We start from the raw sequence: 85853 nt of genomic DNA, 5'->3' as shown, positions 1-85853 counted from the left end.
TCAAAGCTGAATCCTTTAAGGAATGGTTGTCACGTAAGTCTCCGGAGGCTGGCGACCCAGCTCCCTATATTGCTCCCCGACCGGCAACCGACTGCATCCGCTCGCTGGTTCAGGATCAGTGCTCCCGCCGAATATGTTTGGTCCCGGCGTTTAATGGAGCGCGTCAACAACACCGTCCGGCTGAAGGTTTGGAAGGGATTCATCGTGGTCGGCCGCAAGGGCCCGAACAGGCTTCCGCCTCCACACCTTCAGGCGCGTTCATATTCGTCATCGGACAATTGCAGAAATCGATTGCTTGGATAGGCACACATTTACGAAATGGATTCACTCTCGTTCGCTTCGCCCTTCTGCTGAGCAGTTGCGGGGTCGCAGGCGGCGGGGGATCGCCATCCATGCCTCCTCTCATAGTCGAGGGGGGGGCAGTTTCTCAATTTGGGGACAACTGAGACGTCCGGTGCTCTTAGGCAGAGGAATCATACGAGATCCCTCCTGCAACATCATTTCCCGCATCCACAGGCTTGCCGGATCACTATTGTGGAGCGCAGGCCATTGAACGGCCTCCGTGAATGCGGGAGGAAGTGGCGGCGGAAGTTTGACAATCCGCAGGGGTGTTGTTTTTGCGAAATGCTGCGCCAGCCGTAAGGGCATGGTCCCGATCCGGCTGGTGCCTGATACAACGGGCGGGATCAGGCTAAAGCCGTGTACGACAACTTCGATGCGTCTCTCGAAACCGTGCTCGAGCAAATACCATTCCTCCATGGAGAGCTGCCGGGTGTCCCCGAATTTGAACACAACCTGCCCCATCGATAAGTATCGCTCCAATGTAAGTGGCTCTGATAGCTGCTTGTTCGTGCCGCAGCCTACGCACACGAGCATATCTTCGAACAGGGCTGCGCGAGGATGTTTCGACATGAATACTTCCGGCATGATCAGAAAATCAACGTCGCCGCGCCGGAGAAGCTCCTCGGGATCGTCGGAAATAGGGAGACATTCAAAGCGGACGGCGGGAGCTTCCCGCGCAGCACGTTCTACGATCTTCTTAAAAAATACGAGCGTGATGTAATCGGAAAGGATAATCCGGAAGCGACGATCCGATTGGGCTGGGTTGAAGGCGTCCCAGGAAATAATCGATAGCTGGATGTGCAGCAATGCCTCCCTGACTGCTGGGGCGAGCCCCTCAGCGCGAGGTGTCAAAATGAGCTCGCGGCCGCTCATCGTAAATAGCTCATCGCTGAAATAGGCGCGTAACCGAGCAACGGCGGCGCTCATTGCCGGCTGGCTCAGGTTAATACTGCGGGCCGCCGCGGTGACTTTACGTTCCCTGACCAGAGCGTCCAACACAACGAGGAGATTCAGATCGAGTCCCTTAAAACGCATGTCTTGATCTAGGCGGCGTGTGAATGGGTTGCGACCAAACATTCAATTCGAATGGTGAGTAGCGTCAACGCATCAGCCTTCGACGAAAAAGAGCAATCGAAAAGAAGAAGGGCAAAACTGTGTATATGCAAAGCGCGCCGATATGCAGGCCCATTTTGTCAATCGGACGGCCAAGCATCGCTGGACGAATGAGGTCGATTGCATGTGCGAGCGGTAATAAGGAGGCAGCATACTGAAAAGCGCCGGGCAATTGGTTGATCGGAAACATCGCGCCGCAAAGGAACAGCATGGGTGTAATAACAAGCGTATTATAAAATATGAAATATTCATAACTGGGCGCAAGCGCCGTGACGACCATCGCTAGACTCGCGAAGGCGAGGCCATTGAGAGCGATGACTGGCAGCAAGCAGAGGATGGATGGCCACGATGCGTAGCCGAGCGTGGTGGCAACAATAGTGATTGCTGTGCCCGCCATGAGGGCCTTCGTGGCTGCCCACGCCAATTCGCCGAGTAAGATATCGCCGAGCGTCAGCTGAGTGCATAGCATTCCTTCCCAGGTGCGCTGGTCGCCCATGCGGCCGAAACTCCCGTAGACCGTTTCAGCGGTCGCCGATGCCATCACGCTTGTGGCAACCATGCCAGCCGCGAGAAACGCAATGTACGAAGTGCCCTCAACAGGACCTATCATTGTTCCGATGCCAAAGCCGAGACCGAACAGATAGATCATCGGATCGGCGAGGTTGCCGAGAACCGATGCAAGCCCGATTTTCTTCCATCCAAGATAGTTGCGGCGCCAAACCGCGACCCAATTCCACGCATTGGCGGGCATGCCCGCCGCATAACGTTCGCCCATTGTTCAGTCCTCCATCTCGCGCCCGGTTAACCGCAAAAACACATCCTCGAGATTGGGGGGACGCTGCAGAAGGCGTAGACCCGTGCGCCCGCGTAGCTGCGCCAGCACCTGCTCCGGATCGGGTGCATAGCAAAAAAGCGTCTCACCGCTCACCTCGATGCGCTGTGCGTACGGCCGGATCAGCGCACCCAGTTCATGCGGATTGCCGCCGTAGACCTCGACCACGTCACAGCCGATCTGCTCGTCAATGAGTTCGGACGGGCGACCTTCGGCGATCTTGCGCCCCTCCTCCATAACGCACAGCCGATCGCACAGCCGCTCGGCCTCTTCCATGAAATGGGTAGTCAAAAGAATAGTCTTGCCCCGCGCCAGCAGCGATCGCAGCCGATCCCAGATCAGGTGGCGGGCCTGCGGATCGAGGCCGGTGGTCGGCTCGTCCATCACCAGCAAGTGCGGGTCATTGATGAGCGCACGCGCGAGCGTCAGGCGCCGCTTCATGCCGCCGGACAGTTCGGCGACGCGCGCATCCGCTTTGTTCTCGAGGCGGGCGAACTCAAGCAGCGATGGTATGACCGCATCGATCTGGCGTCTGCTCATCCGGAAGTAGCGCCCGAACACCAACAGGTTCTCGCGTACAGTGAACGCGGCATCAAGATTGTCGAACTGCGGGACCACGCCGATGCGCATACGTGCCAAACGCGCGCGCGCCGGCACTGGAGCGCCGAGCACAGTAATCTTCCCCGCATCAGGCGATGTCATGCCGAGGACCATACGCGCAATCGTGCTTTTGCCCGCGCCGTTCGGTCCCAAGAGCCCGAAGCATTCCCCCGCCGCAACGCGGAACGACAGCCTGTCGACAACGAGCTTGTCATAAGTTTTGCTTACGTCAGTAAGGTCGATCGCTATCATGGACATGGGTTCATTTTACCGAGAGGGACGACAAAACTGGCGGTTGCTTGGTTCCCTGCCGATCTGAAACTGTAACTCGTCTTCGCCATCCCCGCCGTCGATAACGAACTGATCGACATCACAAGGATCTAGCCGCTGCTCCGCTAAAGCGGCGACAATTGCGTCGAGATTATCGATGGATTGGTAACGCGGATCGTTGTGCCGCTTTTCCTGGTCATCGCAGAAGACGAGCCGTCCATCCTCGACCAGGGCGATCGCCCCATCATGGGTCAGCTTGGTACCACAGATGCGCATAGTGTCTCCACGTTAACGGCGATAGATTCGAGATTCATCAGGAAGCGGAAATCGGGTTCCGGAAACGGACGAGCAAGCAGTCTTCGTTGACCGACTCGCCCCGACACTCAAGCCGCTCTACCTCGATCAACGTTTCGTTCAGCATGGCGATGACCGGCTCAGCACCAGCGGCGTGACCCCAGCGACGGCAATTAGCATCCCTTGCCGATCCGAAGATCAGATGCCCGCCTGGCGCAAGCACCCGCACCAGGTTTTTGATGGCCGCGCGCATCTCGGCTATGTCTCCGAGGTAGTAGAGGACCTCCGCCACAACGATCACGTCAAACAACTCGTCGGTCGAAAACTGTTGAACATCGCAGACTATCCAGTTGATGCGCGACGGCTCCTTTATCCGTTGACGTGCTCGAGCAATCGCTTGCGCCACGACATCGATGACGGTGAGCCCTTGGCAGTAGGGGACTAGTTTTTCCGTGAATGCGCCGGCAGCGCACCCGACTTCGAGGGCATTTGTAATGGAGCCTTGGGCAAGCGCCAGCTGGAGCATTTGCGTGTGGCGCTTCCGCTCGAATGGATTGCCGTCGAGGCGCCACGGATCGTCAGCGGCCAATTCCCGATCAAGCAACTGATGATTCACGTTCTGGGTCAAACTCGTGCACCTCTCGTCCATTAGGTATTTGCGGTCAGTCGTCGCCGCAAATGTTGTCCGACAGGACTAATTCCGAAGAATCCCGCGCAAGATTGAGCCTGCGAAGCGGAGCCGAATGGGGCGAGAGTTCTGCCCTGCTGGAACCAGTGATCGGAGCTTGGGTGGGGGCCTGTTTTCCCCCAGTGTTCGATGTAGCGACAGCAGAGCTTCGCGACAGCCAATCGCTATTGCTCAAGGTACACAGCGCGTAGGCCTTCAACGGAAGCAAGAGAAAGACGTTGATGAACGTGTGCAGCGAAAAGCCAAGAAATCGAAATTGTCGAGCACGAAATGCTACCACGCTGCATCGGAGCATGGTCATGGACACAATCATCAGTCCTGTCCACCAAGGCACAGTGCCTGTCAGTGCGAAATGTGCGAGGCCCGTTAATACCGATAGGGCGAGGAGTAGCGCGCCGAGATTCTGTCCGACCACGTCCAACGTGAGATAGCTATTTAGGCTAGGCAGCAAGCGCAGCCCAAGCAGCGTGTCCCGGAATGTGCTTCGTGCCCAACGGAGTTGTTGGCGCAGATACGGTGCGAGTCTGTTCGGAACGACTGTGGCCGCGATGGCGCTCGGAACGTATTCGGTTCGAAAGCCTGCTTTCAGCATCAGGATAGTGAGATGGCGATCCTCACCGAAGTCGCTTGGCTTGCCCCGAAAAAATTGCGACTCGTACTGGTCCAGTAACAAAAGGAGCGCAGACCGGCGGTACATGGCACATGGGCCGCAACAGCACATAACGGCACCGAAGCGAGCCTGTGCCGCGCGCTCCTCGTTGCAAGCCAGCCAGTACTCCATGTCTATCAGCCTGGTCAGCCAGCTCTCGGTTCGGTTACTGGCCGTCAATTGACCCATGACTGCGCCGACCGCTGAATCTCGCATCTTCGGTACAAGCTTGGAAATGACGTCGGGCGCGAGTACCGTGTCTGAATCAACGTTAAGCACCAGATCCCCTGATGAGCGTCGTATCGCGGCGATCTGCGCCTTGCGCTTTCCAACATTCTCGGGAAGCAAAATGATGTCGAACCTGGGGTCGCGCGCGTAGTCTTCGTGGACAGTTCCTAAGGCTTCGCGATTTCCAGAACCGTCATCAACCAAATAGACCCGAAGTCTTCCGGCGTATTCTTGGTCTGCAATGGAAGCCAGGCACTCTGAAAGCGTGCGCGGATCCTCGTTGAAGCAGGGGACGATGACATCCACGCTGGGCAGTTTGTCGGAGCCGACGAGAACCTCCAACCCCGACGAATCCTTTGTCGGCATAGCATAAAGCCCTTGCATGCTCTTATAGGCAGTCGAGAGCAGTGCATAAAGCGAAATGGCCACAGTGCTGGTTGTACCAAGAAGAGTCATGGGATCTCGTTGTTCAGTGATGTTGAGGAAGTGAGCGGATTACAAATCCGCGCTCACGCAGTGCTGGAATCAGCCGGGACAGCGCCGTGACCGTCTGGTCGCGCATGCCGGCGTGAGCGCCCTGGCTCAACTCGCCGGGAGGGCATCCGTCGTGCAAGAGTACAATTGCGCCCGGCCGGACGGAGGCGAGCACTTTATCGATAATCGCCTCGACCCCAGGGCGAGACCAATCTCGAGGGTCGACGGACCAATGAAGGGCCGCCAGCCCGGCGATCTGTGATGCTGTGCAGACTTCTTCGCTCCAGGCGCCGTAGGGCGCGCGAACAAAGCGGACCGAGGCCTGCGGGCACGCTCTCATTATGGCGTCGTTCGCTTCAAAGACCTCACGTTGCACTTCGCCGAAACCGCATTGGTACAGATCCGGATGAGACATCGTGTGGTTGCCTACCTCGTGCCCTTCTGCGATCATCCGTTGGATTAGATATGGGTGCTCTAAGGCGTAGGCGCCGATGACGAAGAAAGTCGCCGGCACCCGCTGCTCTGCCAGCACGTCGAGAATCTCCGGTGTGAAAAGTGGATTGGGACCGTCGTCAAACGTCAGATAAACGCTTCGACGGCCGGTGCCGTCAGAGCACTCACGGCGCACTTCGTACAAGCAATCGGACCGGCTCATAGCTCTGGTCCGTTCCGATCTATCATCGTGCCCGTGGGCCATTCGCTGATCGGCCGTCCAACTGGCAGAACAATTGTGAGTGCGTCATCGATGCGTGTGGGCGGCAGGTCGAGGCGGGCCTCTGGTCGGGTGGAGCGCACGCGAATTCCCGACAAAACGGCCATAGGGCTGTATCGCCGTCCGAACCTCTCAACATGATTCCGCAGCGCGTCCCTGACCGTTCCGAAAGCGAATGGAACGCCAAGCTCCTGCAGTATCGGAAGCATGACATGGATTGAATGGGCGATTCCCAGACCCTCAAGGTCCGGACGTACCCCGTACAGGCCCAGTTCAGCCACCAACAGGTCGACCGCGTCGACCTTGATGAAACGGCGCAGTATGCCCATGTGAGCCGCTACACCGCTTGAATCATAGGCGATTACGCGGAGTTCAGGCCTGGCTCCGGCCCAGCTTCGACTACCTTCGAACGGTTCTGCGTTGGACGCCCCAGTCGGCCCGTACGTATCACGAAAGAACTCGGCGAGCTTAACGTGATCGGAGAGCTGCAACTCGTTTTCCCAGCACAACTTCCACTGCACCTGATGGCGCATTCAGGACCTCTCTTCATATTGGTTTTTGCGGCCGCATTACTCGACCAAAGCGGCGTTGTTGGCTGCACTCAGCCGTTGTCGTTGGCGAAGGTGAGCCAGACGCTCTCTCGAGTTCCGGCCCGTGTCGTCGATTTGAGCTTGACGTCGCTCACTTTCCGTTCCTCTAATGCATGGCTCGTAAATTCGTAAAATTGATTGTTTGAATGATACGCATCCACACGTTGGATAGAACATGACATGCGTTTTAAAGGGCTGGATCTAAATCTCCTCGTTGTGCTGGACGCTCTGATGAGGGAGCGTAAAGTCACTGCCGCGGCTCGCAGTATCAACCTGAGCCAGCCGGCCATGAGCGCCGCCGTTGCTCGGCTACGCGCCTATTTCAACGATGAGCTATTTACGATGAACGGCCGCGAGCTCATTTTGACGCCGCGCGCCGACGGGCTCGCCCCAGCAGTCCGGGACGCATTGCTGCACATCCAGCTATCGATTATTTCGCCCGACGCCTTCAACCCGGCCCAATCGGATCGTCTCTTCCGAATCATGCTTTCCGATTACATCACGCTCGTATTTTTTAGGAAGATAGTAGAGCGCGCTGCGCGGGAAGCTCCCGCCGTTCGCTTTGAATGTCTGCCTATTTGCGACGACCCCGAGGAGCTTCTCCGGCGCGGCGACGTTGATTTTCTGATTATGCCGGAAGTGTTCATGTCGAAACATCCTCGCGCAGCCCTGTTCGAAGATAAGCTCGTAGGCGTAGGCTGCGGCACGAACAAGCAGCTGTCGGAGCCACTTACATTCGAGCGATACTTGTGCATGGGGCATGTTGTGCTCAAATTCAGGCACACCCGGCAGCCCACCATGGAGGAATGGTATTTGCTCGAGCACGGTTTCGAGAGACGTATCGAAGTTGTCGTACAGGGCTTTAGCCTGATCCCGCCCGTCCTGTCAGGCACCAGCCGCATCGGGACTATGCCCTTACGGCTGGCGCAGCATTTCGCAAAAACAACACCCCTGCGGATTGTCCAACTTCCGCCGCCACTTCCTCCTCCTGCATTCACGGAAGCCGTCCAATGGCCTGAGCTTCACAATAGTGATCCGGCAAGCATGTGGATGCGGGAAATGATGTTGCAGGAGGCATCTCGCCTGGCGCCTTTGCCTGAAATCATTGAGCGTCTCGGGCACGCCGATCCGACCTTTCGTTTCTTGGTACCGACTGCCACCTCGAAATCGCGTGCGAAGTCCCGGAAGATGTTGAGCCCCACCTAATCACCGCCTGTAAGACAGGCTGATCAGCATGTTCGACAAGCGCCGGCGCGGCGCGTGTTACCTACGTTCTGGGGCTGATCTCAGGCGAGTTGCTCGTCAAGGATGTGTGGCAGAGTGATGCCAGCTGCCTTGATTGCCCGCTTTGGCCGTAGGTGGTGACGACGCGAGCATTCTTTTCGATGGCGGCTTCTGGAGGCGGACGCGATCGCGTAGGAGCGGTTGCCCTTCGGGCGTCGGGCCTTTGGCCCGGCAGAGCGGCGCAGTTCCTTGCTAAGTGCGAGGGGCCGGAATGAGCAGAACACACGCCCGGGCTGCTACTGAATTGACTGCCGCCTCGATTTGCGTGCGAAGTCCCAGAAGATGGTTAGCCCGGTTAAATTCCTACCTTGCCGGCTGTGCCGCGGCTTTTCACGTGCAGCCAGGCGAGGAGATGGCGGTCGACGAGGTCGATCCCAAATGGACTGTGCTGGCCTCGCTCTGCTATTGCTGTGCGAGATCATTGACCACACCCCCTGCACGAGAACGTCGGGCCTGTTGGCAGTAAAGCCGGTGGAGGTTGATGCTGCGGATCCAGGCAATCTACCTCGCGCTTCCGCCTTAAGGCGCGGCCGTACCCAATTTGGCTCTTCGTCCTGGGCCGCGGCTAAAGCGCCCGCTTAGGATAGAGTCCTTCATATATTTTCCGGCAGATGGATGTCGAACGGCAGAAATGTCTGTCCGGGTGTTTCAGCGGTGCCGGTCTCGATAGCCCGTGTCATCAGCGTTATCAGCTCCTGGCAAAGCCGGCGCATTGGCGTGGCGACCGCCATCGTGACGATGTTATCTGCGAGCGCTGCCCGAGACTCAGGTGTGATTTCATTCACTATCGCGACGAGATCCCGACTTTTGCCCTCTTCTCGGAGCGCGGAGATGGCGCCCTCCATGCCGCCGCCGGCGACATAGAAGCCGACGAGCTCGGGCTCCCGCTGCATGAGATCAAGCGTTGCCTCGTAGGTGATCTGCCGTTTCTCGAGGTTCATGACCGGATCCAGCACCTCGAACGTGGGCGCGTTCTCACGGCAATAGGAGCGAAAGCCGACGTCACGGAGCTCGTGACCCTGGAAACGATGGCTGCCGACAAACACCGCCACTTTGCCGGGCCGTTTTGCGACCTTGGACACCATCCAAGCGGCCGTGCGCCCCACCTTGCGGTTGTTGAGGCCGATATACCCCTGTCGCACGCCGGCGGCGAAGTCGGAAAGCAGCGAGAAAACCGGAATGCCCTTGGCCTTGAGGTCCTCAACCGCTGCTGTGATTTTCGGGTGGTCCGGTGCCACCATCGCGATTGCATGGCAGCGTGCGCCCAACTCCTTGAGCGGCGCGATCAGGTCGCTCGGCATATGTGACGGGGCGAATTCGACGAGCGGAATGCCGTGGAAGGACTGGGCCAAATTGACCGATGCTTCGACCTCGCGCGCAAAATCTTGGTAGAAATGCTGGGCCGGTTTTCTCAAGATGAAGCCCAGACGGTAGTGCGGTAGGTCTCGCCGCAACCGCTGCTTGATTAGCCCGGCAGCATGATAGCCGATCGCCTGGGCGGCGTCGTGGACCCGCCGCGCGGTCTCCTCGCGCACCGGATGGCGGGCGTTCAGAACCCGATCGATCGTTGCTACGCTGACTCGGGCTTCGCGGGCGAGATCGGCAATTGTGGGGCGCTTGGTCATAGGTCCTATTCTGATTGGTTTTTGACGCCGGCCGGCTCTCTGTCCGCCTAACGCGTTTCGGTTTCGGGTGGCAAAGTGAAGACGTCCCCATACGAATGGGCACAACGTGTTGGACGAACATCATTGCAGACGTAAACCGGCCGGGTATACTGAAAGGCTCATTCGCTTAAAGGGCGGTGACGATTTGCACTCACACATTTAGCGCTTCTGATACATGGTCCGTGAGGAGCCGTTTAGAGGCTGCGGGTCGGTCGTTCAGTTATGTGACCAGCTAAGCGACTTGACAGGTCGTGGGCCGCCCACCTTACTTGCAGGAGGGTAGCCGGTTTGATGCCTCGGTAAGCTGATGACCGCTGAAGGCAGCTTTCATCTGTGCTCGGTCCAACTCTCCTTCCCAGCGTGCGACGACGAGGGATGCCACTGCGTTGCCGACGCAATTCGTCAGCGCCCGGCATTCGGACATGAATCGGTCGATGCCGAGTATCAGTGCCATCCCAGCAACGGGAACACTCGGAACTACCGCGAGCGTAGCCGCCAGGGTGATGAAGCCCGCACCTGTCACACCTGCAGCGCCCTTGGAGGAAAGCATTGCTACGAGCAGCAGCAGCACCTGATCGCCGATGGACAGATCCGTGTTCGTCGCCTGTGCGATGAAGAGAGCCGCTAGCGTCATGTAGATATTCGTGCCGTCCAGATTGAACGAATATCCGGCCGGGATGACGAGACCCACAACCGAACGCCTGGCGCCCGCCTTCTCCATTTTCTCCATCAGCGACGGGAGCGCCGCCTCCGAGGAGGACGTTGCGAGGACAAGCAGCAGCTCTTCCTTAATGTAACGAATGAGAGAACAAATCGAAAAGCCGTTGTACCGGCAGACTGCGCCGAGAACCCCGAACACGAAGAGGAAGGCGGTGAAATAGAACGTCGCGACCAGCATCGCGAGGTTGACTACCGAACCGATGCCATATCTGCCGATGGTGAAGGCCATCGCGCCAAAAGCGCCGATCGGCGCGGCCTTCATCAGAATTCCGACGAGCTTGAAGACAGGCACAATGAGCGCCTGGAGGAAGGAAACGACAGGCTTGCCCGTCTCTCCGGCCATCGCAAGCGCCATGCCGAACAGAACCGAGAAGAACAGCACCTGCAGGATGTCGCCTTCCGCGAAGGCACCGACGATCGTTGGCGGGATAATGTTCATCAGGAAGCCGGTGACCGACTGCGCTTTGGCTTTTGCGGCATAGGTATTCACGGCCTGGACATCGAGCGAGGCCGGATCGATGTTCAGGCCGTCGCCAGGCTGGACGACATTGGCGACGATGAGGCCGACGATCAGCGCGAGCGTTGAGAAGGTGAGGAAATAAACCATTGCCTTGCCGGCGACCCGGCCGACCTTATGAAGATCGTTCATGCCGGCAATGCCGGTCGCAATTGTCAGGAAGATGACAGGCGCGATGATCATCTTGACCAGCTTGATGAAGGCATCACCCAGCGGCTTCAGGCTCTCGCCGGTCTCCGGATAAAAATAGCCAATTGCGACGCCGAGCGCGATGGCGGCAAGCACCTGGGCGTAGAGCTTGGTGTAGAAGGGTTTGCGGGGCGCGGGACTCGCGCCGCGGACTTGTGCACCTGACACTGTTTCTCTCTCCCTGACCGGATCGAGGTGGCGTGACTTCTCCCGGGCTTCTCCCTATCGCGGCGCTCCGGTCGAACGCTGCACCAACGCCGCCGCAATACCCATGCCAGATGAATCCGCATCACCTGAACTGACGTGGGCTCGCCAATGATGGAGGAATGCGGTGTCAGACCAGCGGGCAAGGTCGCGGTCCGAACGCCCTTGATGGTCTCTGGCAGAGTGCTGCCGGTCGATCCCTCTGGCTAGCGGTTTGCTGCACAGAGCGTGGTGGGTTCCTCGTTAGCCGGCTTTGGACCGGGCCCCATCGTGTCGCCTGTTCAAGGCCGTCCAGATGACAGGCTAACTTACCCCTGTTCGGAAGCGCTCGTTTCTGGACAGCCTACCACCGTGCAGCCACTGCAATGCACAGAATAAATTCGGACGGTCCTTTGGACGACCCATTTTGCAAATCAACGCCCGCAGCAGGGGCAGCCGTTTTCAAGCGGTCGCATCGTAATCTGTTCAGACTTTTCGATACGCTCATTGAGTGTGCCGATTTCGGCCCCAGGCTGGTGATGGTGCTGACCACGACGATGCGATTCAGAAGTCGCGAGCACCGCCTACGAAGTCGTACTCGACGCCAGCTTCGCGCCTTCACACCCGACATCGCCGCCGCCTGATCAACTCGAGAAAGATGGCGGTTGCCGCAACGGACCAGTGCCGTTGGCTGTTATTATCGCTCCCGCCCCTCCTTCGCGGGCGCTGGTGAATGTCACGGCCCCGCATTTACACTCCGCGCGGTCAGCCGCTCGGGCAAGGCATGGCCGGCCCAGGTATTTCTGCTTCAACGCAAAGATAGAACTGATGAATCCTATCATAGGCCGCGAGGTTTCCTTTCACAGATGAAAGAAAGCTCGATTGACTATGCTGCCTCGCTCCAGTCTTTTGAAAACAACGTGTGTTTGCCCGGGGCAAGCCAATAACATGGCCAAGCTTCGTGGAGGGAGTAGCCAAGCGATGCGTCAGGGCTAGACCCGCTTTGCACTCGACCACACGGCGGCGGCACGAGTTCACGTCGGAGCATATTCGCGCGTGCCCGCGACGTCGCGGGCGCACATGCCGCCAGCCTAGATTTGATGGCGCGAGATCGAGGATCACATGCACCACAACATTAGCAAGTCAGAACAGAATGCCCGCGACTGCGGCATATCGCTGCCGAATGCGATAAAGGGTTGTCCAAAGCCCGACACGAATCCTGCGAATGTGGCATTGCACGAGCGCGCGCTAACCGGCATCTTCGAAATATCGAAAGTACTCGCCGATGCCGCCCGGCTCGAACTCAAGTTGGCCAAGGTAGTCGACCTCCTGCACTCGTTTGTCCAGATGCGGCACGGCATCATCGCTCTCTGCGATGCCGAGGGCGGACTGGACATCACAGTGGCCAGCGGCTGCGGCACGAACGGCAATGAGCCCTCCCGGTCGCGCCTGCCGCGCAACGCCATCGATCAGATTGTGACGACCGACACGCCGCTCGTCGCCGACGACATAGCGATGCATCCGACCTTCACTGCCACTGATATCGAGGTGCTTGGGGCCTCCGACACCGTGTCGTTCATCGGCGTTCCCATTCGTGTTGATGGGAACGCCATAGGCGCGCTGACTTTGGACCGGGTTTTGGAAAGCAGGTCAAGCTATGGGCTCGACGATGATGTCCGGCTGCTCACCATGATTGCCAACATGGTGGGACAGACAGTCAAGTTGCTTCGCTTCTCCGCGGCCGACAGCGAGCGAGCGCCGGAGCTGGAACATCGGCTGCAAACGAAATTTTCTGATGTTAAAGACCCTGCACCCCGGCGAAAAAAGGTTCACGTCGAGGGTATGATTGGTGACAGTCCGGCGATAAGCGCCCTGCTGGAGAAGATCGCGGTCGTAGCGAAGGCAAAAACCACAGTTCTGTTGCGAGGTGAGTCCGGTACCGGGAAGGAGCTGGCTGCCAAGGCAATTCACGAGTTGTCGCCGCGCGCCAAGCGGCCCTTCGTTAAACTCAATTGTGCAGCGCTCCCAGAGACAGTCCTGGAATCCGAATTGTTCGGTCATGAGAAGGGTGCCTTCACAAGCGCATTCAATTCCCGCAAGGGGCGCTTTGAGCTCGCTGACAAGGGGACGTTGTTTCTGGATGAGATTGGCGAGATCTCGGCCTCGTTCCAGGCAAAGCTACTGCGCGTGCTGCAGGAGCAGGAGTTTGAGCGCGTCGGCAGCAATCAGACCATCAAGGTCGATGTTCGCGTGATTGCCGCCACGAACAGGAACCTGGAAGAGGCGGTTGCAAGGAATGAGTTCCGCGCCGACCTGTACTACCGCATCAACGTGGTTCCCTTGCTGGTACCAGCATTGCGCCAAAGGCGCAGCGATATTCCGCTCCTCGCAGCTGAGTTTCTCAAGAAGTTCAACGACGAGAACGGCTGTACGCTCACCTTCGATCCGCGTGCGATTGAAGTGCTGATGAAATGTGAGTTTCCCGGCAACATTCGCGAGCTTGAAAATTGCGTGCACCGGACAGCGATCCTGGCCGAGGGACTGTCAATCGGGAGAAACGACTTTGCCTGCTCCCAAGGCCAATGCTTTGCCGAGGCGCTGTGGAAGTGCAGATCGGGCAAGGCCGCGCTGCAACCACCGCCGATCCTGCCGGAGTCAGCGAATTTGGCCACGCCCCCGGACGAGGCCGCCAGTTCGGCCGCGACTAACCCGCTTGCCGGCGCAACCCACCCAATTGGCGCGAGGACGCCCGATATAGAGCGCGTCATTGCTGCCATGGAAAGATGTGGCTGGGTGCAGGCAAAGGCAGCGCGCTTGCTTGGGCTGACCCCGCGACAGATTGGCTACGTGCTGAGGAAATATGGCGTCGAGATCAAGCGTCTTTGAAAGCATGACCCTGGGCATGAGCTGAGCCGCTTAGCGCCTTGGCGCCGCGCAGCGATGCAGATCCGCGTCCGCGTCAACTCGATTCGACCGAGGACAGCCTGGCCGAATTCCCATGTCAGCGGGCGCTGCGACCATTGTGTGAAAGGCAACCCTGCCATCGTCAATCTCGTCCGCCATGTTGCTCTCGTTGCGAGCTCATACGGATGCCCCTGTGTGACTGAAACGGAGTAAAATATGTCCGATGCAAAACTGCAAACTGTGCTTTCGGCTCTTTCGCAAGTGACACGACAGTTAGATGCTCTGCCGTCCAACGGACCAGCGCCGGACGGAAATTTTATCAAGCTGAATACGAATGAGAACCCGTTTCCGTTGCCGCCAATCATAATGCAAAGTGCAGTGGCGGCCCTCAAGCGCCAGTATCTATATCCGGATGACGACAACTCCAGACTGAGGGAAGCAGCGTCCAGCGCCTATGGCGTTTCCAGGGATCAGGTCATCGCTGGCAACGGGTCGTCTGAACTGCTCGGACTGATCTACAGAGCTTTCCTCGCACCCGGCGACAAGGTTGCGATGATGTCGCCAGGGTTTTCGTTCAACCGCAAACTTGCCATGCTTCAGGGCGCTGAGTTCCTCGAAATCGGATGTCAAGCTCATTCCCTGCCAATGGAGCAATTGCTTTCCGGTCCGGCAAAAGACGCCAAGTTTATTATGTTGGCCAATCCAAACAATCCGACCGGAACATTCCTCCCGATCAGCGATATCGAACGCCTCGTAGCACAATCGGACCGCTTGATTGTCCTTGATGAGGCATACGTCGACTTTGCACCCGATCACGGACTGCGCCTCATCAACCGGTATTCGAACCTTCTGATCTTGAGGTCATTCTCGAAAAGCTATGCCGCCGCCGGCATTCGCGTCGGTTTCGGTTTCGGTCACCCTGAAATTATTGGAAGGCTGCGAAACATCCAGAACGTCTTCAACATGAACGTGATCGGGCATGCCGTAGGTATCAGCGTGCTTGCGCATCGCGGCGCCTACGCAGACAACCACAAGCACATCAAGGATGAACGAGAGCGAGTGACAGTTGCACTATCGCAACTCGGATTTTCCGTAACACCCTCCCGCGCAAATTTCTTGCTGGCCCGTGTGCCCGCGGGACAGGACGGCTCATGGTGGCAAGCAGCATTGGAGAGGCAAAAGATACTTGTCGCGTTTTTTCCGGACAAAGGCTTGGAACACTGTATCCGCGTCAGCATCGGCACAAAAGAGCAGATGGATGAATTTCTTGCTGCCGCTGGCGACATCGCTGGAAGCTTAACGGTGCCAAGCTTCAGGGGCAGGGAAGCGTCAGGCTCTGCTTCTTCGTTACACTGACGCTAATCGGCGATCACACACATCTCTTCCGACTTGCTTGGTGACCCCAGCAAGAAAACAGCCTGCTTTTAAAATCGGGGACTTAAAGAGTGACAAACGTCTTTCCTTCAAACCTAGCTTTCGGCATCTTCGATCATTTGGATGAGGATGGCCGCGATATAGGCCGGCAGTACGAAGATCGCCTGATATTAGCAGAGGCGTGCGATCAGCTAGGGTTCTATGCCTATCATCTCGCAGAACACCACTGCACTCCCCATGGGAGAGGTCCATCGCCGAATCTGTTCTTATCGAGCGTCGCCCAGCGCACCCGGCGCTTGCGTCTCGGACCCTTGGTGATGCTGCTTGCGCTTTATCATCCGCTGCGTGCGTTCGAAGAGATCTGTATGCTGGACCAGTTGAGCGGTGGCAGGCTCGAACTGGGCATAGGGCGCGGTGCTCTCCCGACCGAATTGGGCTACTTCGGGATTGGTGCGGACGCGGTGCCGGGCCGTTATGCCGAAGCCAGCGAAATTCTTATGCAAATACTTGTTAATTCGAGGGAGGTCGGCACGCTCTGCTATCAAGGTCGCCATTTTGATCTCAATGACGTTCCTTTGACGCTAAGACCTCATCAGCGTCCACATCCGCCCACATGGGTCGCTGCCAATCGACCCGAGTCCACAGCTTGGGCCGCTGCGAATGGAACAAATATCGCGTGTGTAGGACCTTCCTCTTCTGTTCGCAAAACTACTGATGCGTTCCGCGCCTATCGAGAGGACAACGCAGGCGGGGGGGATCAAGGGAGATTTGTCGGATTGCTCCGCATGGTCGTGATTGGGCGTTGTGACACACATGCCTATTCGCTCGCGGCACCTGCTTACGCACGCTGGCTCAAGAGCTTCCAATTCCTTTACGAGCTTAACGCTATCCCCACTCCACCAAACTTGCCGCTGACCTTCGATGCGGCAGTCGAGAGTGAATTGTGCGTGGTAGGATCAGCAGAGTCTGTGCGAAAAGCTCTGCTAGATCAGTTGGAAGAGGCAGGTGCCAACTACCTGCTTTGTCAAATGGCATTTGGAAATCTGCCGCTAGATGCTTCCCTTTACACCGCGAGGACCATTCAATCCGAAATCATGGCTCGACTTGGCTGACCATGTGCTCGAGCTTGCACGTGGTGGGGCGGGCAATCGGGAGGAGGCCAAACTGACGACGAGCAGGCGGCACAGGATACCAGCTTTGTGCGTTGGCTGGCGTCTGGGCCATCGTGTGAACATGCACGATCCTAAGGAGAGGGTAGCCGAGCGCGTCACGATGCCGGCACGCGTCTGCTCGTCGCGCTGGCGCTAGTCGTTGCCCATAGCCAGCCGCAGGAGGTTCTTCTCGCCCGGGGCGGCGTCGGTGCGGCGCCCACTAATCCAGCTTCATCAGCGGCCCGTCGGTGGCAAAGCCGTCACTCGCTACGGCGCTATTGAGGGCGCGCTCGCGAGCGGCTTTGCGACGCCCAGCCAACACCTCCAGCGAGCTCGCCCGATGATGGTGGTGCACCGCGGTCGGATACGATGCTGGAGGAAATCGTTCGCAGCCGGTCTTCACGAATTGCGAGGAGTGCTCGTTCTTGAATGCTGGCTGCTGGCCGGATGCGGTGGCCTGAGTGGTCTGCCGACACGCCCGAAAGTCAACGCCACTACCACAAGGCCGCCAAGATGTCAGGTCTGAGAGCCAGCTTGGACGGTGGTATCGTGTTCGGGAAGGTCGTCGAAGGAGGCGTAGTTGAGATAGTAGAGTTTGGAATACAGGCCGCGCATGGCTATTAACTCATCGTGGTTGCCAGTCGCAATAACTTGGCCATTCTGAAGCACGATGATGCGGTCGGCCCCCCGGACCGTGGCGAGACGGTGGGCGATGACGAGGCCAGTCCGCCCTTCAAGCAGCTTGATCAGAGCCTTCTGAATCTGCAATTCCGTGTAGCTGTCGATATTGGCGGTAGCTTCGTCGAGCACGAGGATCTTGGCGTCAGCGACGAGGGCGCGGGCGAAACTGATAAGCTGGCGCTGGCCGAGAGATAAGTTGTCGCCGCGTTCGCCAAGTTGGGTCTCATACCCGTCGGCGAGGCTCATGACGAAGTCATGCGCGCCGACAGCCTTGGCCGCCTCGATCACCTTGTCGCGCGTGGCTTCCGTCTTCTGGTATCGAATGTTCTCGAAGACCGTCCCGGTGAACAGGAATGGCTCCTGCAGCACCATGGCGACCTGGCGGCCGAGCGAATCCTGGGTGAGGTCGCGTACATCATGTCCGCCGACCAGCACCTGACCCTGCTGAACATCATAGAAGCGGTGGACCAGGGCCATCGCACTCGATTTGCCAGAACCGCTCGGTCCGACTAGTGCGCCCGTCTCGCCCGGATTGACCTTGAACGAGACATTTTTCAGAACCGAACGGTTCGGATCGTAGCCGAAGGTGACGTCCCTAAACTCGACCGAGCCGTCCATTTCGGGCGAAAGCACCTCGGCATTGGGTTTGTCCTTAACATCGATCTTGACGTTGAGCACATCGGTCAGGCGCTTGCCTGAGGCCATGGCGCGCTGCATGACCGAATATTGCAGGGTGAGTGAGCGGATCGGGTCAAAGAAGCGCTGGATGTAAAATAGGTAGGCTACCAACACGCCCACATCTATACGGCTATTCATGACCATCGAGCCGCCGACCACAATAACGGCGGCCAAGGCGAGGCCGGTGATGCCATCGACGATGGGCACCATGACCAGTGCATATCTGGCAGCGATCAGGTGGGTCCTGAGGTTGGCATGGGCCCGATCGTCAAAAAGACTGAAATTCACCTGCTGGCGGTCCATTGACTGTATGGTCCGCACGCCGTGAATGGCTTCGGCCAGCGCGCCATTGACGACGGAATTGGTTTCGTGTGCAGCCATGAAGGCGTCGCGGGCACGCGGCAACCAGACAATGCGGACGATCACCAGGATCGGCAGAACCGATAGCGTCAGGAGGCCGAGGCGAAAGTCGAGCCACAGCATTACGAAAACGATGCCGAAGAGAAGCGCAACATCGCCTAGGGAATATACCGAGGTTTCCAGGAACTCCTGTATGGAGTTAACGTCGCCTTGCAGGCGCGACATCAGGCGTCCGACCTCGGTCTTGTCCATGAAAGAGAGCGAAACCTTTTGCAGATGGCCAAACATGGCGCGGCGGATGTCGAACAGGACAGTTTCGGCCATTTTCCCATCCAAGGCTTCCTGCATGTAGCCGGCGGCGAAATTGACCAAAATCGCCGAAAGGAACGCGCCGACGGCCGCAAGCTGGGCTGAGCGATCGGGCCTTGCCGGGTTCATGCCGAGGTCGATCGCGTAGCGGATGATCAAGGGGATGAGAAGCTGCGTCCCGGTGAAGATCAGCATCGCGACAATCGTGACAACTACCTTTGCCCGGTAGGGATGGACGAAGCCCCAGATGCGACGGAGGATGCTCTTGTCGAAAGCCCGGCCGAACATCTCCTCCTCGATCCGGTGCGAGCCGACGACCGCGCGCGGAGGGCGTCTCCCATCGTCACGTTCGGCTTCGAGTTCGCCGCGGCCCTGGTCCATCAGCGGGCGCCCCCATCCTGGCTAATAATGCTATCACCCGGGCGCGTCTGGAGATCGTAAAGGGCCCTGTAGCGTCCCCGCTTCGCCAGAAGCTCTTCATGCGTGCCGCGTTCTACGATTTCGCCTTTATCGACAAAAAGGATTTGATCGGCATGCTTAAGCGCACTCAGCCGGTGCGCGATGATGATCGTCACCCGATCCTTTGCGAAGCGCCGCATCGCCGCGCGAATGCGCAGCTCGGTGCCGGCATCGATCGCGGCCATCGAGTCGTCGAAAATGATGACGGAGGGGCGCAGCATCATGGTGCGAGCAATCGTGAGACGCTGGCGCTGGCCGCCAGAGAGAGAAACGCCGCGTTCGCCCACGACCGTCTCATACCCTGCCGGGAGCCCGAGGATGTAGTCGTGGAGCTGGGCGAATTCTCCAGCGCGTTCAATTCGCTGTCTCTTCGCCCAGGGATCGCCATAAGCGATGTTGTTCTCGATCGTTGTTGTGAATAGGAACGCATCCTGCTGTACAACCGCGACCGCCTTGCGAAGGCTCTCGAGGGTGACATTGCGTATGTCCTGGCCGTCCAACGTGATGGCGCCACCGGTCACGTCGTAAAAGCGGGGGACCAGATGAGCCATCGTCGATTTGCCGGAACCCGGCGGACCGACGATAGCGATCGTCTCGCCTCTCCGGGCCTCAAAGCTGAGGTTCTTCAGAATGGCGCGGTTTTCGGCGTTGGGGTAGGCAAATGAGACATTGTGGAAGCGCAGAGTGCCGTCACTTATCTCAAGCGGTCTGGCCTCGAGAGCATCCCTGATGGTGATCTCCTGATCGAGGAGACCGAAAAGCCGCGAACCGCAGCTAGAAGCGCGGGCAAACGCATTGACCATGAGACCGATCTGGCGGACTGGCATTTGCAGCATGGTCATGAAGGTCAGGAAGGTCGCCATGGTTCCGACGCTGATCTCGCCAGCGACGAGCTTGTTGCCACCGATCCCAAGCACCAATCCCATTGCGAAAAAGTAGGACAAGGTCATCGCCGACGTGTTGGGTACGTAGATGTCAACGAGATCGTTGGCGAGGTCGAGCGCGTTCTTGGAAGCGCCGTCGAACTTCAGCATCTCATAGGATTGAGCCGCAAAAGCGCGGACCACACGGATACCTGCGAGATTTTCCTTCATCACGCGGCTTAGTACCGAAAGGCGCTCATAGAGGTCGAGCCAGGTGGCGCGCAGCCTAAGCTGTGTGGTCGATGAGCGCCAAGCGACAAAAGGCACGAAGCTGAGCGCGGCCAAGCCGAGCATCGGATCGGTCGAGATCATCATGTAAGCGCCAATCCCGATCAGCATCGTCAGCAGGAGCACCCGCATGAGCCCGGTGGAAAAATACATCCGCACGCCTTCGAGATCGAGCATTCCGGCAGTTATCAGATCGCCTGAATGGACCCGGTCGTGAAAGGAAAAGCTGAGACGTTGGATCTTGTCGTAGTAGGCGAGCCGCAATTCGTACGCGACATGATGCCCGACGGCTTCGGCAAAATAGTTCTGCGCCATCGTGAAAACGCCGCGTAGCGCGCTGACGGCGAGCAGCAGGAGAGCCGGGGCCCAGAGCGCTTGTCCTGCCGCAGCCCCCGCGACACCGCCCCCGATAGCTGTCTGGGTCTGGTCGACAGCCCGGCCGAGAAGATGGGGAATGAGCAACTGGAGGATTGCCGCCATGATCGTCGAGCCCATAGCGAGGGCGACCTGCCACGGATGGCGCAGATTCATACGCGTGATGCGCAACAGCGTACTCAAATCCCGGCCCCAGCGCGCCGCTTCAACATGGGCCAACGAATTCAGTGCGTTCGTTGCGCCGCTGACAGCTTCACTGTTCACGGGTGTATTCCCGACTGCATTTTGCGCCTTCGAGGAAAGCCGAAGCAGACATCATCAAAGGCATCCGCCATTGTTAATCCCGTCCTCAACCTGCAGCCGTGCCCGTTCCCACAAGCCGAGCCGCCGCTTGACTTAGTGGCATGTCGATCACCGTGATTCCGCTTGCCGCAAGAAAACGCGCTTCGTTTCTGGTCAGGGTTTCCGCGTCCATTACGGTGCAATAGGGACCGCGGGAGCGCTTCATGATCTGTCTGGCGTAGGTGCGCAGCATCTGATCGTTGAAGCGGCAGCCAACGAAGAAAAATCCACGGGTGATGCGCCGTTCCTTCACAGCGTCTGGGATCGGTGTCTGGATATCAATTTCGGACAGGACTTCGACGTAGTCGGAATCTGCGACGAGAAAGTTTTGCGCGGGCGTAATACTCCCGTGAGGTGAATAGAGAACCGTCTTGGCCCCCAATCGGGGGTCGAGCTCCCTCCCGGACAAATCGTAGGTTTTCGTCCAAATGTTGCCGATTTCATTCGCGCGCGTGACGCCTTGTATCTCAAGGACGTCCGTTCGGCCGGTCTCTACCAGAGCCGTGCGCATCGCGCTGTCATACCAGCTGTCGATGATGAGGGAGAGTGGCAGCCTTGCGAGCCAGGCGTGGAAGGGGGTCGGCCCCACCGGCGCTGCGAATATGTCGGTCATCCAAGCTTGAAGCGTCCGGCGATGCCGGCGCTGTTCGATGAACTGTGCAACCGACCACATATTGGTGCGGATCCTGGAAGGGGCTGGAGCCCGTGCATTGAGTGCCGCGGCAACAACCTCCGGGGTATGCGGCACAGGCGGTTCCACACAGTTCAACTCAAGAAGACCCGGACCGAGATAGGGGATCACCTCATCGGCGGCGAGCGCTTCCTTCGCCAGGTCAAGCAGCTTTTCAGCAAAACTGTCCCGCACAATGACGAGGTGGCCCGATGTCAGGATCGTGTTCATCTCGTTTCCTCGCGACGCACCTAGGGGCAGCATCAGCCCTCTTCGGAAATCTTCCTTGCCTCGACGGTGATCGGCAGACGCGTATCATGTGGGAGATCGGGTAGGAGGAGCCGCCACCCGTTCCTGAGCGTGACCGTTCCGCCCCACAACTCTTCCTTCTCGAGTTTGATGATCGGCTCTTCGAGGTCCTTTTTGGGGACATACGCTGACAAACCAGCATCGGTCCTGCGGATCATGACTTTCATCTGGCCGTCCCTTCATTGGTATTGCTTTCAGCACTGCAGGGCGCCTCGGCCTCGTCGAGGCTCATCAGTTCACGCGCTCGCATACCGACTACGGTGCCACGGTCGATCCACTCGACCGCATAGATGAAGAACTGCTGGAGAAAGGTGCCAATGTCGCGCACATATCCCTCGTCCCCCTTCCGCACGAGATTTTCGCCGATCTCCCTGCCAGGATAGGTGCCGTCATTCTTTATGTGGCGAGTGGCACGTACCCGCTCTCCCGGCATGAATCGTGGAGGCCTGCGGATTTCGATCTCCTCTTCGCGTCCGAGCGACATGTCCGTTCCCTGATTTCTCTTGCGGCTGAGATTGCGAACAAGGCGTTCCAGGCGTCCTGCGTAGGCAGCCCCCAACCATGTCGGCAGTCCAATGTCCGTTACGCAGGAACGCAGGTCTTCGGCACCGGACATACCGAGGCACATTGCTGCGCATCGAAGACCCCCTCGCATTCGGTGCACTTCTGTGACTCGATCACGTAGCTCTCGCCTTTGAACTTGATCGCGCCGGAAGGACATTCGAATTCGCAGGCGCCGCATTGGGTGCATTGGGATGCGATGATCTTGAAAGCCATTTTAACTCCTGGTCCGAATGAATGAGACAGCTCAGGCCGTCGCCGCGAGTGTGGGGGTCCCAGATGCGGCGATGTAAATCGCGCTGATTGCTGTCTCGATATAGTCATGGGCACAGGCGTCGGTGGCTCTGATTCCAGCCTCCGCGAGCTGATCCTGCGGGAAATTTCCAATCTTGGCGCACAGCACGATATCTATGCCTTGAAGCGCTGCGATGACGCCATCGAGGGCGGCTTCTGCGCCCCAGCCGCCAAGGCAATACTTGTCCACCTTCCGATGCCCGACGAAGCTGATCCCTTTCAGCGAGGCTTGATAAACCTGGAATTCCTTCGCATGGCCGAAATGCTCATTGACGCGGCCGCCGCCCTTGGTCGCCACCGCGAAGAGAAGGGACTTGCCGGGGCTCGCTGCCTTGACCAATCCGATCGCTTCTCTCCTAGCCTCGACGTGATCACGGCGCTCCTCCGCGACCAGCTCCCGATAGGCCTTGCGTTTGCTGGCATCGTAGGTGACCTCGCCGGGAATCCGGTCGACTGTGAATTCCTGGCCACGATCTTCTCCGAGCAGGCCCACGGCATCTGCCCGGCACTGCCGGCAGTGGCGCATCAACTGGGCGCCGTTTTCGACACGATCCTGAAGAGCCTTCATCTCCATTGCGTTTGGGCCGCGCTGCCCGCTCAGACCGTAGTGCGTGCCGTGGGCCGGGTCCGAAATCAGCGGCATAAGGTTGTGCAGGAACGCGCCTCGCTCCTTAATCCATCTATTCACCTCGATCAGATGCTCATCATTCACGCCCGGGATCACCACCGAGTTGATTTTGGTGAGGATGCCCCGCGCGGTCAGCATCTCCAGGCCCAACATCTGCCGCTGGTGCAGGATCCGGGTGGCTTCAATGCCGACGTAGCGGCGATGATCGTGAAAGATCCAAGGATAGATCTTTGCACCGACCTCAGGGTCGACCATGTTGATCGTGATCGTCACGTGATCGACATTCATGTCAGCAAGCTCATCGACATGGTCGGGCAGCGCCAGCCCATTCGTGGATATGCAAAACTTGATGTCTGGGATTTCCCTGGCGACCCTGGCGAAGGTCGCCTTCGTCTTCTTCCAGTCGTAGCAGGCGTCGCCCGGTCCGGCGATGCCGAGCACGGAAAGCTGCGGCACCTCATTGGCGACCGCGATCACCTTGCGTAGCGCCTGATCGGGCGTCAGCTTTTCAGAGGCCACCCCAGGCCGGCTTTCGTTGGCGCAGTCATATTTGCGATTGCAGTAGTTGCACTGGATGTTGCAGCCCGGCGCGACCGCGACGTGCATACGCGCGAAATAGTGATGCGCCTCTTCTGAAAAGCAGGGGTGATCCTTGATCTTCTCCCAGACAGCCGGATCCGTGTCGTCGGGCTTTGTCGACGAGCCGCAGGACGAAGACGCGCAGCCCCCGAGTTTCATGGTGCCAAGCAACTGGTCACCGAATGTCGTGCTGAGGCTCTCAAGCGAAATTGCCGGTGCAGACATGAACGGCTCCGTTGCTGCGTGATGTCGCAGTTCAAAGCGCAAGAGCTATGCCAGCCCAAAGAGCTGTTTCGGTTCATGAATAGGCTTCCCGTGTCACATTCCTTCGGATTGCTCCGACACACCTGTCGGGCTTACGACAGTGGACAGGCAAATAGGGTCGCGAGGCTAGCAGCCTCGGGCGCGCAGAGTGTGAGCGAGACCACTCCGGGCTGCTTACGCTTGACGTCATCACGACGTCCCGAATTTCTTAACCTTGATACCATGCCGGCGCAGGGCGTAGCCGATTATCCAGGGCGTGAGGCCAGGGATACGAGCCGCCCTGGCAAAACCCAACCGGCCTTGTCAATCGCGTCGATCAGCCACTAGCGTTCCGTCAGATGCGGGCGACAAGCGGCATGGTTCGGACGCCGGCCGTAAGGGGAGATACCTTGCTGCGGAGGCGCCGATGCGACTGGCCGGCAGCCGCAATCCGCTCGATCTGGTACAGCCTGTGGTATGAGGCGGCGAGTGCCTGATTGAGGTGCGTGGGTGTTGCCGGCAGTGGCGGCAATCTCCGGCTCTCCTTCAGCGTCCAGACGACGACTTCTCCATCACCCGTCTGCAGAAACGTGGGCAGGACGTTCACGACAATTGCCCAGCGTATGGCGAGCGTAATCTCCAGCTCGCTTGGCGCGGTCAGCACCTTCACATATCGTAGAGTCCCTGAGCGCGGTATCTGCTTAGGGCATGCGTGCGCCGGTCATCCGAATTTAAAGAGGATTCCGAAACCGCCGCGTGGATAGTTCCACTCGATCTCACCAGTCGTCCCGCACAAAATCCGGCAGGTGCCGCACTCCATGCAGCCGTCGGCAGTGATCTCCACTTGACCCTTGTCGTTCAACTCATAACATTTCGCCGGGCAGACGTGGGTCAGCGCGAGCAAATTCGCGCTCGGCTTCTGGTGCGGTCGCACTTTGATGTGCGGGCGGCCGGAATCCACCAAGTAGCGGTTCTGGTAAAGCTTGTCCTCGACACGTGACTTCGTCGCTGCGCTGGTCATTTCGTCTCCCCTCAGCGCCACGCCAATGCAAGGCGGACCGCGTCGCTGACCAGCCCCCAGCGCGAGCGCGCCTTGATGAAGGCCGCCGTGGTCGCCTTTTCCTTCTCGATCTTCGGCGTGCCGTCGACACGCATGAAGTTCTGCGCAGCTTGCGACATCAACCGCGGATAAGTCGTGAAATAATTGCATGAATTGGTGTGGAGCAAGGCCGGCATGTCTTTGTATTTCCTCAGGTCCTTGACCACGAAGGACTTGTCCAGCATGGCTTTGTAAAGGGCGAGATTCCGTTTGTTCATCGGACCGTTGCGGCTCTTGACCTCGACGATTGCCTCAGCCGCAATGCGGCCGGAGGTCATGGCGAGGTTCGAACCCTCGCGGTGAATGGCGTTGTTCAGTTGCGCGGCATCGCCGACCACGACCCAACCATCGCCAAAGAGCTGCGGAATAGCCTTGTAGCCGCCTTCGGGAATGAGGTGTGCGGAATATTCTTTCACTTCCGAGCCGGCGATCAGCGGCCGGATCGAAGGATGGCTCTTCAAGGCATCAAGGAGAACGTAGGGGCTCTCGACCATCGCGGCAAAATCGGAGACGAGGCAGCCAATGCCCAGTGAGATGGACTCCTTGTTGGTATAGAGGAAGCCGAGCCCGGCCATGCTGCGGGAGGTCGTGCCCACCGCCTCGATCACGCAGCCCTCATCGCCCTTTACGCCGAACCGCTGCTCAATGACCTCTTCGGGCAAGAAATGCATTTCCTTGACGGCGAGGGCCACGGTTTGCGGCTTTGGCATCTCACGCAGGCCGGCTCGAGTGCCAAGCAGTCCGCAGACACCTTCTGCGAGAACGACCACGTCCGCGTAGATGGCTCCGCCCGCCCGGTCTGTGCGGACGCCGATCACCCTGTCATTGGCATCACGGATGAGTTCCGTCACGGTCGTCTCGCACAGAACGGTCGCGCCGGCCGCGCGCACCTTACGCGAAAACCATTTATCGAACTGGGCACGGATGATCGTGTACCGGTTGGGCTTCGCCTCATTGAAGTCGTCCGACCTATAGTGAATCCCTGTATGGGATGTGTCGTCCATCACCCAAAGCCGCTGTTCAACCAAATGCCGCTCGAGAGGCGCATCATCCCGGAAATCCGGGATGATCTTCTCCAGCATGTTCGCGTACATGATGGCACCCTGGACATTCTTGGAGCCCGGATATTCACCCCGCTCCAACTGCAGCACCTTCAGGCCATGGCTGGCCATGGTGTAAGCAGCTGCGTTTCCGGACATGCCTGCCCCAACAACAATGGCGTCGAAGTTTTCCTCGATCATGTCCATCCCCTTAGCTCGAAAGCTTATCGCGACTGTGGGGCGACAGCCGCCGGGTGAAGGCTTCCGTCAGTGCGGGCAGGAAGCGGATCGCGTCGGTGACGATTCCGAGGTGAGCGAAATCGAAAATCGGCGCGTTCGGGTCGGTGTTGATGGCCACGATGAGATCCGCCCCCTCCACGCCAACCCGATGCTGGACGGCGCCGGAAATCCCGGCCGCTATGTAAAGCTTCGGCCGGATCGTCTTGCCAGTTTGGCCGATCTGCCGATCAGCTGGCATCCAGCTCTTCTGGACCAACGGACGCGAACAGCCGTGCTCGGCGCCGATTGCTCGTGCGAGGTTCTTCACAAGCTGCAGGTTCTCCGCCGCGCCAAGACCAAGGCCTCCCGCAACCACGACGTCGGCATAGGCAAGGTTTGCCTTCGCCGACTGATTGTCCGGCAGGAAGCCGAGGACTTTGGTAGCGATCTCGTCCTCGGCAAGCGAAAGCTTGTGCCGGATGACACGCCCGACCGGTTTATCCGTCCGCTGCGGCATGGGCATGACCCTCGGCCGCACGGTCGCCATCTGCGGGCGGAAATTGAGCGTATAGATCGTGCACAACAAGGAACCGCCGAAAGTCGGACGCGTGGCGGCGAGCGAACTGTCGGTATCCACATCGAGTTCGGTGCAGTCGGCCGTGAGCCCCGTCTGCAAGTTCGTCGCCACGGAGCCGGCAAGATCCCTGCCCAGTGTGGTGGCACCGAGAAGAAGGATTTCGGGTTTGTGGGTATCGACCAGATCCGTCAGCGCCTTGGTGAAAGGTTCATTCCGATAGTCGGCGAGCAGGGGCGCCTCGGCGATGTAGACAAGGTCAGCGCCATACGCGAATGCTTCGGCAACGGCGTTCCCGACGGCCTCTCCCGGCGGCCCAAGCACGACGCCTGCAAGCTGGACCTGAAGCTTGTCTGCTAAGTTGCGGCCTTCGCCGAGCAGTTCGAATGATACCGGATGGACCTCGCCACGTTCGAGCTCGATGAAAACCCAAACGTGCCGATAGTCCTTGAAATGGGCGGGCAATTCCTTCTTTATGCCGGCGCGGCCGGCGGCAGGGCGAGGGGTTTCTCCGTTCGCGGTCGACATCGTTTTGCTCCTTGCCGTCACGCGCCGCCGTTAAAGGCGAGCTCATGTTCCAGCGCCGGCTGGCGGGTGAAGATTGCGGTGATGAGTTCGTCAGCGACATCGCGCAAGGCCTTCTCGGCGGTGTCGATTTGTGCCGCCTTTTCAGCTCGAGCAGGAGGGGCGAAAACACGTTTGACGACCGTCGGTGAACCGCGCAGGCCGCATTTGGTGAGATCCTCAATGCCGGCGTCGGCCGCGCTCCATTTCAAGACCTGGCTCCGCGCGGCGCACAAGGCGTCCTGGATCGAGCCCCGGCGGATCTCGTTTGTGCCTTCCAGCATGGTGATGAGGCAAGGGAGCCTGCTCTTCAGCATCTGTGTGCCGCCTTCGGAGCGGCGCTCGACCTTGATCTCGCGTGCAGCAAGGTCGACAGAAGGGATCTTCGCGACATAGGTCAATTGCAGGAGTCCGAGGCGCTTGGCGATGCCGGGCCCGACCTGGGCGGTGTCGCCATCGATCGTCTGCTTGCCGGTGAAGACGAGGTCTGGCGTGCCGAACGTCTCGCCAATCTTCGCGATTGCCTGGGAAAGGGCGAACGAGGTTGCCAGCGTGTCGGAGCCGGCAAAATAGCGGTCGGTCAAGAGCACCGCTCGGTCGGCGCCGTAACCGAGCGCCTTGCGCAGCGCGTCCTCTGCCATGGGCGGACCCATAGTGAGCACAGTGACTTCGCCGCCATGTGCGTCGCGCAGTCTGAGCGCTTCTTCGAGGGCGAACAGGTCGTAAGGGTTGATGATGGTCGGAACACCCTGGCGCATGATCGTGTTCGTGACCGGGTGGACCCTTATCTGTGCCGAGTCCGGCACCTGCTTGATGCAGATTACGATGTGCATTGGCGGTTTCTCTAGGCTCCTGTCCGGGTGCGGCATTGCGGTTATCTCCTTGATCCGCATTATTCGTGCCAAGTCTCTTGCGCTGCCCCCTTTCCTACAACTTCGGCTGGTTGCTTCTGACGGCGCTGTGGTGATGACCGGATTTGGCGGCTGCTCGACATTGTCGCGTCGCACCCTTGTCGCCGATCATTCCCGTCCGAACCGCTTCAGTACCGAGTCGAACGGAACAAAGGTGTGACCCGGCGCGGCAGGTTTGTTCGGATCGTGGTCCTTGAGCACCTTGAAAATCCGATGCGTGAGCGGCGAGGAAATCGCAAAGTCCTCGTAAGCGCGTTCGAGCGTCGCGCGCACCCTCGCGGCAATCACCTGGTCGGGCAGACCGGAGAAATCTTCTTCGGCGAGGTATTGGCCCACACGCTTCATGATATGGAGCCGCGAGACATTCAGTACCTTCGGGTCATAGGCGACGCCTAGGACTGAGAAGAATTCCTCTGCAGCCGACAAGCGCTTCAGTCGTGCGAGGATGTCAGTGACATCCATGGGGCGGCTGTCAGCGGAACAATTCATTGCATTCTTCCTGGTCGCAAAACTGTGGCCTCTGTGCGCTCGCGCACGGCTGACTTGGACCCGCACAGCTCGATGAGGGATCCCTCGCTGCACATTCCATCGTAGAGCTCGACCAGTCGAGTTGCAGTGACGGTCGATTTGGTCTCGGCCGCCTCGCGTCGGACGCGGGCCACCATCGCGGCTGCCAGATCCGGGTCGAGATCGCGACCGCTTTCGCTCAGCACATGGGCAATCGCAGTCGCGCCGGAATGCTTGCCGATGACGATCCGCCGGCAGCGGCCCACGAGAGTCGGATCGAGCCCCTGATAAGTACGCGAGTCCTTCAGCAGCCCTGCGACGTGAATGCCGGATTCGTGGGTGAAAACATCGGCGCCGACGACCGGCTTAGTGGCTGCGGTCTGCCGGCGGGCGGCCCAAGCCACCTGGGCGGCGAGGCCGGGCAATGCGGTCAGCTCAATGCCGGTGTCTGCGCCGTCGAAGACTGCCATTGCGGCGGCCACCTCCTCTAGCGCGGCATTGCCCGCACGCTCGCCGAGCCCCAGGACGGTGACGGAGGCATGGCGCGCGCCTGCGCGGATCGCCGCCAGCGTGTTGGCGCCAGCAAGTCCGAGATCGTTGTGCGCATGAAATTCAAGGTCGATTGGAGACTGCACCACGAGCTGGGCGACAAGTTCGAAGGTCGAAAACGGGTCCAGAACACCGACTGTGTCAGCCAGCCTCACGCGGCTTGCGCCAGCGCGTGCGGCCGTCTCGATGACGCGGGCGAGATGATCCCGATTGGCCCGCGAGGCATCCTCGCAGCCCACCGCGACGAAGAAGCCGGCGGCGGCGGCGCGCCTCACCATATGATCGATGACCTGGAGCGCTCCCGCCTTGTCGAGGCCGAGCTTGGCGGCAAGTTGGATGTCCGACGCAGGCAGCGACAAATTGACCGCTTGGACGCCGCTCTCGATCGCTGCATCGAGATCCAATGACGTCATCCGGCACCAGGCCATGAGCCGAACCGGAAGACGCCGCGCTACCACGGCGCGAATTGTTTCCATCTCGTCGACGCCCATGACCGGCGTGCCGATCTCGATCTCTGTCACGCCGGCCGCCGCAAGAGACTCAGCGATCTCCAGCTTTTCCGTCGTGGTGAAGGCGACGCCCGGCGCCTGCTCGCCATCGCGCAAGGTCGTATCGTTGAGGGAGACATGACGGTTCATGACCGGTAGCCTGTTCTTCTGCGGCTCACGCATAGACCGGATTACCCGGCCCAGAACCGGAAAAGCTGCGCAGCTTCCCCACGATTCCCGGCATGACCTCGAGCACCCGGTCGACGTCCTCTTCGCTGTTGTCCCGCGCCAAGGAGAAGCGGACTGCCGCGTGTGGCGTTTTCATCGCGCTTAGGACATGGCTTGGTTCCAGAGAGCCGGAGGTGCAGGCCGAGCCAGAGGAACACGCGATGCCAATGCGGCTGAGGAGAAGTGGAATTCCATCACTTTCGACATGTTCGAAGGAGATGTTTGCGGTGTTGGGCAACCGTTGCAAGGGATCACCAGTGACACAGGTGCTTGGGATGCGCTGGAGGATCCCGCCCTCCAGGCGATCGCGGAGCGACTTTACCCGCGTGTTCTCGTCGTCCATGAATTTCAAGGCGAGTTCGGCCGCCGTGCCGAGCCCGGCTATGCCGGGCGTATTCTCGGTGCCAGCACGCCGGTTGTGTTCTTGGTGACCCCCCTTGATCAGCGAATGGAAATTGACGCCACGTTTTACGAAAAGCGCACCGATTCCTTTCGGCCCGTGCAGCTTGTGGCCGGAGAGCGACAGCATGTCGATTGCGGTCGACTTCAGGTCCATCGGAAGCTTACCGACTGCCTGCACAGCATCGGTATGGAATAGGGCACCCACTTCCTTGGCCAACTCGGAAAGCCTTGCCACGGGGAAGATCACACCAGTCTCGTTGTTCGCCCACATTATTGATACGATTGCCACCTGTGGGGTGAGGGCGGCCATATAGGCGTCGAGATCGAGCCGACCACGGCAATCCACCGGGATCCTGTGCACCTTGAGGCGGCGGGTCTTCTCAAGATGCGCGCAGAGCGTCAGCACGGCGGGATGCTCGACCGCGGACGTCACGATTTCGGCTCGGTCGGGCGCCGCCTCGAGCGCTGAAAGAAGCGCTGCATTGTCGCTTTCTGTCCCACCCGAGGTGAAAGTGATCTCATCCTCGAACTCCGCGCCGATCAGCGCTTGCAACTGCCTCCGCGCCTTTCTCACCGCTGCACTGACTGAGGCGCCAAGAGCGTGTGCCGACGAAGGGTTGCCGAATTGATCCCTAAAGAACGGCAACATCGCTTGCACCACCTCAGGATCGACCCGTGTGGTTGCGTTGTTGTCGAGGTAGACAGGCTTCATGGGTGCGATCCTCAGTTAACAGAATAACGCGAGCGCTAGACCGACTCGTTGAGCCTCTGGCGCATGCCGTTGATGATCATTTGAACTGGCAGCGCGCGCAGACGCCCGGAGTGTTTGACGTAAACCGGATCTCCGTCGATATGGACATGTTCGCAGTGGCCGCAGGTCAGGACGCCCGAACGCGAAAACGCTACCGATGAGCCGAATTTAGCGCAGCGGCGCGATATGTCCGCAAGCAGCTCGGGTGCAACCAGGAACCGAGCTGCTTCGGGAGGCGACGTTCTTTGAATCCTACTGGGAGCGAATGGCGGTCCCGAGATCGGCTTTGACCTTGTCTTGTTTTTTAGGACGGGGACATCTGTTGTGCCGGCCATATAAGTCTCCTCTGCCGCAAAATCAGTGTGTCGGCCGCACAGGCGCTTCGGGCGTTTAACTGAAGGACTTGCCGCAGCCGCACTTTTCGCGCGCATTGGGGTTATCGAAGACAAAACCGGAAGATTGGAGCCCGGTGAGGAAGTCGACGGTCATGCCGGCTACATGGGGTTGGGAGCCCGCGTCCACGAACAGCTTGACCCCATCTGTGTCAGTGATCGCGTCGCCCTCGCGCGACACGCTCTCCAGGCCCATTAAGTATTTGAAGCCTGCGCAGCCGCCGGCCTCGACCATAATGCGAAAGCCTTCCGCCGGCTCGCTGGCACGGCAAAGAGCAGTCTTGAAGGCGGCAACAGCGTTGTCGGTGAGCGTAATCATGGCTCCATTCTCCTCAGTCCGGGACCTGCTTGCCCATCACGTCGCATGCACCGTGCCAAAGCGAAAAAACGTTTCAACACAGCGCGGCATCTCTCACACTGGTGCCTCTTGATTGCTGATAAGGTGTCGGCCAATCGACACGTGCTGTCGGGTTTGTCGGGTCCGGCACGAGGGATGTTGGCCTGAGTTCTTGGGTGAACTCACATACCAAGGACAGAACTTCTTCTGAGCTTGCCTCGGCGCAATTGGCACGGTTTTTGAAGCTCCGTTTGGCGAGACGGCAAGGCATGCCGATCCACAACCATGCCGTGGGTGCCATCGCGATGGATGGGGCGAAGCAAGGGAGTAACATGTCAGGACCGTGGTCAGATACGCGTTGTTGGCAAAACAGCGCCGCTCGTGGCATCCGAATGCCCGCTTGGCCGATTGCGACAACATCCATACTGGCTCACCACCGCCCAGTAGCCGCCGACCGGCTCGATGGGATGCCATCGGCATGTGGCTGCTCGCCGGTTTTCGCACCGGTGCGACGCCGTGCGCACGCTGTCCAGCGACACCTTGTTCATGGGCCAGCAGCAGATCAGGATCGAGCATTTCGGCGCGCCTTATCGGCTGAAGATTCCCGGGCAGGGCAGATGATCCTCACACGTCGTAGAAACAGGGGTAAGCATGGACCAACGCGAGAAACCGTCGCCCGACGAAATCCGGCGGGCGTGCAAAGACAATCCGAAGATCCGGGAGCATGATCTCGCCGCTCGATTGGGCATTTCGGAAGCCGAGTTGGTCGCGGCGCATTGTGGTCACGGCGCGGTGCGCATCGAGCCGCGCGTCGATGATCTGCTGACCGGCCTCGAAGCGGTCGGCGAGGTGATGGCGGTCACCAGCAACGAAAGTGCCGTGCACCAAAAGACTGGCGTCTACGGCAAAGTGGTCACCGGCAACCAGCATGCCATACTGCTCGGCGACGAGATCGACCTGCGCATCTTCCCGAAAGCGTGGGCGTATGGCTTCGCCGTCGAGAAGCGCGAGGGGGCCGAGATCCGCCGCAACCTGCAATTCTTTGATGCCACCGGCGAGGCGATGCACAAAGCTCATCTCACGCCCGCCTCGAACCTGCAGGCCTATCAGGATCTGACGGCAGAGCTTGTATCCCCCGACCAGGAGCCGATCATATCGCTCGAGGCGAGCGGGGCGCGCGATAACGCAGTGAGTCCAGACCACGCCACCACGGTCGACGACCTACGCGAGCACTGGGGCCGGCTAAGCGACGTGCATCAGTTCTACCATATGTTGAAGACACTGAAGCTCAGCCGCTGCCAGGCGATGCGTATGGCCGACGAGGATGACGCCTGGCTACTCGACAATGATGCCATTGGCGCCCTGTTCCAACAGGCGGCCGAAGACGAGATGCCGATCATGTGCTTTGTCGGCAATCGTGGTTGCATTCAGATCCATTCCGGCCCGATCAGGTCGGTCAAGCAGATCGGGCCGCGGATCAATGTGCTCGAAGAGACCTTCCATCTGCATCTTAGGACCCATCGCATCCGCGAGGTCTGGGCCGTGCGCAAGCCGACGAGGGATGGTCACGTTACGTCCATTGAAGCCTATGGCGCGGACGGCAAGATGATCATCCAGTTCTTCGGCACGCGCAAGGAAGGCGAACGCGAGGGCAGCGACTGGCGGTTTCTGGCCGAGAGTCTGCCACGCGTTCCCGGTCCGACCTCCAGGGGTGTGTTGACTGCCGACAGGTCCTCGGATTGAATTGGCCGCGATAGGACTCAGCACCACGTTCCGACAGCGGCTCGCGAGCAAATCTAGGTCCATGAGCGGAAAGGATGCCGTCGTAGCGCATGCGCATGGTCAGGTGATGCACGCCGGAATGGACCGCATCTATACAGTCAAGCTGGTCGCCGGTCGGCACCGGTGCGCACGAGTGCATCGCCGTCTGCCGGAAAAGCCTTGCAGCGCCTGCGAGCGATAAAACGCATACGCCATCAGCGCCGAACCGAAGCGCGGCTTGACCTTTTTGATATTTCCGATCGTCTCGCGCAAGCGCCGTCGGGTCTTCTCGGACCGCACCCGATCCTTGCGCTGGATCGCGTCATTGCTCAATCCGGGCCGTGCGAGCGATCTACTCGCTCGTCGACCGGCAGGCTGTGCAGCAACAGCCAAGCCGAACAGCCCGATGTCGCGGGCTCGACAAAACCGACCACGGATGTCGGTTGTCGGACGTTGTCATAAGAATGATGGACAGGTGATCATCAGCGGCAGACCCAGCGCAGGCTGGCATTGCTTGGTGCACCGCCATGGCCACCCTATCCGGCACGCGACTTGCTTCGACAATTTGATCAGCAGGGCAGAGGTGATTGACCAGTCTCTCAACCCTAACGGGGAAGCGGCCGCTTTGCTTCATGACCGGAGCGCGGCGGAGATGCCCCTCTGATCGACTTCGCAACCCATCTCATCCGCGCTGGTGCAGGTGGGCTGTATCAGGCGACAGAATCTAGAAGGCGCCCGACAAGAGACGTGCCCATGCTGGAAATCGACTTTATGAACAGCGGTGCAATCTCAATTGAGCCATGAACGCCAATGTAGAGAAAACAAAATGGCGACCAACCCCGTTCCAGATCATGTCCCGCCCGAAATGGTGAGGGACTTCAGCCTGTTTACATCGCCAGGGATGCCACCAACACCCAACGGGGATCCACACGCAGCTGTCGCTTGCGTACATGACGGGCCTCCGATCTTTTACTCCCGCTACAACACGCAAGATGGCCGGGGTACCTGGGTCATCACCCGTGCCGCGGACCAGCGGAAGGTGCTGCAGGACGCAGAGACTTTTTCCAGCCATCGCAGCATCTTCTCCTCCATACTGGGTGAGAACTGGCCGACGATCCCGCTTGAGCTCGATCCACCGGCCCATGGCGTCTTTCGCTCACTGCTTAATCCGCTGCTTTCGCCAAAGCGGGTGTTGGCTTTGGAACCGGCTGTCCGCGAACGGGCGGTCGAGCTGATCGAAAGGATCGCCGCGTCGCGCACAAGCTGCGAAGTGATGAAGGATTTTGCCTTTCCTTTCGCGGTGAGCACCTTTCTTCGCTTTCTGGGGTTGCCTGATGACCGACTCGATACATTCGTCGGCTGGGGGAAAGATCTGCTCCACGGCGACGATAAGGAACGACCTGTGGCTGCCCGGACGATCGTGGCATTCATCGACGAACTTGCAGCCATGCGCCGCGATGAGGCGGTTGACGATTTCATGACCTTTATAGTGCAGGCACAGGTCGAGGGCCGCCGGCTGACTGACACCCAAGTCCGCGGCATCGGCGTGCTTGTCTTCGTCGCTGGGCTCGACACGGTCGCAGCAGCTATAGGCTTTGACTTGGCGTACCTCGCACGCAACCTCAAAGATCAGCAATTGCTGCGGAGCGAACCGGACCGCATCCCGCTCGCAACCGAAGAATTGCTGCGGGCCTATCCGCCCATTCAGTTGATCCGCGTGGCCACGAAAGATATCGACTTCGAAGGCGCGCCGATCCGGAAGGGGGACTATGTTTCCTGCGCCACGATGATTGCCAATCGTGACCCGGCGGAATTCGAATGCCCCAACACGATTGATTTGGAGCGGGAGGACAACCGCCACGCAGCGTTTGGCTATGGTCCCCACCGTTGCCTTGGCTCACACCTTGCCCGGCGCGAGATTGTCATTGGCCTGGAGGAGTGGCTGGCGCGCATCCCGGCTTTCAGGATCAAGCAGGGTACGGCGCCGATAACTTCTGGCGGCCATGTGTTCGGGATCGAAAATTTGATCCTGGACTGGTCTTAGGCCCGCCCCGAGCCCGGGCACAGACAATGGAGGCAGCGCCATGCGCATCATCGTCCAAAAGGCCAAATGCCAGGGCCACGCGCGATGCGCGGCGCAAGCGCCGGACATCTTTAAACTCGATAATGACGGTTACATCCTGCCTGGTGACATTGAAGTTGCGGAAGGGGAGGAACTGCCTGCATCACGAGGCGCGCGATCCTGTCCTGAACGTGCGCTGGAACTCACTCGCTGACGCTCTGGATGAGACGGCATTCAACCGTGAGTCTGGCGGCTTGAACCATGTGGCCGCACTCAGCACGCGACCTCTGTCCCGCACCGTTCACGTCCAACTCTGCGGGGCAAATTCCGGCGCCAGTGTTCCCCGTGAGGCGCAAACGGCAGGGCCGGGGTTCGCGAACCTCTTCGAATCACAGAATTTGCGCCAGAGCCGATGGACCAGACGAGAATTGCCGAACTACTCGACGCGAGGCGACCCGGAGTGCCGTACCGAAGAACTGCCCGACCCATGCTGCGGCAGGCCGGGTCTCTGCATGATTTGATAGGGCGAAACCAGGAGAACGCGCCATATTTGCCCAACATTATGCCCGGCTCAGCACCGGCCAATGGCCGCAGCTGGAGAGAAGGTTCGACCAGCATGTGCTTGCCTGTGTGCTTTCACGTGCGCTCGAGGAGATCGAGGCCGGCGAGGCGACGGCGACGGAGGCAACCGGACTTTCGCGCGCCGAGTTGCGCGATGTCCTGTCCCGCTGTTTCCCTGCTTTTCCTATCAACGCGTTTGCCTTGGAAGAGGGGAGCGAGCCTGAGCCGGATCTGGAAGAAGAACTTCTGCGCGGACTGCTGCTGGCGCATGCCCGGCCCGACGACAAGGCAAGCGCCCGCTTCGCCAAGATCATCGCCCGGCGTGCCATGCGCAATGACCACCTCTGGCAAGACCTTGGCCTTTTTAGTCGAAGCGACCTCGGCCGCCTGCTCGCCTCGCATTTTCCGACGCTGGCGGCCGGCAACACCCAAAACATGAAATGGAAAAAATACTTTTACCGAAAGCTCTGCGAGGCCGAAGGCTTTTCGCTGTGCAGCTCCCCCAGTTGCCGGGACTGCAATGATTTCGAAAGCTGCTTCGGCCCGGAGGAAGGCGAAAGCCGCCTCACACGGACCAAGGACAACGCCCAGGATTGAGAGCCGCTTGCGTCAGTCGTACAGCGTCAGAGCTCGCGCCGCGCCATCTGTCTGTTGTCAAATCTCGACGGACGCCTTGGGGGATTTGAATACTGTGCGCTCGCGATGCTCGCTTCGGCGGGTCGTCGTCATGGCAGGCGCGAGTCGAATGTTTGTTAGATGCCGCCACAACCTAGCCGGCATCATCAATCGCTACAAGCGCAAGGAGTTGAAGGACACGTTGCGCGATCTTGAGCAGGCCGGACTTGGTGACCAGCTCGTTAGGTTTTCCAATTCATGAGTGGCTAGAGCGATGGCTGTACTGGCGTTCGATCTCGTTTATTTTTCCGGCCTGACGGCAGACCAACTGCTAGGCAGCGTCATCTCACTTCTGGCGTGTTTGCTCCTTTATAACGCTCTGGCTCCGGACCGAGTTAATCGATAGGTCGGCGGCCGCTCGGCGTAACTGCTAATGCCCTGATACGATTTTAGGAAACGGGGTCTGCAGTGTTTTCTTCCGCTTCGGCGCCACATAGCTTTCAACCAGGCGAAATGCTCGACGTCGACAGTTACCAGCGGCCGTAGGTTGATGGTCACCGTGTTTGGCGCTCAGAACTTCCTCCGTGCTAGTCAATGGCGAGCATCGGAAGCGATTTTGCAGGTTTTGCGCTGACGGGATTCTGGCTCGGCCCGCCGGTCGGGTTCGTCAAAAGGTGCTAATATAGCGTTGTATGTCCGATCGGCGGTAGTAGCCGCTTACTGATCGCCGGACGGTCATCCCTGAACCTTGTTGCACCGCACCTGGAGTGCTTGGGGAATGATATTATCTGACAAATGGAAAAATCACGTAGGAGCCAAAGTAAAATTTTATTATATGTGACTCCTGAGAATTACCAAGTAATGATCCAAGAACGAATCTTTCGCGGGCCGTTAAGTTGTTTTTCAACTCTAGTGCGTCACTATGGGGTCCGTAGGTCCCAAAAAATGTCCCATCCTTTGCAGGGCAACAAGGAGGCGTACTATGGCAAGAATTTTTGAAATTCTTACGGGCAGTCTGACTGCCGGATGTGTTCTCGTAATTCTTTGCATGCCGGCGACTGCAGCTGGAATTAATGTCGGAGGCGTCGGCGGGGTATCCGTCGGCAGCGGAGGCGCCAGCGCTAATGTGGGCGGCAACAGCGGCGCTACGGCTAGCGTATCCCTAGGCGGTTCTGGGGCAAATGCCGCAGCCTCCGTCGGCGGCACTGGCAGAGCGACTGCTTCCATTGGCACCGGCCGCGCCAATGTCGGTGTCGTCACCGGGGTCGGTACCGACGTAAATGTCGGCGTTGGAACCAATCCAGCCGCCAACCCCAGCAACCCGACCGCTTCGAGCAACCCGAATCTGGCTAGCGTTGTCGGCGATATGTCGAACGCCCAGGTCACTCGGATGAAGAAGCGCTGCGTCGAAGTGCTTAGCAACGAAGATACCTATGATCGTGAGCTGCGCCGGCTCTGCTTGCTGATCTCGCGCCGCTAACCAGCGACCCCTTTCCGACCTGTCGGGGCTGTCGACATGACACTCTCCAGTTCCGGCAGTGGAAGCCCGCCCGCCGAAAGGTTGGCGGGCTTTTACAGTCAGCGGTTTTTCATCCGCAGCAGGCAGGATGTTTAGGCACTTTCGCGTATGTAAACGTTGACACTTAAGGCGCTTTCGCCTCGTAGGCAAGTTGTGTAACGCCTTGTTCTTGAACAAAAAATGTGAGAACGCCTAGTTGCTTAAGCGAAAAGCGCCTTACCGAGCGGATATCAAAAATAAACATTGTCGCGATCTTGCAACCGCCCGAGGCCGCTTTTACGCGTTCGGAGCAAGTCTAAGGCCGATAAGTCATCGTTTTGCTTATGTTTCTTCACGTCACGGTGGCGGTAGGTGTAGCCGGGAATGTCCTGCAAATGGAACGTATTGCCGGGAGGCGAGTAGCGGTAGATAAATCCGAATTGGTCGGTGATCCCGTTGACGCTCGTATAAGTGATCTCGCCATACAGATACATATGGAAGGGAACCCGCCCCTATGTGAGTATCGGACAGGAAAAGCTCATTCAGCACATTGTTTGTGATAGGGCCGCCGCGATCAAAAGCTGCAGGGCTAAGAGCATCGTCTGCCCCGAGCACCCGTTCAACGTCATTGATTTCTCCGGGATGCTAATGCGGAGTTGGCGGCAAGTTGCAAAGCCGGAGGCTCGCCCGAATCTCGTTTATGATGGCAGGAGTGCGTCCGAAATTCTTGATCGAGTATGCCGCTTCCGGAATTGGTCTTTTGTTGTCGGGCTTGTCAGCCCAATCGTGCGTCACCCCCACCAACGGTTTGGTGGCGGTGACGAACAAATACGAGCGCTCGATATCGAGCAAAGCCTTTTCGGCAATGTCGGCGCTGCGCTGGGTGTGCCTAGCAGCCTCTTTGGCGTAGTAAGCAGCGGCCATAGCAGCGGCGAGCGTGAAAGCACCCACGATAGCGCCAATGGTGGTCCAGTTCGCCGACTGTTGGGCAGCGTCGGCAGCGTTCCACTGGGCACACAGATCGGAACTGCGATCATCGTGACCTGCTTGGCATGGGTTAGTGTAACTTGGGGGTTCATTTGCCTGTTGGACTGGCGGAGGGCTTGCCGCAACAGGGTTGCCTATGGTCTCTTGATGCTGTTCGGAATGTTGGGGCTGAGTGCTCTTGCGCTCGTCTGGCGGTAAAGCCGCCCCGAGTAAAACTACTCCGAAAGCCGCAATGAGGATGCCCCGGCGTCTAAGCATTGCAGTAAGAACGCAGCGCTAAAGCCCCCCGGCTTATTTTGTTGTTCAAATTACGCTCAGTTTCGTGAATGTCCATAGTCGCCAATTTTTCGGCGAGTTGGGCATAGGTAACGCCCTTCCGCTTCAACTCTGACTTCAAAAGGTTCTTGGCTTTCGTCTCGTATTCGACGGTCTGCGGGTCGTCCTTGCCTGCCATCGCCTCGCCTCAAACAATATCATCACAGTCGGTGGTACAGGCCCCTGTATTTGGCGATACAAGTCCCGCATATAACCGGATATGATGACAATAGCCCAACACTTCCTCCTTTCCGCCGAAAGCCGCTCCCTTTCTCTGAAAGAGATTTACAAGGGTGGCGAGGAAAAGGCTTACGACGCGTTCAAGCGCCTTCGCTGGGCTTCGACTCAAGGCGAGCCTGTTTGCCGGAAATGCGGGTGCCTGGATCATTACGACATTCCGACCCGTCGCAAGTTCAAGTGCGCCGCTTGCGGGGGCGCAGTTCTCGGTTACGAGGGCACGATCTTCGCCTTGGCGCAAGCTGTCGTTTGTCGATCTGCTCGCCGCGATCTGCCTGTTTGTTAACGGCGCGAAGGGCATGTCGGCGGTCCAGTTCTCTCGCGATCTGGACGTGCAGTACAAGACCGCCTTTGCGCTGGCTCACAAGCTGCGCGAAGCCTGTCGGCTGAAACCAAGAACGAAACCCTTGAAGGCGAGGTCGAGATTGACGGCGCTTACTTTGGTGGCGTGGTGCGCGCCGAGGGCGCGCGCTTCTGCTACTGCGCGAACGCCTCTGGAGTCGATTTTTAGCAGCTCATTGGCGTGATCTTCAGTTCCTTCGCCACAAAGCCCGGCGGAGAAGAGTATGCTGCCTGGCCTATTCATTGGCCCAAGTCCGCTTGCCACGGCAGCTATCGTTGTCATTTTTACATCAGACGATCGTCTCGTGAGCAGTGGACCGCAAAGTTGCGAAGACGCAGTTGCCCTTTGCTTCTACTGTGCATAGAAGCCATTTGTGCGGGCAGAGGTACAAAAATGGGTGCGGTGCTGTGGGAATAAAATTCGAAAAGCTAAATAAACTGCGGGAGTCTCTACTAGAGGCAAATCACGATTTCCGCGCCAGCACCCAATTGTTCAATAGCTTGGATGTCGCGAAAATTGATCGCGAAATGGATCTTGAAGGCCGTGGAACGCAGCGAGGCGAGGCTAACCAGCCCCCGAAAACGGCCAAGAATTTCGACGATATAGAGCACACAGTTATCGAGAGGGTCGAGGACGAAAAGAAGGCCGCACATCACACACTCGAAGACAGCCTACAGCTACTCTCCGGCCGATTGGCTGGCCTCGACTTTGAAGAGCAGTTTGGTCTGATCCGTCAGGCGAACGCCGCCAGTGTTTCCGATTTCAAGGCCTCGATCGCGGTGGGCCTGGACGAACTTCACGGATTGCGCAAATCGCTCAACGATGCGGAGAAAGAACACGACTGGTTCAAACAGAAGCACGGGCTTGTCCGGGCTGTGAGGGTTCAACACGGAGCGGCCCATGTTTTCCGAGTGTCCCTGCTAATCTTCCTGTTCCTCATTGAAACGGCGATGAACGGAAATTTCCTCGCAAAGGGAAATGAACAGGGATTCTTTGGCGGGCTCCTCGAGGCCGCCGCTTTCTCGTTTTTGAACATCGGCGCCGCTCTGCTGTTCGCAATATTCTGTGCACGCCTGGTGACTCACAGATCGCTTTTTGTGAAGTTGATCGGCGCGCTGTCGATAGTGGCCTATATCGGCTTGGCATTGACCATAAACCTAGCGCTTGCGCATTACCGCGAGGTTAGCGGGTCCTTTGTGGACGGAGCCGGCGTCGAGGTCGTGCGCAGCATGCTCGCCAATCCGGCTGGCCTTATGGACGTGAAATCCTGGCTTCTGTTCGGCATTGGTCTCATGTTTTCGATCTTTGCGTTTATCGACGGCTGGTTCGTTCTCGACCCATACCCGGGCTATGCGGGTGTCGAAAACAGATTAGTGGCTCGCCGGGAAGACTACATCGAGCGCAAGAGCGAGCTCATCGAGGCTCTGCAAGAGGTGCGCGATGAGCACAACGAGAAGGTGGAGGACATCGTCAAGCGGCTGGGGAGCAGACGCAGGGAGCATCGAGCGATCATCGACCATCGGTCGAGGCTGCTGACGCTCTTTGCGCAGCATCAAGACCAGCTGGAGCGAGCCTGCAACCAGCTTCTCTCAAAGTACAGGGAGGCCAATTTCCAGGCCCGCACAGAGCCAGCGCCAAAACATTTTGCCACACCCTACAAACTTGAGCGCATAAAACCCCTGATATCGTCCGACGATGAATGGAGCGAGAAGGACCTGGGCGCCTCAATTCGTGACGCGCAGGAAGAACTCAACGCTCAGGTGCGGCTCATCGGGCTGGAATGCGAGCGCGGGATCGAACAGTACCGAGATCTCGACAAGCTTCATCCGGATAGCGTGAATGGCTAGGCGGGGTCGCAGAAGAAAGAAAGGCAGTGGCGGCACAATTGTCGCAGCAGCCGGATTGGCCGTGCTGTCGGCTGTGATGCTGGCCGGTTTTGTTTGGATGTGGTCGAGATCCGGGAAGGACCAAATCGACATCAGCACGAATTGCCCACTGAACGGACCTGTGAGCCTGACAGCGGTCTTGATCGACGCCACCGACCCGATTTCGCCGATAACCATGGCGGATCTGAAGAATGAATTCCGCAAGACCATTGGGCGCGTCGAGCCTGGCGGCTATCTCAAGATATTGACGCTGGGCGCGAGGCCCGGCGACCTGACTGTGATGTTTGATGGATGCAATCCGGGCGACGGCTCGACGGTCGACAGCTGGACGAACAATCCGTCTCGGCGGCAGAAGAAATGGGAAGATGCGTTCGAGGACCCTTTGACGAACCTTCCCGACCAGATACCCAATGGAGAATCCGCGAGCCAATCTCCGATCATGGCCGGAATTCAGAAAATCAAACTGTCGCTATTCGATAGCAGTTTGGCGAAAGAGAAGACCGCTAAGCGAATAATAGTCGCGTCAGATATGATCGAACATACGGCGCTGTACTCACAATATCGTTCGGGTCTCGATTATCAGAAGTACCTTGATAGCGCGGCTGACAGGACTTACGGGACATCGCTCGATGGCGTCGGGTTTACGATACTCTACGTCGATAGGGCGAAGAAGCCATTTGGCTCTTTCGAACATGCAGAGTTCTGGACCCGGTGGGTTCAAAGCCATCATGGTGATTTTGAGAAGCTGGTAGGGTTGGAGGGGTTAAACTAATGGCCAAGAAGCGAGGGGAGTCGTTCTTAGGACATCCGAGCCTGCCCCTTTTCGTCTTTGCGACGCTAACCCTGGGTGGCTGCGTGTTCATCGCAATAGCCAAGCTGTCGGGCGTAGACCCTATAATGGCGGCGAGCGCACCGGTGTGCCTGATGCTCATCTATCTTGCCGCGTCCGTCTTCACCGGCAAGCTACGGCTCCACGATGAGCAAACAGGCGACAATCTCTACTACATGGGTTTCCTGTTTACGTTGACGAGTCTCGGCGTATCGCTGTTTCAGTTTGGTTCCGAAGGATCCACCGACACAATCGTGAGGAACTTTGGTATCGCGGTGACGTCGACGATCACGGGCATTGCTTTGCGGATCTTTTACAATCAGATGCGCCGCGATCCTGCCGACATCGAACGGACGGTCAGGCACGAACTCGCGGATATGACGCGGCGTGTAAGAGCCGAGATGGAAAGTGTAACCAGGGAATTCGCTGACTTTCGCCGCGTAAGCAATCAGATGTTGGAGGAGGGTTTTGCCGAAATCGCCGTTCAAGCGGAGCGGAACGGAGAGCACATAAGATCGGCCCTGGATAAAATCGCGATGGAATCGATCAGACCAGTTCAAGAGGCCTCGGGAAAGCTCAGCAATGCTTTGAGCCACAATTTTGGGCAGATCGAAAGTCAGTTCTCGTCGATCGCACAGCGCGTCGAGGCGGCAGCCGATCTGCTCGACAAAGCCAACAGCTCAATGTCCTCTTCAGTTGGCAGACTGGGTGAACAGGCCGAAAGCGTAGCCACCAAGTTGGAGAAGGTTGTCGTCCCTGATGAGGTCCTTAAGAACGATCTGGCGCCGATGGTGAAACTTCTTGGCAGCGCGGTCGCTCAGTATGCTGTCAAAACAGAGACGGCTTCGCAGGAACAGCAAGCCCGCATGGCGGGCATCGTTGATGCTGTGGCTAAAGTGGCCGCAGGTGTGGAAAAGGCTGTGGCAGCCGCAGAGCAAACAGCGGAGAGCGTCCAAGCGCAACAACGCTTGACCCAGGCGCTTGCCGCAGTGGTGCAAAAGCAAAGCAAGGACACCGGAGACCTTGTCGCAACCTTGGCAGGAAGAACCCTTCACGCGCCGAGGCCTGTTCCCCCTCTCAACGCTCCTATCGCGATTGAACAGCCGCTGGCAGATCTGGCCGCAAATGACACCGTCGAGAGCGCACCAATTCGGGTCGAGCCTGAGCCCCAACCAGACGCTTTCCAAACTCTGGGAAGCGAGCCTCCCGCCGAACGAACGGAACCGCCTAAGCGAACCAGTTGGTGGGGCAGGTGAGTGACGCTGGCGGGACTTCGGTCGCCTTCGAGCGCAAGGGTTTTGGCCGCGGTTTGATACTGGGCCTGACCATGGCCGAGACGATGCTGCTTTTGGTGTTCTGCCTGTTGCTAGCAGCCGGTGCTATCATCACGAAAAAGCAGAAAGAGACCGATGAGGCACTGCGAGCCACTCAATCAAACAAGGAAAACGTGCAGAGGCTCGAAGCCGAGAACAAGCGGCTTCTGGCTCAGATAAAAGCGGTGTTTCAGCCCACGAGGGGAGGAACCGTTCCCGACGAACAATGGCGCGAGCTGGTCCTGGCCAAGGATGCTGTTAAGTCGGTCAAGGAAGCAGGTATTTCTCTGGAGGAGGTCGTGCGAAATGCCCCTGTCGCGAAAGTCCTTGCGGACAACGACATAAGCATTGATCAGACCAAGGCCATGATAGATGCGGCGAAGGTCTTGAGAGAATTTGGTTACGCCGGCACCGACAAAGGGCTGCAGGATCTGGCTGATGTGCTCAAGGAGGCTGCAGAGCCGACGCAAGCAGCAAAACCTCACGATTGGCCGCCGATCATCAGTCTCAGCGAACTGGATGGCTATAATTTCGATACCGGAAGCGCAGAGCTTTCGAATGCCTTCAAAACAAAGTTGCGCGATCTTGCGAAGACCATCGCCGGGACTGCGACCTCGTACGGTGTCGACGTGATTGAGGTAATTGGACACACGGACGAACAGGCAATGGCGGGCGAATCCTCCAACATGGACAAGGGGCTCCAACCGGTCCTGTCAGGGAAAGTGGAAATCGGCTCACTCCATCCCGCCGACAATGCCGGTCTTGGGCTGGCCCGCGCGATTTCAGTTACAAGTGTGCTCAGTGACATGCCCGCATTAAAGGGGTTTACGATTTTGCCGATGTCTGGTGGTCAGCTCATCCTGCCCGGCGATCATCTCACCGACGGAGCGCAGATTGGCGATGTACGGGCTCGAAGGCGCATCGAGATTAGGGTGAGGCAGCGATCAAAATTGGCGCCGGTTGGTGGCGCCAAGCCATGAATGGGGACGAGAGACTGGCGCCTTAGTCGGTACGGCAGTTGAGTTGGGGGGATTGGGCTATGGGGTTTTACGTTCGAAAATCGATCAGTGCGGGACCATTCCGCTTTAACTTTTCGTCCGGTGGGGTTGGCGCTTCCGTTGGCGTGAAGGGCCTCCGCATCGGCACTGGGCCAAGAGGTCACTACATCCACGCCGGCGTGGGTGGGCTCTACTATCGTGGCACTTTAGGCAAGGCCAGCGCGAAGAAGGTAGTTCAGCTCTCTCAGACCCCATCTGCGCCGCAACCCCGTCCACAATCCTCGCGCCCGGAATACGTCTCTGACGGCGTCGTGATGAGAGAAATCGAGTCCCGCGATGTGGTGGAAATGCGTGACGAGACATTCGCCAATGTGCTCGATGAAATCAATGCCAGGCAATCGCAGACGCGGCTGTCCGTAGCACTCGCGGTTTTGTTCGGGATTGCAGGTTTCCTTGTGGGGACCAAGCTCGGAGGTGCCGCACCGGTGCTGGGCATCGGTGCCTTTGTGCCGGGTATGCTCATTGGCAAATGGTTTGACAGTTACCGCCGGGTGAGCGTGCTCTATTACGATCTGGAAAAAGACGCGGAGGCCGCCTACGGGCGACTTGTCGGCGCGTTCGAAACTCTCACCGGCTGCGCAGGGAGATGGCATGTCGCTGCCGGCGGCAAGATAGAGGATCTGACTGCTTGGAAGCGAAATGCCGGGGCCAGCATGCTGGTCGACAAAAAGCCCACGACACTTACAAGCTCCTTGCCGAAGGTTGTACGCAGCAACGTTACTCCTCCTTCAATCCATGTGGGTCGGCAGGTGCTCTTCTTCATGCCTGACCTAGTGCTGGTGAAGGACGGAAACCGATACGGCGCAGTCGGATATGCCGATCTGCAGACCCAATTCGCCCCGAGTAATTTTATCGAGACCGGCAAAGTTCCATCTGATGCGGAGATCGTGAGCTACACCTGGGCTCACCCAAACAAAAACGGCGGGCCTGACAAGCGCTTCAAAGACAATCGGCAGATCCCTGTATGCCGCTACGAAGCGTTGCGGTTTTCTAGCCCGTCCGGACTTAACGAGCTGGTGGAATTTTCCAAGACAAACGTCAGCCAGCCCTTTTGCCAGGCTCTATCGGCACTCGCGCAATTGCATCGAAGCTCCGACCGCCAATTCATAACGCTAAATGCGCACACTAGGGAGTGATGGTTGGGGATGGGCTCAAAGCGTGAGCCCAGGTCAGCAAACGCCTTCGCACGGAATCCCGTCGCTATCTCGATCCAACTTGCTCCCCCATGAGCAGTTGGCGAGATACCAACGTGCTTCTTCGCAAGATGAAATCTGCGTGCACAAGCGGCGAGGTTGGCATGAGTAGCTCTGTGCTACTTGGCGACGGCTGACAAGCCCAAGGGGGCTTTTGGTTGGGCTCGCAGATTCGGCATGTTGTTCGCGCCAATCCCAAGGGTTGTCAAACGTCCCAATCCAGATTCCAACCTTTGCGCTTTCAGCATTAGTTTGCTGTTGCGCATAGGCGCCGTCGCTATAGCGGGGCCAGTCCAAGGCTTGGCCATGTTCGACCATCCAGGACGCGGCGCTGACACCGTCCGCGCGCCGACAATCACTGACGAAGCGACGGTACCGATCCCATGAAACAAATGTGCATTGGACAGGCTGCGAAGCCGCAAGGAAATTCGCCAATGCTTCGGCCGCCCGGCGCCCGCAGGGGTATTGATGTGCGCTAGCGTCATTGCAGTATTGGCGGCTTTCGGGTGCATCGATGCCGTTGAAGCGGACGCGCTGCCCGTGGATCTCTATCGTGTCTCCATCAATCACCGATGCTATGCCTACTATCGGCGCCCGTCTCGACCCGGCCGAGTTCGCTATATCGAGACCACGTAACTGGTCACCCGAGCCTGTAAAATAGTGGGTCGCGTAAGCAGCCAAGGCCACCACGATCACCAGGATCAGAGGCAAGCGCACATCTGGAGAGAAACGTCTGCGGACGATTGGTTCAGCGCCGCGCCTTGGTCGCGCGCGGCGACGATGAGAATAGCGATTGTTATTCAATTTCCGATCCTTTGCGAAACGCAAGCTGCATGATTTGTAACGTGCCTCTGCACCATTGGCGCTGGTTTGCCTTGTAGTTCGGCGCTTTGAACACCATGGTGCCTTCGCAGATCAGCCGAAGTCACGACTTTGTAGTTACCTTTTCCGTAAACACGACCATCTTTCCGCGCTGGAGCCTACAAGTTTTCTCGGAATGAAATTAGGAGGCCGATTCAAAAAGAAGTCGGCTTGTGCGCCAGTTGGTCGTGGCCGGCGAGGCGGATGCCAGAGCTGCCAACACCTCGTCCACACGTATGATGGCATTTTGTCCGAAAGGGAACCTCGAGATCAAGGTGGGGATGCGAAGTGTCCGGAACATTAAACAAACATCCGCAATTTTTCCACCAAGCCGCAGTGCTCACAATACTAAACGATTGAAGTGTTGGTGGCAGCCATTCGAGGTTGAAAAACCAGCATTTTATGTTGCGGACAGCCCTTGTCTAGGCTCTATGTGTCCAGCCTATCAGGGGGGTGTGAGTGTCGGAAGTTGAAAAATCGGTCTTCCAAAGCGATCTGCCTTTAAAGGAAAAGCTCGAGCGAGCCAGGATGGAATTGCTCGACCTTTCTGCTCGCAACCGACTTTTGAATGTGCCACGGTTTTCAAAGAGCGCGAAGACGATCGATATTGTCGACGAGAGGTCGTCTGAGATCTATCGATTGCTGGTGAGCGAAGGAAAGGCTTTTACCTTCCTGGCCGGCAAGCCGGATCGGCCGAAGGCAGGCCAGGTTGAAAGCAGCCCTCCAGACGAGGAAATCGACTATTCCCCCGTTGCTCTTGCTCAGCCTGAGGACGAAGGATTCGACGACAGAGGGGTATCTGCGCGACATTCTGACACCAAGCTTCAGACGAGGATGACCCCAACGGGGCTGCAGCGCCGGCTCCTTGATCTCTACCACGATGCCCGCACACTTGAGGAAGAGCAGGGCGTCAATATCCTCTTTCTGGCCCTTGGCATGCTGAAGTGGATTGACCCGAGCAACAAAGAAAACATCCGTCAGGCTCCTCTCATTTTGGTCCCGGTACGGCTGGAGCGAGGGGCCGCTGGAGAAAAGTTTCGGCTGCGAGCTCGTACGGAAGATCTTACCGCAAACCTCTCCTTGGAACTCTATCTCGACCGCATTCACAAGCTCGCCCTGCCGCGTTTTGAAGTAGGAGACGACTTCGACGTCTCGGCCTATCTCGAAGCCGTTGCCGAAGCAGTGTCGACCAAAGAGGGTTGGCAGGTTCTTGCCGATGATATGGTGCTCGGCTTCTTCTCGTTCGCTAAGTTCTTGATGTACCGTGACCTGGATCCGGATCTCTGGCCGGATGGCGCAAAGATTATCGAACAACCGAAGATCCGCTCGCTTCTTTCAGATGGTTTCGAAACACGCGAACCGCTGATGTCGGACGACATTGCGATTGATCCGCATATCGCGCCTGCCGAAATGTTGCATATCGTCGACAGTGACAGTTCTCAGACGCTGGCGATCCATGATGCAAGAAAGGGTCGCGACCTCGTTATCCAAGGTCCTCCCGGGACAGGAAAATCGCAGACGATCGCAAACATTATCGGGTCGGCCGTTGCCGATGGAAAGACCGTGTTGTTCGTTGCGGAAAAAATGGCCGCACTTGAGGTCGTAAAGCGACGGCTTGACACTGCGGGGGTGGGGGACGCCTGCCTTGAGCTCCATAGCAACAAGGCAAACAAGCGCATGATGCTGGAGGAGTTGCGGCGCACCTGGCAACTCGGATCGCCTCGCGGACAGCTTGCTTCTTCCCTTACTGAACGCCTGCTGGAGGCTAGGGATAAACTCAATGCACATGCTACAAGGATGCATGTTCCATTTGGAACGTCCGAACTCACTCCATACCAGGTTCTTGGCCAGCTAACCCGACTAAGGCAGAACGGGCAAAAGACAGTTGATATTGAACTTGAGGATGCCACCGCTTGGACGAATGACGGTGTCTCGCAACGTCGCAAACTTCTCGATGACGTGTCTCAGCGGATCAACGAGATCGGCTTGCCGATCCACCACCCATGGCGGGGAGTTGGCCTGGATGTCGTCCTACCAACGACCATTGAGAGGCTCGTCCCACGCATTGCGTCGTCGCTGGATCAAGCAAAGGCTCTGCACGCCAAACTGGCCGATATTGCTGAGCGGATCGAGGCGAAGCCTCCGCAAATCCTCAGCGACAGCGGCGAGGTAGAAGATCGCGCTGAGCTTCTCGCGTCCGCACCTGGACTTCCTGCCGAGGCGCTAGTCTCGCCGGTTTGGGATGAGCGTCCAAAGGACATTGCATCGCTTCTCTGGACAGGAACAGATTTCAACCGCAAATCCGAGGAACTGTCGGAGCAGTTGGTGGCGACGGCTATCGACACGCCAATTGAAGGTCTCGAGACAGAGCTTGCTAAGCTTCCTTCAGACTTTCCGAAAGATGGTTTCGTTCGTGCGCGCCAGCTAACCGTGTTGCTCCCGCGCTTAAGAGAAGAAGCTGAGCGGCTAAATCAAGAACTGGGGTCTACGGTTTTACCGGACACGCTTGCAGGACTCCTCAGGTTAGTGATGACCGGCGAGAGAGTTGCGGCAGCCCCCGATGCGAGCCCTGAGGCATTCGCAGCCACAGTTTGGGACTCCGGGCTGGAACAGGCTGGTGACCTTGCCGACAGCGTAGCAACGCTAGAGACTGCTAGAGCCGAGCTTCAGGGCAAAGTTGTTGATGCCGCGTGGAGTACCAACGTGGCCGCGGCGCGGCAAGCGCTCGCCGAGCACACGGGAATATTGAAAGCATTGAATGGCGACTACCGTCGTGCCACTGCACTTGTGCGGACTATTTTGGTGGCCCCTAGCGCGCCTGCGGCGGAGATAGTGGGTCTCCTCGACATTCTAATGAAGGGCCAAGCGGCCGCAGCAAAAGTGCGCGAAGGCGACGCCTTTGGCGGTTCCGCCTTCGGAGCCGATTGGCGCGGTGAGAGATCGTCTTCGGCACCACTCCAGGCCCTAGTGGAGTGGATGCGCACGCTGAGGGGACTTGGCTCGGAACCGAGAATTATAGCCGGGCGGATGGCGGAGCGCTCTGAAGCGGGCGCGCGTGCGGTCCGAGTTCGTAAGGTGATCGACATCGGTCAGCCGATTATCGAGGGGTTTTGGAACGATTTAGGCCACCTTGCGTCATCCCTGCAAGGTGACGTGGCTTCCGCCGAGCGGGCCTCGCTGCAAATGATGGAAGCGAAGGCAAGCACTGTAGCTCAAGCCGATGACGCGTCACGACAGGTTCTGACTGACGTTCCAGATCTGATCAGTGAGCGGGTGGAGATACTACGCCGACTAGGCAGACTACAAGCGCTTGATCAAGAGATCGAGGACGGGGAAAGCCTTGGCAAGTTCGCATTCGGCTCGTCGTGGCTCGGTCGAGGATCCGATTGGGCCGCTCTCGCGCAAGCCGAACTTTGGCTGAGAGAAAATGGCTCAATCCGGCATTTGGCTGCGCGGTTGCCTGAAAGAAAAGAGATCGCAAACTTGGCGCGTTCAGCGCGTGAAGCGGCCCAAGCGGCAGCGCGGGAATTGAAGGCGCTTGCAGGGGATTTGAAAGCCGATGCTCCCTCCTTGTTTGGAGTAGACGATTTTCCAGACGTCGCGATAGTCGAGGTTGTTTCTCGACTGGAGGGGTGGCTTGATCATCAGGAACAGCTCTCAAAATGGGTTGCCTATGGAGAGCGATCCGAAACAGCCCGAAAGGCTGGACTGGGACAGTTGATAGACGGCCTGGCCGACGGCCAGATTACAACAGGATCGGCGCGATCAGTCTTCGATATGGCCTACTACGAACGAATGTTTCTAGCGATGGCGACCGATGAGCCGGAGCTGGCAAGGTTCGACGGGGAATTGCATTCCAGGGCTGTACGTGACTTCGCGGATCTGGACCGACAGAGGATCAAGGCCGGTGCCATCGAAGTTGTGACGGCTCATCACCGAAAAATTCCTTCAAGAGACGGCGGAGCTGGACCAGTCGGACTGCTTCGTTCTGAGATGGCGCGCAGACGGGGCCACATGCCTATCCGGCAGTTGATGCAGAAGGCAGGGCCTGCCATCCAGGCACTCAAGCCAGTGTTCATGATGAGCCCGCTTTCGGTGGCCCAATTCCTGTCGCCCGGCAGGATGTCCTTCGATCTTCTTGTGATGGACGAGGCGTCTCAGATACAGCCTGTGGACGCGCTCGGCTCGATCGCCAGGGCCAATCAGGTGGTCGTTGTTGGCGACGAACGCCAACTGCCACCCACGACATTCTTCGCCAAGGTGACAGGCTCGCAGTCTGAAGATGACGAGGGTGAGGGCGCGCAGGTCGCCGACATCGAAAGCATCCTCGGCCTGTTCACGGCCCGCGGCTTGCCGCAGCGTATGCTCCGCTGGCACTACCGTAGCCGTCACCAATCTCTGATCGCTGTATCGAACAGCCAGTTCTACGAGAACCGGCTTTTCATCGTGCCAAGCCCCTATACCCAAGAGGCAGGCATGGGGTTGCGGTTTCATCATGTGCCAGAGGGGGTCTTCGATTCCGGTGGCACAGGAACCAATCCGGTAGAGGCGAGAGCAGTAGCCGAAGCGATCATCCGTCATGCGAAGGTGAACCCGCGAGAGACTCTAGGCGTTGCAACATTTTCGGTTAGCCAACGCCGCGCGATCCAGGATGAACTCGAAGGGCTGCGGCGACTAAATCCCGATACGGAGGAGTTCTTTCACGCGCACCCCAGCGAGCCATTCTTCGTCAAGAGCCTTGAAAATGTTCAAGGCGATGAGCGCGACGTGATCATGATCTCAGTGGGGTATGCCAAGAATGCGCAGGGGTACATGGCCATGCGTTTCGGCCCTCTTGGTGCGGAAGGCGGCGAGCGTCGGCTCAACGTCCTCATAAGCCGCGCCAAGCGCAGCTGCGAAGTATTCGCGTCCATCACAGACGAGGACATCGACCTGGAGCGTGGCAAAGGGAAAGGCATCTTCGCCTTCAAGCTCTTCTTGCACTACGCGAGAACAGGGCGAATTTCGCTTGCCCAGGCCACGGTTCGCGAAATGGATTCAATCTTTGAAGAGCAGGTAGCCAACGCGCTGATCGGAAAGGGTTACCAGGTTCATGCTCAGGTTGGCATTGCAGGCTTCTTCATCGATCTCGCGGTTGCTGATCCGGAGAGGCCAGGCCGCTATATTCTTGGCATCGAATGTGATGGCGCAGAATATCATTCATCGCGCTCGGCCCGAGATCGAGACCGGCTACGGCAGTCTGTTCTGGAAGACCATGGTTGGATAATCCATCGCATCTGGAACGCTGACTGGTTTCAGAGGCCACGCGAGCAGCTGGAGCGAACCATATTAGCAATTGAGGCTGCGAGAAAAGAGCTCGATGAGCGGGCCGAATTGGGGGTCCAGAGAAATCGTGCTGTAGCCGTGCAGGTTGTTACGGTCGACAGAGGCAACGTGACGGAAATCGGTCTCGAAAGCACAAAGGGATCCGAGATACCCAATCGAGCCTACGAAGAGGCCGAACTAAACCGACCGGGATCGTTCGAACTCCACGAGACGCCCAGCGGAATCATGGCCGGACTGGTCGAGCAGGTGGTGGCTATAGAAACACCAATCCATGTCGACGAAATAGTTTCGCGTATTCGGGGCGCGTGGGGTCTGCAGCGGGCCGGTGGCAGGATTCAGGATGCAATCGAGCGAGGGGTAGGCCTAGCGCAGAGAGGTGGTGCAGTAGCCCGTCGAGGCAGCTTCTGCTTCAAGCCAGGTGCTCCTGTTCGTCTCAGGGATCGCAGCGGCGTCGTGTCCGCTGGATTGCGCAAGCCCGAAATGATTGCGCAGGACGAAGTCGCCCAAGGCGCCATGGAAGTCGTGAAATCCAACCTCGGTGCGACGGAGGAAGAAATCGCAATAACCGTTGCGAGAATGCTGGGCTTCAAAGCCACAAGTGCACAATTGCGGCAGTTGATTTCAGCTGGGGTCGCCGATTTGATTGCCAAGGGCTTGCTGCGGCCCCAAGACGGTTTGTTGGTGGCCGGCGAGTCCGCGAGCGAGGCATTAGCTGAAGTGTGACCGGGCATTGTAGAGCCCTCGTTGCAATCTCTGTTGAAGCTCGGAACACCTCTTTTGCTGGCGGAGGCCGAATGGCATTTCGATTCGTACACACGGCCGATATTCATCTCGACTCGCCGCTGCGTTCGCTCGCGATGCGTAATCCCGATCTTGCCGGGCTCGTGGGCGACGCCAGCCGCCAGGCATTCGTTTCGATAGTGGATCTCTGCCTAGAGGAACGCGTGGATGCGTTGGTAATAGCCGGCGACCTATACGATGGTGATCAAACCTCGATGAAGACGGCGCGGTTCCTGGCAGCGCAGATGACACGCCTGCACCAGGCCGGCATCAGGGTTTTCAAGATCCGCGGCAATCATGACGCCCTGTCGCGGATTTCCAAACAGCTGGTGTTTCCTGACACCGTGACCATTTTTGGCGGTCGTGCTCAGTCGGTATTGCAGACAGCCGGCGGTGTGGACGTCGTTTTCCATGGTTTGAGCTTTGCGAACCCTAAGGCGCCGGACAGCCTGCTGCCCAAATATCCGGCTGCTCGCGAAGGAGCCGTCAATATTGGCATCATGCATACCAGTCTGGCCGGATCGCCCGGTCACGACGTTTACGCGCCCTGCAGCATCGCTGACCTGCACGCCCACGGTTTCGACTATTGGGGGCTTGGCCACATTCATCTTCGCCAAGTCGATTCCGGCGCAAGCACGGTGGTGATGCCGGGAATACCGCAGGGGAGGGATATCAACGAGGCCGGCGAGAAATCAGTCACCCTTGTGACGGTGCGAGACGACCGTTCGGTGCAGATCGAGGAAAGGCTGACCAGCGTTGCGCAGTTCGAAAGGGTCAGCGTCGACCTTACGGGAGCAGTGGAGTGGTCCGAGGCCGTCGCGCGTGTTCGAAACGCACTCGAAGAGATGCGGGCCGCCGTCCGGTCGCGTCATGCTGTGGCCCGCGTTGGCCTAACAGGAACATCACCATTGTTATGGGCGCTGATCCGCGACAGAGATCTCCTTCTTGCCGAAGCCGAACAGGCTGCGGAACAGCTAGGCCATACGTGGGTGGAGAAGCTCGAGCTTGACCTCGCGCCACCTCGGGCGGAGACGGCCGAGGATATTGCTGATCCGATTTTCGAACTCGAGCAATCCATGCGCGCCGATGCCACCTCGGATGCCTTCCGCGCCGAGGCGAGGGCGTTCGTCCAAAGGATGGTCGCCGACCTTCCGGCCGACGGACGGGATTTTGCTGGGAAGGACGAAGCCGGGCTGGAACGGTTCCTCGATCAGGTGCTTTCCAAGGGCGCAGACTTGGTGACTTCCCGCCTTAAGTCCGGTGGAGCGTCATGAGGCTGCAGCGCCTTGACCTCATTCGCTATGGAAAGTTCACCGATGGTACGATCGACTTCGGACCCAAACCGGAATCTGGACCTGATCTGCATATCGTGTTTGGCCTGAATGAGGCCGGCAAATCGACAGCGCTTTCCGCCTATCTAGATTTGCTGTTCGGCATCGAGGAACGGAGCCGCTACAACTTCCTGCATGAGTACAGCGCCATGCGCATCGGTGGGGTTCTGGAACTGGCCGGCTCCGAGCACACGTTCACGCGTACGAAACAGCGTACTAATTCGCTATTGAACGCGACGGGCCAATCGATGAGCGAGGTGGCGATCACGGCGCATCTCGCCGGACTGTCGCGTGACGCTTACACGACTATGTTTTCACTCGATGACGAGACGCTGGAAGCCGGCGGAAAATCGATCCTGGAATCGCGGGGCGACCTCGGCAAGCTCCTCTTCACGGCCAGCGCCGGTCTTGGGAACGCAAGCGATACGTTGAACGCCCTCGAGGCCGAAGCAGACGCGCTGTATCGGAAGCAGGCGCATGGCACCGAACTGGCGCTGCTGAAGAAGCGCCTTGTTGACGTGAAGTCGCGCAAGGATGCGATCGACACACTTGCATCGACCTATGAGGGGCTGGAGGCCGAACGTCTCGATGCATCGCAGCAGTACGGCCGAACCATCAGCGATCGGGCGGTGCTGGTGGCCAGGCTGGATACCATTGCTCGTCACGTACGTGCTGCGCCGATGCTGGCGGATATGCGCCGCAAGATTGCCCGGCTGGATCAGCTGCCGGACATCACCTCCCCAGCCCGGACATGGACGGGAAGTGTCACCGAACTAATCGATGACGATGCCAGCCTCAGAACGCGACTGTCCGCAAACATCGATGAGGTCGAGCGGCTGTCGGCAAAAGTCACTGCGGTCGACGAGGACGAACGGATCCTGTCGATTTCCGAACGCATTCGCAGCCTGGCGGAGGGCAAGGTGCGCCATACCGCGGCTGGCTTTGACTTGCCCACTCGCAGGATGGGGCTGCAAATCCTCAACAACACCGTGGCAAGCTGCCTTGCCGCCTTGGGCCGGTCTTCCGAGCCGGATCCTGCCGCACTGCTTCTGCCTGCCGTCACAGTTGGCGTCGTTCGCGCTATGGTCGAGCAGAGGTCCGGTATTGCTACGGGCGCGCGCGCCGCCCGCGACGAGGCGGCGGCAGCACTCGATGCGTTGCAGGTGGCAAGGCAGCGGGTCGGCGAGGAAAGGGCGGTGCCCGAACCCGCCAGGGCAAGGCTGGGCTCGGCTTTGTCGAAAGCGCGAGCAAGCGGACACAAGGCAGAGATCAAGACGGCTCGCGAGGCGGGAGATGCGGGAACAATCCGATGGAAGGCATCGCTGGCTCGCTTGCGTCCATGGAACGGAGATGCCCTCGCTCTCGTCAACGTTGCGGTTCCGAGCGCCGGGCAGATTGCCGCCTGGAAGACAGTAGCGTCAGTACTGGCAAGGAACACCGCGGTACTTGCCGAACGCCTCGCCGAATACGAGGGCCACCATGCAATGCTCGCCGCACGATTGGATGCCCTTCGAGCCTCGGTCGACGTTGTCGACGATGAAGCGGCTGCCGCCATCCGCCGTCTCCGCGATGATGCGTGGGCAACGCACCGCGCAGTGTTGACTGGTGACACCGCTGACGATTTCGCCGTGGCACTGACGCGCGATGACGTTGCCAGCGCAGGCCGGCTGGCCGGCGCGGCGGATCTGGCCGAGATCCGGGCAATGACGCGTGCCCTGGCCGAGGCCACGGCCAACCTGTCACGAAACGGCATCCAAAGCCAACAGCTCGTCAAGGATGCGGATACCCAATTGTTGGAAATCCGTGTGGCCGCCAGCGACCTCCTCGGAGAAGCCCTGGAACCTTCGTCTGAGCGCCTGATCGAAAGGATCGAGGATCAGATCGAGGCGCGCAGCGATGCGCTCGCTGCCTGGGAGCAGATCGAACTTGCTCGCTTGAAAGCCGAGCGAGCCGCTGACGCAGGCGAGCAGATACACTTGGAAATGAGAGCGGCGCTGGAAAGTGTCGGCATAGTATCAGAGCCCGGCGACACCCTCGAAGCAATCATGGCCATCGCGGAGCTGTTTCTGGACCGGCAGCGCAAGGTGGACGCCGAGTATGCCGAGGCGCTCAGGATGGTGAGTTCCAAAGAAGAGGATCTAGCTGCCCGACGGGTTGCGGTAGGGGTGGCGGAGCGTCGCGAGGAGGAATGGCTGGCCGGCATTACCGAAGCGCTCAAGGGAACGTGGCTCGAAAGCGGTCTGTCCGCGTCAGGCGTTGGCGCTGTGCTCGATCAATTGGCCGAACTGTCAAGAAGCCTGCAGGAACGGGAGGATCTGCAGCTGCGTATCGACAAGATGGAGGCCGACAGGGCCAATTTTCTGGTCGAGGTCATCGCCGTTGCGGTCGAAGCCGACGAGCCGACGAAGGATGGCGAGCCGGAGCAGTTGGCCACCCGCCTTGCCGAGCGCCTGGAGCGTGCCGAGCGGACACGTGAAACGAAGGCAAGCCTCGGCAACGAGCTGAAGCGCCTCAAGGAGGCGCGCGAAATCCTCGACACCGAGATTTCGGCACACGAACGCCGCAAGAATGAAGTGCTGGGCGTCTTTGGCGTCGCCACTCTGTCCGAGGTAGTCGAACGCGACGAGCTGCTGCGTGAGCGCGATGGCTTGCGCACTACCGTCGCCGAACTTGAGGAGCGGATAGTGGCGGAACTCGCAGTCGATGGATTCGACCAGGCACGCTCGATCCTGGACGCGATCGATTTCGACAGCCTCGCGGTCGAGAAGGCTGAGGGCGAGCAGCGGCTTCGCCAGTTCGATGAAATCATCCAGCAACAGCTGATCCGACAGACCCGCGCGGCAGACAAGTTGGACGCCATCGGCGGTGACAGCGCGGTTGCCCGCCTGGATGCCGAACGGCGCACAACCCTGTTGGAAATCGAGGAGAAGGCCGTTCGCTACATTGAGCTGAAGCTTGGTATCATGTCGGCTGGAAATGCTTTGCGGATCTACCGTGAGAACCACCGTTCGGGGATGATGGCGCGTGCATCAGACGCATTCAAGCTAATGACCCGTGGGCAGTATTCAGGCCTTACAACCCAGCCCGTCAAAGGCGAGGAGGTTCTCATCGCGGTGCAGCGCGACGGGCAATCCAAGCTCGCTGAAGCGCTTTCGAAGGGCGCGCGCTTTCAGCTCTACCTAGCACTGAGGCTCGCCGGTTATTACGAGTTCGCCCAATTCCGGCCCTCGGTTCCCTTCATCGCCGACGACATCATGGAAACCTTTGACCATATTCGCTCGGAGGAAGTTTTTAGATTGTTTGGGGAGATGGCGAACACAGGTCAGGTCATCTATCTCACGCACCACAAGCACCTATGTGAAATCGCCAAGGCTGTTGTGCCACAATCTACCATTCACCAGCTGGATTAGGCCCGATTAGAATTCGCGTCAAAACGGTTCAACTAACCAACTCGTCTGACATAGGAACCTTCGATCGAATCCGTCATGACGTCCCATAGAGGCTGAGAAATGCCTATTTTGTTCTGCAATGTTGCGTGGATGAACGACTACGCCGGGCGGAGCGCGGATGCCCGCCTCTCGGTGGCGGGGCATTTCGAGTAAGCAGGGTTATTGCGCCGAAGAATGCAACTTTGTTGCAGCCAACGACGGGTACGTTTACGTCGCTTCGAGACGATTAAGGGCGAATTGGATCGGCAGGTGCGCCCACAATATGGGTTCAGTTCAAGGGGCGTAACCCGCCCAGCACTACAAGGATAAGATCAGGTCGTTCAGGGCTAGGACGCTCGCCGAAAATGCATTCGTGCTGCCCCGGAGGGATAGGCACCGCGTCAAAGGGTGGAGTGGCCAGGCAAGCTGATGGTATGCGAACGATACGACAGATCGATCCGCCAGAGCATTCGTCAAGAGAGTAAAGGCATTATCGAAGGCGAGCCAGTCGCTCCCGTCGGGGCATCGCCCGCAAGCGGAGGATCGCGCCGCGCCGTGCATGCGATTGGACCTCTCGTCCCGCTGCGCTGCTGAGATCTCTCCTGTCAGGCGGTCTAGGTTCCGCGCTTCGGGCCGAGCAGGAAAACTATGAGGGCAGCGACGAACGTGGCAACAGCACTGTAGGCAATGGCGCTGGCGATCCCCGCATTCTCCACCAATAGCCCGCCGAAAATCGCGCCGGCTGCGATTGCCACTTGGAATGCTACGACCATCAGCACACCGGCGCTTTCGGCCTGCTCGGGAACGGCCCGCCGCACCATCCACGTCTGTAATCCCACCGGCACCGCGCCGAAGGCAAAGCCCCACGCGCCAACCGCAATCCCCGAGGCGAAGGCCGATGCTCCCGCCGTCAGTAGCGAAACAGCCGCTATCCCTATGAGCAGCGGTGCAAGGGCCGCGACTGCCTTGAGACTGTACTCGGCCAGAAGCCCGCCGGCCAAATTGCCGAAGAATCCGCCGATGCCAAAAGCAAGCAACACAAGCGAGATCGTCTCGACGTCAAGCGCGGGAATCTTTTCGAGGAAGGCGCGGATATAGGTGATTCCGGCGAAGTGGCCGGAAGCCACCAGCAGGATGACAAAAAGCGCAACCTTGACCATCGGAATCTTTGCCACATCCAGCAGGCTGCGGACGCTAGTCACTCCAATCGGAGGCAGTCTCGGAATGGTTATGAGCTGCACGAGCAGTGTAGCGACGCCGCCGGCTGCGGCGAGCATGAAGGCGCTTCGCCATCCCCAGATATCGCCGACATAAGCGCCGATTGGAGCTGCGCAGACGGTAGCTACGGAAACGCCGGTGAGGATGGTCGACATAGCGCGAGGCAGGAGGTGGCTTGGAACGAGCCGCATCGCCAGTGCTGCCGACATCGACCAGAAGCCTCCGAGCGCTATGCCGAGCACGACGCGTGCAGTCAGGAGAACCGCCAGCGACCACGCGCCGGCCGCCAGAACGTCCGACAGGATCAGCAGGACCGTCATGGTCCACATGACGGTCCTGCGGTCCAGGCGCTTTGTGATGATGGCCACCGTCGGCGCCGAGATCGCCCCGACGATAGCTGTCGCCGTCATCGCCTGTCCAGCCGCTCCCTCGCTGATACCGAGATCATGCGCGAGGGGCGTGAGCAGGCTGACAGGCAGAAACTCTGCCGTGACCAGCCCGAAGGTGCCCAAGGAAAGCGAAATGACGGCACCCCATGCCGGGCCAGACGGTGGGACTGGCTTTTCTGGGTCGTGCAGAACAGCGTTCATAACGCCTGCTGCGGATCGGGTCATGAACGAAGTCTCCACTTTGATGCAATGCAACGTGATGTTGGCTGCCTTGACCCAAATCTAAAAACACAAGCGCATTTCCCGGCGGCGTTGTACGGAGGAGGGGATGTTCATTGCTTCGCGATACTTTGTGACGGTGCGGCGCGCAACATCAATGCCGGTTTCCTTCAGCCGGACAGCGATGTCCTCGTCGGAAAGCACGTCGCCGGGAGATTCTGCGGCAATGATCGTTTTGATCCGATGCCGGACAGCTTCGGCGGAGTGCGCATCGCCGCCTTGGCAGGACGCGATCGCGACGGTGAAAAAATACTTCAGTTCAAAAACTCCGCGCGGGGTAAGCATGTACTTGTTCGAGGTCACCCGGCTTACCGTCGACTCGTGCACGCCGATCGCTTCAGCGACGGTTCTAAGATTGAGAGGCCGCAGGTGGGCGACGCCATGTTCCAAAAAGGCATCCTGCTGACGCACGATTTCAGCCGCAACCTTAACAATCGTCTTGGCGCGCTGATCGAGGCTGCGGATTAGCCAGTTCGCGTTTTGCAAGCATTCTTCGAGAAATGCTTGATCTTTCGAATTTTGGGCAGTCTGACGCGTGACTTCGGCATAGTAGGTTTGGTTGATCAGCAGCTTCGGCAGCGTGGCGGGATCAAGTTCGATCTGCCACCCGCCTTGCGGCGAGGGTGTGACCCAGACGTCGGGTATGATTGATTCAGAGGCACCGGATTCGAATCTGTTCCCAGGCTTTGGATCGAGCGCACGAACCTCATGCATCATGTCGAGAAGGTCTTCTTCATCGACGCCGCAATGCTGCTTCAGCGCCTCAAAATCGCGTCGCGCAAGCATTTCAAGATGGGCAACCAAAGCTGCCATTGCCGGGTCGAGCCGGTTTCGCTGGCGCAACTGAATCTCGAGGCATTCTCTGAGACTTCGCGCAAAAACTCCCGGTGGATCAAATTGTTGCAAGGTTCCGAGAACCCGTTCCACAACAGCCTCATGGACATTTAGGCTCTCGGCCAGCTCCAAAAGGTTTGCCCGAAGATAGCCAGTGTCTTCCAGATCGGCGGCAAGCTGGCCAGCGATCAGCCGCTCCTGTGGTGTGAACGCAGTGAGGGCGATCTGACGAGCGACATGGTCGTGCAATGTTTCGGCGAGTGTGGCAAACTCGTCGAGGGAAGGGCCATTGCCCGGCGGGTTGTTGGTCGTGTTGCGAAGTGATTTCCATTGCCCGAGCCGTTCAGGCGACCCTGCCCCGGTCGGACCTTCAACGGCGTTTGCCCCAAAGCCGACAGGCTGATCCGCTCCCGAAATCGAAGCATCGTCAAAAGGCCCGCCATCGTTTGACGCAGATTCCAAGAGCGGGTTCTTCTCGATTTCCCCCTCCACGAACTGATGCAGTTCGGTATGCGCCAGTTGCAGCAAGCGAATCGACTCAATGAGTTGAGGCGATGCGACGATGGATTGCTTCTGGCGCTGAAACAGGCTTGCTGAAGATTGCATGGTGTGTGCGATAATCCCGTCGAGGAGCCTCTTGGGGCCTGCAATGGCGCCAGTGAGACGTTTTCTAGGTCATTCGGCGGCTTTCATCGTTTCGAGAACGTTTTGCGGGGATGAGACGCCATACGGGTCGGCCTCGCAGTTGTCGGAGAAACCTTCCTCCTCGAACCAGTGCTCCACCACGCCATTGTTGATCAGGGCGGCGTAGCGCCATGAGCGCATCCCGAATCCGAGATTGTCCTTGGCAACCAGCATGCCCATCTTGCGTGTGAACTCGCCTGAGCCATCGGGGATGAGCTGGACCTGCTTCAGGCCCAAGGACTTCCCCCACGCATTCATGACAAAGGCATCGTTGACTGAGAGGCAGTAAATCGCGTCAATTCCCTGCTTCGCAAACTCATCATAGAGCTCTTCGAACTTGGGCAATTGGTAGGTCGAGCAGGTCGGGGTGAAGGCGCCAGGCAGCGAGAACAGGATGACCCGCCTGCCGGCAAAGTAGTCGTCAGATGTTTTTTCTTGCCAGCGATATGGATTTGGCCCCTGGACTGACTTATCGTGAACACGCGTGAGAAAGGTGACGAAGGGAACTTTGTTTCGAACTGTCATCAAGTTGCTCCTGAAGAAGACTGCGCTGAATTCTGGCAGAGGCTGGCGCAATACCGGGCAAAGGCTCGTATCCCCGGCACGGATGAGGGCCTCGCGGCTCGCAACCTCCTTTTTTTCCCTCCCGACGTATGGGAACGTCTTGGCGGTTGGTCTTGGCCACCCGAACGCAATCGGTCTGAGCGAGCTGGACACCGTCGAGCCGGTTGCTTTCCACGGCTATGGCGCCGGAAGCGGGATCGGTCACTAGCGATAGTGCGTTTGGAAAAGGGATAGCGGCCGGAAGGAGCCAATATCGCAAAGCATGTGGGGGCCTGAAATGTCACTTCACGCAACAGACCCGCTTCACTGGATTCCGCGTCACTGGACTGGTTCAGCATGTTGTCGATATGTGGCAGTGACCCGCCGGCTTTGGCTTGGGTGACGACCCTTTGACAAGGCTTTTCGGCACTCACATGCTGAACAGAACCGGCAAACCGCATTTGCGCGCGCTGCCCGTGTTGGCGTGCCGGCATCGGACCAGCCATGCGCAAAGCGGCCATCCAGAACGGACTTCCGGAGGAGACGATGCCCCGATGTTCAGCTGCAAGGGGCACCGTCTCCTCAGGCCACGGTCTAGAGCTTCGCGTATCGGGCATGGCACAAGTCGCTTTCATCGTGATTTGATGGTGCTCTAACCAGGAGCAGCAAGCGGCGTGCCATTTGGAATAGAGGTGCCGTTGGACCGCCCCTCCTTCTCGGAGGCCGTGTCTTGGAAGATCGGGCGCGCGCTATAACCGCCTCGTCACACAGGCAACAACGATGCTGTGTGGTGCGGATATTCGGCGCTTCGGCCCCGGCTGGGCAAAGAAGACCGAAGCCGAGCCGATGCACTACCTGAGGCTGGCGGGCACTCCAGTCATTGCGTAGCGTGTGCCGCTAGCATTCATGGGTGCGCAGGCACCGCGAACACGCGCCTTTCGCGGCAACATGAGCGCGCGCTCTTGGGCAAGCGCCTTGGCCCCGTGAGGATCGAATTCCCCAATCGTGTCTGTTTGCCGCCCTCTTATGTTCGAAACTGGACCAGAATGTCGCAAGTCCGACCTAAAGGTCGCCGAGGCGTTCTGTCCGACACTGTTCGGTCGCCTTTGTTGGCCCGCGACACCGGCCTATTTCGCCTAGCTCTTCTCTGGCCTCAGGCTAAGCCCCTAAAAGCATCACAGATTTTTTTCTTCGATCGGCCAAATTGGCACGAGTTTTGAAGCCTCTTCGTTGCGGGCCGGGAGCCGCCGACCGACTTTCATTTCGTGGATGGCACGAATGGAACGAAGAAAGAAAAGCAAAATGTCAAATCCGCGTCGGATAGCGTCTATGGGCATGGTGTGCTCGGCGAAACCGCCCTTACCCAACAGCTCGCCGCCCTTGTCGACCCTTGCGCAGGAAAGCTTGGCCAGCGGCGGCTCAAATGCCCACCGCGCCGACTTTGTCCTGACCTCGAAGGTGCAAGATAACGTTCCGCATCTCGCCGCGCGATGTGCCTAGACAGTTACGCGTTAGCCGTTCTTGATAATCTGTCTGCCTTCGGAGGACGTCATCTATATGCCGTCTTAGGTCTTCGCTGCCGCAGCGCCCGCCGGTCACCTTCCGCCCTCGCTATTGAGTGAAGTGCCACCATGTCCGAACAACCCTTGCCGACGCTGCCGATGTGGCGCCTCGATCACATTGAGCCATCGCCCGAGATGTTGGCGCTACGCACCAATGGTCCGATCCACCACGTGCGCTTCCCGTCCGGGCACGAAGGCTGGTGGGTCACAGGCTATGACGAGGCCAAGGCGGTGTTGACCGATGCGGCGTTCCGGCCCGCGGGAATGCCGCCGGCGGCATTCACCCCGGATTCGGTGATTCTCGGTTCGCCAGGATGGCTGGTCTCGCACGAGGGGGGCGAGCATACGCGGCTACGCACGATCGTGGCGCCGGCCTTCAGCAACGGCAGGGTGAAGCAGCTCGCGCAGCAGGTGGAGGCGATCGCCGCGCAGTTGTTCGAGACGCTGGCGGCCCAGCCCCAGCCCGCCGATCTGCGGCGCCACCTCTCCTTTCCGCTCCCTGCGATGGTCATTGGCGCGCTGATGGGCGTGCTCTACGAGGATCACGCCTTTTTTGCAGGGCTGTCCGACGAGGTGATGACGCACCAGCATGAAAGCGGCCCGCGAAGGGCGTCGCGCTTGGCCTGGGAAGAACTCCGCGCCTACATTCGCGGCAAGATGCGGGACAAGCGCCAGGATCCGGGCGACAACGTGCTGACGGATCTGCTCGCGGCGGTCGACCAGGGCAAGGCGACCGAGGAAGAGGCGATCGGCCTGGCGGCAGGCATGCTGGTGGCGGGGCACGAGAGCACCGTGGCACAGATCGAATTTGGCCTGCTGGCCATGTTCCGCCATCCGCAACAGCGCGAACGCCTGGTGGGCGATCCATCCCTGGTGGACAAGGCCGTGGAGGAAATCCTGCGCATGTACCCGCCGGGCGCCGGCTGGGACGGCATCATGCGCTATCCGAGGACCGACGTGACCATCGCGGGCGTGCATGTTCCCGCAGAGAGCAAGGTGCTGGTCGGCCTGCCGGCGACGTCGTTCGATCCGCGCCATTTCGACGACCCGGAAATCTTCGACATCGGACGTGACGAAAACCCGCACCTGGCGTTCTCCTACGGGCCGCACAGCTGCATCGGCTTGGCGCTGGCCAGGCTGGAACTAAAAGCGGTGTTCGGTTCGATCTTCCAGTGCTTTCCCGCGCTGCGCCTGGCGGTGGCGCCCGAAGAACTGGAGTTGCGCAAGGAGATCATCACTGGCGGGTTCGTGGAGTTCCCGGTGCTCTGGTGATGCGCGGACGCCACGAGGAATCGCGATGTCCTCGAATTGCCGGCGCCCCTGCCGCGCGCCGATCAGATCAGCCAACCAACAGGTGACCAAGATGGACGTGCAAGAAACCACGGCAGCATGCCGGGACGCCTTCGCCGAACTCGCGTCGCCAGCGTGCATTCAGGACCCGTACCCATTCATGCGGTGGTTGCGCGAGCACGATCCGGTACATCGCGCGGCGTCGGGCCTCTTTCTGTTGAGCCGCCACGCCGACATCTACTGGGCGCTCAAGGCCACGGGCGATGCTTTTCGGGGGCCGGCGCCAGGCGAACTGGCGCGCTATTTCCCGCGTGCGGCGACCAGCCTGTCGCTAAGTCTGCTGGCGTCCACTTTGGCGATGAAGGAACCTCCAACGCATACGCGTCTGCGCCGGATGATCTCGCGCGATTTCACGATCGGCCAGATCGACAAGCTGAGGCCGGCCATCGCTCGCATTGTCGCAGCGCGCCTGGACGGCATGGCGCCCGCACTGGAGCGCGGGGAGGCAGTGGACCTGCATCAGGAATTCGCGCTGGCCTTGCCCATGCTGGTTTTCGGCGAACTGTTCGGCATGCCCCCGGACGACATTCTCGGGCTCGTCACCGGCATCAGCGCCATTCTGGAAGGCCTGAGCCCGCACGCCAGCGATCCCCAGCTCGCCGCGGCGGACTCGGCCAGCGCCAGGGTTCAGGCCTACTTCGGCGACCTCATACAGCGCAAGCGCTCCGATTCCAGCCACGACATCGTGTCAATGCTGGTCGGCGCACACGACGGCGATGCCGAGATGCTGTCGGATAAGGAATTGATCAGCATGCTCTGGGGCATGTTGCTGGGCGGCTTCGCCACCACTGCCGCGGCCATCGGCCATGCTGTCCTGGCGATGCTGGCGTATCCCGAACAGCGGCACTGGCTGAAAGGAGATGCCATGGGGGTAAAGGCATTCGTCGAAGAAGCCCTGCGCTTCGACGCGCCCGCCATGTTCAGCTCCATTCCGCGTATCGCCCAGCGCGACATCGAACTGGGCGGCGTGGTGATCCCGAAGAACGCGGACGTGCGCGTTTTGATCGCGGCCGGCAATCGCGACCCGGACGCCTTCGCCGATCCGGACCGCTTCGATCCCGTGCGGTTCTACGGCACCAGTCCTGGCATTTCGATCGACGGGAAGATCATGCTGGCCTTCGGCCACGGCATCCACTTCTGCCTTGGTGCGCAACTGGCCCGGGTGCAGTTGGCCGAGAGCCTGCCGCGGATCCAGGCGCGCTTCCCCACGCTGGCATTGGCCGAGCAGCCGACCCGGGAGCCCTCCGCGTTCCTTAGGACGTTCCGCGCGCTGCCGGTGCGGCTGCATCGGCAGGAGGGCTGAGATGCGCGTCGTGGTCGATCAGGATGTGTGCGGAACTACCGGGCAGTGCGTACTGACGCTGCCGGGCACCTTTCGCCAGCGCGAACCGGACGGCGTGGCCGAAGTGTGCGTGGCGACGGTCCCGCAGGCGCTGCACGCTGCCGTGCGGCTTGCGGCCAACCAGTGCCCGGTCGCCGCCATTCGGGTGATTGAAAGCGACGCTGGCCATGACGAGCGCGCCAGCGCCGACCCTGCGCCTTCTCCGGCGCAGGCCGAGCGCGGCATGCCGCGAAAGAACAATGCAATTCAGGAGGCACGATGGGACGGTTTGAAGGCAAGGTGGCCGTGGTGACCGGCGCCGGCGCCGGCATCGGCAAGGCATGCGCTCTCGCCATCGCGCGCGGGGGCGGCAGAGTGGTGGTGGCCGACATTGATGGCTCGGCGGCCATCGCCTGCACCGCGCAGATCGCGGCCGATGCAGGCCACGCGCTGCCCATAGCCATGGATATCGCCGATGACCAGGCGGTGGCAGCGCTGTTCGAGGCGGCGGAGCGGCACTTCGGGGGGGTCGACCTGCTGGTGAACAATGCGAGCGCCATGCATCTGACCCCGCGCGACCGCGCGATCCTCGACCTGGACCTGGCAGTCTGGGACCAGACCATGGCGACCAATCTGCGCGGCACGCTGCTCTGCTGCCGGCAGGCCATCCCACGAATGATCGCCCGCGGCGGTGGCGCGATCGTCAACATGTCATCGTGCCAAGGGCTCAGCGGTGACACGGCGCAGACGTCCTACGGCGCGTCGAAGGCGGCGATGAACATGCTCTCGGCTTCGCTCGCCACCCAGTACGGTCATGCGCAGATCCGCTGCAACGCGGTTGCGCCGGGTCTTATCATGACCGAGCGTCTCCTCGCCAAGCTGGACGAGTGCATGCAACGGCATCTGCGCCGGCACCAGCTCCTGCCGCGCGTCGGCCGCCCCGAGGACGTGGCCGCACTCGTGGCGTTCCTGCTCTCCGCCGATGCTGCGTTCATCACCGGCCAGGTCGTGTGCATCGATGGCGGCATGCTGGCGCATGTGCCGACATACGCCGACGGCGGCAACAGCTGCGCCGCGCGCCCTGTCGGCGACACCGAATCGGCGGCGGCGGCGCGCTGCTGATGGACATGCTGCTCAACCCGCTCAACCGTCGGCACCGGCTGCGGTGCGACATCCCGGTCATGCCTGGCGCTTTCCCCCTGGTCGGGCATCTTCCCGCCATTGTCTGCGACCTGCCGCGCCTGCTGCAGCGAGCAGAACGGACCCTGGGCAGCCACTTCTGGCTGGATTTCGGCCCTGCCGGACATCTGATGACCTGTGTGGATCCGGACGCTTTCTCACTGCTCAAGCACAAGGACGTGTCCTCGGCGCTGATCGAAGAGATCGCGCCCGAATTGCTTGGCGGAACGTTGGTTGCCCTGGACGGCGGCGCGCACCGGCAGGCGCGCGATGCCATCAAGGCAGCGTTCTTGCCCAAGGGGCTGAGCCAGGCCGGGATCGGCGACCTGTTCGCGCCGGTCATCCAGGCGCGGGTGCAGGCGTGGCGCGCCCGCGGCGAGGTAACGATCCTGCGCGAGACCGGCGACCTGATGCTGAAGCTCATCTTCAGCCTCATGGGAATCCCCGCGCAGGACCTGCCGGGATGGCATCGCAAGTACCGGCAATTGCTGCAGTTGATCATCGCGCCACCGGTTGACCTGCCCGGATTGCCTTTGCGGCGCGGCCGCTCCGCCCGCGACTGGATCGACGCGCAGTTGCGCCGGTTCGTCCGCGATGCACGCGCGCATGCCGCGCGCACCGGGTTCATCAACGACATGGTGAGCGCTTTTGACAGCAGCGACGGTCCGCTCTCCGATGACGTCCTGGTCGCGAATATTCGCTTGCTGCTGCTTGCCGGTCACGACACCACTGCCTCGACGATGGCCTGGATCGTGATCGAGCTGGCGCGGCAGCCTGTGCTGTGGGACGCCCTGGTCGAGGAGGCGCAACGCGTGGGCGCGGTGCCGACCCGGCACGCGGACCTGGCGCAGTGTCCGGTCGCCGAGGCGCTGTTCCGCGAGACACTGCGCCTGCATCCGGCGACCACGCTCCTGCCGCGTCGCGCGCTGCAGGAATTGCAACTCGGCCAACGGCGCATTCCCGCGGGCACCCACCTATGCATCCCGCTGCTGCATTTCTCGACCTCGGCGCTGCTGCACGAGGCGCCTGATCAGTTCCGCCTGGCGCGGTGGCTGCTACGCACAGAACCGATCCGGCCCGTGGACATGCTGCAGTTCGGTACCGGCCCACACGTCTGCATCGGCTACCACCTGGTATGGCTGGAAATGGTGCAGTTCTGCATCGCCTTGGCGCTGATCATGCACAAGGCCGGGGTGCGGCCGCAGTTGCTGAGCGACGTCGAAAAAGGCCGGCGCTATTACCCGACCGCACATCCGTCCATGGCAATCCGCATAGGCTTCTCATGAGCTGCCGTCGCACGCCCTGTGTGGCAAGGCAGCGGCGCCGGCGGGGCGCGGCATTGCTGCACTCAGCGCACGCACTCGTGTGACGACTTGCGCTCGCCGTGGCCGTCTCAGCTACAAGGACATGAACAACATGCAAACCGGTTCCACAATACACGATGACCGAACTGGCGTTTCCGCATTCGGCGGGTTGGGCGCGCAGGCGCGTGGCGCATCCGGCGGGCTGCTCCCGGAGATCTGGATGCAGGACGGCGCAAAGCGGGTCGAACAGGCGCTGGCGCGTCTGCTCTGCGCCGAAGACGACGGTAAGACAGAGCTGATGGCAGCCATGCGCTACGCCACCTTGCATGGCGGGAAGCGCACCAGAGCCTTGCTCTGTCTGGCTGCCGGCGCACTGGCGGGCACGCCGGCGCACATGCTCGACGACGTCGGCGCCGCCATCGAGATGATGCACGCCTGTACCCTGGTCCACGACGACCTGCCCGCGATGGACGACGACGTGCTTCGCCGCGGCCTTCCGACCGTGCACGTAAAGTTCGGCGAAGCCACTGCGATCCTGGTCGGCGATGCGCTGCAGGCCCACGCCTTCCTGACCCTGGCGAGCCTGGATGCGCCGGGCGACAATCGTATAGCGCTCGTGCGCGAACTGGCGCATGCGGTGTCCGCCGAGGGTGCCGCAGGCGGGCAGGCCATGGATCTGTCGCTGGTCGGAAAGCACGCCGGGCTGGACAAGATCCTGGCGATGCACCGGATGAAAACCGGAGCGCTAGTGCGCGCGTCGGTTCGCATGGGCGCGCTATACTCCATCGCGGAGGATGCCGCGCACACTACGCTGTACAGTGCGCTCGATCGCTACACCGCCTGTTATGGCCTGGCGTTGCAGGTGGCCGACGACATTCTCGACGCGACGGCGAATACCGCGACTCTTGGCAAGACCCCCGGCAAGGACGCGGCCGCGCAGAAGCCGACCTGCGCGTCGATCATGGGGTTGCAGGCAGCGCGCCAGTTCGCGCTGTTTTTGTTGCACGACGCCGGGGAGGCCATCGCCCCTCTGGGGGCGCGTGCGGAAGGGTTGGCGCAGATGCTGCAGCGGGCCAACGTCTATCTGTCCGCGCCATACGCATGAGCGCGCCCATCCATAAGGACTTGCCGCTGTGCTGCTGCGATCGGCCGGCGGGCGGGCGCTGCATGCTGCACTGTGTCCGTGTCGGCGGCGACGTGCGCGGCGTCTGCCCGTTTCTGTTCTCATAGCCCTCTGCAGAAGGAAAATCCCGCGTGAACGCGCTGTCCGAACAGATCCTTTCCGAATTGCGCCACCTGCTGAGCGAGATGAGCGACGGCGGCAGCGTCGGTCCGTCCGTATACGACACGGCGCGAGCTCTGCAGTTCGACGGCAAAGTCACCGGTCGGCACGAGGCATACGCGTGGCTCATCGCGCAGCAACAGGCCGATGGCGGATGGGGAGGTGCGGACTTCCCGCTGTTTCGCCATGCGCCCACCTGGGCGGCGCTGCTGGCATTGCAGCGTGCCGATCCTCTTCCCGGCGCCGCCGACGCAGTCCAGGCTGCAATCCGGTTCCTCGAGCGCCAGCCCGATCCCTACGCGCATTCGGTGCCGGAAGACGCGCCCATCGGCGCGGAGCTGATCCTGCCGCAGTTGTGCAACGAGGCCGCATCGTTGCTGGGCGGCTTGGCGTTTCCGCGCCACCCGGCGCTGTTGCCGTTGCGGCAAGCACGCCTGGTCAAGCTGGGGGATGTGGCGACGTTGCCGAGCGGCCATCCGTTGCTGCACTCCTGGGAAGCCTGGGGGACGTCGCCGGCCACCGCATGCCCGGACGACGACGGCAGCATCGGCATCAGTCCAGCGGCCACCGCCGCGTGGCGTGCCCACGCCGTGACGCAGGGGAACACGCAGCAGGTCGGGCGCGCCGACGGGTATCTGCAGGCGGCATCGCGGGCGACGCGCAGCGGCATCGAAGGTGTCGTTCCCAACGTCTGGCCGATCAATGTCTTCGAGCCATGCTGGTCGCTGTACACCTTGCATCTGGCCGGTCTGTTCGCGCATCCCGCTTTCGCCGAGGCGGTGCAAGTGATCATCGCCCAGCTCGACGCCCGCCTCGGAGCGCGCGGTCTGGGCCCGGCCTTGCACTTCGCGGCCGATGCGGACGACACCGCCGTTGCGTTGTGCGTCCTTCGCCTTGCAGGCCGCGACCCGGCGGCCGACGCGTTGCGCCATTTCGAAACCGGCGAGCTGTTCGTCACCTTCCCCGGCGAGCGCAATGCCTCGGTGTCGACCAACATCCATGCCCTGCATGCGTTGCGAATGTTGGGAAAACCCGCCGCCGGCACCAGCGCCTACGTCGAGGCCAATCGCAACCCGCACGGTCTATGGGACAACGAAAAATGGCACGTCTCGTGGCTGTATCCCACCGCGCATGCGGTCGCTGCGCTGTCGCAAGGCAAGCCGCAGTGGCGCGACGAGCGCGCGCTGGCAGCGCTGCTGCAGACGCAGCGCGACGACGGCGGCTGGGGCGCCGGTCGCACGTCTACATTCGAGGAAACCGCCTATGCGCTGTTCGCGTTGCACGTGATAGACGGGACCGAAGAGCCGGCAGGGCGACGGCGCATCGCGCAGGCGGTGGCGCGCGCGCTGAAGTGGATGCTCGCCCGCCACGCAGCCCATGCATTGCCCCAGACGCCGCTGTGGATCGGAAAGGAACTGTATTGCCCCACCCGGGTGGTGCGCGTGGCCGAACTAGCCGGGTTGTGGCTGGCGCTTCGTTGGGGGCGGCGCGTCTCGGCCGAGGGAGCAGGAGCCGGGCCATGATCCCGACCGATCGCGCGCTGCAGCAGGTGCTGGAGTGGGGACGTTCCCTGACCGGGTTCGCCGACGAGCATGCCGTGGAAGCAGTCCGGGGCGGCCAGTACATCCTGCAGCGCATCCAGCCGAGCCTGCGCGACACCAGCGCCCGCACCGGCCGCGATCCGCTGGACGAGACGCTGATCGTGGCGTTCTATCGCGAACTGGCGCTGCTGTTCTGGCTGGACGATTGCAACGACCTTGACCTGATCGCGCCGGAGCAGCTCGCCGCGGTGGAGCAGGCGCTGGGGCAGGGCGTGCCGTGCGCGCTCCCCGGATTCGATGGCTGTGCCGTGCTGCGCGCTTCGCTCGCCGCGCTCGCCTACGATCGTCGCGACTATGCCCAGCTTCTCGAGGATACCCGGTGCTACTGCGCGGCGCTGCGTGCCGGACACGCGCAGGCGGCAGGGGCAGAGCGCTGGTCCTACGCCGAGTACTTGCAGAACGGCGTGGAATCGATCGCCTACACGAACGTGTTCTGTTGCCTGTCGTTGCTGTGGGGGCTGGACATGGCGACCTTGCGCGCGCATCCGGCGTTTCGCCAGGTCCTGCGGCTCATCTCCGCGATAGGGCGCTTGCAGAACGATCTGCATGGACGCGAAAAGGATAGGTCGGCCGGCGAGGGAGCTAACGCGGCGATCCTGCTGCTGCAGCGCTATCCGGCTATGCCTGTGGTGGAGTTCCTCAACGACGAGCTGGCCGGCCATACGCGCATGCTGCACCGGGTGATGGCGCAAGAACGCTTTCCCGCGCCGTGGGGACCGTTGATCGACGCCATGGCGGCCATTCGCGCGCAGTACTACGAGACCTCAACCAGCCGCTACCGCAGCGACGCTGCGGAGGGAGGCCAGCGTGCGCCGGCCTGAACGCGCGGGAAGCGGCGGCTTGCGCGCGCTCCCGTCGGTCCGATCCGACGCAACGCCGTCGCCCGATGCGGCGGATAGAGCGAGCATCGGCGACACCAACCTGAGCCGGCGCAAGGACGACCACCTGGACATCGTGCTGGATAGTCGAACGGCACGGGCCAAGGCCGCCGGCTGGGAGTACATTCGCTTCGAACACTGCGCATTGCCCGAGTTGGATCTGACGCAGATCAACCTCAGCGCCTCGCTGCTGGGCAAGACCATGCGCGCGCCTCTGCTGATCAGCTCCATGACCGGCGGCATGCCACGCGCCGAGGCCATTAACCGGCATCTGAGCGAGGCAGCGCAAGCCTTGGGGATCGCCATGTGCGTCGGTTCGCAGCGCGTGAGCCTGCAATCCCGCAACTCCCAGGGGCTGACGCGCGCGCTGCGCCGCCTCGCCCCAGACGTTCCCTTGCTGGCCAATATCGGCGCCGCGCAACTGCGCCAGCCCGACGGCCTGGACCTTGCCCGCCGGGCGGTGGATGCACTGGAGGCCGATGGACTCATCGTCCATCTCAATCCGCTGCAGGAAGCGGTACAGCCGGAGGGCGACCGCGACTGGCGCGGCGTCCTGGCCCAGATCGCTCGCGCCGCACGTAGCGTCGGCGTGCCGATCGTGGCCAAGGAAGTGGGGTCGGGCCTCTCTCCCTCGGTGGCTTGTGCGCTCGTTCAGGCGGGCGTGGCGGTGATCGATGTCGCCGGCGCCGGCGGCACCAGTTGGGCCGCGGTGGAGGGCGAGCGCGCCCGCGATGCCGCCGACCGCGCAGTGGCGATGGCGTTCGCCGATTGGGGGATTGCGACCCCGGCCAGCGTGCAGGCGGTACGTCGGGCGCTGCCAGCGGTGAAGCTGATCGCGTCGGGCGGGATCAGCGACGGCGTCGACGTGGCCAAGGCTATCCGCCTCGGCGCGGACATCGCCGGGCAGGCAGCCGGCGTGCTGCGCGCGGCTACGGTATCCACCGAGGCAGTTGTCGCGCATTTCGAGATCGTCATCCGCCAGTTGGCCGTCGCCTGCTTCTGCACCGGCTCGGCTGATCTGGGGGCGTTGCGCCAGGCCCGCTTATTGCCCTCGGCCCATCTGCCCGCCGGTTGATGCCGGCGTAGCCCGCAGGTGGCGGCGGGCGCATAGCCTTACTGAGTGAGAAAGTCTCGGAAGCGGGGACGCGCTGGTCACGGGCTTGTTCGGGTGCTGCTTCGTGATCAGGGAAGCGCCCCGCCACGCCCGACTGGACAGCCGAGAGTAAAGCGGTATTCGACGGCTATGTCGATGCTTGATCAGGGTGGTCACGCCGATCGAGCCGAGCCCCTGAAAGGGCCGGAACACCAGGTGCAGCGGGAGACCGGCAGGAGCAGATGGCGCAAATCCATTGCAATGAAGGAGTATTCCTGCAAGCAACGGAGAAGGTAAGCCAGCCTCAATCCCTTGTGTTTACTTGGCGTTATGCAAATTTGGCACCGATCCACATTGCCCCGGCAGTGTGCTGAGAGTTCTGCAAATTCGCTGAGAGGGGGCGGTCGTGGCAGGCTGGTGATTGTTCACGTCACCTGATTCCCGCGAAGGAACGCCACCATGACCAAGACTGAAGTTAAGACCGCCAGCGCTTGCCGTCAAAGACATTTTGCTTTCGAACCCGGATGGATTGCACGAAGTGCTCCGTGCGGTGATGCAGGAGGTGCTCGAGGCCGAGATGGAATGCCGGGTGTTGGGCTGGGCTCCGAGAAACTCGTCACAGGCACCACACAGCGATGCTCAACCCCAACGGTACTGCTGCCAATGGCCGTATTGTGGGTTGCGGATATTGGTCGTGCCGTAGTCGGCCTTGCCCTTGACCCGTTCGAGCGGTGTCGGCATTCCCCAAATCAGGTTGGCGACTTCACGTTGCCCGTCTGCCGCATTGCGGACCACCGGACCGGGCTGGTTGGGGGCTGGTTGGGGTAGATGTCGATGGACGGTTCAGGTTGCCTGAGATGGTCGCGCAGAGCCCTGGTGCACTGGCGTATGGCTTCTTGCGACGTGGTGATGTTGTGCAGATTGCACATCTAGGAAGGAGCAACCCCGTTCTTTTTGGCAAGCATGGAAAGGGCTTTTTCCTTGATATCTGCCGCGACCAAAGTCAGAGCTTCGTCGCGGTCCTTGAAACTTGCGATCGATGTACCCTTGAGGGTCGCCTGAAAAGACCCGAAGAGCTCTTCCTGCCACAGGCAATTTCTCGCGATCACTGGAATAACAACCGTCGTGTTGTTGGCCTCTCTCTCCATCGCGTGAGTTAGCTCAATCTGGTTGCAATAACGCGAGTTGATAAAGTCAACGCTTATCAGGAGGATGATAATGTCGGCGCTCTCTAGATTGCCCTTGATGGCGTCCGCCCATTTGTCGCCAGTCTCGATTTCGCCATCGTGCCAAGCCTCGACAAGACCAAGTCGGCTCAGCGGCGTAAGGTGCTTTAGAAGGTCAACCTTGATAGCCGCATCTGCATGCGAGTAGGAGATAAACGCCTTGAGAGGCTTGGGACTGGGGCTAGCCGCATTTTGGGGGAGGGACATAGTCCCACCGGGACCTCCTCTTATCAGTCCATTCTTCCTCAGACGGTCCTTAGTTGTCGTGTAACGTTCTTCTATCCAACCCAGTTTGTTGAAAAGGGCTGCGTTCTTAACGCTCACTTTTCCGCCCCCCGACAATTCTCTAACGGCGTCCATAAACCGGTCTTCTAGAGTTCCAACGCGCTTCCGCGATTTTGCCTTGCTTGCCATTTTATGGAGCCCCCCGAATCTAGGTCGACACTTCCAGCGAAAGTCTTTTGCAGTCAAGTCGACGCTGGAAATTAAGCCGGGAAATCCTCTAATTGGGGAGCCGGCTTGTTGCCAGCAATAAACTCGAACGGTGCGTTGCGTCTTTGTGTTAGCTTGTCGGGTCGGAGGTCTAGCCAGCCTGAGTTAGAGCCTTCTCAAGCGCCGGTCTGGGCACCTCAAGCTGCGCCTTGTCGCCACCCCATAGTCGTCCCCGACGCTGCGAGCCGTCCAAGGGTTGTCAGCTCTGGTGATGCTGACACGGGGCCTAGCTTACGCGCTTACCGTCATCTCAGCCCCTGTCGGTTATGTCCGCGGCCGGGGCATCGATATTCCGTCGAATTGCTCTCCCAGGTCGCACCGCTCCTTGGCTCATATCGCATTCACCAAAGACTATCTCTGGAACGAGATTGAGCGACCCGGGAACGCTCCAGGCCGATCCGAGCTAACCGGTCAATCCAAACAACTTCGAATTTACCTAAGCGGGTATTATTCTAAAAATGCCCACGGTGCCCCGGTTACAGGCAGCCCGCGAACGCGGGCGAAAGGGTGGACGCCGTCCGAAACAAACCCAATCAGCGCTCCGAAATCACTCGACTCTGCTAAATGAAGGCTGTGCGGCATCTGAAGCAGCCCGTCTCTTTCATAGGACCACCGTCGAGTGCATCGGCGCCGAGGTCAAATAGCCGTTGGCTGAATGTTCTTTCAGTTGGCCGTCTGCAGCGACGCATGCACTAGGCCTATTACGAAGAAAAGCCGGTGGACGGTGGCCACAGCAGCTGTATGAACCGTGCTCGCCGGCGTGCCTTCGGACGTGGCAACCGCATCGGGTCGAGCCGATCTGGAAGGTGCTGCCGATCGCCCCGTCGAGCTACCACGACCATGTCGCCAACCGCATCGATCCTTCCCGGCTGTCGGCTCGGGCGAAGCGGGATGAGGCCATGGCCTTGAAGGATGAGGTCCGACGCGTGTTCGAGGCCAACTTCCGCGTCTACGGCGTTCGCAAGGTCTGGCGGGAGTTACAGCGTGAGGGCTCGACGTCGCCCGCTGCACGTTGCCCCACTGATGAGGGCCATGGGTCTTGAGGGCATCATCCGCGGCAAGCCGATCCGCACCACGGTGAGCGACAAGGCCGCACCTTGCCCTCTCGATCACGTTAATCGCCAGTTCCATGCCCCGGCGCCGAACATGCTGTGGGTCTCCGACTTCACCTACGTCGCGACCTGGACGGGCTCCGTCTATGTCGCCTTTGTCATCGACACCTATGCGCGAAGGATCGTCGGCTGGCGGGTGAGCCGGACGGCGCATGCCAGCTTCGTTCTGGACGCTCTGGAACAGGCTCTCCATGATCGGCGGCCCGTGCAGGGGGGCAGGCTGATCCATCACAGCGATAGAGGCCGCCCAATACGACTCTATCAGATACACCGAGCGCCTGGCGGAGGCCGGCGTTGAGCCTTCGGTAGGCAGCGTCGGAGACAGCTACGACAATGCTCTCGCCGAAACGATCAACGGCCTTTACAAGGCCGAGGTGATCCATCGACGCGGACCATGGCGCAACTTCGAGGCCGTCGAGTTCGGTAGCTCGATTGGGTCGATTGGTTCAACAATCGCCGGCTGCTGGAGGCCATCGGCAACATTCCGCCGGCCGAAGCCGAGGAACGCTACTACGCCATTCTGTATGACCCAGCCATGGCCGCGTGACTCAACGAAACGGCCTCCGGAAAACCCGGTGCGGTTCAGTTCTCGGAGGAACGACGTTGCCGCGCGGCGCTAAAGAGAGAGGAAGATTGATCTTTTTCCATATCATTTTCTTCACATATGATACCTAAACAGATCATTAAGCATTGAAAGTACTCGCTGGATGAGATACCTTTGCGTACCATCGCGCATTGGAATAGATCGTATAGGTTGCGTTATGGACTCTCAATCGGAAATTCTACGGGAAATCGGTGGGTTTTTCAGGCAGGCGAGGTTGGCCGCTGCGATGACGCAGGAGCAGGTCGCCGATTTGGCGGGTATATCCCGTCCCCGATATCGCGACATCGAAAAGGGAGCCGCAGCCGCGCGTGCGACGACGCTCATGAATATCGCTCGCGCGCTCGGTCTGGAAATGATGCTGGTTCCGCAAGCCATGGTGCCGGCTGTCCAGGCTCTATTGCGCCCGCATGATGATGACGATCGACCCGCCTTTGTTTCTCAACCTGACGATGACGATCATGGCTCCAGTCTTTCGCGCACCTAAGACGATCCCGTCACTGGACGTGCTCTTGAATGCAGTGAAGATCGGCACAATCGTCAGGACGCCGGGCGATTTCAATGCGTTCAACTTCGATGATGCCTACCGCGCGACGGGCGGCTTTCCGGTTCTCAGCCTGTCGTTCCGGGCAGCGACGGGAGGATTGCGGAAAGATCCAAAGCCTCTGGCAAGCGCCTTGCCCGCTTTCTTCGCGAACCTCCTGCCGGAGGAGAAATTGCGGGAGGCGATGGAAAGGCATCACGAAGGCAATGTGCGGCCAGGCAATGATTTCGATCTTTTAGCGGCACTGGGCGCCGATCTGCCGGGAGCCGTACGGGCGTTGCCCAGTGACGGCGCGATAACGGTTTCGAAGGATGGCTCAAAGGATCACCCCAAGGCACGGTTCTCGCTTGCCGGCGTGCAGATGAAGCTGTCGGTCATGAAGAACATTGGAAAAGGCGGCGGCCTTACCTTGCCGATGGACGACGAGCAGGGCCGGTACATTGCCAAGTTCCCTTCGACGGCGTTTCCGGGCGTTTCCGAGAACGAATTCGCCAACCTGGCGCTGGCAGCAGCAATCGGCATGGAGGTTCCTGAATGCGAACTGGTCGAGAAGTCCGATTTTGAGGGCGTTCCCGAAGAATTCAATACGCTGTCGGAGGGCAAGGTCCTTCTCGTCAAACGCTTCGATCGCGGCGCCGGTGGCGAGAGGATACACATCGAGGATTTCGCTCAGGTCTTCGGTGTCTACCCCTCGCGCAAATATGAGGGGGCCGCTTATCACGACATAGCCTTGGCTCTTGGCGTGGCCGTCTCGCCTACGGCGGCTCTCGATTTCGTCCGCCGCCTGGCACTGAGCGTCATCACCGGCAATGGCGACATGCACCTGAAGAATTGGTCTTTGATGTATCCCGGAAACGGCGACAAGCCGGCGCTTGCACCAATCTACGACGTCCTGTCCACTGTGCCATATATTCCCGCCGACGCCATGGCGCTGTCGCTTGGAGGAGAGCGCTCGTTCAAGGCGCTAGCAGCACCGCGATGGAAAGCATTTGCGAACCGCGCAAGGCTTCCGGAGCCGGCAGTCCTAAAGGCAGTGGTCGAGACGGTCAAACTCGTCAACGAGTACTGGTGGCATCTGCCTGAGCGCGACGTTGTCGCAGCGAAAGTGCTCAAGCGGATGGACGAACATGTGAAGGCGATGACGCCGATACTGAACTCCTGCGCCGATAAGTGAGCCGAGTCCCCTCGGGTTGCTGATATAGCGGAACTATTCGCCCGTGCCCCGGATTAGTGGCCGTGGATCGGTGGTATGCTAGGATCGCGCGCAAAGTCGGCGGAGTGTCCACTTGGACACGCGTTGAGCAAGCACGTCAGCTCGCGGGCACAGAAGAGTTCGCAGCATCCCGCAGAGGGTCGAGATGCTGTTCGTCCACCTCAATACAACGATGCTGTTCAACCGAATGCGGTGACTGAGGATCGCGATCCGACGCTTTGTGTCGCCAATGTCGCGTCCGCTACACGGGCTGTTCCGACGATCCTTTCTTGGAACTCAAGCTAAACCCCTGAAAAGTAACCGTGAAATTATTCTTCGGTTCGATCAGCCAAATTGGCACGAGTCTTGAGAACCTTAGGTGCGAGGCGGCTACAGCTGCCCGACCGGCATTCATGTCGCGGCAGCCGCGATGAATGGGAACGAAGGAAGGAAAGCTACATGTCAGGTTTGCGTCAGATCGCCTTTTACGGCAAGGGCGGCATCGGCAAGTCCACCACCTCCCAAAATACGCTCGCCGCCCTGGTCGACCTCGGGCAGAGAATCCTCATCGTCGGCTGCGACCCCAAAGCCGACTCCACCCGCCTGATCCTGAACGCGAAGGCGCAGGATACCGTCCTGCATCTCGCGGCAGAGGAAGGTTCGGTGGAAGACCTGGAACTCGCGGACGTACTCAAGGTCGGCTACAAAGGCATCAAATGCGTGGAGTCGGGCGGCCCTGAGCCAGGTGTCGGCTGCGCTGGCCGCGGCGTGATCACCTCGATCAACTTCCTCGAGGAGAACGGCGCCTACGACGACGTCGACTATGTCTCCTACGACGTGCTCGGGGATGTGGTGTGTGGCGGTTTCGCGATGCCGATCCGCGAGAACAAGGCCCAGGAAATCTATATCGTCATGTCCGGCGAGATGATGGCGCTCTATGCCGCCAATAACATCGCCAAGGGCATCCTGAAATACGCCCATTCGGGCGGCGTGCGGCTCGGTGGCCTGATCTGCAACGAGCGCCAAACCGACCGCGAGCTCGACCTCGCCGAAGCGCTGGCTTCCAGGCTCAATTCCAAGCTTATCCACTTCGTGCCGCGCGACAACATCGTCCAGCACGCCGAGCTCAGGAAGATGTCTGTGATCCAGTATGCGCCGGACTCCAAGCAGGCCGGGGAATACAGGGCGCTGGCCAAGAAGATCCATGGGAATTCGGGCCAGGGCACCATCCCGACCCCGATCACCATGGAGGAGCTCGAGGACATGCTGCTCGACTTCGGCATCATGAAGACGGACGAGCAGATGCTTGCCGAGCTTCAGGTCAAGGAAGCGGCTAAGGCGGCCGCACAGTAGCGACCGCTGCCGACATGAGGCGCCGCCTGACCTGGTGCGTCTTTCAAAGAACGGCGCCTCGTCGGTGAGGCGTCACCCTGAACCTTGAAAGGGGTCCCATGAGCCTGGAATACGAGAATGACGGTGGCCTCCATGCGAGGCTTATCGAGGAAGTGCTGTCGCAATATCCTGACAAGTCGGCGAAGCGCCGCAAAAAGCACCTCAGCGTCGCAAAAAGCGGCGACGAGGCTGGCGAGGAAAGCGAGGTCCTTTCCGAATGCGAGGTCAAATCGAACATCAAGTCCATCCCCGGCGTGATGACAATTCGCGGCTGCGCCTATGCCGGCTCGAAAGGCGTGGTGTGGGGTCCAGTCAAGGATATGGTCCATATCTCGCACGGCCCGGTCGGCTGCGGGCAATATTCCTGGTCTCAGCGCCGCAACTACTACGTCGGCACGACCGGCATCGACACGTTCGTCACGATGCAGTTCACCTCCGATTTCCAGGAGAAGGACATTGTTTTCGGCGGCGACAAGAAGCTGGAACGGATCATCGACGAGATCGAGGAACTGTTTCCGCTGAACAAGGGCATGACTGTGCAATCCGAATGCCCGATCGGGCTGATTGGCGACGACACCGAAGCTGTGTCCCGCAACAAGGCCAAGGAGCACGAAAAGACAATCGTTCCGGTGCGCTGCGAGGGCTTCCGCGGCGTCTCGCAATCCCTCGGCCACCACATCGCCAACGACGCGATCCGCGACTGGGTGTTCGAGAAGAAGGACCTCGAGTTCGAGGCCGGCCCGTACGATGTCAATGTGGTCGGCGACTATAATATCGGCGGCGACGCCTGGGCTTCGCGCATCCTGCTCGAGGAGATGGGTCTGCGCGTGGTCGGCAACTGGTCGGGCGACGCTACGCTGGCCGAAATAGAGCGAGCGCCAAAGGCGAAACTCAATCTCATCCATTGCTACAGGTCGATGAACTACATCTGCCGGCACATGGAGGAAAAGTATGGCATCGCCTGGATGGAGTACAATTTCTTCGGCCCCTCCCAGACCGAAGCCTCTCTGCGCAAGATAGCCAAGCATTTCGGGCCGGAAATCGAGGCCAAGGCCGAGGCAGTCATCGCCAAATACCGGCCGCTGGTCGATGCGGTCATCGCCAAGTACCGGCCGCGCCTCGAAGGCAGGACGGTGATGCTCTATGTCGGCGGGCTGCGCCCCCGTCACGTCGTCACGGCATATGAGGACCTGGGCATGGTGATCGTCGGCACTGGCTACGAATTTGGCCATAACGACGACTATCAGCGCACCGGCCACTACGTGAAGAAGGGCACACTAATCTATGACGACGTGACTGGTTACGAGCTGGAGAAGTTCATCGAGGGGATCCGTCCTGACCTCGTGGGCTCCGGCATCAAAGAAAAGTACCCGGTCCAGAAGATGGGCATACCGTTCCGTCAAATGCATTCCTGGGATTATTCCGGCCCGTATCATGGCTACGACGGCTTCGCCATCTTCGCGCGCGATATGGATCTGGCCATCAACAACCCGGTCTGGAACCTCTACGACGCCCCCTGGAAGAAAAAAGCCGAGCCGTCGGCGGCGATCGCAGCCGAATGAAACCCTGGCCTCCCGGAAGCCGGGAGGCCGTGAACGCCTGCGGCCGCTTGTCCGCGGGATCTGAAGTTTCGACGTCCCTGTGCCGCCGTATGGCGGGCCAGCTGGAAAGAGGTAACCACCCATGCCGCAGTCGGCTGAAAAAGTTCTCGACCACGCGCCCCTGTTCCGCGAGCCGGAATACAGGCAGATGCTCGCCGAGAAGAGGCTGAATTTCGAATGTCCTCACCCGGACCAGATCGTTGCCGACCAAGGCGAATTCACCAAGACGTGGGAATACCGCGAAAAGAACCTTGCTCGCGAAGCGCTTGTCGTGAACCCCGCCAAAGCCTGCCAGCCGCTCGGCGCGGTGTTCGCGGCCGCAGGCTTCGAGCGAACCATGTCCTTCGTCCACGGCAGCCAAGGCTGCGTGGCCTATTACCGCTCGCACCTGTCGCGCCATTTCAAGGAGCCTGCTTCGGCGGTTTCCTCCTCGATGACGGAGGACGCGGCAGTGTTCGGCGGCCTGAAGAACCTGGTCGACGGGCTCGCCAACACGTACCAACTCTACGACCCGAAGATGATCGCCGTCTCGACCACTTGTATGGCGGAGGTCATTGGCGACGACCTGCACAGCTTCATCGAGAACGCCAAGGACGAAGGCTCGGTCCCGCGCGACTTCGACGTCCCCTTCGCCCATACGCCGGCCTTCGTCGGCAGTCATGTCGATGGCTACGACGTCACGCTCAAGGGCATTTTTGAGCATTTCTGGAAAGGCGAGGAGCGAACGGAAGCCGAGGGGACCATCAACGTCATTCCGGGCTTCGACGGGTTCTGTGTTGGCAACAACCGGGAACTCAAGCGCCTGCTCGATCTGATAGGCGTGTCCTATACTTTCATCCAAGACGCCTCTGACCAGTTCGACACGCCGTCCGACGGCGAATACCGCATGTATGACGGCGGCACGAAGATCGCAGACGTGAGGAAGGCACTCAACGCCGAGGCGACGCTGTCGCTGCAGCATTACAACACCCGAAAAACACTGGAGTATTGCGAGGGGGTAGGGCAGGCGACTGCCTCGTTCCACTACCCGCTCGGAGTTCAGGCGACCGACGACTTCCTGATGGAGGTCTCCGCGATTTCCGGCAAGCAAATCCCCGAGGCAATCCGCCTGGAGCGCGGCCGACTTGTTGACGCCATGGCGGACAGCCAATCCTGGCTGCACGGCAAGAAATACGCCATCTACGGCGATCCAGACTTTGTCTACGGCATGGCCCGCTTCATCATGGAAACGGGCGGCGAGCCGACCCATTGCCTCGCCACCAACGGCACCTCTGCGTGGCAAGCAGAGTTGAAGGAGCTGCTTGCATCATCGCCCTTCGGCAAGGGTGCTCAAGTCTGGGCGGGCAAGGACCTCTGGGCATTGCGCTCGCTGCTCTTCACCGAGCCGGTGGACCTGCTGATCGGCAACTCCTATGGCAAGTATCTGGAGCGCGACACGGGCACGCCGCTGATCCGGCTGACGTTTCCGATCTTCGATCGCCACCATCACCATCGGTTTGCGCTGATGGGCTACCAAGGCGGGCTGCGCGTACTGACGACGATCCTGGACAAGATCTTCGACAAGCTCGATCGCGAGACAAGCGAGACGGGCGTGACGGACTATTCGTATGACCTCACCCGCTAAGCTTGACGGTCGGCTTTGGCCGATCGTCTTCCCGAGGGACTTTGGAGACCGACGCAATGTCCTCGCTCAGAGCCAAAATCCAGGATGTCTTCAATGAGCCCGCCTGCGAGCAGAACCGCGACAAGGTTGCCAAGGCGCGCAAAAAGGGCTGTTCGAAGCCACTGACCCCCGGAGCGGCGGCCGGTGGCTGTGCCTTCGATGGCGCCAAGATCGTACTGCAGCCGATCACCGACGTCGCACACCTTGTCCATGGGCCGCTCGCCTGCGAGGGCAATTCCTGGGACAACCGCGGTGCGGCTTCGTCCGGGCCAACGCTGTGGCGCACAAGCTTCACGACCGACCTCACCGAACTCAATGTTGTGATGGGGCAGGGCGAGCGGAAGCTCTTCAAAGCGATCCGCGAGATCAAGGAAGCGTATGGGCCGCCGGCGATCTTCGTCTATTCGACCTGCGTGACGGCGCTGATCGGCGACGACATCGAGGCTGTCTGCAAGCGCGCGGCGGAAAAGTTCGGCTTGGCCGTTGTGCCGGTCAATGCGCCGGGCTTCGTCGGCTCCAAGAATCTTGGCAACAAGCTTGCCGGCGAGGCGTTGCTCGAGCATGTCATCGGCACGGCCGAGCCCGACGATGCCGGTCCTTACGACATCAACATCCTTGCCGAATTCAACCTCTCCGGCGAATTCTGGCTGGTGAAGCCGCTGCTGGATCGGCTCGGGATCCGGGTGCGCGCCTGCATTCCGGGTGACGCCCGTTACGTCGACATTGCCGGCGCGCACCGCGCCCAGGCGGCTATGATGGTGTGCTCGACCGCGCTCATCAATCTCGCCAGCAAGATGGAGAAGCGCTGGGGCATCCCGTTTTTCGAGGGCTCCTTCTACGGCATCACCGACACCTCGGAAGCGCTCCGACAGATCTCTCAGCTGCTGGTGAAGAAGGGTGCCGATCCGGAGATCCTCGGCCGCACCGAGGCGTTGATTGCAGAGGAGGAGGCGATCGCTTGGAAGAAGCTCGCCGCCTACCGGCCGAGGCTCGAAGGCAAGCGCGTGCTGCTCAACACCGGCGGTGTGAAGTCCTGGTCGGTCGTCCATGCGCTGATGGAGATCGGGATCGAGATCGTCGGCACCTCTGTCAAGAAGTCGACCGTCGAAGACAAGGAACGCATCAAGCAGATCCTCAAGGACGACAACCACATGTTCGAGCAGATGGCGGCGCGCGAGCTTTACGCCATGCTCTCGGAACACAAAGCCGATATCATGCTGTCGGGCGGGCGCACGCAGTTCATCGCCCTGAAGGCCAAGACACCCTGGCTCGATATCAACCAGGAGCGCCAACATCCTTACGCCGGCTATCACGGCATGGTGGAACTCGTACGCCAGATCGACCTCGCCATTCATAACCCGATCTGGCACCAGGTGCGGGAGCCGGCACCATGGGATTGCCAGCCAGCGGTGAGGGAGGAACTGCCGCGCACGAAAAGCGAGACCGCGACCTTGCATGTTGTCCAGGAATTCGCAGGCACGACGGCCGGCAATTTCGGCGAGTGTTGAGGAGAGTCGATGGTCCGCATCCTTCCCCAGACCAAAGCGGCGGCGGTCAATCCGCTGAAGTCATCGCAGCCATTGGGTGCCGCCTTGGCCTTTCTTGGCGTCGACGGCGCGATGCCGTTGTTCCACGGCAGCCAGGGGTGCACC

The 85853-nt window shown here is 59.8% G+C and carries 68 protein-coding genes and 5 pseudogenes (1 of these 73 only partly in view); 37 read left to right on the top strand and 36 right to left on the bottom strand.

Going from position 1 to position 85853, the window contains the following annotated elements; all coding sequences use genetic code 11:
- Positions 1–402: 402 nt before the first annotated feature.
- The 8 genes and pseudogenes from NKH38_RS16195 to NKH38_RS16160 form a co-directional block, all read right to left on the bottom strand.
- The gene (locus NKH38_RS16195) at positions 403–1377 is read right to left on the bottom strand and encodes a LysR family transcriptional regulator (RefSeq protein ID WP_023685036.1); all 975 of its coding nucleotides are present in this window, start codon (positions 1375–1377) and stop codon (positions 403–405) included.
- A 64-nt stretch (positions 1378–1441) separates the two neighbouring features.
- Positions 1442–2230 (bottom strand): ABC transporter permease, encoded by a 789-nt coding sequence (locus NKH38_RS16190; protein ID WP_023698293.1) that lies wholly within the window; start codon positions 2228–2230, stop codon positions 1442–1444.
- Between the two features lie 3 nt (positions 2231–2233).
- Entirely contained in the window at positions 2234–3145 is a 912-nt protein-coding gene (gene nodI / locus NKH38_RS16185) for a nodulation factor ABC transporter ATP-binding protein NodI (protein ID WP_023685034.1), read from the bottom strand.
- Positions 3146–3199: 54 nt separating this feature from the next.
- Positions 3200–3433 (bottom strand): annotated as a pseudogene (locus NKH38_RS16180) (carbamoyltransferase N-terminal domain-containing protein); the annotation flags it as partial.
- Positions 3434–3470: 37 nt separating this feature from the next.
- Complete coding sequence (gene nodS, locus NKH38_RS16175) at positions 3471–4100, bottom strand: nodulation methyltransferase NodS (protein WP_023755874.1); 630 nt, start codon at positions 4098–4100, stop codon at positions 3471–3473.
- Between the two features lie 13 nt (positions 4101–4113).
- On the bottom strand, positions 4114–5472 hold the full coding sequence (nodC, locus tag NKH38_RS16170; RefSeq protein WP_352765052.1) for a chitooligosaccharide synthase NodC: 1359 nt from the start codon (positions 5470–5472) through the stop codon (positions 4114–4116).
- A 13-nt stretch (positions 5473–5485) separates the two neighbouring features.
- The gene (gene nodB / locus NKH38_RS16165) at positions 5486–6145 is read right to left on the bottom strand and encodes a chitooligosaccharide deacetylase NodB (protein ID WP_023672235.1); all 660 of its coding nucleotides are present in this window, start codon (positions 6143–6145) and stop codon (positions 5486–5488) included.
- The gene (locus NKH38_RS16160; RefSeq protein ID WP_023694280.1) at positions 6142–6735 is read right to left on the bottom strand and encodes a NodA family N-acyltransferase; all 594 of its coding nucleotides are present in this window, start codon (positions 6733–6735) and stop codon (positions 6142–6144) included. The genes nodB and NKH38_RS16160 overlap by 4 nt, the downstream gene beginning before the upstream one ends.
- A gap of 237 nt (positions 6736–6972) precedes the next feature.
- On the opposite strand from NKH38_RS16160, the gene NKH38_RS16155 reads away from it, so the two are divergent.
- A complete protein-coding gene (locus NKH38_RS16155; protein WP_023712679.1) occupies positions 6973–7998 on the top strand; it encodes a LysR family transcriptional regulator in 1026 nt (341 codons plus the stop codon).
- An 80-nt stretch (positions 7999–8078) separates the two neighbouring features.
- On the opposite strand, the pseudogene NKH38_RS33420 reads toward NKH38_RS16155, so the two are convergent.
- From NKH38_RS33420 to NKH38_RS16145, 3 genes and pseudogenes are all read right to left on the bottom strand, one after another.
- Positions 8079–8306, bottom strand: a pseudogene (locus NKH38_RS33420) (IS1634 family transposase); the annotation flags it as partial.
- Between the two features lie 363 nt (positions 8307–8669).
- Complete coding sequence (locus NKH38_RS16150; RefSeq protein WP_023672231.1) at positions 8670–9701, bottom strand: LacI family DNA-binding transcriptional regulator; 1032 nt, start codon at positions 9699–9701, stop codon at positions 8670–8672.
- 304 nt (positions 9702–10005) lie between these two features.
- Positions 10006–11334: a dicarboxylate/amino acid:cation symporter gene (locus NKH38_RS16145; protein ID WP_031244916.1), complete on the bottom strand. Its 1329-nt coding sequence runs from the start codon at positions 11332–11334 to the stop codon at positions 10006–10008.
- A 1137-nt stretch (positions 11335–12471) separates the two neighbouring features.
- On the opposite strand from NKH38_RS16145, the gene nifA reads away from it, so the two are divergent.
- The 3 genes from nifA to NKH38_RS16130 all read left to right on the top strand — a co-directional run bounded on the left by nifA (position 12472) and on the right by NKH38_RS16130 (position 16739).
- A complete protein-coding gene (nifA, locus tag NKH38_RS16140; protein WP_352765050.1) occupies positions 12472–14235 on the top strand; it encodes a nif-specific transcriptional activator NifA in 1764 nt (587 codons plus the stop codon).
- Between the two features lie 234 nt (positions 14236–14469).
- Positions 14470–15609 carry a histidinol-phosphate transaminase gene (gene hisC / locus NKH38_RS16135; RefSeq protein WP_031244917.1) on the top strand — a complete coding sequence of 380 codons (1140 nt, stop codon included), beginning with the start codon at positions 14470–14472 and terminating at the stop codon, positions 15607–15609.
- Positions 15610–15698: 89 nt separating this feature from the next.
- Positions 15699–16739 carry an LLM class flavin-dependent oxidoreductase gene (locus NKH38_RS16130; protein ID WP_031194208.1) on the top strand — a complete coding sequence of 347 codons (1041 nt, stop codon included), beginning with the start codon at positions 15699–15701 and terminating at the stop codon, positions 16737–16739.
- Positions 16740–17294: 555 nt separating this feature from the next.
- Here NKH38_RS16130 and NKH38_RS16125 read toward each other — a convergent pair.
- From NKH38_RS16125 to NKH38_RS16045, 17 genes are all read right to left on the bottom strand, one after another.
- Positions 17295–19187 carry an ABC transporter ATP-binding protein gene (locus tag NKH38_RS16125; RefSeq protein WP_352765046.1) on the bottom strand — a complete coding sequence of 631 codons (1893 nt, stop codon included), beginning with the start codon at positions 19185–19187 and terminating at the stop codon, positions 17295–17297.
- Positions 19187–21055 carry an ABC transporter ATP-binding protein gene (locus tag NKH38_RS16120; protein ID WP_031195880.1) on the bottom strand — a complete coding sequence of 623 codons (1869 nt, stop codon included), beginning with the start codon at positions 21053–21055 and terminating at the stop codon, positions 19187–19189. The genes NKH38_RS16125 and NKH38_RS16120 overlap by 1 nt, the downstream gene beginning before the upstream one ends.
- Positions 21056–21140: 85 nt before the next feature.
- On the bottom strand, positions 21141–22034 hold the full coding sequence (locus NKH38_RS16115) for an SIR2 family NAD-dependent protein deacylase (RefSeq protein WP_023706365.1): 894 nt from the start codon (positions 22032–22034) through the stop codon (positions 21141–21143).
- A 32-nt stretch (positions 22035–22066) separates the two neighbouring features.
- Complete coding sequence (gene nifT, locus NKH38_RS16110) at positions 22067–22279, bottom strand: putative nitrogen fixation protein NifT (protein WP_023672220.1); 213 nt, start codon at positions 22277–22279, stop codon at positions 22067–22069.
- Positions 22276–22596 carry a nitrogen fixation protein NifZ gene (locus tag NKH38_RS16105; RefSeq protein ID WP_023672219.1) on the bottom strand — a complete coding sequence of 107 codons (321 nt, stop codon included), beginning with the start codon at positions 22594–22596 and terminating at the stop codon, positions 22276–22278. Before NKH38_RS16105 ends, nifT begins: the two co-directional genes overlap by 4 nt.
- Before the next feature lie 98 nt (positions 22597–22694).
- Positions 22695–22889 carry a 4Fe-4S dicluster domain-containing protein gene (locus tag NKH38_RS16100; protein WP_023672218.1) on the bottom strand — a complete coding sequence of 65 codons (195 nt, stop codon included), beginning with the start codon at positions 22887–22889 and terminating at the stop codon, positions 22695–22697.
- A 31-nt stretch (positions 22890–22920) separates the two neighbouring features.
- Entirely contained in the window at positions 22921–24399 is a 1479-nt protein-coding gene (gene nifB / locus NKH38_RS16095) for a nitrogenase cofactor biosynthesis protein NifB (protein WP_352765040.1), read from the bottom strand.
- Between the two features lie 373 nt (positions 24400–24772).
- The gene (locus NKH38_RS16090; RefSeq protein WP_023672216.1) at positions 24773–25087 is read right to left on the bottom strand and encodes a hypothetical protein; all 315 of its coding nucleotides are present in this window, start codon (positions 25085–25087) and stop codon (positions 24773–24775) included.
- A 51-nt stretch (positions 25088–25138) separates the two neighbouring features.
- Entirely contained in the window at positions 25139–25438 is a 300-nt protein-coding gene (locus NKH38_RS16085; RefSeq protein WP_023806340.1) for a ferredoxin family protein, read from the bottom strand.
- Positions 25439–25449: 11 nt separating this feature from the next.
- Positions 25450–26757: an FAD-binding protein gene (locus NKH38_RS16080; RefSeq protein ID WP_023712672.1), complete on the bottom strand. Its 1308-nt coding sequence runs from the start codon at positions 26755–26757 to the stop codon at positions 25450–25452.
- Positions 26758–26767: 10 nt separating this feature from the next.
- Complete coding sequence (locus tag NKH38_RS16075; RefSeq protein ID WP_023755868.1) at positions 26768–27877, bottom strand: electron transfer flavoprotein subunit alpha/FixB family protein; 1110 nt, start codon at positions 27875–27877, stop codon at positions 26768–26770.
- Between the two features lie 17 nt (positions 27878–27894).
- Positions 27895–28746 carry an electron transfer flavoprotein subunit beta/FixA family protein gene (locus tag NKH38_RS16070; RefSeq protein ID WP_023672212.1) on the bottom strand — a complete coding sequence of 284 codons (852 nt, stop codon included), beginning with the start codon at positions 28744–28746 and terminating at the stop codon, positions 27895–27897.
- Between the two features lie 186 nt (positions 28747–28932).
- Entirely contained in the window at positions 28933–29313 is a 381-nt protein-coding gene (gene nifW / locus NKH38_RS16065; protein WP_023687348.1) for a nitrogenase stabilizing/protective protein NifW, read from the bottom strand.
- A complete protein-coding gene (gene nifV / locus NKH38_RS16060) occupies positions 29310–30518 on the bottom strand; it encodes a homocitrate synthase (RefSeq protein WP_352765037.1) in 1209 nt (402 codons plus the stop codon). The genes nifW and nifV overlap by 4 nt, the downstream gene beginning before the upstream one ends.
- A gap of 25 nt (positions 30519–30543) precedes the next feature.
- Positions 30544–31710, bottom strand: coding sequence for a cysteine desulfurase NifS (nifS, locus tag NKH38_RS16055; protein WP_352765035.1), 1167 nt, complete (start codon positions 31708–31710; stop codon positions 30544–30546).
- A gap of 35 nt (positions 31711–31745) precedes the next feature.
- Complete coding sequence (locus NKH38_RS16050; protein WP_352765033.1) at positions 31746–32084, bottom strand: hypothetical protein; 339 nt, start codon at positions 32082–32084, stop codon at positions 31746–31748.
- Positions 32085–32139: 55 nt separating this feature from the next.
- Positions 32140–32460 (bottom strand): HesB/IscA family protein, encoded by a 321-nt coding sequence (locus tag NKH38_RS16045; protein WP_023672207.1) that lies wholly within the window; start codon positions 32458–32460, stop codon positions 32140–32142.
- A 534-nt stretch (positions 32461–32994) separates the two neighbouring features.
- On the opposite strand from NKH38_RS16045, the gene hemP reads away from it, so the two are divergent.
- From hemP to NKH38_RS16015, 6 genes are all read left to right on the top strand, one after another.
- Positions 32995–33099 carry a hemin uptake protein HemP gene (hemP, locus tag NKH38_RS16040; RefSeq protein ID WP_023685012.1) on the top strand — a complete coding sequence of 35 codons (105 nt, stop codon included), beginning with the start codon at positions 32995–32997 and terminating at the stop codon, positions 33097–33099.
- 30 nt (positions 33100–33129) lie between these two features.
- Positions 33130–34221, top strand: a complete 1092-nt coding sequence (locus NKH38_RS16035) for a hemin-degrading factor (protein ID WP_352765031.1) — start codon at positions 33130–33132, stop codon at positions 34219–34221.
- Positions 34222–35065: 844 nt separating this feature from the next.
- Entirely contained in the window at positions 35066–36283 is a 1218-nt protein-coding gene (locus tag NKH38_RS16030) for a cytochrome P450 (protein ID WP_352765029.1), read from the top strand.
- A gap of 40 nt (positions 36284–36323) precedes the next feature.
- Complete coding sequence (locus tag NKH38_RS16025; protein WP_081725572.1) at positions 36324–36515, top strand: ferredoxin; 192 nt, start codon at positions 36324–36326, stop codon at positions 36513–36515.
- A 332-nt stretch (positions 36516–36847) separates the two neighbouring features.
- Positions 36848–37459: a nitrogen fixation protein NifQ gene (locus NKH38_RS16020; protein ID WP_023687343.1), complete on the top strand. Its 612-nt coding sequence runs from the start codon at positions 36848–36850 to the stop codon at positions 37457–37459.
- Between the two features lie 1000 nt (positions 37460–38459).
- Positions 38460–38957, top strand: a complete 498-nt coding sequence (locus tag NKH38_RS16015; protein ID WP_352741730.1) for a hypothetical protein — start codon at positions 38460–38462, stop codon at positions 38955–38957.
- Positions 38958–39226: 269 nt separating this feature from the next.
- Here the strand turns inward: NKH38_RS16015 and NKH38_RS16010 are convergent, their stop codons facing one another.
- The 3 genes from NKH38_RS16010 to NKH38_RS16000 form a co-directional block, all read right to left on the bottom strand.
- On the bottom strand, positions 39227–39469 hold the full coding sequence (locus tag NKH38_RS16010) for a hypothetical protein (RefSeq protein ID WP_352765026.1): 243 nt from the start codon (positions 39467–39469) through the stop codon (positions 39227–39229).
- A 151-nt stretch (positions 39470–39620) separates the two neighbouring features.
- Positions 39621–39926, bottom strand: a complete 306-nt coding sequence (locus NKH38_RS16005) for a hypothetical protein (RefSeq protein ID WP_023835179.1) — start codon at positions 39924–39926, stop codon at positions 39621–39623.
- A gap of 286 nt (positions 39927–40212) precedes the next feature.
- Positions 40213–40416: a DUF6471 domain-containing protein gene (locus tag NKH38_RS16000; RefSeq protein ID WP_023731283.1), complete on the bottom strand. Its 204-nt coding sequence runs from the start codon at positions 40414–40416 to the stop codon at positions 40213–40215.
- 90 nt (positions 40417–40506) lie between these two features.
- Between NKH38_RS16000 and NKH38_RS15995 the strand changes: the two are divergent.
- The 6 genes and pseudogenes from NKH38_RS15995 to NKH38_RS15970 form a co-directional block, all read left to right on the top strand.
- Positions 40507–40986 (top strand): annotated as a pseudogene (locus NKH38_RS15995) (transposase); the annotation flags it as partial.
- A 284-nt stretch (positions 40987–41270) separates the two neighbouring features.
- A complete protein-coding gene (locus tag NKH38_RS15990) occupies positions 41271–42704 on the top strand; it encodes a hypothetical protein (RefSeq protein ID WP_023706372.1) in 1434 nt (477 codons plus the stop codon).
- Positions 42697–43515, top strand: coding sequence for a hypothetical protein (locus tag NKH38_RS15985; protein WP_023687338.1), 819 nt, complete (start codon positions 42697–42699; stop codon positions 43513–43515). Before NKH38_RS15990 ends, NKH38_RS15985 begins: the two co-directional genes overlap by 8 nt.
- The gene (locus NKH38_RS15980) at positions 43515–44828 is read left to right on the top strand and encodes a hypothetical protein (RefSeq protein ID WP_023672193.1); all 1314 of its coding nucleotides are present in this window, start codon (positions 43515–43517) and stop codon (positions 44826–44828) included. Before NKH38_RS15985 ends, NKH38_RS15980 begins: the two co-directional genes overlap by 1 nt.
- Positions 44825–45865 carry an OmpA family protein gene (locus NKH38_RS15975; RefSeq protein WP_031198374.1) on the top strand — a complete coding sequence of 347 codons (1041 nt, stop codon included), beginning with the start codon at positions 44825–44827 and terminating at the stop codon, positions 45863–45865. Before NKH38_RS15980 ends, NKH38_RS15975 begins: the two co-directional genes overlap by 4 nt.
- Before the next feature lie 59 nt (positions 45866–45924).
- A complete protein-coding gene (locus NKH38_RS15970) occupies positions 45925–47079 on the top strand; it encodes a DUF4236 domain-containing protein (RefSeq protein WP_023672191.1) in 1155 nt (384 codons plus the stop codon).
- Positions 47080–47112: 33 nt separating this feature from the next.
- Here the strand turns inward: NKH38_RS15970 and NKH38_RS15965 are convergent, their stop codons facing one another.
- Entirely contained in the window at positions 47113–47706 is a 594-nt protein-coding gene (locus NKH38_RS15965; protein ID WP_352904375.1) for a thermonuclease family protein, read from the bottom strand.
- A gap of 750 nt (positions 47707–48456) precedes the next feature.
- Between NKH38_RS15965 and NKH38_RS15960 the strand changes: the two genes are divergently transcribed.
- From NKH38_RS15960 to NKH38_RS15950, 3 genes are all read left to right on the top strand, one after another.
- Positions 48457–54045: a DUF3320 domain-containing protein gene (locus tag NKH38_RS15960; RefSeq protein ID WP_352762777.1), complete on the top strand. Its 5589-nt coding sequence runs from the start codon at positions 48457–48459 to the stop codon at positions 54043–54045.
- A 71-nt stretch (positions 54046–54116) separates the two neighbouring features.
- A complete protein-coding gene (locus NKH38_RS15955) occupies positions 54117–55376 on the top strand; it encodes a metallophosphoesterase family protein (RefSeq protein WP_352762778.1) in 1260 nt (419 codons plus the stop codon).
- Positions 55373–58843 (top strand): ATP-binding protein, encoded by a 3471-nt coding sequence (locus NKH38_RS15950; protein WP_352762780.1) that lies wholly within the window; start codon positions 55373–55375, stop codon positions 58841–58843. Before NKH38_RS15955 ends, NKH38_RS15950 begins: the two co-directional genes overlap by 4 nt.
- 632 nt (positions 58844–59475) lie before the next feature.
- On the opposite strand, the gene NKH38_RS15945 is transcribed toward NKH38_RS15950, so the two are convergent.
- The 3 genes from NKH38_RS15945 to NKH38_RS15935 all read right to left on the bottom strand — a co-directional run bounded on the left by NKH38_RS15945 (position 59476) and on the right by NKH38_RS15935 (position 62790).
- Entirely contained in the window at positions 59476–60693 is a 1218-nt protein-coding gene (locus NKH38_RS15945) for an MFS transporter (RefSeq protein ID WP_352535966.1), read from the bottom strand.
- A gap of 57 nt (positions 60694–60750) precedes the next feature.
- The gene (rpoN, locus tag NKH38_RS15940; protein ID WP_352762783.1) at positions 60751–62187 is read right to left on the bottom strand and encodes an RNA polymerase factor sigma-54; all 1437 of its coding nucleotides are present in this window, start codon (positions 62185–62187) and stop codon (positions 60751–60753) included.
- Between the two features lie 69 nt (positions 62188–62256).
- A complete protein-coding gene (locus NKH38_RS15935) occupies positions 62257–62790 on the bottom strand; it encodes a peroxiredoxin (RefSeq protein WP_352762785.1) in 534 nt (177 codons plus the stop codon).
- A gap of 1649 nt (positions 62791–64439) precedes the next feature.
- Between NKH38_RS15935 and NKH38_RS15930 the strand changes: the two genes are divergently transcribed.
- From NKH38_RS15930 to NKH38_RS15885, 10 genes and pseudogenes are all read left to right on the top strand, one after another.
- On the top strand, positions 64440–65642 hold the full coding sequence (locus tag NKH38_RS15930; protein WP_352762789.1) for a cytochrome P450: 1203 nt from the start codon (positions 64440–64442) through the stop codon (positions 65640–65642).
- Between the two features lie 91 nt (positions 65643–65733).
- Entirely contained in the window at positions 65734–67023 is a 1290-nt protein-coding gene (locus NKH38_RS15925; protein ID WP_352762790.1) for a cytochrome P450, read from the top strand.
- A gap of 1 nt (position 67024) precedes the next feature.
- Positions 67025–67354 (top strand): ferredoxin, encoded by a 330-nt coding sequence (locus NKH38_RS15920; protein WP_502896623.1) that lies wholly within the window; start codon positions 67025–67027, stop codon positions 67352–67354.
- The gene (locus tag NKH38_RS15915; protein WP_031196842.1) at positions 67321–68163 is read left to right on the top strand and encodes a glucose 1-dehydrogenase; all 843 of its coding nucleotides are present in this window, start codon (positions 67321–67323) and stop codon (positions 68161–68163) included. The genes NKH38_RS15920 and NKH38_RS15915 overlap by 34 nt, the downstream gene beginning before the upstream one ends.
- Positions 68163–69506 carry a cytochrome P450 gene (locus tag NKH38_RS15910; RefSeq protein ID WP_023708845.1) on the top strand — a complete coding sequence of 448 codons (1344 nt, stop codon included), beginning with the start codon at positions 68163–68165 and terminating at the stop codon, positions 69504–69506. The genes NKH38_RS15915 and NKH38_RS15910 overlap by 1 nt, the downstream gene beginning before the upstream one ends.
- 121 nt (positions 69507–69627) lie before the next feature.
- On the top strand, positions 69628–70629 hold the full coding sequence (locus tag NKH38_RS15905) for a polyprenyl synthetase family protein (RefSeq protein ID WP_352762793.1): 1002 nt from the start codon (positions 69628–69630) through the stop codon (positions 70627–70629).
- A 149-nt stretch (positions 70630–70778) separates the two neighbouring features.
- Positions 70779–72329, top strand: a complete 1551-nt coding sequence (locus NKH38_RS15900) for a hypothetical protein (RefSeq protein ID WP_023741926.1) — start codon at positions 70779–70781, stop codon at positions 72327–72329.
- A complete protein-coding gene (locus tag NKH38_RS15895; protein WP_352762795.1) occupies positions 72326–73228 on the top strand; it encodes a terpene synthase family protein in 903 nt (300 codons plus the stop codon). The genes NKH38_RS15900 and NKH38_RS15895 overlap by 4 nt, the downstream gene beginning before the upstream one ends.
- Positions 73229–73313: 85 nt before the next feature.
- Positions 73314–74360: a type 2 isopentenyl-diphosphate Delta-isomerase gene (gene fni, locus NKH38_RS15890; RefSeq protein WP_352762905.1), complete on the top strand. Its 1047-nt coding sequence runs from the start codon at positions 73314–73316 to the stop codon at positions 74358–74360.
- A gap of 477 nt (positions 74361–74837) precedes the next feature.
- Positions 74838–74961, top strand: a pseudogene (locus tag NKH38_RS15885) (IS256 family transposase); the annotation flags it as partial.
- Between the two features lie 346 nt (positions 74962–75307).
- On the opposite strand, the gene NKH38_RS15880 reads toward NKH38_RS15885, so the two are convergent.
- Positions 75308–76018 carry a toll/interleukin-1 receptor domain-containing protein gene (locus NKH38_RS15880; RefSeq protein WP_023727169.1) on the bottom strand — a complete coding sequence of 237 codons (711 nt, stop codon included), beginning with the start codon at positions 76016–76018 and terminating at the stop codon, positions 75308–75310.
- An 866-nt stretch (positions 76019–76884) separates the two neighbouring features.
- Here NKH38_RS15880 and NKH38_RS15875 point away from each other — a divergent pair.
- The 8 genes and pseudogenes from NKH38_RS15875 to nifN form a co-directional block, all read left to right on the top strand.
- A pseudogene (locus NKH38_RS15875) lies at positions 76885–77755 on the top strand (IS3 family transposase); the annotation flags it as partial.
- A gap of 214 nt (positions 77756–77969) precedes the next feature.
- Positions 77970–78296 (top strand): helix-turn-helix domain-containing protein, encoded by a 327-nt coding sequence (locus tag NKH38_RS15870; protein WP_023690557.1) that lies wholly within the window; start codon positions 77970–77972, stop codon positions 78294–78296.
- Entirely contained in the window at positions 78271–79527 is a 1257-nt protein-coding gene (locus NKH38_RS15865) for a type II toxin-antitoxin system HipA family toxin (RefSeq protein ID WP_352498736.1), read from the top strand. The genes NKH38_RS15870 and NKH38_RS15865 overlap by 26 nt, the downstream gene beginning before the upstream one ends.
- Positions 79528–80004: 477 nt before the next feature.
- A complete protein-coding gene (nifH, locus tag NKH38_RS15860) occupies positions 80005–80898 on the top strand; it encodes a nitrogenase iron protein (protein ID WP_352762799.1) in 894 nt (297 codons plus the stop codon).
- A 98-nt stretch (positions 80899–80996) separates the two neighbouring features.
- Positions 80997–82499 (top strand): nitrogenase molybdenum-iron protein alpha chain, encoded by a 1503-nt coding sequence (gene nifD / locus NKH38_RS15855; RefSeq protein WP_352762800.1) that lies wholly within the window; start codon positions 80997–80999, stop codon positions 82497–82499.
- 121 nt (positions 82500–82620) lie between these two features.
- The gene (nifK, locus tag NKH38_RS15850; protein WP_352762802.1) at positions 82621–84162 is read left to right on the top strand and encodes a nitrogenase molybdenum-iron protein subunit beta; all 1542 of its coding nucleotides are present in this window, start codon (positions 82621–82623) and stop codon (positions 84160–84162) included.
- Between the two features lie 56 nt (positions 84163–84218).
- Positions 84219–85709, top strand: coding sequence for a nitrogenase iron-molybdenum cofactor biosynthesis protein NifE (nifE, locus tag NKH38_RS15845; protein WP_352762804.1), 1491 nt, complete (start codon positions 84219–84221; stop codon positions 85707–85709).
- A 9-nt stretch (positions 85710–85718) separates the two neighbouring features.
- On the top strand, positions 85719–85853 hold the 5' portion of the coding sequence (gene nifN / locus NKH38_RS15840; RefSeq protein WP_352762806.1) for a nitrogenase iron-molybdenum cofactor biosynthesis protein NifN. 1248 nt of this gene lie beyond the right edge of the window; the window shows 135 of its 1383 coding nt (coding positions 1–135); its start codon is at positions 85719–85721; the stop codon falls past the right edge of the window.

It is taken from the genome of Mesorhizobium sp. M1078 (genome assembly GCF_040318615.1).
In the GTDB taxonomy this organism is placed as follows: Bacteria; Pseudomonadota; Alphaproteobacteria; order Rhizobiales; family Rhizobiaceae; genus Mesorhizobium.
This window is presented reverse-complemented; position numbering and strand designations above follow the sequence as displayed.

Bases quoted from the DNA above. Each gene is read 5' to 3' on its own strand.
- NKH38_RS16195 (WP_023685036.1), bottom strand. From the start codon at position 1,377: ATGCGTTTTAAGGGACTCGATCTGAATCTCCTCGTTGTGTTGGACGCT.
- NKH38_RS16190 (WP_023698293.1), bottom strand. From the start codon at position 2,230: ATGGGCGAACGTTATGCGGCGGGCATGCCCGCCAATGCGTGGAATTGG.
- nodI (WP_023685034.1), bottom strand. From the start codon at position 3,145: ATGTCCATGATAGCGATCGACCTTACTGACGTAAGCAAAACTTATGAC.
- nodS (WP_023755874.1), bottom strand. From the start codon at position 4,100: ATGGACGAGAGGTGCACGAGTTTGACCCAGAACGTGAATCATCAGTTG.
- nodC (WP_352765052.1), bottom strand. From the start codon at position 5,472: ATGACTCTTCTTGGTACAACCAGCACTGTGGCCATTTCGCTTTATGCA.
- nodB (WP_023672235.1), bottom strand. From the start codon at position 6,145: ATGAGCCGGTCCGATTGCTTGTACGAAGTGCGCCGTGAGTGCTCTGAC.
- NKH38_RS16160 (WP_023694280.1), bottom strand. From the start codon at position 6,735: ATGCGCCATCAGGTGCAGTGGAAGTTGTGCTGGGAAAACGAGTTGCAG.
- NKH38_RS16155 (WP_023712679.1), top strand. From the start codon at position 6,973: ATGCGTTTTAAAGGGCTGGATCTAAATCTCCTCGTTGTGCTGGACGCT.
- NKH38_RS16150 (WP_023672231.1), bottom strand. From the start codon at position 9,701: ATGACCAAGCGCCCCACAATTGCCGATCTCGCCCGCGAAGCCCGAGTC.
- nifA (WP_352765050.1), top strand. From the start codon at position 12,472: ATGCACCACAACATTAGCAAGTCAGAACAGAATGCCCGCGACTGCGGC.
- hisC (WP_031244917.1), top strand. From the start codon at position 14,470: ATGTCCGATGCAAAACTGCAAACTGTGCTTTCGGCTCTTTCGCAAGTG.
- NKH38_RS16125 (WP_352765046.1), bottom strand. From the start codon at position 19,187: ATGGACCAGGGCCGCGGCGAACTCGAAGCCGAACGTGACGATGGGAGA.
- NKH38_RS16115 (WP_023706365.1), bottom strand. From the start codon at position 22,034: ATGAACACGATCCTGACATCGGGCCACCTCGTCATTGTGCGGGACAGT.
- nifT (WP_023672220.1), bottom strand. From the start codon at position 22,279: ATGAAAGTCATGATCCGCAGGACCGATGCTGGTTTGTCAGCGTATGTC.
- NKH38_RS16105 (WP_023672219.1), bottom strand. From the start codon at position 22,596: ATGTCGCTCGGACGCGAAGAGGAGATCGAAATCCGCAGGCCTCCACGA.
- NKH38_RS16100 (WP_023672218.1), bottom strand. From the start codon at position 22,889: ATGGCTTTCAAGATCATCGCATCCCAATGCACCCAATGCGGCGCCTGC.
- nifB (WP_352765040.1), bottom strand. From the start codon at position 24,399: ATGTCTGCACCGGCAATTTCGCTTGAGAGCCTCAGCACGACATTCGGT.
- NKH38_RS16085 (WP_023806340.1), bottom strand. From the start codon at position 25,438: ATGACCAGCGCAGCGACGAAGTCACGTGTCGAGGACAAGCTTTACCAG.
- NKH38_RS16080 (WP_023712672.1), bottom strand. From the start codon at position 26,757: ATGATCGAGGAAAACTTCGACGCCATTGTTGTTGGGGCAGGCATGTCC.
- NKH38_RS16075 (WP_023755868.1), bottom strand. From the start codon at position 27,877: ATGTCGACCGCGAACGGAGAAACCCCTCGCCCTGCCGCCGGCCGCGCC.
- NKH38_RS16070 (WP_023672212.1), bottom strand. From the start codon at position 28,746: ATGCACATCGTAATCTGCATCAAGCAGGTGCCGGACTCGGCACAGATA.
- nifW (WP_023687348.1), bottom strand. From the start codon at position 29,313: ATGAATTGTTCCGCTGACAGCCGCCCCATGGATGTCACTGACATCCTC.
- nifV (WP_352765037.1), bottom strand. From the start codon at position 30,518: ATGAACCGTCATGTCTCCCTCAACGATACGACCTTGCGCGATGGCGAG.
- nifS (WP_352765035.1), bottom strand. From the start codon at position 31,710: ATGAAGCCTGTCTACCTCGACAACAACGCAACCACACGGGTCGATCCT.
- NKH38_RS16050 (WP_352765033.1), bottom strand. From the start codon at position 32,084: ATGGCCGGCACAACAGATGTCCCCGTCCTAAAAAACAAGACAAGGTCA.
- NKH38_RS16045 (WP_023672207.1), bottom strand. From the start codon at position 32,460: ATGATTACGCTCACCGACAACGCTGTTGCCGCCTTCAAGACTGCTCTT.
- NKH38_RS16035 (WP_352765031.1), top strand. From the start codon at position 33,130: ATGGACCAACGCGAGAAACCGTCGCCCGACGAAATCCGGCGGGCGTGC.
- NKH38_RS16030 (WP_352765029.1), top strand. From the start codon at position 35,066: ATGGCGACCAACCCCGTTCCAGATCATGTCCCGCCCGAAATGGTGAGG.
- NKH38_RS16025 (WP_081725572.1), top strand. From the start codon at position 36,324: ATGCGCATCATCGTCCAAAAGGCCAAATGCCAGGGCCACGCGCGATGC.
- NKH38_RS16015 (WP_352741730.1), top strand. From the start codon at position 38,460: ATGGCAAGAATTTTTGAAATTCTTACGGGCAGTCTGACTGCCGGATGT.
- NKH38_RS16010 (WP_352765026.1), bottom strand. From the start codon at position 39,469: ATGTATCTGTATGGCGAGATCACTTATACGAGCGTCAACGGGATCACC.
- NKH38_RS16000 (WP_023731283.1), bottom strand. From the start codon at position 40,416: ATGGCAGGCAAGGACGACCCGCAGACCGTCGAATACGAGACGAAAGCC.
- NKH38_RS15985 (WP_023687338.1), top strand. From the start codon at position 42,697: ATGGCTAGGCGGGGTCGCAGAAGAAAGAAAGGCAGTGGCGGCACAATT.
- NKH38_RS15980 (WP_023672193.1), top strand. From the start codon at position 43,515: ATGGCCAAGAAGCGAGGGGAGTCGTTCTTAGGACATCCGAGCCTGCCC.
- NKH38_RS15970 (WP_023672191.1), top strand. From the start codon at position 45,925: ATGGGGTTTTACGTTCGAAAATCGATCAGTGCGGGACCATTCCGCTTT.
- NKH38_RS15955 (WP_352762778.1), top strand. From the start codon at position 54,117: ATGGCATTTCGATTCGTACACACGGCCGATATTCATCTCGACTCGCCG.
- NKH38_RS15950 (WP_352762780.1), top strand. From the start codon at position 55,373: ATGAGGCTGCAGCGCCTTGACCTCATTCGCTATGGAAAGTTCACCGAT.
- NKH38_RS15945 (WP_352535966.1), bottom strand. From the start codon at position 60,693: ATGACCCGATCCGCAGCAGGCGTTATGAACGCTGTTCTGCACGACCCA.
- rpoN (WP_352762783.1), bottom strand. From the start codon at position 62,187: ATGCAATCTTCAGCAAGCCTGTTTCAGCGCCAGAAGCAATCCATCGTC.
- NKH38_RS15935 (WP_352762785.1), bottom strand. From the start codon at position 62,790: ATGACAGTTCGAAACAAAGTTCCCTTCGTCACCTTTCTCACGCGTGTT.
- NKH38_RS15930 (WP_352762789.1), top strand. From the start codon at position 64,440: ATGTCCGAACAACCCTTGCCGACGCTGCCGATGTGGCGCCTCGATCAC.
- NKH38_RS15925 (WP_352762790.1), top strand. From the start codon at position 65,734: ATGGACGTGCAAGAAACCACGGCAGCATGCCGGGACGCCTTCGCCGAA.
- NKH38_RS15920 (WP_502896623.1), top strand. From the start codon at position 67,025: ATGCGCGTCGTGGTCGATCAGGATGTGTGCGGAACTACCGGGCAGTGC.
- NKH38_RS15915 (WP_031196842.1), top strand. From the start codon at position 67,321: ATGGGACGGTTTGAAGGCAAGGTGGCCGTGGTGACCGGCGCCGGCGCC.
- NKH38_RS15910 (WP_023708845.1), top strand. From the start codon at position 68,163: ATGGACATGCTGCTCAACCCGCTCAACCGTCGGCACCGGCTGCGGTGC.
- NKH38_RS15905 (WP_352762793.1), top strand. From the start codon at position 69,628: ATGAACAACATGCAAACCGGTTCCACAATACACGATGACCGAACTGGC.
- NKH38_RS15895 (WP_352762795.1), top strand. From the start codon at position 72,326: ATGATCCCGACCGATCGCGCGCTGCAGCAGGTGCTGGAGTGGGGACGT.
- NKH38_RS15880 (WP_023727169.1), bottom strand. From the start codon at position 76,018: ATGGCAAGCAAGGCAAAATCGCGGAAGCGCGTTGGAACTCTAGAAGAC.
- NKH38_RS15870 (WP_023690557.1), top strand. From the start codon at position 77,970: ATGGACTCTCAATCGGAAATTCTACGGGAAATCGGTGGGTTTTTCAGG.
- NKH38_RS15865 (WP_352498736.1), top strand. From the start codon at position 78,271: ATGGCTCCAGTCTTTCGCGCACCTAAGACGATCCCGTCACTGGACGTG.
- nifH (WP_352762799.1), top strand. From the start codon at position 80,005: ATGTCAGGTTTGCGTCAGATCGCCTTTTACGGCAAGGGCGGCATCGGC.
- nifD (WP_352762800.1), top strand. From the start codon at position 80,997: ATGAGCCTGGAATACGAGAATGACGGTGGCCTCCATGCGAGGCTTATC.
- nifK (WP_352762802.1), top strand. From the start codon at position 82,621: ATGCCGCAGTCGGCTGAAAAAGTTCTCGACCACGCGCCCCTGTTCCGC.
- nifE (WP_352762804.1), top strand. From the start codon at position 84,219: ATGTCCTCGCTCAGAGCCAAAATCCAGGATGTCTTCAATGAGCCCGCC.